87 protein-coding genes, 1 tRNA gene and 2 pseudogenes (1 of these 90 only partly in view) are annotated in these 106,139 nt (G+C 46.1%); 52 read left to right on the top strand and 38 right to left on the bottom strand.

From position 1 onward, the window contains the following. Together SD450_RS06255 and SD450_RS06260 are read right to left on the bottom strand one after the other, a co-directional pair. Nucleotides 1-253 carry the start of a lysoplasmalogenase gene (locus SD450_RS06255; RefSeq protein ID WP_318343774.1) on the bottom strand. Its footprint begins 410 nt before the window's first position, so 253 of the gene's 663 nt are visible here — the first part of the coding sequence; it begins with the start codon at nucleotides 251-253; its stop codon lies beyond the left edge, outside the window. Continuing rightward, entirely contained in the window at nucleotides 247-720 is a 474-nt protein-coding gene (locus tag SD450_RS06260) for a CYTH domain-containing protein (protein ID WP_318343775.1), read from the bottom strand. The genes SD450_RS06255 and SD450_RS06260 overlap by 7 nt, the downstream gene beginning before the upstream one ends. Before the next feature lie 27 nt (nucleotides 721-747). On the opposite strand from SD450_RS06260, the gene dinB reads away from it, so the two are divergent. Beyond that, a complete protein-coding gene (gene dinB, locus SD450_RS06265) occupies nucleotides 748-1,851 on the top strand; it encodes a DNA polymerase IV (RefSeq protein ID WP_318343776.1) in 1,104 nt (367 codons plus the stop codon). Nucleotides 1,852-2,003: 152 nt separating this feature from the next. Here the strand turns inward: dinB and SD450_RS06270 are convergent, their stop codons facing one another. Next, nucleotides 2,004-4,784, bottom strand: coding sequence for a M16 family metallopeptidase (locus SD450_RS06270; protein WP_318343777.1), 2,781 nt, complete (start codon nucleotides 4,782-4,784; stop codon nucleotides 2,004-2,006). 196 nt (nucleotides 4,785-4,980) lie between these two features. Between SD450_RS06270 and SD450_RS06275 the strand changes: the two genes are divergently transcribed. Further along, entirely contained in the window at nucleotides 4,981-5,553 is a 573-nt protein-coding gene (locus SD450_RS06275; protein ID WP_318343778.1) for a TetR/AcrR family transcriptional regulator, read from the top strand. Between the two features lie 54 nt (nucleotides 5,554-5,607). On the opposite strand, the gene SD450_RS06280 is transcribed toward SD450_RS06275, so the two are convergent. From SD450_RS06280 to SD450_RS06315, 8 genes are all read right to left on the bottom strand, one after another. Beyond that, on the bottom strand, nucleotides 5,608-6,156 hold the full coding sequence (locus tag SD450_RS06280) for a carboxymuconolactone decarboxylase family protein (protein WP_318343779.1): 549 nt from the start codon (nucleotides 6,154-6,156) through the stop codon (nucleotides 5,608-5,610). A 29-nt stretch (nucleotides 6,157-6,185) separates the two neighbouring features. Beyond that, nucleotides 6,186-6,344: a hypothetical protein gene (locus tag SD450_RS06285; protein ID WP_318343780.1), complete on the bottom strand. Its 159-nt coding sequence runs from the start codon at nucleotides 6,342-6,344 to the stop codon at nucleotides 6,186-6,188. Nucleotides 6,345-6,436: 92 nt separating this feature from the next. After that, nucleotides 6,437-7,285 carry a helix-turn-helix domain-containing protein gene (locus SD450_RS06290; protein WP_318343781.1) on the bottom strand — a complete coding sequence of 283 codons (849 nt, stop codon included), beginning with the start codon at nucleotides 7,283-7,285 and terminating at the stop codon, nucleotides 6,437-6,439. Nucleotides 7,286-7,419: 134 nt separating this feature from the next. Then, nucleotides 7,420-8,862, bottom strand: a complete 1,443-nt coding sequence (gene pyk / locus SD450_RS06295) for a pyruvate kinase (RefSeq protein WP_318343782.1) — start codon at nucleotides 8,860-8,862, stop codon at nucleotides 7,420-7,422. Nucleotides 8,863-8,864: 2 nt separating this feature from the next. Continuing rightward, nucleotides 8,865-9,329 carry an IPExxxVDY family protein gene (locus SD450_RS06300; protein ID WP_108422423.1) on the bottom strand — a complete coding sequence of 155 codons (465 nt, stop codon included), beginning with the start codon at nucleotides 9,327-9,329 and terminating at the stop codon, nucleotides 8,865-8,867. A 112-nt stretch (nucleotides 9,330-9,441) separates the two neighbouring features. After that, nucleotides 9,442-10,179 (bottom strand): ribonuclease III, encoded by a 738-nt coding sequence (gene rnc, locus SD450_RS06305; RefSeq protein WP_318343783.1) that lies wholly within the window; start codon nucleotides 10,177-10,179, stop codon nucleotides 9,442-9,444. Nucleotides 10,180-10,188: 9 nt separating this feature from the next. After that, the gene (gene fabF, locus SD450_RS06310) at nucleotides 10,189-11,439 is read right to left on the bottom strand and encodes a beta-ketoacyl-ACP synthase II (protein WP_318343784.1); all 1,251 of its coding nucleotides are present in this window, start codon (nucleotides 11,437-11,439) and stop codon (nucleotides 10,189-10,191) included. Nucleotides 11,440-11,540: 101 nt separating this feature from the next. Then, nucleotides 11,541-11,774 carry an acyl carrier protein gene (locus tag SD450_RS06315; protein ID WP_009778413.1) on the bottom strand — a complete coding sequence of 78 codons (234 nt, stop codon included), beginning with the start codon at nucleotides 11,772-11,774 and terminating at the stop codon, nucleotides 11,541-11,543. 161 nt (nucleotides 11,775-11,935) lie between these two features. Between SD450_RS06315 and purN the strand changes: the two genes are divergently transcribed. The 4 genes from purN (at nucleotide 11,936) to SD450_RS06335 (ending at nucleotide 16,190) form a co-directional block, all read left to right on the top strand. Further along, nucleotides 11,936-12,499, top strand: a complete 564-nt coding sequence (gene purN, locus SD450_RS06320) for a phosphoribosylglycinamide formyltransferase (RefSeq protein ID WP_318343785.1) — start codon at nucleotides 11,936-11,938, stop codon at nucleotides 12,497-12,499. After that, a complete protein-coding gene (locus SD450_RS06325) occupies nucleotides 12,500-13,132 on the top strand; it encodes a ribonuclease H family protein (protein WP_318343786.1) in 633 nt (210 codons plus the stop codon). A 188-nt stretch (nucleotides 13,133-13,320) separates the two neighbouring features. Continuing rightward, on the top strand, nucleotides 13,321-14,247 hold the full coding sequence (locus tag SD450_RS06330; protein ID WP_318343787.1) for a PfkB family carbohydrate kinase: 927 nt from the start codon (nucleotides 13,321-13,323) through the stop codon (nucleotides 14,245-14,247). Between the two features lie 44 nt (nucleotides 14,248-14,291). Continuing rightward, entirely contained in the window at nucleotides 14,292-16,190 is a 1,899-nt protein-coding gene (locus SD450_RS06335; protein WP_318343788.1) for an amidophosphoribosyltransferase, read from the top strand. Between the two features lie 660 nt (nucleotides 16,191-16,850). Here the strand turns inward: SD450_RS06335 and SD450_RS06340 are convergent. Beyond that, nucleotides 16,851-17,459 carry a superoxide dismutase gene (locus SD450_RS06340; protein WP_318343789.1) on the bottom strand — a complete coding sequence of 203 codons (609 nt, stop codon included), beginning with the start codon at nucleotides 17,457-17,459 and terminating at the stop codon, nucleotides 16,851-16,853. Nucleotides 17,460-17,579: 120 nt separating this feature from the next. Between SD450_RS06340 and SD450_RS06345 the strand changes: the two genes are divergently transcribed. The 4 genes from SD450_RS06345 to SD450_RS06360 all read left to right on the top strand — a co-directional run bounded on the left by SD450_RS06345 (nucleotide 17,580) and on the right by SD450_RS06360 (nucleotide 26,178). Then, nucleotides 17,580-20,702, top strand: a complete 3,123-nt coding sequence (locus SD450_RS06345) for a UvrD-helicase domain-containing protein (RefSeq protein WP_318343790.1) — start codon at nucleotides 17,580-17,582, stop codon at nucleotides 20,700-20,702. A gap of 14 nt (nucleotides 20,703-20,716) precedes the next feature. Further along, a complete protein-coding gene (kbl, locus tag SD450_RS06350; RefSeq protein WP_318343791.1) occupies nucleotides 20,717-21,910 on the top strand; it encodes a glycine C-acetyltransferase in 1,194 nt (397 codons plus the stop codon). Nucleotides 21,911-22,023: 113 nt separating this feature from the next. Next, entirely contained in the window at nucleotides 22,024-23,382 is a 1,359-nt protein-coding gene (locus tag SD450_RS06355) for an OmpA family protein (RefSeq protein ID WP_318343792.1), read from the top strand. A gap of 66 nt (nucleotides 23,383-23,448) precedes the next feature. Next, entirely contained in the window at nucleotides 23,449-26,178 is a 2,730-nt protein-coding gene (locus SD450_RS06360) for a PD-(D/E)XK nuclease family protein (protein WP_318343793.1), read from the top strand. On the opposite strand, the gene SD450_RS06365 is transcribed toward SD450_RS06360, so the two are convergent. Beyond that, nucleotides 26,179-26,889 carry an SDR family oxidoreductase gene (locus SD450_RS06365; RefSeq protein ID WP_318343794.1) on the bottom strand — a complete coding sequence of 237 codons (711 nt, stop codon included), beginning with the start codon at nucleotides 26,887-26,889 and terminating at the stop codon, nucleotides 26,179-26,181. A 207-nt stretch (nucleotides 26,890-27,096) separates the two neighbouring features. Here SD450_RS06365 and SD450_RS06370 point away from each other — a divergent pair, with 207 nt between their 5' ends. Continuing rightward, nucleotides 27,097-28,029 carry a TolB-like translocation protein gene (locus SD450_RS06370; RefSeq protein ID WP_318343795.1) on the top strand — a complete coding sequence of 311 codons (933 nt, stop codon included), beginning with the start codon at nucleotides 27,097-27,099 and terminating at the stop codon, nucleotides 28,027-28,029. Nucleotides 28,030-28,095: 66 nt separating this feature from the next. Here the strand turns inward: SD450_RS06370 and SD450_RS06375 are convergent. After that, nucleotides 28,096-28,169 (bottom strand) — tRNA-Ala (locus SD450_RS06375). A 56-nt stretch (nucleotides 28,170-28,225) separates the two neighbouring features. Next, nucleotides 28,226-29,023 carry a universal stress protein gene (locus tag SD450_RS06380; protein WP_318343796.1) on the bottom strand — a complete coding sequence of 266 codons (798 nt, stop codon included), beginning with the start codon at nucleotides 29,021-29,023 and terminating at the stop codon, nucleotides 28,226-28,228. Nucleotides 29,024-29,076: 53 nt separating this feature from the next. On the opposite strand from SD450_RS06380, the gene SD450_RS06385 reads away from it, so the two are divergent. From SD450_RS06385 to SD450_RS06410, 6 genes are all read left to right on the top strand, one after another. Further along, nucleotides 29,077-29,577 (top strand): GNAT family N-acetyltransferase, encoded by a 501-nt coding sequence (locus SD450_RS06385; protein WP_318343797.1) that lies wholly within the window; start codon nucleotides 29,077-29,079, stop codon nucleotides 29,575-29,577. A gap of 12 nt (nucleotides 29,578-29,589) precedes the next feature. Beyond that, a complete protein-coding gene (locus tag SD450_RS06390) occupies nucleotides 29,590-30,924 on the top strand; it encodes an MATE family efflux transporter (RefSeq protein WP_318343798.1) in 1,335 nt (444 codons plus the stop codon). 74 nt (nucleotides 30,925-30,998) lie between these two features. Then, entirely contained in the window at nucleotides 30,999-31,766 is a 768-nt protein-coding gene (locus SD450_RS06395; RefSeq protein WP_318343799.1) for an enoyl-CoA hydratase/isomerase family protein, read from the top strand. A 177-nt stretch (nucleotides 31,767-31,943) separates the two neighbouring features. After that, nucleotides 31,944-32,204, top strand: a complete 261-nt coding sequence (locus SD450_RS06400) for a hypothetical protein (protein WP_318343800.1) — start codon at nucleotides 31,944-31,946, stop codon at nucleotides 32,202-32,204. Beyond that, nucleotides 32,201-32,467, top strand: coding sequence for a type II toxin-antitoxin system RelE family toxin (locus SD450_RS06405; protein ID WP_318343801.1), 267 nt, complete (start codon nucleotides 32,201-32,203; stop codon nucleotides 32,465-32,467). The genes SD450_RS06400 and SD450_RS06405 overlap by 4 nt, the downstream gene beginning before the upstream one ends. 5 nt (nucleotides 32,468-32,472) lie before the next feature. After that, nucleotides 32,473-33,240, top strand: a complete 768-nt coding sequence (locus tag SD450_RS06410; RefSeq protein WP_318343802.1) for a UDP-2,3-diacylglucosamine diphosphatase — start codon at nucleotides 32,473-32,475, stop codon at nucleotides 33,238-33,240. On the opposite strand, the gene SD450_RS06415 is transcribed toward SD450_RS06410, so the two are convergent. The 4 genes from SD450_RS06415 to SD450_RS06430 all read right to left on the bottom strand — a co-directional run bounded on the left by SD450_RS06415 (nucleotide 33,237) and on the right by SD450_RS06430 (nucleotide 37,116). Beyond that, nucleotides 33,237-34,493, bottom strand: coding sequence for an MFS transporter (locus SD450_RS06415; RefSeq protein WP_318343803.1), 1,257 nt, complete (start codon nucleotides 34,491-34,493; stop codon nucleotides 33,237-33,239). The two genes, SD450_RS06410 and SD450_RS06415, sit on opposite strands and share 4 nt — an antisense overlap. Before the next feature lie 6 nt (nucleotides 34,494-34,499). After that, the gene (recJ, locus tag SD450_RS06420; RefSeq protein ID WP_318343804.1) at nucleotides 34,500-36,188 is read right to left on the bottom strand and encodes a single-stranded-DNA-specific exonuclease RecJ; all 1,689 of its coding nucleotides are present in this window, start codon (nucleotides 36,186-36,188) and stop codon (nucleotides 34,500-34,502) included. 56 nt (nucleotides 36,189-36,244) lie between these two features. After that, nucleotides 36,245-36,595: a four helix bundle protein gene (locus tag SD450_RS06425; RefSeq protein ID WP_318343805.1), complete on the bottom strand. Its 351-nt coding sequence runs from the start codon at nucleotides 36,593-36,595 to the stop codon at nucleotides 36,245-36,247. Between the two features lie 98 nt (nucleotides 36,596-36,693). Continuing rightward, complete coding sequence (locus SD450_RS06430) at nucleotides 36,694-37,116, bottom strand: OsmC family protein (RefSeq protein WP_318343806.1); 423 nt, start codon at nucleotides 37,114-37,116, stop codon at nucleotides 36,694-36,696. Nucleotides 37,117-37,173: 57 nt separating this feature from the next. On the opposite strand from SD450_RS06430, the pseudogene SD450_RS06435 reads away from it, so the two are divergent. Further along, nucleotides 37,174-37,777, top strand: a pseudogene (locus tag SD450_RS06435) (carboxymuconolactone decarboxylase family protein). Between the two features lie 8 nt (nucleotides 37,778-37,785). Here the strand turns inward: SD450_RS06435 and SD450_RS06440 are convergent. The 3 genes from SD450_RS06440 to SD450_RS06450 form a co-directional block, all read right to left on the bottom strand. Next, complete coding sequence (locus SD450_RS06440) at nucleotides 37,786-38,361, bottom strand: uracil-DNA glycosylase family protein (protein WP_318343807.1); 576 nt, start codon at nucleotides 38,359-38,361, stop codon at nucleotides 37,786-37,788. Nucleotides 38,362-38,402: 41 nt separating this feature from the next. Continuing rightward, nucleotides 38,403-39,074, bottom strand: coding sequence for a 16S rRNA (cytidine(1402)-2'-O)-methyltransferase (gene rsmI, locus SD450_RS06445; RefSeq protein WP_318343808.1), 672 nt, complete (start codon nucleotides 39,072-39,074; stop codon nucleotides 38,403-38,405). Nucleotides 39,075-39,283: 209 nt separating this feature from the next. After that, the gene (locus tag SD450_RS06450) at nucleotides 39,284-39,973 is read right to left on the bottom strand and encodes a hypothetical protein (protein ID WP_318343809.1); all 690 of its coding nucleotides are present in this window, start codon (nucleotides 39,971-39,973) and stop codon (nucleotides 39,284-39,286) included. A 157-nt stretch (nucleotides 39,974-40,130) separates the two neighbouring features. Here SD450_RS06450 and SD450_RS06455 point away from each other — a divergent pair, with 157 nt between their 5' ends. From SD450_RS06455 to arfB, 7 genes are all read left to right on the top strand, one after another. After that, entirely contained in the window at nucleotides 40,131-40,784 is a 654-nt protein-coding gene (locus SD450_RS06455) for a thymidine kinase (RefSeq protein WP_318343810.1), read from the top strand. Beyond that, nucleotides 40,768-41,880 (top strand): alanine racemase, encoded by a 1,113-nt coding sequence (gene alr, locus SD450_RS06460; protein WP_318343811.1) that lies wholly within the window; start codon nucleotides 40,768-40,770, stop codon nucleotides 41,878-41,880. The genes SD450_RS06455 and alr overlap by 17 nt, the downstream gene beginning before the upstream one ends. A 74-nt stretch (nucleotides 41,881-41,954) precedes the next feature. Continuing rightward, nucleotides 41,955-42,362 (top strand): large-conductance mechanosensitive channel protein MscL, encoded by a 408-nt coding sequence (gene mscL / locus SD450_RS06465; protein WP_318343812.1) that lies wholly within the window; start codon nucleotides 41,955-41,957, stop codon nucleotides 42,360-42,362. Between the two features lie 191 nt (nucleotides 42,363-42,553). Beyond that, nucleotides 42,554-43,567 (top strand): aspartate-semialdehyde dehydrogenase, encoded by a 1,014-nt coding sequence (locus SD450_RS06470; RefSeq protein WP_318343813.1) that lies wholly within the window; start codon nucleotides 42,554-42,556, stop codon nucleotides 43,565-43,567. Nucleotides 43,568-43,644: 77 nt separating this feature from the next. Further along, nucleotides 43,645-45,798, top strand: a complete 2,154-nt coding sequence (locus tag SD450_RS06475; protein WP_318343814.1) for a prolyl oligopeptidase family serine peptidase — start codon at nucleotides 43,645-43,647, stop codon at nucleotides 45,796-45,798. A 65-nt stretch (nucleotides 45,799-45,863) separates the two neighbouring features. After that, complete coding sequence (locus SD450_RS06480; RefSeq protein ID WP_318343815.1) at nucleotides 45,864-46,859, top strand: ABC transporter ATP-binding protein; 996 nt, start codon at nucleotides 45,864-45,866, stop codon at nucleotides 46,857-46,859. Beyond that, the gene (arfB, locus tag SD450_RS06485) at nucleotides 46,837-47,241 is read left to right on the top strand and encodes an alternative ribosome rescue aminoacyl-tRNA hydrolase ArfB (RefSeq protein ID WP_318343816.1); all 405 of its coding nucleotides are present in this window, start codon (nucleotides 46,837-46,839) and stop codon (nucleotides 47,239-47,241) included. The genes SD450_RS06480 and arfB overlap by 23 nt, the downstream gene beginning before the upstream one ends. On the opposite strand, the gene SD450_RS06490 is transcribed toward arfB, so the two are convergent. After that, the gene (locus SD450_RS06490) at nucleotides 47,242-47,577 is read right to left on the bottom strand and encodes a hypothetical protein (RefSeq protein WP_318343817.1); all 336 of its coding nucleotides are present in this window, start codon (nucleotides 47,575-47,577) and stop codon (nucleotides 47,242-47,244) included. Between the two features lie 502 nt (nucleotides 47,578-48,079). Here SD450_RS06490 and SD450_RS06495 point away from each other — a divergent pair. Continuing rightward, a complete protein-coding gene (locus SD450_RS06495; protein WP_318343818.1) occupies nucleotides 48,080-49,690 on the top strand; it encodes a glycoside hydrolase family 43 protein in 1,611 nt (536 codons plus the stop codon). Between the two features lie 47 nt (nucleotides 49,691-49,737). On the opposite strand, the gene SD450_RS06500 is transcribed toward SD450_RS06495, so the two are convergent. Genes SD450_RS06500 through SD450_RS06510 form a run of 3 tightly spaced genes read right to left on the bottom strand, consistent with a single transcriptional unit; the run spans nucleotide 49,738 to nucleotide 52,916 of the window. Then, complete coding sequence (locus SD450_RS06500) at nucleotides 49,738-50,184, bottom strand: 3-oxoacyl-ACP synthase (protein ID WP_318343819.1); 447 nt, start codon at nucleotides 50,182-50,184, stop codon at nucleotides 49,738-49,740. A gap of 15 nt (nucleotides 50,185-50,199) precedes the next feature. Beyond that, a complete protein-coding gene (locus SD450_RS06505) occupies nucleotides 50,200-51,552 on the bottom strand; it encodes a sensor histidine kinase (RefSeq protein ID WP_318343820.1) in 1,353 nt (450 codons plus the stop codon). Continuing rightward, nucleotides 51,552-52,916 carry a sigma-54-dependent transcriptional regulator gene (locus tag SD450_RS06510; protein WP_318343821.1) on the bottom strand — a complete coding sequence of 455 codons (1,365 nt, stop codon included), beginning with the start codon at nucleotides 52,914-52,916 and terminating at the stop codon, nucleotides 51,552-51,554. Before SD450_RS06510 ends, SD450_RS06505 begins: the two co-directional genes overlap by 1 nt. 198 nt (nucleotides 52,917-53,114) lie before the next feature. On the opposite strand from SD450_RS06510, the gene SD450_RS06515 reads away from it, so the two are divergent. Genes SD450_RS06515 through SD450_RS06575 form a run of 13 tightly spaced genes read left to right on the top strand, consistent with a single transcriptional unit; the run spans nucleotide 53,115 to nucleotide 79,130 of the window. Continuing rightward, nucleotides 53,115-54,455 carry a TolC family protein gene (locus SD450_RS06515; RefSeq protein ID WP_318343822.1) on the top strand — a complete coding sequence of 447 codons (1,341 nt, stop codon included), beginning with the start codon at nucleotides 53,115-53,117 and terminating at the stop codon, nucleotides 54,453-54,455. 8 nt (nucleotides 54,456-54,463) lie between these two features. Beyond that, nucleotides 54,464-55,714: an efflux RND transporter periplasmic adaptor subunit gene (locus SD450_RS06520; RefSeq protein ID WP_318343823.1), complete on the top strand. Its 1,251-nt coding sequence runs from the start codon at nucleotides 54,464-54,466 to the stop codon at nucleotides 55,712-55,714. A gap of 57 nt (nucleotides 55,715-55,771) precedes the next feature. Next, nucleotides 55,772-56,467, top strand: coding sequence for an ABC transporter ATP-binding protein (locus SD450_RS06525; RefSeq protein ID WP_318343824.1), 696 nt, complete (start codon nucleotides 55,772-55,774; stop codon nucleotides 56,465-56,467). Nucleotides 56,468-56,506: 39 nt separating this feature from the next. After that, nucleotides 56,507-58,888, top strand: a complete 2,382-nt coding sequence (locus SD450_RS06530) for an ABC transporter permease (protein WP_318343825.1) — start codon at nucleotides 56,507-56,509, stop codon at nucleotides 58,886-58,888. Nucleotides 58,889-58,913: 25 nt separating this feature from the next. Further along, complete coding sequence (locus tag SD450_RS06535) at nucleotides 58,914-61,301, top strand: ABC transporter permease (protein WP_318343826.1); 2,388 nt, start codon at nucleotides 58,914-58,916, stop codon at nucleotides 61,299-61,301. Between the two features lie 35 nt (nucleotides 61,302-61,336). Beyond that, the gene (locus SD450_RS06540; RefSeq protein WP_318343827.1) at nucleotides 61,337-63,751 is read left to right on the top strand and encodes an ABC transporter permease; all 2,415 of its coding nucleotides are present in this window, start codon (nucleotides 61,337-61,339) and stop codon (nucleotides 63,749-63,751) included. A gap of 24 nt (nucleotides 63,752-63,775) precedes the next feature. Further along, the gene (locus tag SD450_RS06545) at nucleotides 63,776-66,208 is read left to right on the top strand and encodes an ABC transporter permease (protein WP_318343828.1); all 2,433 of its coding nucleotides are present in this window, start codon (nucleotides 63,776-63,778) and stop codon (nucleotides 66,206-66,208) included. 24 nt (nucleotides 66,209-66,232) lie between these two features. Further along, nucleotides 66,233-68,632, top strand: coding sequence for an ABC transporter permease (locus tag SD450_RS06550; RefSeq protein ID WP_318343829.1), 2,400 nt, complete (start codon nucleotides 66,233-66,235; stop codon nucleotides 68,630-68,632). A 12-nt stretch (nucleotides 68,633-68,644) separates the two neighbouring features. Continuing rightward, nucleotides 68,645-71,095: an ABC transporter permease gene (locus SD450_RS06555; RefSeq protein ID WP_318343830.1), complete on the top strand. Its 2,451-nt coding sequence runs from the start codon at nucleotides 68,645-68,647 to the stop codon at nucleotides 71,093-71,095. Between the two features lie 31 nt (nucleotides 71,096-71,126). After that, nucleotides 71,127-73,523 carry an ABC transporter permease gene (locus SD450_RS06560; RefSeq protein WP_318343831.1) on the top strand — a complete coding sequence of 799 codons (2,397 nt, stop codon included), beginning with the start codon at nucleotides 71,127-71,129 and terminating at the stop codon, nucleotides 73,521-73,523. 41 nt (nucleotides 73,524-73,564) lie between these two features. Continuing rightward, on the top strand, nucleotides 73,565-75,982 hold the full coding sequence (locus tag SD450_RS06565) for an FtsX-like permease family protein (protein ID WP_318343832.1): 2,418 nt from the start codon (nucleotides 73,565-73,567) through the stop codon (nucleotides 75,980-75,982). Nucleotides 75,983-76,028: 46 nt separating this feature from the next. After that, on the top strand, nucleotides 76,029-78,455 hold the full coding sequence (locus SD450_RS06570; RefSeq protein WP_318343833.1) for an ABC transporter permease: 2,427 nt from the start codon (nucleotides 76,029-76,031) through the stop codon (nucleotides 78,453-78,455). 12 nt (nucleotides 78,456-78,467) lie between these two features. Further along, nucleotides 78,468-79,130: an ABC transporter ATP-binding protein gene (locus SD450_RS06575; RefSeq protein ID WP_318343834.1), complete on the top strand. Its 663-nt coding sequence runs from the start codon at nucleotides 78,468-78,470 to the stop codon at nucleotides 79,128-79,130. An 82-nt stretch (nucleotides 79,131-79,212) separates the two neighbouring features. Here the strand turns inward: SD450_RS06575 and SD450_RS06580 are convergent, their stop codons facing one another. The 7 genes from SD450_RS06580 to pdxA form a co-directional block, all read right to left on the bottom strand. Further along, nucleotides 79,213-80,331: an NAD(P)/FAD-dependent oxidoreductase gene (locus SD450_RS06580; RefSeq protein ID WP_318343835.1), complete on the bottom strand. Its 1,119-nt coding sequence runs from the start codon at nucleotides 80,329-80,331 to the stop codon at nucleotides 79,213-79,215. 35 nt (nucleotides 80,332-80,366) lie between these two features. Next, nucleotides 80,367-81,725 carry an acetyl-CoA carboxylase biotin carboxylase subunit gene (gene accC, locus SD450_RS06585; protein WP_108422379.1) on the bottom strand — a complete coding sequence of 453 codons (1,359 nt, stop codon included), beginning with the start codon at nucleotides 81,723-81,725 and terminating at the stop codon, nucleotides 80,367-80,369. Nucleotides 81,726-81,814: 89 nt separating this feature from the next. Continuing rightward, nucleotides 81,815-82,306 (bottom strand): acetyl-CoA carboxylase biotin carboxyl carrier protein, encoded by a 492-nt coding sequence (accB, locus tag SD450_RS06590; RefSeq protein WP_318343836.1) that lies wholly within the window; start codon nucleotides 82,304-82,306, stop codon nucleotides 81,815-81,817. A 27-nt stretch (nucleotides 82,307-82,333) separates the two neighbouring features. Beyond that, a complete protein-coding gene (locus SD450_RS06595) occupies nucleotides 82,334-83,329 on the bottom strand; it encodes a beta-ketoacyl-ACP synthase III (protein WP_318343837.1) in 996 nt (331 codons plus the stop codon). Between the two features lie 174 nt (nucleotides 83,330-83,503). After that, the gene (gene rpmF / locus SD450_RS06600) at nucleotides 83,504-83,704 is read right to left on the bottom strand and encodes a 50S ribosomal protein L32 (protein ID WP_072876398.1); all 201 of its coding nucleotides are present in this window, start codon (nucleotides 83,702-83,704) and stop codon (nucleotides 83,504-83,506) included. Nucleotides 83,705-83,711: 7 nt separating this feature from the next. Further along, nucleotides 83,712-84,245, bottom strand: a complete 534-nt coding sequence (locus SD450_RS06605; protein ID WP_318343838.1) for a YceD family protein — start codon at nucleotides 84,243-84,245, stop codon at nucleotides 83,712-83,714. A gap of 109 nt (nucleotides 84,246-84,354) precedes the next feature. Further along, nucleotides 84,355-85,407 (bottom strand): 4-hydroxythreonine-4-phosphate dehydrogenase PdxA, encoded by a 1,053-nt coding sequence (gene pdxA, locus SD450_RS06610; RefSeq protein WP_318343839.1) that lies wholly within the window; start codon nucleotides 85,405-85,407, stop codon nucleotides 84,355-84,357. A gap of 58 nt (nucleotides 85,408-85,465) precedes the next feature. Between pdxA and SD450_RS06615 the strand changes: the two genes are divergently transcribed. The 4 genes from SD450_RS06615 to SD450_RS06630 all read left to right on the top strand — a co-directional run bounded on the left by SD450_RS06615 (nucleotide 85,466) and on the right by SD450_RS06630 (nucleotide 89,536). Beyond that, complete coding sequence (locus SD450_RS06615; protein ID WP_318343840.1) at nucleotides 85,466-86,056, top strand: riboflavin synthase; 591 nt, start codon at nucleotides 85,466-85,468, stop codon at nucleotides 86,054-86,056. 229 nt (nucleotides 86,057-86,285) lie between these two features. Then, on the top strand, nucleotides 86,286-87,041 hold the full coding sequence (locus tag SD450_RS06620; RefSeq protein ID WP_318343841.1) for a sulfite exporter TauE/SafE family protein: 756 nt from the start codon (nucleotides 86,286-86,288) through the stop codon (nucleotides 87,039-87,041). A gap of 227 nt (nucleotides 87,042-87,268) precedes the next feature. Continuing rightward, nucleotides 87,269-88,933, top strand: a complete 1,665-nt coding sequence (locus tag SD450_RS06625; protein WP_318343842.1) for a SulP family inorganic anion transporter — start codon at nucleotides 87,269-87,271, stop codon at nucleotides 88,931-88,933. Between the two features lie 231 nt (nucleotides 88,934-89,164). Continuing rightward, nucleotides 89,165-89,536, top strand: coding sequence for a hypothetical protein (locus tag SD450_RS06630; protein WP_318343843.1), 372 nt, complete (start codon nucleotides 89,165-89,167; stop codon nucleotides 89,534-89,536). Nucleotides 89,537-89,724: 188 nt separating this feature from the next. Here SD450_RS06630 and SD450_RS06635 read toward each other — a convergent pair whose 3' ends face one another. From SD450_RS06635 to SD450_RS06645, 3 genes are all read right to left on the bottom strand, one after another. After that, entirely contained in the window at nucleotides 89,725-92,340 is a 2,616-nt protein-coding gene (locus tag SD450_RS06635) for a M14 family metallopeptidase (RefSeq protein ID WP_318343844.1), read from the bottom strand. Between the two features lie 163 nt (nucleotides 92,341-92,503). Further along, nucleotides 92,504-93,157 carry a gluconate 2-dehydrogenase subunit 3 family protein gene (locus tag SD450_RS06640; protein WP_318343845.1) on the bottom strand — a complete coding sequence of 218 codons (654 nt, stop codon included), beginning with the start codon at nucleotides 93,155-93,157 and terminating at the stop codon, nucleotides 92,504-92,506. Next, nucleotides 93,157-94,875 (bottom strand): GMC family oxidoreductase, encoded by a 1,719-nt coding sequence (locus tag SD450_RS06645; protein WP_318343846.1) that lies wholly within the window; start codon nucleotides 94,873-94,875, stop codon nucleotides 93,157-93,159. The genes SD450_RS06640 and SD450_RS06645 overlap by 1 nt, the downstream gene beginning before the upstream one ends. A gap of 430 nt (nucleotides 94,876-95,305) precedes the next feature. Between SD450_RS06645 and SD450_RS06650 the strand changes: the two genes are divergently transcribed. Together SD450_RS06650 and SD450_RS06655 are read left to right on the top strand one after the other, a co-directional pair. Beyond that, entirely contained in the window at nucleotides 95,306-96,544 is a 1,239-nt protein-coding gene (locus SD450_RS06650) for a site-specific integrase (protein WP_318343847.1), read from the top strand. 16 nt (nucleotides 96,545-96,560) lie between these two features. Then, complete coding sequence (locus tag SD450_RS06655; RefSeq protein ID WP_318343848.1) at nucleotides 96,561-97,739, top strand: hypothetical protein; 1,179 nt, start codon at nucleotides 96,561-96,563, stop codon at nucleotides 97,737-97,739. Nucleotides 97,740-97,831: 92 nt separating this feature from the next. Here the strand turns inward: SD450_RS06655 and SD450_RS06660 are convergent, their stop codons facing one another. Continuing rightward, nucleotides 97,832-99,400 (bottom strand): exodeoxyribonuclease X C-terminal domain-containing protein, encoded by a 1,569-nt coding sequence (locus SD450_RS06660; protein ID WP_318343849.1) that lies wholly within the window; start codon nucleotides 99,398-99,400, stop codon nucleotides 97,832-97,834. A 413-nt stretch (nucleotides 99,401-99,813) separates the two neighbouring features. On the opposite strand from SD450_RS06660, the gene SD450_RS06665 reads away from it, so the two are divergent. The 7 genes from SD450_RS06665 (at nucleotide 99,814) to SD450_RS06695 (ending at nucleotide 105,826) form a co-directional block, all read left to right on the top strand. Beyond that, nucleotides 99,814-100,116, top strand: a complete 303-nt coding sequence (locus SD450_RS06665; RefSeq protein WP_119647448.1) for a helix-turn-helix domain-containing protein — start codon at nucleotides 99,814-99,816, stop codon at nucleotides 100,114-100,116. Nucleotides 100,117-100,123: 7 nt separating this feature from the next. After that, complete coding sequence (locus SD450_RS06670) at nucleotides 100,124-101,332, top strand: primase-helicase family protein (RefSeq protein ID WP_318343850.1); 1,209 nt, start codon at nucleotides 100,124-100,126, stop codon at nucleotides 101,330-101,332. A gap of 205 nt (nucleotides 101,333-101,537) precedes the next feature. Then, entirely contained in the window at nucleotides 101,538-102,440 is a 903-nt protein-coding gene (locus SD450_RS06675) for a CHC2 zinc finger domain-containing protein (protein ID WP_318343851.1), read from the top strand. Nucleotides 102,441-102,485: 45 nt separating this feature from the next. Continuing rightward, nucleotides 102,486-102,782 carry a mobilization protein MbpA gene (gene mbpA, locus SD450_RS06680; RefSeq protein ID WP_108424065.1) on the top strand — a complete coding sequence of 99 codons (297 nt, stop codon included), beginning with the start codon at nucleotides 102,486-102,488 and terminating at the stop codon, nucleotides 102,780-102,782. Between the two features lie 5 nt (nucleotides 102,783-102,787). Then, nucleotides 102,788-103,648 carry a relaxase/mobilization nuclease domain-containing protein gene (locus SD450_RS06685; protein WP_318343852.1) on the top strand — a complete coding sequence of 287 codons (861 nt, stop codon included), beginning with the start codon at nucleotides 102,788-102,790 and terminating at the stop codon, nucleotides 103,646-103,648. A gap of 10 nt (nucleotides 103,649-103,658) precedes the next feature. Beyond that, nucleotides 103,659-104,114 carry a DUF6730 family protein gene (locus SD450_RS06690; RefSeq protein ID WP_318343853.1) on the top strand — a complete coding sequence of 152 codons (456 nt, stop codon included), beginning with the start codon at nucleotides 103,659-103,661 and terminating at the stop codon, nucleotides 104,112-104,114. A gap of 404 nt (nucleotides 104,115-104,518) precedes the next feature. Beyond that, entirely contained in the window at nucleotides 104,519-105,826 is a 1,308-nt protein-coding gene (locus SD450_RS06695; protein WP_318343854.1) for a tetratricopeptide repeat protein, read from the top strand. Nucleotides 105,827-105,909: 83 nt separating this feature from the next. Here SD450_RS06695 and SD450_RS06700 read toward each other — a convergent pair. Next, nucleotides 105,910-106,056 (bottom strand): annotated as a pseudogene (locus tag SD450_RS06700) (transcriptional regulator); the annotation flags it as partial. Nucleotides 106,057-106,139: the final 83 nt, after the last annotated feature.

Here is a 106,139-nt window from a genome sequence, read left to right on the forward strand (position 1 = left end):
ACCCATAAACGAAGTATGCTTCAAAGAGCAACAGCACATCGCCCACCAAGCAGAAAAACAGTGCTGCCAAAATCCCGTTCCTGAACGGAGTATTGGGAAGAAAAAAGAGGTGTGACATGATCAATATCGTAGTCAAAGGTTTTAGGAAAACATAGATTTCCCTGTTTCCTGACATCTCAAAATAGATGGCCAAACTGGCGGAGACCAGACACAATAGATTGATGAAAACTGGTCTTTTGAGTGATGTTACCATTCCTTGAAAGGTGTTTTGCTCAATTGGGAATTGTAATATTTTCGTTGACCAGTGACCTCTTCCCCAAGCCACTCGGGTCTTTCAAAAGGTTCATCCTCGTGTTCGAGTTCCACTTCGGCCACAATGAGGCCCCTGTTCTCCCCCAAAAACTCATCCACTTCAAAAATGTGTTTCCCGCGGGGCACTTCAAAACGGTGTTTTTCCAATATCCCGGTTTCACATAGATCGATCAAATTGGTGGCTTCTGCCGTACTGATTTCTATTTCCCATTCAAAACGGGTGGTACCCGAATCGTTGGAAGCCCCTTTCACCGTCAAAAAACCCTTTTCCCCCATGATCCTGACCCGCACGGTCCGACTTGGGTCGGTGTTCAAGAATCCTTGCACAATACGGGTCTGGGATGTGGCCGATTGCTTATAGGCATCCGAGGTGACCAAAAATTTCCGTTCTATTTCCAGATGTTCCATCAAACTAAATATACCCTAAATTTGGGTATGGATTTCGATTTCCCCTTCAGAAAAATCATTCATGTGGACATGGATGCGTTCTATGCTTCCGTGGAACAGCTGGACAATCCAGAACTGAAGGGCAAACCTGTTGCCGTTGGTGGGGGTTCGCCTCGCGGGGTGGTCTCTGCCGCCAGTTATGAGGCCAGAAAGTTTGGGGTGCGCAGTGCCATGTCGGGCTATTTGGCCCAGCGCAACTGTCCGGACCTCATCTTTGTGAAACCCCGTTTTGACCGCTACAAAGAGGTCTCCAAACAGATCCGCCGCATTTTTTTGGAATATACCGACCTTGTGGAACCCCTTTCCTTGGATGAAGCCTATCTGGACGTGACCGAAAACAAGGTCGGGAACCCCTCCGCGACCCTCATCGCCAAGGAAATCCGTCAAAAAATATGGGACAGAACAGGTTTGACGGCTTCTGCCGGAATCTCCATCAACAAGTTCATCGCCAAGGTAGCCAGTGATTATAACAAGCCCAACGGTCAAAAGACGGTGAACCCCGAAGAGGTGATTCAATTTTTGGAGGAGCTCGATATCCGAAAGTTCTATGGGGTGGGAAAGGTCACTGCCGAAAAAATGTACAAATTGGGCATTTTCACGGGAAAGGACCTCAAAGAAAAGTCCCTGGAGTTTCTGGACGGTCATTTTGGGAAGAGTGGGAAATTCTACTACAACGTGGTCCGCGGCATTCACCACAGTGCCGTGAAACCGCACCGTATCCCAAAATCGGTGGGGGCCGAGCGCACTTTTTTCGAAAACCTGAGCAGTGAGGTCTTTATGCTGGAAAAGCTGGACCATATCGCCCAAGAGTTGGAAAGAAGGCTTCAAATATCCAAAATAGCCGGTAAAACGGTCACCCTGAAGATCAAATACAGCGATTTTACCCTCCAGACACGTAGCAAAACGCTCCCGTACTATGTGGCGAGCAAGGATCTCATCCTCGAAACGGCCAAAGAGCTCCTCTACCAATCTGCCTTGGAAAACTCGGTCCGATTGCTGGGTATTTCACTGGCCAACCTCAACACCGAAAAAAAGAAAAAGGAAGAACCCCAAAAAGAAACGGTATCGGTTCAGCTCAAATTTGACTTCTAAAAAAGAAGAGGCTGTTTAAAAAGTGGCAAAACTTTGGTTTTGTCAGGTTGAGCGCAGTCGAAACCCATTGATTGCTAAAACCACTTTAGGTTCTCGACTGCGCTCGAACTGACAGAGTCAAAATTTCAGAGCTTCTGGACAGCCTCCAATATTTAATTTTTAATATCCTTTTCCATCGGTTTGACCGTCGGGGTCTTCGGATTTCCATCCGCGTCGATTTCCACGATGTTGTCAAAACCAAGTGCATCTAGCTTGTTGATAATCTCGGCCCTATCGCCCACCATGAACCAATTGATCTTTTCTGGTTTTACGACCTGGTTGCTCACTTGCTTGATGTCATCCACCGAAAGATTTCTTACATTTTGATCATACTTTTGGTAATAATCATCAGGCAGGTTATATCGGACCAAATTTCTAACCGAGCTGTTCACAGAGCTATTGGTCTCCCACTGGCCGGGAAGTTTTAGCACTTGATTGGTCTTCACTTTTTCAAGCTCTTCCTTGGTCGCGGGCCGTGTGGAGGTAAATTCTGAAATTTCCTTTCTGATCTCCGTCACGGATTCTGCGGTCTTATCGGTCTGCACGGGAGCATACACTATGAAAGGACGTGCTTCTTTGGAACCTATCACAAAACCTCCAGCCCCATAGGACCAGTGCTTGTCTTCACGCAAGTTCATATTGATCCTTGAAGTGAAGTCGCCTCCAAGAATGTTCACCATTTGCTCCAAAGCGATTTCGGAAACATCCCCATACTTTTCGGTCAAGTGCCCTGCCAAGATCACCGATTGTTGCGACTCTGGCCTGTTCATCAGGTAAAGGGTATTCTTGGAATCGGTTTTGGGTGCGTTGAAGGTGATCTTGGGCACATCGCCCTTCTTCCATTTGCCCAATGTTTTTTCCAATTTGGATTTCAACTCGTTCATCTCCACGTCCCCTGTCACGATGATCGTAGAGTTGTTCGGCTTGAACCAAGTGTTATAAAAATTTACCACGTCTTGTCTGGTCAGTTTTGAAACGGTGTCCTCATATCCTGTTCCGGTGTAGGGGCTGCTGTATGGATGATCTTCCCCATACAGGTATTTGTTCATCACCCTCAAAGCCATGGTGATGGGTTGCGATTTTTCCTGTTTGATGTCGTTGATCTGTTCGTTGCGCAACCGTTCAAATTCCTTTTCAGGAAATACGGGGTTGAGCACCACGTCCAAAAAGAGATCCAAACTGGCATCCAAGCTCGGTTTCAGGGTGGTCATGTACACATTGGATTCGTCCTGACTGGAAAAAGTGCTCAATGATGCCCCTAACAATTGGAGTTCCTCATTGATCTCCAAGGCATCTTTGTCCTTGGTGCCTTCATCCATCAAGTTCATGGCCAACTTGGCCGTACCGGGGCTGGAGAGGTAATCGGTCTTGTACCCTGCATCCGCGACCAAATTGATCACAATGGTGGGCACTCCCTTGCGTTGGGCCAAAACCACATTGAGCCCATTGGAAAGTTGGGTACGCTGCAATTGCGGGAATTGGGAGCTTTTTTGGGGACCCAATTCGGGCAGTTTGCTTCTGTCCACAGAGGATTCCACAATGCCATATTCTGGGAAGGGATTGCAGATCAGGACGTGTTTTCCTTTGGAAAGCCATTTGGCGGCAGTATTCTTCAGATCGGCAATGGTGGCCTCCTCAACATATTTCAATTGTGTTTTATAGTAGGCCGGATCTTTGTGATAGGTTTGGTTGGATGCGAGGATATCGGAAACCCCACCAAAGCCTCCTATGCGTTCCAATCCTTTGATGAAATTGGCAAAATAACTGGCCTTTACCCTTTTGAGTTCTTCCTCGGTCGGGCCTTCCTTGATGAACCTGTCAATTTCCTCCCAAAGTTCCTTTTCCAATTTTGCAGGGTCTTGGCCCTGTTTTACGTTCAGCCACGTGATGAATTCGCTGGCTATTTCGCTGGAGGATTGGAAAGAGACCGCCGCACTGGCCGACTGGTCCTTATATATGAACTTTTGGTACAACCTGGAATTTTTTCCACTCGTGAGGATGGAGGATATCAGGTCAAAATGAAGGTCTTCCCTAGATCCAAACTGGGGGGTGTTCCATGCAAACAGCACCCGGGTTTCCGGAACTCGGTCCTCATATACCTGCCGGGAATCATAGACCTTATTGGGAATGTTCACTTCTTGCCGTTCCACAGTAGGGCCCGAAGGAATGTCCCCGAAATAATTGATCACTTTTTGATGGACTTCTTCCGCATCGATGTCACCTGCCACGGCAACCACGGCATTGGCCGCTCCATAATACGATTTGAACCAGTCTTGCACATCTTCCAAGGAAGCTGCGTTCAGGTCTTCCATTTCCCCGATCACTGTCCAGGAATAGGGGTGGCCTTTCGGGTACATCGCCTTGGTCAAATAATCCCACTGCATCCCGTAGGGCTGGTTCTCGCCCTGTCTTTTTTCGTTTTGTACGACCCCTCGCTGCTCGTCCAGTTTTGCTTGGTCAATGGCACCCAGCAAATGCCCCATTCGGTCAGACTCCAGAAACAGTACTTGGTCCAGCGCGGAAACGGGGACATTCTGAAAATAGTTGGTCCTGTCCGTGTTGGTGGTCCCATTAAGATCGGTTCCGCCGATACTCTCCAAGGCTTGAAAATAGTCGGTGTTGTAGTTCTCACTTCCATTGAACATCAAATGCTCAAATAGGTGGGCAAAACCACTCTTGCCGGGCTTTTCGTTTTTGGACCCTACGTGGTACCACACATTTACGGCAGCTATGGGCGCCTTGTGGTCCTCATGCACCAAAAGGGTAAGTCCATTTTCCAAGGTGTACTTTTTGTAAGCGATGTCTATGTCATCTGCTTTGAACTGAAAACTCTGCCCATAGTTCACAGGACAGAACAATAGGCCCATGATCAGGGCCAGAAGTAATTTTTTCATTGAAAAAGATTTAATTGTTTGATTGATAAAATTGAATACAACAAGATATGAAATAGTTTACAATCCACACGATTTTAATCAGTTAGCTTACCTATAAATGAAGTGAATGCCCTCGAAAACCTTATTTATGGCACAATCTCCCCAGCAAACATCTATCAACACTTTTGGTATATTCCTTTTTGTTAAATTTGTAAGCATGCAGCGTCCTGAATTGCACCAACATATCATTACCACAGCGGGCAACCTGTTCTACGTACAGGGTTATAATTCAACGGGGATCAATGAGATCATTGAGAAGTGTGACATTGCCAAGGCGACGCTCTACGGGCACTTCAAATCCAAAGAAGACATCTGTGTGGCCTATCTGGAGCAACGGCACGACGCTTTTATGGCCTCCCTAAAGAGCTATGTTGGGCTAAAAAAGAAAGGCAAAGCCCAGTTGTTGGCCATTTTTGACCTCTTGCAGGACATGTACCGTGACGAAAACTTCCAGGGTTGTTGGGGCCAAAAAACCCTTGGGGAACTTTCCCCGGATCAAAAAAAGATACTTGGCGTCATCCAGAAACACAAGAAAGATCTGTTGTTGTTCTTGGGCGAAGTTGTTGGGGAGAACATTCCCAACCTGTCCCGTGCCGAAATGGAAAAAACCTCGGGAGGGCTTTATTTGCTGTACGAGAGCGCCATCACCGAAAGCCATCTGTTCAAGAACGATTGGCCCATCTACATGGCCAAGAGCATAGCTCCTTCCTTGTTCACGGAGCTGGAATAAAAAAACCCTTTCACAATACTGAAAGGGTTTTCTTTTTTGTTGTCCTACCTATTCTTAGGCTTCCACTTCTTCCAAAGGTTGCACTTCTGGGAAGTCGATAGGTGTGTCCACCACGTTGTTGATATAGTTGGAGATGGTCTTGTCCCCCACCAACACTATGGTATCAATCAGGTTTTCCTTGGTCCATCCTGCTGCGAAGAAATTATCCACAACACCAGGGCTGGCAATTCCCCTGTTCTCGGTGATGTTCTTGGCCAATTTTGCCAAAGCGTCCAGTCTGTTGTCAAAAGAGGCTTTACCTGCCCTGAGTTCCAAGATCTGGCTATCGGTGAAACCGTTCATTTTGCCAATGGCCGTGTGGGCTGCCAAACAATACAGACAGTCATTGACCTGGCTTACGGCCAAGTTTACCACTTCCTTTTCTTTGGCCCTAAGGGAAGTCTTCGCATTGGCAAAGGTCAAATAGTTCCCCAATGCGTTTTCCGAATGGGCAAAGGTGGCATACAGGTTGGGGACAAATCCCAACGATTTTTTAAGGTTGTCAAAAATGGCCTGATTGGCCGGACTTACTTCTTCTCTTGTGGGTACATTGAATGTGCTCATGATTTTCAAATTTTAACTGTTTATACTGATTATGATTTTTGTACATAGGGTTTTTCCGCATCACAGTAGTAATCGTGATGGTGTTTTTGCTCGCAGTGTTCTGCAACACTTACAGCTGGCGGTGCGGTTCTGCGCATCTCCCGAAAAATCTCAATGAGATTGAAAATGGGTCTGTCCATTGCTTTCATCTTTTACCTTGATTTGAATTACATGGCAAAGATGCTGCGAAAGAAGAGGTAAGGGTTAGGAACGATTTCCCGATGGCTTGCCCAATTTTCCCTTAAGCCCCCAAAAAGGGGTTTCCGCGGTATTCGGAGGGGGTCATTTGGGTCATTTTTTTAAAAAAACGGCTAAAATGGGCCGGGTCATTGAACCCCAATTCAAAGGCAATTTCTTGGTTTTGCTTATCGGTATAGTTGATCAGTCGCTTTGCTTCCAAGGCAATACGGTCCAAAATGATCTGCTGTGGAGATTTTTGGTTGTAGATGGCAAACAGATTGGAGAGTGTTTTGGGCGACTTGAAGAGCATGTCGGCATAATCGCTGACCCTCCTTTTGGTCTTATAGTGCAGGTCCACCAAAAAATTGAACCTCCGGATGGTATCTATCTGTTCATTGTCCAGTGTTTGGACGATGAGTTGTTCCTTGGCCAATCGGGTGCCCATGATGATGAGGCGTTTCAAGAGCATCTGGAGCATATCGCCCTGAATATTGTCGGGGGTGGAAAATTCCTCCACGAACATATCATACAACAAGTTGAACTTGGACTGATGTTCCTTCGACAAAGTGATGATGGGGACATCCTGCGTGCCAAAGAACAAAATCCCATTACAGGAAACCTCACTGTCATGGTCAAAAACACAATAGAACTCCCTATTGAAAAGAATGACCGAAAGCGGCAACATGGTCTTGGCGAGGGACACATGCTGCAAATAGGTGACCGTAATCAACTGGTTGGGCAAAAGTTCTAACGGCACTCCGTCCACCTCAATGGTCAGTGCCTGCTCATTTCTGTTCCATAAAAACTTGATGGTCTTCGAGGTGTCGGAAAAACGGTCTTCGTCACTTTTAAAGTCTTCGGTAAGACCCAGAATGGCCCCTAATTTTTGATCGGTGTACTCGTACCTCATGTGTGGTTTGGTGTCAATTGAAAAATTAGTCTAGCCGTCCCTGCTAAACTTACAGCTGCACCGGGCACAAAAAAACGGGACCCAAGTCCCCAAAGAACTTATGATCCCGTTATTATGTATGGTATACTGTACCCTTAAAAGTTGCAGCTTGTAATCTCGGTCACCCTAAGGGTGTTCACCATTCCTTTCGCCTTGATGGGCATGGCCGCCAAGCTGACCAACATGTCCCCAACTTCCAAATAACCTTTCTTGCAGGCCAACTGGTTCACATCTTCTATGGTCTGGTCAGTGGACACAAACTTGTCATAATAAAAGGCCTTGACCCCCCAAAGCAGGTTCAACTGGGTCAATATCCTTTTGTTGGAGGTGAACACCAAAATATGTGCACTGGGTCGCCAAGCCGATATCTGAAAAGCGGTATATCCACTGTTCGTAAGTGTGGAAATGGCTTTTGCCTCAATTTCATTCGCCATCAGGGCTGCATGGTAACATACCGATTTGGTAATGAACCTATTGGTCCTGACATGCGGCGGTGTCTGTGGCACCTTGATCAAGCTGGAGTTTTCCACACTGGTCAGGATGCTTGCCATTCTTTCGATTACTTGTACAGGATAGTTCCCTACCGAAGTCTCCCCGGACAACATCACGGCATCTGCCCCGTCCATGACCGAGTTGGCCACGTCGTTCACTTCGGCACGGGTGGGCGTAAGGCTGGTGATCATCGTCTCCATCATCTGGGTCGCAATGATAACGGGTATCCTGGCTTTTTTGGCCCTGAGCACAAGCTTTTTCTGGATCAAAGGAACCTCGTGGGCGGGCACTTCCACACCCAAATCTCCACGGGCCACCATAAGGCCGTCGCAGTGTGTGACAATTTTATCAATATTCTCCACCGCTTCGGGTTTCTCTATCTTGGCAATGATCGGGATTTTATGATCGGAGTGCTCTTTGATGAGTTCTTGCAAATCGATAAGGTCCTGACCGTGGCGCACAAAGGAAAGGGCCATCCAATCTACCTTCTGCCCTATGGCAAAAATGGCATCCTTGATGTCCTTCTTGGTAAGTGCAGGAAGGGAAATGTCCGTATTGGGCAGGTTCACTCCCTTTTTGGATTTCAAGGGGCCTCCTTGGATCACGGTCGTCTTTACCTCGTTCTCCCCGTTGGTGGACTTTACTTCAAATATGAGCTTTCCGTCGTCCAGAAGGACACGCTCCCCTGGTTTTACGTCCTTAGGGAAATTTTGATAGTTCATATACACCTTTTGTGCGTTCCCTTCAAACGGCTCCCCTGTGACAAAAGTGACTTCGTCGCCTGGGGCAACAACGGCTTCCTCGCCCATCACACCTACTCTCAACTTGGGCCCTTGAAGGTCCGCAAGAATGGATGTGTTCATCTCCAACTCCTCATTCAGTTCCCGTATCATTCTGATCCTTTCCGCTACATCATCGTAAGACGCATGGGAAAAGTTTATCCTAAAAACATCCACACCTGCCTCGATCATCGCCTTGAGGGTTTCCTTTTTACTGGTGGCAGGTCCTAAGGTTGCTACAATTTTAGTCTTCTTTCTAGTTGGCATTGTTAAAAGATTAAGTTTCTTTTTGATTTTAATGTCTGTGTTTCCAAAGGGTATGCTGTTATGACCTTGTCTATCTTTTTGATGTCCCTTAGTTTTTGGGAAAGTGTGGCCTCGTCGGCCGCTTCCACTTTTAGGAAATAATCGATCTCTTTTCGTTCCTTGATCAAATGATCGGTCCTTGCGGAAATGTTGTTCTCAAACAGACCTCCTGAAGGTATAACTTCCTCGACCACACATTTGTTCGAGATCAGCGTCCAGTAAATGTCGTTCATCCCATCGTCCCAATCAAACACAGAAAAAGATAGATTTTCATCAAGGTGAAGGTCTATTTTCATCCTTTTCAAATACAATCCGCATTTGGAATTTATGGCATAGGTCATGGCATAATCTTCCAAATCACTGTGTATGGCGATGAGCCTGAAACTATCGTCATATAAGTCTGCCGATATCCGATGTGTTGTCATCATGCCCTTAACACGAATTGTAAATATACTCTTAATCCAATTGAATGCCTAGTCAATGCAATACAATACACTTGTAAAGCCTATCGAAAACGATTGAGTTTACCTTTTTTTAATGCTATTGGTTTTCGATTTTGTTCTGAAGGGCGAAATAAGCTCGTTTCGATGCCTTTTCCTCGGCCTTCTTTTTGGAGGTTGCCCTTGCCTTGGCCAAAATCCGGCCGCCAATGGTCAGTTTCACGGCAAAATGTTTCAGCTCGTCATTGCCCGTATCCTCATACACATTGTAGCTGAACGGCGTCTTTTGTTTTTGGCACCACTCGATCACCAAGCTCTTGTAACTGATGACCTTGCCTTCCAATTGCTCGATGTCCACATAGGGCTCTATGACCCTTTCATGGATGAACTTTTCGCAATACGCATAACCTCTGTCCAAATAAATGGCCCCTATGAGCGCCTCGAATACGTTGCCATGGATGTTCTCCCCAAAATGGGTCTTGGGTATCCTGCTCTCCACAAAACGCAAAAGCCCCAGATCCTTTCCCAGTTCGTTCAGGTGTTTGCGGCTCACCACCTTGGAGCGCATTTTGGTCAAATAGCCCTCGTCCCCTTCGGGCACTTCGTTGTATAGGTGTTTTGATATGATTGTCCCCAACATGGAATCTCCCAAAAACTCCAAGCGCTCATAGTTCATGGGATTTCCCTGGGCGTCTTTTTTATTGACGGAACGGTGAAGAAATGCCTTTTTATAGATTTCCAGGTTCTTGGGTTTGAAACCCAGCACCTTTTTCATTCCCAAAAAAAAATCCCCATCCGAGCTGGGATGGGAATTGAATATTTTGGAGGTGAATTTCATGTTACAAAACTACCCCAATTTTTTGAATACGAGACACGCATTGTGTCCGCCAAAACCAAACGTATTGCTCATGGCCACGTTCACTTCCCTTTTCTGTGCCTTGTTCAGCGTCAGGTTGAGCGAAGGATCGATCTGATCGTCCACCACACTATGGTTGATGGTCGGTGGCACCATCCCGTGTTCCATGGCCAAAATGGAGGCAATGCCCTCAATGGCCCCTGCCGCTCCGAGCAAGTGCCCGGTCATTGACTTGGTGGAATTGATGTTGATGTTGGGCGCGTGCGCACCAAACACCTTGGAAATGGCCTTGAGCTCGGCCACATCGCCCAGTGGAGTAGATGTCCCGTGTGTATTGATAGCGTCCACGTCCTCAGGTTTCAGACCTGCATTCTGCAGACAGTTTTCCATTACTTTCACCACACCGATACCTTCAGGGTGCGGGGCGGTCATGTGATAGGCATCGCTGGAAAGACCTCCGCCGAGTACTTCGGCATAGATCTTCGCCCCTCTTGCCTTGGCGTGTTCGTATTCTTCCAAGATCAGTGCACCTGCACCTTCTCCAAGAACAAAACCGTCACGTGTGGCATCAAAAGGTCTGGATGCTGTTTCTGGACTTTCGTTTCGGGTAGAAAGGGCATGCATGGCATTGAAACCACCCATACCTGCCATGGTAACGGCAGCTTCACTTCCTCCGGTCACGATAACGTCGCAATGGCCCAAACGGATATAGTTGAGCGCATCGATCATGGCGTTGGCCGCCGATGCACAGGCCGAAACCGTTGTATAGTTTGGCCCCATGAACCCATGCTTGATGGAAATGTTCCCTGGTGCGATGTCCGCGATCATTTTTGGGATGAAGAAGGGGTTGAAACGGGGTGTGCCATCTCCTTCGGCAAACCCGATCACCTCATTTTGGAAGGTTTCCAATCCGCCGATCCCGGCTCCCCAGACTACACCTACCCTGAACTTGTCCACAACATTGAGGTCAATTCCAGAGTCTGCAATGGCCTCATCCGAAGAGACAAGGGCATATTGCGCAAACCTGTCCAGTTTTCTTGCTTCCTTACGATCAAAATAATCTTCGGGGTTATACCCTTTCAGCTCGCAGGCAAATTTTGTCTTGAACTTATCGGTATCGAAATATGTGATGGGTGCAGAACCACTCTTTCCGGTCCGTAGTCCTTCCCAATAGGCCTCCAAATTGTTGCCTATTGGAGTAAGCGCCCCCATTCCGGTAACCACAACTCGCTTTAACTGCATTGAACTATTTTTTTACCCTTTAGACCTAAATTATAAAAAAAATTATCCATGCGATAATCACCACATGGATAATTTAAAATCTTTAGCGATATATCATAAAATTATTTAGCTTCTTCTATATAGCTAATGGCCTGACCAACAGTGGCGATATTCTCTGCTTGATCATCAGGTATTTGGATATCAAATTCTTTCTCAAACTCCATGATAAGTTCAACAGTGTCCAAGGAATCCGCACCTAGATCGTTGGTAAAGCTAGCTTCAGCTACAACCTCATTCTCATCAACACCCAGTTTATCAACGATAATAGCCTTTACTCTTGATGCAATGTCTGACATAATTATTGTGGTTTTAAAAATTTAATCGTTGGCAAAAATATAAAACTTTGGATTAAATACACTATTTGTCGATAAAATGTGTCCCAAATTAAACATCTTAAGGCTCAGTACATTACTTTAGCCGCCTGAAGTTAATCCAAAATCACGTCAATTCCTAACCCATGAAACGAATTGTTATCTTGGCATCGGGCAGTGGCTCAAATGCAGAGAACATCATTGCCCATTTCAAGGAAAATACACAGGTCGAAGTCGTTGCGGTGCTCACCAACAAAAGCTCGGCAAAGGTATTGGAGCGGTGCGATAGGCTACAGGTCCCCGCCTTTTACTTCAACCGATCCGCTTTTATGGCATCGGATGCCGTGGTCCGGTTGCTCAAGGGCCTTGGGACGGACCTCATCGTGCTGGCAGGCTTCCTTTGGAAGATTCCCCAAAATATCATAGATGCCTATCCCACCCAGATCATCAACATACACCCTGCGCTATTGCCCAAATACGGAGGCAAGGGCATGTATGGGGAACGGGTGCATCAGGCAGTAAAAGAAAATGGTGATACGGAAACCGGCATTACCATTCATTATGTGAATGAACATTATGATGAAGGGACCATCATCTTCCAAGCGAAAACTGCTGTGGAACCCTCTGACAACCCCGATAGCATTGCCGAGAAAGTACACCAATTGGAATATGAGCATTTCCCGAAGGTGATCGAAAAACTCCTTATATAAATGGCGAAGAAGAAGTTTTATGTAGTCTGGAAGGGCAAACACTCAGGAATTTTTGAGACCTGGGCCGACTGCAAGGCGCAGATAGACGGGTTCAAGGGTGCCCAATACAAGTCGTTTTCCTCCTTCGCCGAGGCCAAAAAGGCCTACAATGGCAATTACTCGGATTATAAAGGTACCACAAAAGGCAAATCGGAACTTTCGCCTCAAGAGTTATTGAAAATAGGTGAACCCAACTATAACTCCATTGCAGTGGATGCTGCTTCCAGTGGCAATCCGGGCAAAATGGAGTACCGCGGCGTGGACACCAAGACCAAAAAAGTACTGTTCCACCAAGGACCCTTTGAGCAGGGAACGAGTAATGTGGGCGAATTCTTGGCATTGGTGCACGGTCTTGCTTTTTTAAAGCAGAAAAAGAGCGATCGGATCTTGTATTCCGATTCCAGGATTGCCATCGGTTGGGTCCGAAAGGGCAAATGCGGCACCAAACTGGAAAAGACGGCCAAGAACGCACAACTTTTTGAGCTCATCCAAAGGGCAGAGGACTGGCTGAAAAAGAACAGGTACACCACCCCCATCGTGAAATGGGAGACCAAGGCATGGGGTGAAATCCCCGCGGATTTTGGCCGGAAATGAAGTTATGAGACTTCAGGCAAAAGATGTAAGACATAAGACTTGGAAAAATCTTGTCCTTAAAAAACATCCTTGAACTGAATTTGAACTTAAGCTTGGGTTGAACGTGTATCCACCCTCTTTTCTTAAATCCTTCACCAATGATTCCAATATGGAATATCAAAACGTATATTTGCACCAAATTTTAACGAATGGGCAAATTGCTGATTGTGGGAAGTATGGCCTTTGATGCCATTGAGACCCCATTTGGAAAAACAGGCAAGATCTTGGGAGGTGCCGCAACGTTCATCGGACTGGCCGCGACCCAGTTCAAGGTACGCTCCGCCATCGTCTCCGTGGTGGGCGAGGATTTTCCCGAAGCATACATGGATATTTTGAAGGATAGGGACATCGACCTTTCCGGTGTGGAAGTGGTGAAAGGGGGCAAGACTTTCTTTTGGCAGGGCAAATACCATAACGATCTCAATTCAAGGGATACGTTGGTGACCGAGCTGAACACCTTGGCCGACTTCAATCCCATTGTCCCCACGGATTATAAGGATGCCGACGTGGTCATGTTGGGAAATCTGCACCCCAATATCCAAATGAGTGTAATTAATCAGATGGAAGAACGACCAAAGCTTATCATACTGGACACCATGAACTTTTGGATGAACCACACATGGGATGAGCTTATGGACGTAATCGCCAAAATAGACGTGATCACCATAAATGATGAGGAGGCCCGACAAATGACCAAGGAATATTCCCTGGTGAAGGCCGCTGCAAAGATCCAAGAGATGGGCCCCAAGTATGTGGTCATCAAAAAAGGGGAGCATGGAGCACTTTTGTTCCATGAAAACGATGTTTTCTTTGCGCCCGCTCTTCCTTTGGAAGAGGTTTTTGACCCGACCGGTGCCGGGGACACCTTTGCCGGTGGTTTTGCAGGTTACCTCACCATGGCCCGGAACATTTCGTTCGAGAGCATGAAAAATGCCATCATTCACGGTTCCAATTTGGCTTCCTTTTGTGTGGAACGCTTTGGCACCGAACGCATGGTGGAACTGAAAAAACACGAGGTGGAGGCCCGTTTGATGCAGTTTAAGGAATTGACACAGTTCAATATTGAATTAACATAAATACCCGCCCTGAGATTTTCGGGGCTTTTTTTATTTGGTTTGTTATGAGTGATGCCATTAAGCACGAATGCGGAATATCACTGATCCGTTTGCTTAAACCCCTGGAATACTACAAGGAAAAGTACGGTACAGCTTTCTATGGAGTGAACAAAATGTACCTGATGATGGAGAAGCAGCACAACCGCGGACAGGACGGTGCCGGTTTTGCAAGCATAAAGCTGGACATGAAACCGGGAGAGCGCTACATGAGCCGGGTGCGATCTGCCCAACAGCAGCCCATCCAGGATATTTTTGATCAGATCAATTCGCGCATCAATACCACCCTTGCCGAAAATCCGGGACACGATGATGATGTTGCCTGGCAGAAAAAGAACATTCCCTATATCGGTGAACTTTTGATGGGACACGTGCGCTATGGTACTTTTGGGAAAAACAGCATTGAGAGCGTTCACCCTTTTTTGAGGCAGAACAATTGGATGCACCGTAACCTTATTGTTGCGGGCAACTTCAACCTCACCAATGTTGATGAACTTTTTGGCAACTTGGTAGAACTTGGACAGCATCCCAAGGAACTGGCCGACACCGTGACCGTTATGGAAAAGATCGGTCACTTTTTGGACGATGCCGTGGCCAAACTCTACAAACAGATCAAAAAGGAAGGATACAATAAAAGGGAAGCTTCTCCATTGATCGCCGAACGGCTGAACGTGGCCAAAATTTTGAGAAAGGCCGCCAAAAACTGGGACGGCGGTTACACCATGGGTGGTCTTTTGGGTCACGGGGATGGTTTTGTCGTCCGTGATCCCGCTGGTATCCGACCCGCCTATTATTATAAGGATGATGAAGTGGTGGTGGTCGCTTCGGAACGGCCCGTGATCCAGACCGTTTTCAATGTAAAGTTTGAAGATGTCATGGAATTGGACCCCGGGCACGCCATCATCGTAAAGAAAAACGGCTCCGTCTCCATCAAGGAGATTTTGGAACCTTTGGAGCGCAAGGCCTGCTCCTTTGAGCGCATCTATTTTTCCCGTGGTAGTGACAAGGAAATCTATCAGGAACGAAAAATGTTGGGGAAATTGGTCTTCCCGCAGATCCTGAAGTCGATAAATGACGATTTGGCCAACACCGTGTTCTCCTATATCCCCAACACCGCCGAAACTTCTTTCTTTGGTTTGGTAAAAGAGGCCCAGAGCTATCTCAACAAAAAGAAGGAGGAACAGATTTTGGCCCTCGGGCCCAATATGACAGGGGAGCAGCTCCATCAGATCTTGGATGTAAGGCCACGCATTGAGAAAGTGGCCATAAAGGATGCCAAGCTGCGTACCTTTATCACCCAAGATAGCAACCGGGACGATCTGGTGACCCACGTTTACGATATTTCGTATGGCTCTGTGAAGGAGACCGACAACCTTGTCATCATAGATGACAGTATCGTGAGGGGGACCACCTTAAAAAGAAGCATCCTAAAAATATTGGATAGGCTCTCGCCCAAGAAAATCATCGTGGTCTCCTCCGCACCGCAGATCCGTTATCCGGATTGCTACGGTATCGACATGGCAAAATTGGAGGACTTTGTGGCCTTCAAGGCTGCCCAGGCCCTGCACGAAGAGCAAGGGACCACGCACAAGATCAAGGAGATCTACGAAAAATGCCTTACGCAGTTGAAATCCAAGGACAAGGACGTCGTCAATTATGTGAAGGAATTCTATGCCCCGTTCACACCGGAGCAGATTTCCAAAAAGATTGCCGAGATCTTGAGTCCTGAAGGGATAAAGGCCGAAGTGGATATCATCTACCAGACCGTGGAAAGCCTCCACGAGGCCTGCCCCAAAAACCTTGGAGACTGGTATTTCACAGGGGATTATCCCACTCCTGGCGGTAACCGCGTGGTGAACCGGGCCTTCATCAACTTCTTTGAAGGGAAGAACGAAAGGGCTTATTGATTCTATTATCCATTGACCCATATAAGAGTGTGCATTTCATCGATGAAACGAGTAGATTAGCGGGTTTTTATACGATGGGCAGGACACAATCCTACTTTAGTATTGCCATAGCATAAGTAGGTTAAGTTCATGGTAAGATTTGGGGCAAAAAAGGTGGAAGAAATTCCACCTTTTTTATTTTCTACCATCCCCAACCTCAAAAATCACTTCTTTTCTTGACAAATGTCAATTATTGGCCCAAGTTGTACACTTCAACGCATTTAAGAGAGTTTCATCCAAAAATTTATCGGTACAGGTGCCCCTTGGTGTACTTTTGGAGGACCATAGCATAAGTAGGTTAAGTTCATGGTAAGATTTGGGGAAAGAAGGCGGAGCATGCTCCGCCTTCTTTATGTTTGACTACCAAGGATTTATCCATTTTATCGACGAACTGCACGTTTTCTTTTTTCCACAAAAAGCAAAAATTTCCCCAAAAGCCTTTGTTATTTCTCACAATACCAGTATTTTAGTCCCGCCATAGCATAAGTAGGTTAAGTTTATGGTAAGATTTGGGACGAAAAGGGCGAGGGCTTCCTCGCCCTTTTCTATTTATCAATGGTTTAGAAACAAAAAAGCCGTGCACAAGTGCACGGCTTTTCATTTTAAGGAATGTTTTTTCCGCTATTTGGCGGCCTTATAGTTTTCTGAAACCTTGTCCCAGTTCACCACATTGAAAAAGGCCGAAATATAATCCGCCCTTCTGTTCTGGTAGTTCAAATAATAGGCATGCTCCCAAACATCCAACCCCAAAATGGGTTGTCCTTCGCAACCTACGTTGGGCATGATGGGGTTATCTTGATTGGGTGTGGAGCAGATTTCCAATTTTCCACCTTTATTCACGCATAGCCAAGCCCATCCGGACCCAAAACGGGTTGCAGCAGCTGCGGCAAATTTTTCCTTGAAGGCATCAAAAGAGCCAAAAGCGTCATTGATGGCCGTGGCAAGATCTCCGCTGGGTGTGCCACCTCCGTTGGGGGACATCACTTCCCAGAAAAGCGAGTGGTTATAAAACCCTCCACCGTTGTTTCGCACGGCACCGTTGTTCAAATCCAAGTTGGACAGGATATCCATGATGTCCTTTCCTTCCAAATCGGTGCCTGCAATGGCATTGTTCAAATTGGTCGTGTAGCCATTGTGGTGCTTGGTATGGTGGATCTCCATGGTCCTAGCGTCTATATGTGGTTCCAGTGCGTCGTACGCATACGGTAACTTTGGTAATTCAAAAGCCATAATATTTGTGTTTTTATGTTAGTACTTAATTCCTGTAAAAATACGGGTTTTAACAAACATATTCCGCTAAATCCCTGTTAAGTTAAAGCTCGGAATCCGTATTTTGCAACAAAAATCTCCTTGGAGGCATCACATTTTAAAATATATAGTGCGTCGGCAGGTTCGGGCAAGACCTATGCCCTGGCCAAGGAGTATATCAAATTGTTGCTGTCCAACGATTCCCCTTCGAAGTTCCGGCAGATTTTGGCCATTACCTTTACCAACAAGGCCGTGGACGAAATGAAGACCCGTATCTTGGACAATCTCTATGCTTTTGGACAGGGCCCCGTGCCCGAAAAACAAATGGGTCTCTTCCAATCACTTTGTGATGAACTTTCCCTGAGCGAAGAGCAATTGCGAAAAAAGGCCTCGTTGATCTTGAAACGCATTCTCCACAATTACTCTTTTTTTGAGATATCGACCATTGACAAGTTCAACCACAAGATCATCAAGACCTTTGCCCGTGACCTGCAACTGTCGCAGAACTTTGAGGTAGAGCTGAATCTGGACCTGCTTTTGGAAGAGGCCGTGGGAAGATTGCTGGAACGGGCCGGGGATGATGAAAAACTGACCGAGGTCCTGATCGCCTTCTCCCTCGAGAAAATCGATGACGACAAAAGCTGGAACATTGCCTATGACCTTGTGGAAATCGGGAAACTGTTGTTCCAGGAAAACCATGCGGAACACATAGGTCCATTGCGTACCAAGACCATAGGGGATTTTCAGGACATCCAACAACGACTGGCATCGGAAAACAAGGCCATCGAAGAAAAGATAAAACAACTTGCCCAAAATGTGCTCCAGGAAATAGAACACCAAGGGTTCGACATGGCCGATTTTCCCCGACAAACGCTGCCCAACCATTTCCAAAAAATGGTGGATGGCGAATGCAACCCCAAAAACATCTATACGAGTAAAACCTTGGAAAGCAATCTTGTTGATGGGAAATTGCTCAAAGCTGCGGATAAAAGGGATGTGTCCGGCCTGGCCGTTTTCATTTTGGAGCACTATGTGGCCATCAAGCAACTCGTCTATCGGCACAGCTATCTGAAAAATGTATATGGCAACATCGTACCCATGACGGTCTTGAACGAAATTGCCAAAGAGATCAAGAACATTGAGCTGGATAGGGACATTGTTCCCATTTCCTCCCTCAATTCCATCCTCTCCAAAGAGATCAAGGACCAACCCGTGCCTTTCATTTATGAACGGATGGGCGAAAAGTATCGGCATTATTTCATAGATGAGTTCCAGGACACCTCCAAAATGCAATGGGACAATTTGGTGCCACTGATCGGCAACGCATTGGAGAGCGAGACCGAATGGCAGGAGCGTGGCTCCCTTTTTTTGGTGGGCGATGTGAAACAGGCCATTTACCGATGGCGGGGCGGACGGGCCGAACAGTTCCTCGACCTGCTCAACGGAAAGGCACATCCTTTTGCCGTGCAGCCCAGTATCTATTCCCTGGACACCAACTGGAGGAGCTGTGACGAAATTGTGAACTTCAACAATGGCTTTTTTACAGAAGTGGCGCCTGTCCTTGGCAATGAGGATTATCGGAACCTCTTTTTGAACGACTCACACCAAAAGACGAACCACCGACCCGGCGGTTATGTGCAACTGTCCTTTTTGGACAAGGACATGGAAAACAAGGATGAGGCCTATTGTGCCCAAATATTGGAAACCATCCGGAACATTACTTTGGAAGGCCATGCGTTCTCGGACATCTGCGTGTTGGTTCGGGACAATAAAAAAGGAATGGTACTGGCCGATTTCTTGGCGCAGCAGAACATCCCCATCATTTCCTCGGATGCCCTGTTGCTGGACAACAACGAAAAAGTGACTTTTTTGATCTCCATCCTCCGGATCTTTGAAAACATGCAGGATCGGGATGCGGCATACCATATTCTATTGTACCTGTCCAAAGAAAATGCGGAAAGGCACCAAATCATTTCGAAAAATCTGGAGCATGTGGCCCATTTTCTGGCCAACGGGTATGGCTTCCATATCGACCGACTGAAAGGAGAGTCCGTTTTCAACATTCTGGAGCAGGCCATTGTACATTTTGGCCTCGCCGAAGGCTCCGTGGCCCATATTTCGTTTTTGATGGACGAGGTCCTGGATCTTGAAAAAAGGGAAGGCCCCAGCATCTATGCCTTCCTTGCTTATTGGGAGGTAAAAAAAGAATCGTTGTCCATAGCTGCACCCGATGGCGTGGATGCGGTAAAGATCATGACCATACACAAGGCCAAGGGCCTGGAATTTCCCTTTGTAATCTTTCCTTTTGCCAATGCCCTGCTGGACGATAAGCGGAAGAAAAAGAAATCGTGGGTGCCCGTTCCCCAAAATGAAACGGATTTGGGCCTGGATGAATTTCTCATCAACAACAATAAGGATATGTTGGAGTACAATGAGATTGCCCAACTCAAATATCTGGAGGAAGAGCAGAAAACCTTGTTGGATTCGATGAACGTGCTCTACGTGGCCCTGACCCGTCCGGTAAAAGGGCTGTTCGTGATCACGGAAACGGCCAAGACCATTCCTGCCATTGAGTCGGCCACTTCATATACCGACCTTTTTCTGTGGTACATCCAGCAAAAGAGCATTCCTGAAAATGGACCTGGGGTTTATACCATCGGAACGTTCCCCAAAAAAGAACAGGCCAGTGCCCCAACCATTTCCAACGAAAACCATATCCAATACATCACCCGCCCCAAAGCCGATACGGCATTCACCATTTCCACCAAATCGGGTCGTTTATGGGACGACGGGCGCATGGAGGCCATTGAACTGGGGAATCTTGTCCATTTTGCATTGAGTCAAATCCGGACGGTGGCCGATGTTGACCCTGTTCTGGAGCGGCTGGAGCGGGAAGGGCATTGCTCAAAAGAGGCTGCTGTTGACATCAAACAAAAAATCATGGCCGTGGTGGACCATCCCAAATTGCAAGCTTTCTTTCAGGATGGCCCCCAAATATGGAACGAGCAGGAAATCCTCACGGCAAACGGCCCTTCGCTACGCCCGGACAGGATGGTCATTTCCGGAAACGAGGCCACCATCATCGACTATAAAACAGGCAAGCCCTCCCCATCCCACAAAGAACAGATTGCCCAATATGCCGATGTCCTGAAAGAAATGGGCCATACCATCAAACATTCCATTATTGTTTATATTGACCAGCAAATAGAACCTATTTTTGTGTAAAACGAATTAAAGATATGTACGGTAAAATCAAAGAACATTTGGCCCAAGAGTTGAAAGAAATTGAAGAAGCGGGCCTGTATAAAAAAGAACGGATCATTACCTCTCCCCAAGGGGCCGTTATCAAAATTTCCACAGGGCATGAGGTCATCAACTTCTGCGCCAACAACTATTTGGGCCTGTCCTCCCACCCTGATGTGATCCAAGCGGCCAAGGATGCCATGGACACGCACGGCTTTGGGATGTCATCCGTAAGGTTCATCTGTGGCACACAGGACATCCACAAGGAACTGGAGCAAAAGATCGCCGATTTCTATGGCACAGAAGATACCATATTATATGCAGCAGCATTCGATGCCAACGGTGGGGTGTTCGAGCCGTTGCTGACCGCTGAGGATGCCATCATTTCCGATTCGCTGAACCATGCCTCCATCATAGATGGGGTGCGGTTGTGCAAGGCCATGCGTTACAGGTATGCCAATAATGACATGGCCGACCTGGAGGAGCAGTTGAAGCAAAGTGTGAAAGATGGTGCACGGTTCAAGATCATTGTGACCGACGGGGTCTTTTCCATGGACGGACTTGTGGCACCATTGGACAAGATCTGTGACCTTGCCGATAAGTATGATGCCATGGTCATGATAGACGAATGCCACGCTGCGGGTTTCATTGGCCAAACAGGCCGTGGAACCTTGGAAGAAAAGGGCGTCATGGACCGCATCGACATCATTACCGGAACCTTGGGCAAGGCCTTGGGAGGTGCCATGGGTGGCTACACCACAGGAAAAAAGGAAATCATCGAGATACTTCGCCAGCGTTCCCGACCCTATTTGTTCTCCAATTCATTGGCACCGGCGATTGTGGGGGCGTCCATCAAGGTCTTTGAGATGTTGGACAAGGACACTTCGCTGCGCGACAAACTCCAGAGCAATACGGAATATTTCAAAAAAGGAATGAAAAAAGCCGGTTTTGACATCATTGATGGGGATTCGGCCATTGTGCCCGTAATGCTATACGATGCCAAACTCTCCCAAAAAATGGCCGATATGCTCTTGGAAGAAGGGATTTATGTCATCGGTTTCTTCTATCCGGTGGTTCCCAAGGGAAGGGCAAGGATACGGGTACAATTATCGGCCGCCCACGAAAAGCATCATTTGGACCATGCAATAAATGCATTCATAAAAGTTGGAAAATCTCTAAAAATAGTTTAAATGCTATAAAAGTTCCACGTAATGCGTTAAAAAAAAAGAATATTTGATTTTGTTAATAGTTTTTAACAACTTACATTTGCAGCTGATAAACACTTAAACTTAAAATTTTGAGCATGAAACATCTTAGCAAATTATTGGTTGTTGCCCTAGTATTTGTAGGGTTTAACAGCATACAAGCGCAAGACGAGAATAATCCATGGCAAGTGAGCATTGGAGTGAATGCAATAGATGCTTATCCTACCAATGATGAAAACAACCCGTTTTCTAGTACTACATTGTTCGATGAGTACTTCAACGTCTCTGACCACTGGAACATCTTGCCTTCTGTATCTTACGTTGGTGTGTCCAAGTACATCGGTGACGGATTCTCTGTTGGAGCTAGAGGTTCCTTGAACAGAATCGAGAAAATCGGTGATGCTTCTGTAGATGACCTTTCACACTACGCTATAGATGGTACCATCAAATATAACTTCCTAAAGAACACAACCCTTGATCCTTTCATCGAAATCGGTGGTGGTTACACTTGGGTTGACGAAATTGGAGCTGGTACTGCAAACGGAGGTGTTGGTTTGAACATCTGGTTTTCCGAAAACATCGGTTTGACCCTTCAAACCCAGTACAAGCACGCTTTCGAAGATTACTTGGTGAAGCATTTCCAACACTTGGCTGGTCTTAGCATCAAGTTTGGTGGTACTGACACTGATGGTGACGGTATCTACGACAAAGACGATGCTTGTCCAGAAGTAGCTGGTTTGGAAGCTTTCAACGGATGTCCTGATTCTGACGGTGACGGTATCGAAGATTCAAAAGATGCTTGTCCTAACGAAGCTGGTTCCAAAGAAATGAACGGATGTCCTGATTCTGACGGTGACGGTGTTGCCGATAAGGATGACGCTTGTCCTAACGAAGCTGGTCTTCCTGCTCTAGGCGGATGTCCTGATGCTGACGGTGACGGTGTTGCCGATAAGGATGACGCTTGTCCTAACGAAGCTGGTCCTTCTGCCAACAAAGGTTGCCCATGGCCAGATAAAGACGGTGACGGTGTTCTTGACAAAGACGATCAATGTCCAGATGTTGCCGGTACTGTTGCCAACAATGGTTGCCCAGAAGTAACTGAAGAAGTTCAGAAGCAATTGAACGACTACGCTAGGACTATCTTGTTCGATACTGGTAAATCTTCCATCAAAGCAGAATCTACTTCTGTAATGGTTGACATCATCCAAATCTTGAACGAGTATCCTAATGCCAAGTTCACTGTAGAAGGTCACACTGATAGCGTTGGTAGTGAGAGCTTGAACCAAAAACTTTCTGAAGAAAGAGCTAATTCAGTAAGAACTTTCTTGATTGACAAAGGAATTGCTTCCAACAGATTGTCTGCAATTGGTTACGGTGAGTCCAAGCCTATTGCAACCAACAATACAGCTGCTGGTAGAACCCAAAACAGACGAGTTGAAATCAACTTGGTAAAATAATAAGGAAACAGTAAGTTTTCTTTTCAAAAGGCTCCCGCAAAACGGGAGCCTTTTTTATTTTTATACATGCAGACTACATTCCTTGAACATGTTCTGGACGACCTGGAAAAAAAGCAATTGGACATTGCTTCATGCACCTTTGTGCTGCCCAGCAAACGTTCGGGGACTTTCTTGAAAAAACATATTTCAAAAAGATTGAACAGGAGTGTGTTCAGTCCCCAGACCCTATCCATACAGGAATTCATAGAAGCCTTGACCGGGCTGTCACAGTCCAGTAATGTGAATCTATTGTTCAACCTATATGCAGTTTATAAAGAGGCTGACATCAATCAACACGAGGATTTCTCCTCCTTTATCAAATGGGGACAAACGCTTCTCCATGATTTCAATGAGATCGATGGTTATCTGATTCCTGCCAAGGATATCCTCAACTACCTTTCCGCTATCAAGGAACTGAACCACTGGTCCCTACAAAAGGAAAAAACGGAGCTCGTTGAGAATTATCTGCAGCTTTGGGGCAAATTGGAGAACATCTACGGAAAATTTACCACTGCACTTTTACACCAAAAAACAGGTTATCAAGGTCTTATCCAAAGGATTGCCGTTCAAAGCTTGTCCGAACAAACAAAAGCGTCAAGCGCGAATCCGGTCATTTTTGTTGGTTTCAATGCGCTCAACAATGCAGAGGCCCAAATCATTCAGCATTATCTCGAACAGGGAAATGCATACATCTATTGGGACATCGACACCTATTTCCTGAACGACCCCATACACGATGCCGGGCTCTTTATCCGAAACTACCAGCGTGAATGGCCCTATCTCAAAAACCAGAGCCGGATAACAACACAGGACAGTTTCCTGTCGCCCAAAAAAATATCCATTACCGGGGTTCCCAAGAACATCTCCCAGACCAAATATGTGGGGCAATTGCTCCAAGAATTGGCCCTAAACAAGGAGATCAGCCTAAAGAACACGGCCCTTGTGCTCGCGGACGAAACCTTGCTGGACCCTATGCTCAAAGCTGTTCCGCCCTCCATTGGTGAGGTGAACATCACTATGGGTTACCCATTGTACAAAACCGTACTGCACTCATTTTTCCTTACCTATTTGGAACTTTGCCTGAACGTTTCCGAAAGGGGATGGTTCTATAAAAACGTACTGGAATTCATTTCCAATCCCTATGTATCGGTGCTTTCGGCTTCCGGAGAAACCGATTTTGCCAAAGCCTTGGCCAAGGACATCAAGGAAGGTAATTGGCTGTATGTGTCGTCTGATATGCTTTCCGCTTATGATGGTTCAAAAGAGCTCTTGGCAATTCTCTTTCCAAAGAAATCCATTTCGCCCAAAGAATGGGTAGAGCATTGCCTGAAGCTGATTCAGCATCTAAAAAATAGCTATCAATCCCAAGAAAATGCTTTGGAGCTGGAATACCTCTACCGTTTCCATACCCTTTTCAATCAATTGGGACAATATTTGGAAAAAGTGGATTTTATGACGGAACTGAAGTCCATCAAAAATCTCTTCAAACAGTTGTCATCCGTGGAAACCTTGGATTTTATTGGCGAGCCGCTTTCCGGGCTTCAGCTCATGGGGATGTTGGAAAGCAGGAACCTCGATTTTGAAACCGTCATCATCACCTCCGTCAATGAGGGCATCCTTCCATCGGGCAAATCCAACAATTCTTTCATTCCTTTTGATGTAAAGCGGGATTATGGGCTGCCCACCTATAAGGAAAAGGACGCTATTTACACCTATCACTTTTATCGGCTCATACAACGGGCAAAGAATGTGCACATCATCTATAATACGGAGCCAGATGTCTTGGAAGGTTGGGAAAAGAGCAGGCTCATCACCCAATTACTGACAGATGCTAACATCCGTCCCTATGTGGAACATGCCATTGCGGCCCCGGAAATCAAAATAGATGCCAAGCCTCTTTTGCATATCGATAAGGATACTGTGTTGGTGGAAGACCTAAAGGCCTTTGCCGCAAAAGGATTTTCTCCGACCTCTTTGACCAATTATATCAAGAATCCAATAGATTTCTACAAAAGAAACATCTTGAAAATTAATGACCTGGAAGAAGTGGAGGAAAATATTGCCGCAAACACCTTCGGCACCATTGTGCACGATAGTTTGGAACAATTATACACCCCACTGATCAATTCCCTCCTGACTTCAGAAAATGTGTCGGCCCTTAAGTCCAAGATTGCAGAAACCGTTTCCCAACACTTTCAAAAAAGCCTTGCGGGCGTGGACATTTCCAAAGGAAAGTTCCTATTGGTGTACAATGTCATCATAAAATATCTGCAGAATTTCATTAACATGGAACTGCAAAACCTGAAAAGGCACAATATCAAAATACTGGCCTTGGAAGAAAAGTATGAAGTACCGCTCAGCATTCCCGGGCTGGACTTTCCCATAGTACTCAAAGGCACTTTGGACCGTGTGGATGAAATCGATGGGACCGTTAGGATCATTGACTACAAAACGGGGAAGGTGGAGCCCAAGAACGTCAAAATAACGGATTGGGAAGAGCTCATCACCGAATATGACAAGAGCAAGGCCTTTCAGCTGCTTTGTTACGCCCACATGTATCGCAAAAAGCACGGCGCGAGTCCGCTATTGGCCGGTATCTATTCCTTTAAAAATCTAGGACAAGGGCTGTTCTCCTTTGTGGATGACAAAAATCCGCTCATTGATGAAAACACACTGGCTTCCTTTGAGGAGAAGCTCCATCAGCTCATACGCGACATTCTAGATCCCAAGATTCCTTTCACCGAAAAGAGGGACTGATCATTTGAGGTCCGGGCGTGTGGGCCTTACTTCAATTTTGCTCGGCAATGTTCGGGGATGCATCAAGAGCAGGTCCACCACCAGTTTTCCAATGTCCTCCGGCTGGATTTTCCAGGCATCCTTTTCCGATGGCTCATGGTCATTGAAATGGGTCGCCACCGAACCGGGCATTATGGTGGTTACCTTAATGTTGTACTGTCTGAGATCCAACATGGCCGCTTGGGTGAAACCGACCACGCCAAACTTGGTGGCATTATAGCCCGCCCCATTGGCAAAAAAGTTGGTGCCGGCCAAACTGGCCAAGGTCATATAATACCCTTCTGATTTTTTCAAGGCCTCCACAGAAGCTTTAAGGGTGTGGAAAACCCCACTGAGATTGATATCGATCATTTGGTGCCAATCTTGTTCCGACATTTCATCGATGGGCGCAAAGTGGCCCACACCTGCATTCGCCATCACCACGTCCAATTGTCCCCAGGCAGCAAGAATGGCCTCCACGGCTTTTTTCTCGTCCTCCAATCGGGACACATCCGACACAACTCCAAGCACTCGGTCCCTATCACCGAGCTTCTTGATGGCCACGTCCACACTTTGGGCACTCCTTCCGCTGATGGCCACTTTCATGCCCTGCGCCAGCAGACTTTCTGCAATTCCGTATCCTATTCCTTTGGTGCCTCCTGTGATGTAGGCCACTTTACCTTTCAATTCCATGATCATTCTTTTTTAATATTCCAAAGTTGGGAAATGAAATGGCCCAAAGCAAGAAAACCATCCTAAAGGATGGTTAATTTTAGTGTATGCACACAGTACATCGGTATACTGTCGAAAAGTGCTACATTTATGAAACTCTCACAGGTTGATAAAATTTGACAAGACACATTGATTTTCAACCTTTCAAGGGAAAACAATTCTAAAATTATGATCAAAAGAATCGGAATATGGGTGCTGTTCGTTTTGATGTCCAACGGGATAGCGGCCCAAGGCGAAAATGAAATCGTCCAGTTTAGCAGCACACTCAACCAATTTCTGAATGTCCGTGATTTTTGCATTTCCGAAAATGGGGACGAAGCCTATTTCACCCTCCAGAGCCCATTCCAGGAAATTTCCCAAATTGCCCGTGTCACAAAGGAGAACAATGAATGGACGGCACCCGAACTATTGCCATTCTCCGATGTTTATATGGATCTCGAACCTTTCTTGTCCAGCGATGGAAAACGACTGTATTTTGTTTCCGATAGGCCTTTGGACGATTCTACCCGAGAGAAAAAAGATTTTGACATTTGGTATGTGGAACGAAATGGCCCAGAGGAGGAATGGTCAAAACCAAAGAACCTGGGGGCTCCCGTCAACTCCAGCCTAGACGAGTTTTATCCAACCCTTAGTGAGAACAACAATCTGTACTTCACCTTGGAATCCCCCAATGGACTGGGGAAAGATGATATTTATTTTTCACGATGGGAAAATGGCACCTATTCCACCCCGATTTTGTTGGATGGAAACATCAATAGCTCTGGATATGAATTCAATGCATTTATTTCGAAAAAGGAAGATTACCTTCTGTTTTCCAAATACAATGAAGAAGGGGGCCTTGGAAGTGGCGACCTGTATATCTCCAGAAAAGATGCCAATGGCAATTGGACAAAAGCGGAAAACATTGGGGCGCCCATCAACACTAAATACATGGAATATTGCCCGTTCTATGATGAGAAAAACCAACTTTTGTACTTTACCAGCAGAAGGAACGATATGGCCCCCAGAACTTTTGGCTCTGTTTCAGAATTCCAGGAATACATCTACGGGAGCAACAATGGCCTGAGCAAAATTTACACGACTACATTGATAATTAAGTAGTTCCGTTTAACCCTGACTACAAAGGCACAAAAAAAGCACCCCGTTTGAGGTGCTTGTTCGTTTTAGTGGAGAATACCGGATTCGAACCGGTGGCCTCTTGCATGCCATGCAAGCGCTCTAGCCAACTGAGCTAATCCCCCAAAGCGTGCGCAAAGGAAACACTTTTTCCAAAAGTATCAAAATTTATGGCCCTTCCTTAGTCTTTTTTAACGCTCAGGACCAATACGGGAATCGGCACGTAAAACTCTGATTTCCGGATGGTGTTCTTTTCCCATAGCTTTTTGAAGAACCCTCTTTTTCTTCGGAACACGCAAAGCACATCGGGATGTTCTTTCTGGAAGTGTTCCATGACACCCAAATAGGTCGTGGCATTCTCTGTGATGGTCAGTTGTTTGCTCAGGTCCATAAGGGCGGTGTTCACCTTCAGATCGGCTTCGGAATAGCCTGGTCTTTTGACCAATAGCAGGCTTACCTCCGACTTGAACTTGTTCTTTATGGTGATCAAGGGGTTCAAAATGCTCCTTCGCTTCAAAATTCCCGATCCAAAAGCGGTCAATATTTTCTTGATGGGTTGGAACTGCGTCCCTTTGGGAACGATCAATGCAGGAATATCGGTCTGTTTGATGATCCTTCCGGAAGTGTTGCCCAAATAAAGTTCTTCCTGGATGTCGTTGCTTTTGGGGGAAATGATGATCAAATCGATCCCAAGTTCCTTGTTGATGCTGTTCAGGCCATCCACAATGTCCCCGTTGTAGGTGGCGATCTTGATGTCGATGCCCTTCGTGTCCACCTTGTCTATCACCTCCTTCAATTGCTCCTTGCTGCTCTTCGCCACCTTCTCCTCCACATTGGCCAAGCTTCCTACCGCGGAAGTGACCGAAAAAACATCCATCACAAAGATCTTGGCCCCAAAATTCGAGGCAAAATCTATGGCATACTGCAGTGTTTGTGATGAATCAGGAGAAGTTCCAATAGGTACAAGGATGTTGTTCATGGTTCGGTGATTATGATTAAACCTTAAATTTACAATTAAATTGAAATCAATCAATGATACGACCCGCAAAGATATCTGAAATCCCTAATATCTTATCCATTACCCGATTATGTGCCCTAAAAATGGAGCAAAATGGCATATATCAATGGAACGAACATTACCCTTCCGAGGCCGCTTTCATAAATGATGTGGAACGGGGAGAACTTTATGTTATTGTGGAAAAGGGTTCTATTTTGGGCACCATTGTGGTTTCCACGTTCATGGACGAGGAATACCGGCCCATCCAATGGCTCACCCCAAATGGCAACAGCACATACATCCACCGGCTTTCCGTACACCCAGCCCATCAGGGCAAAGGCTTGGCGCAACAATTGATGGATTTTGCCGAAACCTATTCCAAGAACCACCAATTTGTGTCCGTTCGGCTGGACACATTTTCACAGAACAAAAGAAACCAAAGGTTTTACGAGCAAAGGGGCTATCAAAAATTGGGCGACATCTTCTTCCCCAAACAAAGCGCCCATCCCTTTCATTGTTACGAATTGGTGCTGTAACTTGCAGCCGATTTGAGTACACAGGTAAACTTCAAGAGCATCAACCGCCTCGCCATCCCAGCGACCATATCCGGCATAGCGGAACCCCTGCTCTCCATCACGGATACGGCCATTGTGGGCAACATCCCAACGGATAGTTTGGAGTCCTTGGCTGCCGCGGGCATCGTGGGTTCCTTTTTATCCATGTTGATTTGGGTCTTGGGACAGACCCGGAGTTCCATTTCGGCCATCATCTCGCAATATTTGGGCGCCGGAAAACTGGAGGAAGTGAAAAACCTGCCCGCCCAGGCCATTTTCTTCAACATTTTGCTCAGCATCGTAGTGTTATTGTCCACCGTTTTTGTGGTCGAGGAAATTTTTACACTGTTCAACGCCTCCGGGAAAATCCTGGACTATTGCATCTCGTACTACTCCATCCGGGTCTGGGGTTTCCCGCTCACCTTGTTCACCTTTGCGGTTTTCGGTATTTTCAGGGGACTACAGAATACCTTTTACCCCATGGTGATTGCCATGCTTGGGGCAGGGCTCAATATTTTGTTCGACTTTGTCCTTGTTTATGGAATTGACGGATGGATTCCCGCTATGTATCTGGAAGGCGCCGCATGGGCCAGTTTGATTTCCCAAGCTATCATGGCCGTTTTGGCCTTCATCCTATTGCTGAAAAAGACAGAAATCAGCATGAAGTTGGTCTTTCCGCTCAACAAAGAACTGAAACGGGTGGTTTTTATGAGCCTCAATCTTTTTGTGCGGGCCATAGCCCTCAATGTGGCCCTGATCCTGGCCGTTCGCGAAGCCACTACCTTGGGCGATCGCTTTATCGGGGCGCACACCATCGCCATCAACCTTTGGTTGTTTGCAGCTTTTTTTATTGATGGCTTTGCCGCAGCAGGTAATAGCATGAGTGGAAAATTATTGGGAGCAGGCGATTATGATGGCCTTTGGAAACTGGCCAAAAAAATAGTGCTATATGGAATGATGGTCAGTTTGGTCTTGATGATGGGTGGTTTTCTGTTCTATCGCCCCATCGGATATCTGTTTTCCAATGACACTTTAGTGTTGGATACCTTTTACGGCATATTCTACATAGTGATTTTGGGACTTCCCATGAATACGTTGGCTTTTGTGTTCGATGGACTGTTCAAGGGGTTGGGCGAAATGAAATATTTACGGAATGTGCTGCTCACCGCAACCTTTTTGGGATTTGTGCCCTGCCTCTATCTCGGCAAGTTCATGGGATGGGGCTTTTATGCCATCTGGGTGGCCTTTGTGGTCTGGATGCTGATCCGTGGATTTGCCCTGCTCTGGAAATTTGATCGAAAATTCAGGCCCTTGGTCCAAAACCCGTAATTTAGCAATATCAGAAGTCGGACATCAGACATCAGATGATTGTAAATTGCTAATTGTTCATTGTAAATTGAAACATGTCCACAGATAGAATCAACGGAAGTTTATATACCAAAATTGAAAACGGGATCGCCACCATTGAGTTTGGCCATCCTGCCAGCAATTCCTTTGTTTCTGAGTTGTTGGAACGTTTGGCCAAAGAGTTTGACCAATTGGCCACGAACCTTAAGGTAGCTGTTGTTGTCCTAAAGTCCGAAGGCGACCGTGCCTTTTGTGCCGGCGCTTCCTTTGATGAATTGGTGGCCATTTCCAATTTGGAAGAAGGCAAACAGTTTTTTAGTGGGTTTGCCAACGTGATCAATGCCATGCGCAATTGCCCCAAACCCATCATCGGGCGGGTACAGGGCAAGACGGTTGGCGGAGGTGTTGGTCTGGCCGCGGCCTGCGATTATGTCCACGCCACCGTGGAGGCCGCCATCAAACTATCGGAGATTTCCATTGGGATCGGTCCTTTTGTGATCGCCCCTGTCGTGGAGCGCAAGATGGGCAAGGCCGCACTGGCCGAGCTCTCCCTCTATCCCACGGAATGGAAAAATGCCTATTGGGCCAAGGAAAAAGGGCTGTATGCCAAGGTCTATGATTCCATCCCCGAAATGGACAAGGAGTTGGACATCCACCTTCAAAAATTGGCCACCTATACCCCTGAGGCCCTATCGCAAATGAAAAAAGTGCTTTGGGAAGGCACGGAACATTGGGACAAGCTCCTTTTGGAACGAGCCGAAGCTTCCGGAAAATTGGCCCTGTCCCCAAACACCAAACAGGCACTGGAAAAGTTCAAAAAATAAATGTCGAAAAGATGAGAAGTATATTCCCCATTTTGGCCTTGGTCGTAGCCGTGATCTACGTGGTCAACAAAATGCGAAACAACAGGAAGTTCAAAAGGTAATATATATTATATATAATATATACCTTATTATATTTCATATATTTGTGGCAATTTAATTTGCTAACCATACCTTACAATGGAACATGTAAAAAAACTTATTGAAGTTGATAAGTCGCTCGTGGTAAAGCTCAAAGTACTCTCTGCTTTTGAGAACATGAGCGTCAAGGCTCTAATGGAAAAGGCCATCATAGAGTATGTGAAGAAAAAAGAACTGGAACGTTTTGAAAAACTTTCAGAGGAGGAGAAAGAGGACCTTGGACTTCTTCTTTTAATGCAGCAGGCTGATAAAGAAGATTTTGTAAGCAAGAGTGACATCTTTAACACCTTGGATGAATGAAAATCAAATATCTTAGGTCTCTCGAAAAAGATGTAAGAAAGGTCACGGATAAAAAAGTAAAGCAAAAATTGAAGCTCATCATCGAGGAAATGGAAAAGGCCGAGGTTTTGGACGACATCCCATCCATCAAAAAACTGGCTGGGCATCCCAACGCTTTCAGAATGAGGGTGGGTCAGTATCGTCTTGGATTTTTCTTTGAAAGCAACACTGTAATATTGTCCCGTTTTGTCAAACGAAACGATATCTATAAACTTTTTCCTTAGATAAATTGAAGAACATTTCCCTTCCAGAAGGCAAAAAAGTCTATTTCGCAAGCGATAACCACCTTGGGGCACCCACCCGAAAGGACAGTCTGCCACGGGAAAAAAAGTTCGTGGCCTGGCTGGATTCCATCAAACACGATGCGCATGCCATTTTCTTGATGGGCGACCTGTTCGACTTTTGGTTCGAATACAGGACCGTTGTGCCCAAAGGATTCACCCGCACCTTGGGCAAATTGGCCGAGCTTTCGGACATGGGTATCCAAATCACTTATTTTGTGGGCAACCACGACCTGTGGATGAACGGCTATTTTGAGGAAGAACTCAATATTCCGGTGTACCACAAACCGCAACAGTTTTTGATCAACGATACTTCCTTCTTCATCGGGCATGGAGATGGACTAGGCCCACACGACAAAGGTTTCAAGCGGATGAAAAAGGTATTTACCAATCCCGTGGCCAAATGGTTCTTTAAATGGCTGCATCCGGATTTGGGGGTTCGTCTGGGACAACACCTGTCCGTGAACAACAAGATCATTTCCGGGGAGGCCGACGCCAAATTCCTGGGAGAGGACAAGGAATGGCTCATCCTATATGCCAAGCGGAAGTTGGAACAGCAACATTACGACCATTTTATCTTCGGGCACAGGCATCTTCCATTGGAGATCCGGCTCAATGAAAAATCCACCTATACCAACCTTGGGGATTGGATTTCCTATTTTACATACGCTGTTTTTGATGGGGAAAAATTGAACTTGGAGAAGTTGGAAGACTAATCCTTTTCGTGCTCATCAATATCTTTCTGAAGGTCCAATTGCCTAAACGTAGGAGACGCAATGGCCGTTGCGCTTACGGTGAGCAAGGTCATACAACCCCCGAACACCACCGCCGTCACGGTTCCCATCAATTTCGCGGCCAGTCCACTTTCAAAAGCGCCCAACTCATTGGAAGAACCCACGAACATGGAATTTACCGAAGCGACCCTGCCCCGCATATTGTCCGGTGTTTTCAATTGCAAAATGGTCTGACGGATGATCATGGAAACCCCATCCACGGCCCCACTGAGAAACAGGGCGACCACCGATAGCCAGAACAGTTCGGAAAGTCCAAACACGATGATGCAGATACCGAAGGCAAACACGGCAAGCAACAGTTTTTTACCCGCATTCTTGTGCAGCGGAAACCTAGTAGAACCCAACATGGTTATGGATGCGCCCACTGCCGGTGCTGCCCTGAGAATACCGAACCCTTCGGAGCCCACATGCAAAATATCCTGGGCATATACGGGCAAAAGGGCCACCGCCCCACCAAAAAGCACCGCGATCATATCCAAAGTGAGTGCCCCGAAAATGGCCTTGCTGCCAAAAACGAACTTGAGGCCATCCTTCAAGCTTTGAAAAACGGGCTCGCCAATTTTCGGGTTCAAAATGGGTTTTTTAGGAATCTGGAGCAGGAAGAGCAGGGCCATCAACGAGAACCCAAAAATGACGCACATGCTCCAGTGTACCCCTATCCAGCTAATGGAAAATCCTGCCAGAGCCGGGCCCAAAACGGCGGCCAATTGCCACGTGGAACTGCTCCATGTGGCCGCATTGGGATAAATTTTCTTGGGCACGATCAAGGCAATCAGCGAAAAAATCGTCGGGCCTAAAAACGAACGGACAAAGCCGCCCAAAAATACTAGGGCATAAATGGAGTACAGGATGGTTTGGGAAGACCAAGAATCTTCAAGCCCCGGCCAGCTCAACAAAAACAGTCCCAAGCTGATCACCGAAAATCCTGCAATGCAGGTAACCAATAGGTTCCGCTTTTCTTTTTGGTCTACAATATGTCCGGCAAAAAGGGCCATTCCCACGGCGGGGATCACCTCCATCAAGCCGATGATTCCCAAGGACAAGGGGTCTTTTGTCAACGAATAGACCTGCCACTCGATCACAATGAACTGCATGGACCAGGCAAATACCATGGCAAACCGAACCAATAAAAAAATGTTGAACTCCCTATATCGGAGTGCAGCGTATGGATCCATAAATGTCTAGCGAATATCTCTTAGTTTCAGTTGAAGGCTCACCGTTCCGTTCCATTCATTTTCATCCAACGAAAATACGGCATCAAAAGGTTTTTTGTCCTTCAGTAGATCTAATTTATTTCCCAAATTAAAGCCAATGGCCCCAATAGGTGTTGAGCCTTTTTGTGAAAGAGATGCTTTCAGGTGTTTTTCATCCTCTCCCACCCCTCTGGCATAGCCAGTGTCTTGTACTGCTTCGGCCATAAAAACCGGGGTCATGTTGCCCGGACCGAATGGTGCGAACTGTTTGAGGATGCGCATCAATTTTGGAGTGATTTCTTCCAAACCGATCTGAGCATCGATACTTATTTCGGGCTGTAAGAGGTCTGGGTCGATGGTCTCCTTGACCACTTTTTCAAATTGCTGTTTGAAGGTTTCGTACTGTTCTTCCAAAAGGGTAAGTCCGGCAGCATACATGTGCCCGCCAAACTGTTCTAAACAATCGGAACAGCCTTCCAGCGCATTGTAGATGTCAAATCCCTTTACCGAACGGGCGGAGGCGGCCAGTTTGTCCCCACTTTTGGTGAAGACCAGTGTGGGTCGGTAATAGGTTTCCGTGAGCCGGGAGGCCACGATACCTATGACGCCCTTGTGCCAATTTTCATTGTACACAACGGAAGTGAACCGATTTTCTTCAGCGTTATCTTGAATCTGAAGTAAAGCCGCTTCGGTAGTTTCTTGGTCCAAATTTCTTCGCTCTGCATTGAAGGACTCAATCTCTTGGGCATACTGCTGTGCCGTGACAAAATCAGTTTCCGTCAGTAGAGCAACAGCATGCTGCCCATGCTTCATCCTGCCCGCCGCATTGATCCGTGGTGCTATGATAAACACCACATCGGTGATGGTGAGTTCACGTTTCTTGGTCTGGTCGATAAGGGCCTGAATCCCTATTCTTGGTGAGGAATTGATCACCTGCAAGCCATAATGGGCAAGCACCCTGTTCTCTCCAGTGATCGGGACAATGTCCGCCGCAATGGCCGTTGCCACCAAATCCAAATACGGGACCAGGCCTTCTATGGTCCTGCCCTGTTTTGAGGCCAAAGCCTGGATCAATTTAAACCCCACGCCACAGCCGCAAAGCTCTTTGTACGGGTAATCACAATCATCTTGTTTGGGGTCCAGAATGGCCACTGCTTCGGGCAAAACTTCTCCTGGTCTGTGGTGGTCACAAACGATGATATCGATACCTTTTTTTTTCGCGTAGGCTACTTTTTCCACCGCCTTTATGCCACAGTCCAGGGCAATGACCAGGGACACATCGTTGTCCTCGGCAAAATCGATTCCCTGAAAGGAAATACCATAACCTTCAGCATAACGATCGGGAATATAGGTGGCCACATTGGGGTAAAACTCCATCAAAAAAGAAGACATGAGGGCCACAGAAGTGGTGCCATCCACATCATAATCGCCATAGACCAAAATATTTTCCCCGTTGGCCATCGCCTGTTCAATCCGCGCCACGGCCTTTTCCATGTCCTTCATCAAAAAAGGGTCGTGCAGATGGTCCAGTTCGGGCCGGAAGAATGCCTTGGCTTCGTCGTAATCGGAAATCCCCCTTTGCAATAGCAACTGGGCAATCAACTTTTCAACATTCAGTTCCGCGGAAAGTCTGTCGGTATCCTCTTGGGTTGGTTTTGGTTTTAGGGTCCAGCGCATAGGTCTTAAAGTTCAAGTGCAAAACTCAAATTCAAGCTCAAGATAAAATCTTGGGGTTACTTCTTGTTTTTGATAATTGTAGCAGTGATTTTGATCAATTGTTCAACTTCATCCAATAAACCTATGCGCATTTCTTTATTGCCATAGTCTATTTTATTCAAGATCTTGAGGTTTACTCTTGATTCTTTAAGTTCTCGTAATGATATAGTCGCCCTGTGCACATAATCTTTGTCTGTATTTGCTCCTTGGGCCTCACCAAAATTCAAAGCCGCCCCTCCTGCAGAGCGAAGCAATTGATTTCCGTAATATTGACCGGTAAAATCGTGGGATAAACCTTGACAAAAAGTAGCAATACTGGCTGCCAATGTTACGAATCTTTCCTCTAAATCAAACTTTTTCTGTGTCATAAACCATTTTGATATGATTTTGAGGTTGACCCAATAAATATAAATGATTTACCTTGAATTTGAGTTTTGCACTTGAACTTTACACTTGGACTTGCTCTTTATTTATGGTGAAAAATAGTCTTAATCTCCAACTTCGCAAACTGTCGGAACATTTCCATCACCCCACAATATTTCTCCACGGAAAGGTCAACGGCCTTTTGGAGCTTGTCCTCATTGAGGTTGGCACCTGAAAAGTGGTACTCGACCACAACGGAATCGTAGTATTTGGGGTGCTCCTCGGTCAGATTGGCAATGGTGTCAATCTTGAAGTCCTCCACATCCAGTTTCATTTTTTTGATGAGCGAGGCCACGTCCAGTCCGGAACATCCGGCCAAAGCGGAAAGCATCAATGCCTTGGGCCGCAATCCGGCTCCTGAACCGCCGTCGTCCAATCCTGCGTCAATCCGCACGGTATGTCCGGAGGGGTTGTTGCTTTCAAAGGCCATTTCGCCCAACCATTTGGTAGTGATATGATTTGTCATGACATCAATTTTTTGTTTCTTGTAGGGTTCAAAAATACGATTTAAATAGCTCTTATTATGGCCCTCGTAGCACCTCTTGATCCCAATCACGACCTTGAAACCAAACAGCTTGCGGAATTCTTCAATGAAACCTTGGGTTTTTGTCCCAACTCTGTCCTCACCATGCAGCACAGACCCGCCATTTCCAAGGCGTTCATCAACCTCAACAAAGCGGTCATGGCCAATGAAGGGAGGGTGACATCCGCCCTGAAGCGTATGATTGCCTGGGTGAGCAGCAATGCCACGGGATGCCGCTATTGCCAAGCCCATGCGATTAGGGCCGCAGAACGCTATGGAGCCGAACAGGAACAGTTGGACAACATTTGGGAGTACCGAACGCATCCCGCTTTTTTCCGAAGCGGAGCGTGCCGCACTCGATTTTTCACTGGCGGCTTCACAGGTGCCCAATGCCGTGGATGCCGAAATCAAGGAACGGCTCTATCGCTATTGGAACGAAGGGGAAATCGTGGAAATGTTGGGGGTGATTTCCCTGTTCGGTTACCTCAACCGATGGAACGATTCCATGGGCACTTCCATTGAAGAAGGGGCCGTGGACAGTGCCGAACAATATTTGGGGAAACATGGTTGGGAAAAAGGCAAACATGATGGATCACAGTACTAGTTTTTTGCCTAAGAAGTAAGACTATTTGAAACCCTTTTCCTCAATTCGGGCAGAACTTCCTCATCAAACCATGGATTCTTGCTCAACCAAAATCGGTTTCTGGGGGACGGATGGGGCAATACAAAGTATTGGGGCAAAAATTCCCTATATTTCTTCACAGTTTCCGTCAGGTTGCTTTTCATGTCATCCCCCAAATAATTTTTTTGGGCATACTGCCCGATCAAAATGGTCAGTTTTAGGTTGGGCATTTGTTCCAGGAGCGGTGCATGCCATTGTGGGGCGCACTCGGGCCTTGGGGGCAAATCGCCAGATTTACCTTTTCCCGGATAGCAGAATCCCATCGGGACCAATGCGAACAAACGGTCGTCATAAAACTGTTCGTCCGAAACACCCAGCCAGTTTCTGAGCTGTCTCCCACTGGGGTCGTCCCACGGAATTCCCGTTTGGTGGACCTTGGTGCCCGGAGCTTGTCCAATGATGGCAATCTTGGATTCCGGATGGGCCGCCACGATGGGCCTTGGTCCCAGAGGCAAATGTTCCTTGCAATGGGTGCAGCTTCGGATTTGGGAAAGCAATTGTTCCATGGTTCTTTTTAGGTCGAAAAACAGAGAGGCAACTAACAGGATTATTTCTTCCCGCCCACGATGACCACAAATTCCCCTTTTGGGGCTTTTTGGTTGAAATGCTCCAAAACTTCAGAAAGCGTGCCGCGAACGGTCTCCTCGTACAGTTTGGTAAGTTCACGCGATACCGAAACCGGTCTGTCCGCTCCAAAATGGTCCACAAACTGCGCCAATGTTTTCAACAGTTTATGGGGAGATTCATAAAAAATCATGGTGCGCGATTCTTCGGCCAGTTCTTGCAGTTTGGTCTGGCGACCCTTTTTTATGGGGAGAAATCCTTCGAACACAAAACGGTCATTGGGCAGGCCACTGTTCACCAAAGCCGGCACAAAAGCGGTGGCACCGGGCAAACATTCCACCTCAACACCATTTTCCACGCAGGCGCGTGTAAGCAAAAATCCAGGATCTGAAATCGCAGGTGTGCCCGCATCCGAAATGAGCGCATAAACGGCCCCTCCTTTTAGCTTTTGCACAAGTGCCTCCACTTGTTTGTGCTCATTGTGCATGTGGTGGCTTTGCAAGGGGGTCGCAATCTCAAAATGCTTGAGGAGTTTGCCACTGGTGCGGGTGTCCTCGGCCAAGACCACATCGACCTCTTTCAGCACTTTTATGGCGCGAAGTGTAATATCTTCAAGATTTCCAATTGGTGTCGGTACCAGATATAACTTTCCCATAGACCAAAGTTACGGTCTTCTCTAGAATTAAAACAAACTCTTTCCTTGGGTTTTGCAGGGCAATAACTGTTATTCCGTTAATGGGTTGTTGAGTTATTGATTGGTACACCCACCCCAATAACTGAGTAACTGAATAACCTAAATTTTGGAGCGTAACCCTGACCCTCGAATCCACCCAATCATATCATCGGGAAATCAATCAAAGGCGATTAGGAGAACCTTCTTCCGATCAAGGTGATCAGACGGGTCTCATACTCCTCCTTGCCCTCCCAATTGTTGTATTCCGGCTTGACCATATTGTTGATGAAAGCGATGGAGCGTTCCTCGGTGTCAATGGTATTGAGCTGTGACAAGACCCGGGTGTAGTCTTCCATACTGTTGTTGAAAAGGTGCTTTACAAAGGCCAATTTATCGTTCAATCCAATCTGAAAGTCCTTGCCCAACCTATCGTTTAACGATTTTGGAAGGTTAGCCTGTCCTTGTTTGATATCTTCTTTCAAAGGAGCAAGGTTTTCCTTGTCGTTCTTCATGAAATCGGGCTTTGCCACGAACTCGGCAAATATTTGGTCCAAGGCGGTTTCAGTGGGCATTTCGGATACAATGTCCTTGATGGTGTCCATTCCGGGCGTCATGATGTCCTCCTCGTGTGGGTTGCTCTCCGGTACCGATGTGTTCCCGCTCAATACGGCGTTTGCCACTTTTTCGAAACGAGATGCCACTACGTTCTTCGATACATCCACCTGGACATCGTTCAGTTTTTCCTCTATGAATTTCAGCACGGCCAATTTCTCATAAATGATCCTGGCCTTGTTGTACAGCTCCACAAGCTCCACATCTTCCTTTGCTGTTATGATCTCCGTGGACAGTTTTACCAGTTCTTCCCTTAGTTTCTTCATCATAGCTATACTCTTTACAATAAAAATAAGGCCATTTTGTAAATTCTACTGCTTACAAAAGGTTAAATTTCAACCCTCGGTCGGAGGCACATTTTTTTAGTAGCTTTGTGCCTTGTCCCAATATAACGGAAAAACACAAAGTTTCGTTCAAAAATACGGTATGTTTCTCGAAAATACGGTCAACCCTAAAGAACAGTTTGGATGGATAGAGGTCATCTGCGGCTCCATGTTTTCGGGAAAGACCGAAGAACTCATCCGAAGGCTGAAACGGGCACAGTTTGCCAAACAGAAGGTTGAGATTTTCAAGCCGATAGTGGACACCCGTTACCATGAGGAAATGGTGGTCTCCCATGATGCCAACGAAATACGTTCCACACCTGTTCCCGCCGCCGCGAACATCCGCCTTTTGGCAGATGACTGTGATGTAGTGGGGATTGATGAGGCACAATTCTTTGATGATGAGATTGTTACCGTTTGCAATGATCTCGCGAACCGAGGTGTGCGCGTGGTGGTGGCCGGACTGGACATGGACTTCAAGGGCAATCCCTTTGGCCCCATGCCCGCCTTGATGGCCACAGCGGAATATGTCACCAAGGTGCATGCCGTCTGTACCCGAACCGGGAACCTCGCCAATTACAGTTTTCGGAAATCCAGCAATGACAAGCTTGTGCTCTTGGGCGAGACCGAGGAATACGAGCCGTTGAGCAGGGCCGCTTTCTACAAGGCCATGTTGCGGGAAAAAATCAACCAGATGGACGTGGAATCCGAAGAAGTGGATACGAAAAAGAAAAATGCAGATGGACAAGGTAGGTGAGACCACTCTGGTGCTGGACCTGTCCGCCATGGAGCACAATTACCGCTATTTACGGTCCAAAATAGCCCCCAGTACCAAGTTTTTGGGTGTTGTAAAGGCGTTTGCCTATGGGAGCGACATGGTCGCCATTGCCAAAAAACTGGAGCTTCTTGGGGCCGATTATCTGGCCGTGGCCTATGTGAGCGAGGGCGTCCTCCTTCGCAATGCGGGCATAAAAACGCCTATTCTCGTCCTTCATCCCTTGGCTTCCAATTTCGAGGAAATGATAGATCGTTGTCTGGAGCCCAGCCTCTATTCCCAGAACATCCTTACCCAGTTTTTGGATGCGGCCCGTGCCAAAAAACAAGTGGCCTACCCGGTGCATATCAAATTCAACACAGGACTCAACCGGCTTGGGTTCAAGGAAAATGAGATCGGGTTCATTGCCGAGCGGTTGAAGGCAAACCCAGAGGCAAAGGTCGTCTCGGTTTTTTCCCACTTGGCCGCCTCGGAAGATCCCAATGAACGCACTTTCAGTTTGGGCCAGATCGATACTTTTAAAAAATGGAGTGCCGACTTGTCCCAAAAGTTGGGATATATCCTCATGAGGCACATGCTGAACACTTCGGGCATCATCAACTACGCCAGCGAGGCACAGTTTGAAATGGTCCGGAGCGGTATCGGACTTTATGGGTATGGGAACGATGCCCTCATCGACCCAAATCTACAGCCAGTGGCCACATTGAAGACCATCATCTCCCAAATCCATGAGATAAGTGACGGAGAAACCGTGGGATACAACAGGGCATTCAAATCTGGCAAAACAACGAAGACGGCGACATTGCCCATTGGCCATGCCGATGGTATCAGCAGACAGTACGGCAAGGGAAAGACCTCGGTGCTCATCAATGGAAAAGAAGCTCCCCTGATCGGGAATGTCTGCATGGACATGATCATGGTAGATGTGACCCGAGTGGACTGCCAGGAAGGGGACGAGGTCCTTGTTTTTGGCCCCCAACGGTCGGCCGAAAGCTTTGCTTCAGGAGCGGGCACCATCTCCTACGAAATCCTCACCGCCATATCACAACGGGTAAAAAGGATTGTCATCGACCATTGATTTTTCTCCTTTTTGATGGAACACTGTCCTTTTTTACTTAATTTGTTACCATTAACCAATACTACACTATAAAAATGGGATTTATAAAAGAGTTTAAGGATTTTGCAATGAAAGGAAACCTGGTGGATATTGCCGTAGGTTTCGTCATGGGTGCCGCTTTCAACAAAGTGGTCTCCTCGTTTACCGGGGGAATTGTTTCCCCTTTGGTGGGACTTTTGTTCAAATCAGATTTCAACGACCTCAAATATACCATCAAGGAAGGCACCGTGAACGATGCCGGAGAAGTCGTGGGAGAAATAACGGTGCTCTACGGGGAATTCCTCACCAATGTCATCGACTTTTTGATCGTTGCCTTTGTGATGTTCATGATCGTTAAAGGAGTGAACCGTATGAAGAAAAAAGAGGAACCTGCTCCAGAAGCTCCAAAGGGCCCTACCCAGGAAGAGCTATTGGCAGAGATCCGCGATTTGTTGAAGAAATAAGAATCGTACGTATCGAAATGATCGGTACGACCGCTATACCACAATAATCAATTAAAACCATCAATCTGTTTCGCTGACAGGTTGATGGTTGTTTTATTTATAACATTTTGTTATTTTTTAATTATCGGCAATGAAAATGCTTGCATAAATCCCTGACTGGAGTACCTTTGCCCCAAGAAATTTTTTTAAAAATGAAAGTAGCAGTTGTTGGAGCCACCGGAATGGTAGGCGAGGTCATGTTGAACGTATTGGAGGAGCGCAACTTCCCCATCACCGAATTGTTGTTGGTCGCCTCGGAGCGTTCCGTGGGCAAAAAGCTCAACTATAAGAACGAGGAACATACGATAATTGGCTTGGCCGATGCCGTGGCTGCCCAACCCGATATTGCCCTTTTTTCGGCAGGAGGCGACACCTCTTTGGAATGGGCCCCCAAATTTGCGGAGGTCGGTACTACTGTCATCGACAATTCATCTGCTTGGCGCATGGACCCCACCAAAAAATTGGTGGTTCCCGAAATCAATGCGGACAGCTTGACTGCAGAGGACAAAATCATTGCCAACCCCAACTGCTCCACCATTCAATTGGTGATGGCACTGAACCCATTGCACAAAAAATACCAAATGAGGAGGGTGATCGTCTCCACCTATCAGTCTGTTTCAGGTACCGGTGTGAAGGCCGTACAGCAAATGGAGAACGAGGCTGCTGGTATTGAGGGTGAAATGGCCTATCCATACCCCATCAACCGTAACGCATTGCCCCATTGCGATGTGTTCCTGGACAATGGCTACACCAAAGAAGAGATGAAATTGGCCCGTGAGCCACAAAAAATATTGGACGACTGTACGTTTTCCGTTACCGCGACCGCAGTACGTATACCAACTGCTGGCGGACACTCAGAATCTGTCAACGTAGAGTTCCACAACGATTTTGACCTGGCCGAGGTGCGTAAATTGCTCAGTGAGACCCCTGGCGTAGTGGTGCAGGACAATCCACAAACCAACACCTACCCCATGCCGATGTTCGCCAATGGCAAGGATGAAGTATTCGTGGGACGCATCAGACGGGACGAGACCCAACCCAATAGCCTGAATATGTGGATCGTGGCGGACAACCTACGGAAAGGGGCCGCTACCAATGCGGTACAGATTGCGGAGTATTTGGTCGAGAACCAACTGGTTTCCAATACTTCCGAAGCGATTTCATAAAATACGTTAAAGCTTGGGCCACAGCCAAGAGATTGTCAGTTTTTATGGTATTTTTATCAGAATCAATCTGAAAAAAAATGAAAAACGTAAGTCTTTTGGCTGCTGCCATTTTATTCGCAGCCTGCCAAGAAACACCAAAAAGAGAACCTATTGTGGTGAACTATCCCACTACCAAAAAAGTCGATACCGTGACCAACTACTTCGGTACCGATGTGCCAGACCCTTACCGTTGGCTGGAAGATGACCGAAGCGCCGAGACCGAGGCCTGGGTAAAACAACAAAATGCCGCCACTTTTGGGTATTTTGATAAGATTCCATTTCGGGAAGACCTGAAAAATCGTTTGGAAAAACTATGGAACTACGAAAAAGTGGGTTCCCCGTTCAAGGAAGGTGACTACACCTATTACTACAAGAACGATGGACTGCAGAACCAATATGTGGTCTATCGGAAAAAGGGTGAAGACAAGGAAGAGGTCTTTTTGGATCCCAATACCTTCTCCGAGGACGGTACCACTTCGTTGATGGGCCTCAGCTTTACCAAAGATGGTTCCTTGGCCGCCTACCTCATCTCCGAAGGGGGAAGTGATTGGAGGAAAGGAATCGTGATCAATGCCGAAACCAAGGAGATTGTGGAAGACACCTTGGTCGATATCAAGTTCAGTGGCATTTCCTGGAAAGGCAACGAAGGGTTCTTCTATTCGAGCTACGACAAGCCCGAAGGAAGCGAACTTTCCGCAAAAACGGATCAGCATAAACTCTACTATCATAAAGTGGGAACCCCACAATCCGAGGACAAGATCATTTTTGGTGGGACTCCAGAAGAAAAGCACCGCTATGTGGGCGGTTCTGTTTCCGAAGATGAAAAATACCTGTTCATTTCGGCCTCCGTATCCACTTCGGGCAACAAATTGTACCTGATGGACCTTACCGACCCGAATGCCAAATTGGTCACCATTTTGGATGATACGGATTCCGACACCTATGTGATCGACAACGTGGGCTCCAAACTATATCTGGTCACCGACAGGGATGCCCCCAACAAAAAAGTGGTGGTTGTGGATGCCGCCAACCCTACTCCCGATAATTGGAAAGATTTAATTCCAGAGACCAAAAATGTGTTGACCGCAGGTACAGGTGGAGGCTATTTCTTCACCGAATACATGGTGGATGCCATTTCGAAGGTCATGCAGTACGACTATGACGGAAAACTGGTCCGCGAAGTACAACTTCCCGGCGTGGGAAGTGCCGGTGGCTTCGGCGGTAAAAAAGAGGACAAGGAATTCTACTTCTCCTTCACCAATTACAATACGCCCGGCTCCCTCTACAAGTACAATGTGGAAACGGGCGAATACGAACTGTATTGGAAGCCACAAATCGATTTCAACCCAGACGATTATGAGTCCAAACAAGTGTTCTACAACTCCAAGGACGGCACAAAAGTACCCATGATCATTACTTATAAGAAAGGATTGGAACTCAACGGTAAAAATCCCACCATGTTGTACGGCTATGGCGGGTTCAACATTAGCCTTACCCCTTCTTTCAGCATCGTGAATGCCGTTTGGATGGAACAGGGCGGTGTATATGCCGTTCCCAATCTAAGAGGTGGGGGCGAATATGGCAAGGAATGGCACATAGCGGGTACCAAACTCCAAAAACAGAACGTTTTTGACGATTTTATCGCCGCTGCCGAATATTTGATCGCGAACAACTACACCTCCAAGGAATACCTCGCCATCCGTGGTGGGTCCAACGGGGGGCTGTTGGTGGGTGCCACCATGACCCAACGTCCTGATTTGATGCAGGTGGCCCTGCCCGCTGTGGGCGTAATGGACATGCTCCGCTACCACACCTTTACAGCCGGTGCAGGTTGGGCCTACGATTATGGTACCTCTGAGGACAATGCCGAAATGTTCAACTATTTGAAGGGCTACTCCCCCGTGCACAATGTGAAGGAAGGAACGGAATATCCGGCCACTTTGGTCACCACGGGCGACCATGATGACAGGGTAGTGCCCGCGCACAGCTTCAAATTTGCCGCGGAACTCCAGGAAAAACAGGCTGGGACCAACCCGACCTTGATCCGCATCGAGACAAACGCTGGCCACGGAGCGGGAACCCCTGTGAGCAAGACCATTGAACAGTATGCCGATATTTACGGCTTTACCTTCTTCAACATGGGGTATGATGAGCTACCCAACCAAGCTGTGCTCAAGGAATTTAAGGATTAGAGAATTGATAAAGAGGCTGTCCAATATATTCTTGGACAAAATGTTGGACGGCCTCCATTACATGTATGCTGAAAGTCCATATCGGGTCCTTTGGTTATAACGACCGGGACATTTTAAAGAACATTTTTTTTGAAGTCGCCAAAGGCGAGCATCTGGCATTGATGGGCGAAAGCGGCTCAGGCAAGAGCACCTTGCTGAAGGTCATCTATGGAATGCTGCACGTGGAGGATGGTTCCATTTTTTGGGGAGACCAGCAAGCGCTTGGGCCCAACTTCAATCTGGTTCCGGGCGAGCCTTACATGAAATACCTGGCCCAGGATTTTGACCTGATGCCCTACATTACCGTGGAGGAGAACATTGGGCAGTTCCTGTCCGTTTTTGAAAGGGAGACACACCGACAACGTATCGATGCACTTTTGGACCTCATCGAAATGGAAGCTTTTGCCAAGACCAAGGTGCAACAGCTCAGTGGCGGACAACAGCAGCGGGTGGCCCTTGCCAGGGTATTGGCACAGGAACCCGAAGTACTTTTACTGGACGAACCCTTCGGCCATATCGACAATTTCAAGCGAAACGCACTGCGTAGAAAATTGTTCCCCTATCTCAAGAAAAAAGAGATCACGGTGCTCACGGCCAGCCACGATCCCAACGATGTGCTTCCTTATGCCGAAAGGACCATTGTTCTGGAAAAGGGGGAGATCATTGCCAACCAAAAGACCAGAAAACTGTACAAAAACCCTCCCAACCATTATACAGCCTCTCTTTTTGGCGAAGTGAGCGAGGTGCCCATCAAGCTTTTGAAATCCTACGCCAAAATAGAACGGTCGGTGTTGGTCTACCCCCACGAGTTCAAGGTCTCAAGTACGAGCGGGGTACGGGCGGAGGTGCAACATTCGTTCTTTAGGGGAGAACATTACCTCAATGAAGGCAGGGCGGACGATGGTACCCTTCTTTATTTCAACACGCCAAAAAAACAGAATAAGGGACAATTTGTTTTCCTTAACATATCTTTGAAGACCATCAACAAGCGCCTTCAGGTTGAACAAACAGCAAGTACATAGCGAACTGGCCTTCAAGGCCGTTCGGAGTGGCGGAGCTGGCGGACAGCACGTGAACAAGGTTTCTTCCAAAGTGGAGCTTACCTTTAACATCCCCTCCTCCGAAGGACTCTCCGATGCCGAAAAGGAACGCTTGCTGCTCAAACTTTCCTCCCGATTGACCAACGATGGCACCCTATTGCTGCAATGTGACGAGGCACGAAGCCAGCACAAGAACAAGGAGTTGGTGGTGAAGCGTTTTTTCGAAGTGCTGAAAAAAGCCTTGGAGGTACCCAAAAAGCGGAAACCTACCCAGCCCACCAAATCTTCCATTGAAAAACGGTTGCAGTCCAAAAAGAAGGCCTCGGAAAAAAAGGAGGGACGGAAACCGCCTGATTTGGGGTGATTATCCCTCCCGTTTATCCCCGATCTTCCCTATGAGTTCTCGCATATGGTCCAAAATCTCCGCTTCCTCGAAAGGAATGAGCTGGGCCGCTATTTCCAACACGGTCTGGACGTGTACATGAGGCTCCCTTATATTTTTATGCTCTTCCGCATTAGGATTTCCCAAAGCCAAAATGCAGACATTGATCATCGCCTCTATATGAAATAGGAGATCTTGATAACCATTTACCTGAAATTGTCCCACATCAAAACCCATTTTTTTTGGTTGTAAGGCTTGGCCGTGTTCTTTGGTCAAAAGCTCTAGATTTTTCAAAAAAGCCGCATTGATGTTTTTCATTAGTAAAGATTTGGGTGCTGTCAAATGTAATCAAAACAACCCATAATGCGGATTATCGTCCGCATTATTTAATAAAAGAACCTATTCCTTTGTTTCTAGATGGATATAAATCGAACCATTTGCAATTATATTTCCAAGGAATGGATTGCCAAGGCAAAATCTAAAAGAACATTTGCCTTAGATCATAATATTGATGAAAAAATCGTTCGTAAAATATCACAAAAACAAGGTTATAACATCCCGATAAAAACCCTTCACAAAATTTGTGAAGCAAGGGGCGTTAAACTCTCTCAACTTTTCAAGTCCCTTGATATTTAGATTATACCCTGACTTTTTTCAATTCAAAGGGAACTTTCTTCCATACCACTAGAATTGCGTTGAAATTGTTTGCTCTTCAATATTTTCTTTTCAATGAAACCGGCAAAAAATAATATCACAGGCTAGATTTCAATCATATGTGTTAAAAAAACACTTATATTGTATGTTCCAAAAAGTCTTCATCATGTCCTTAACGTTAATTCGCTGGAATCGGATGGATTCCTTTCTCCAAGCAGCTCCCAAAAAAGGGGCGATGACCTTTATTTTAATGCTCTTCATCCATTGTTGGGGGAGCGCGCAGAACAAGAATGCTCAGAACCCTATCATTTTCGCGGATGTACCGGATATGTCCATGGTACGCGTCGGGAACAACTACTATATGAGCAGTACCACCATGCACATGAGCCCCGGCGTTCCCATTATGAAATCCACAGATTTGGTCAATTGGAAATTGGTGAACTATGCCTACGATACCTTGGCCGATGTGGACGCCCTTACTTTGGAAAACGGAAAAAATGCGTATGGGAGAGGGTCTTGGGCCAGTTGTATCCGGTATCACAAGGGCACTTTTTATGTGTTCACCTTTGCTGCAACCACAGGAAAAACCTACGTGTATTCCACAAAAGATATCGAAAAGGGTCCGTGGGAGGTGAAATCCTTTGAACCCTCTTACCATGATCTTACAGTACATTTTGATGATGATGGTAAGGTTTATATGATCTGGGGCAATGGAAAGCTGATGATGGCCGAGCTAGAACCTGATCTGTCGGGCGTAAAGGAAGGCACGGAAAGGGTGCTCATTGAGAATGCCAGTGCCCCGGCAGGTGACGATATCATGTTGGGTGCGGAAGGTTCACAGTTGTTCAAGGTCAATGGTACATATTACCTGTTCAACATCACCTGGCCCCGCAACGGCATGCGCACCGTTTTGGTCCATAGGGCCAATGCCATTACCGGCCCGTATGAAGGCAAAGTGGCACTACAGGACAGGGGGATTGCCCAGGGTGGGTTGATAGAAACCCCTGATGGCGACTGGTACGCCTATCTTTTCCGGGATTATGGTTCCGTGGGACGAATACCATATCTCGCTCCGGTGACATGGGAGGATAGCTGGCCTATTTTGGGTGTTGAGGGCAAGGTCCCCGACACTCTGGATCTCCCTGCGGGCAAGGGACCCATTCCCCATATTGTGGCCAGTGATGAGTTCAACAGATCCAAAAACGACCTTGAATTGCCCTTGGTCTGGCAATGGAACCATAACCCTGTGGACAGTCTGTGGTCCTTGACTGATAGGAAAGGATATCTAAGATTGACCACGGGGCGCATCGATGAAGATTTTGTACAGGCAAGAAACACCTTGACCCAAAGAACCATTGGCCCGGTCTGTTCAGGAACAACCGCTTTGGATGTATCAAACATGAAAGAGGGCGATTTTGCCGGATTGGCATTGCTTCAAAAGAAATACGGACAGATTGGGGTGAAAATTGAAAATGGGACAAAAAAATTGGTGATGGTAAGTGTCGAGAACGATCAACCCAAAGAAATGAAAAGCCTGACCCTACAGCAGAATATAGTCTATCTAAGGGCCGAATGCGATTTCACCGACCTCAAGGACACGGCCAAGTTCTACTACAGTTTGGATGGAAAACAGTGGTCCCAACTGGGAAGCCAACTGAACATGTCCTACACCTTGCCCCATTTTATGGGGTATCGTTTTGGTCTCTTCAATTATGCAACAGCGCAAATAGGCGGGTATGCCGATTTCGATTATTTTAAAATAATGGATGCATATTGAGTTGGAGCTGGTCCGAAAAAAAGATTTTGGGCATTTAAAAACCTCTCTTAACCCACTTCCAAAACGGTATGGGAATTGCCATTGAACACAAAGGTTTCGCCTTTTTTCTTGCCCATCAACAGTTGCGCAATGGGCGCTTCCTGGGAAATGCAGTAAATGGGCTTCCCCTCTTGCTTGAAAGCTCCCGCTGATATGGCAATGAAATAATCGGCCGCATTGGTCCTTACCAAACTGCCCAAGCCAATGGTCGCTGATTTTATCCTGACATCCACGCGTTGCAGAATGTTCTTGGTCTTTTCCAGTTCCATGAACTGCTGGGCCAGTTTTTCCTGTTCCAACTGCACCATGGCCCTGCCTGTCTCATGCTTGTCCCCCGTGGAGTTCTTGGTCTCGGAGTCCAAGGATTCCTGAAGGTCCGCATTGCTGTTCTTTAATCTTTGGGCCTTTTCACCAACGTAGTCCCAACAGAATTTCAAAAGTTGTTCCTTTATCACAATCTGCAAATATGATCACACAAATGTCAATCTAAAAATAGTTTCTTGATTTTGTAAAGAACGTACTTGTATGCCGCCTCCATGCAATTGCACCACCCTTTTGGAAAGGCTCAGCCCAATGCCCGTTCCCTCACTTTTGGTGGTAAAGAAAGGCACAAAGATCTCGTCCATCATCTCGGGCGGGATGCCCGGTCCATTGTCCTGTACCTCTATAAATTTGGTGCCGTTGCCATCCTGCCCTGCCACGATGCGCACCTTTCCTTTTTCAATACCCTCCACAGATTGTAGGGCGTTCTTGGCGAGGTTGATCAGCACTTGGGCAATCTGCTTTTCATCAATAAAGAACTCCAGGTCCTCTGGATGGCAACCCACTTGAAAATCCACTTCGGTATCGTGCAGCCTTGCGGACATGAGCACATCTATCTTGTCCAAAAGCTCCCTGCCCTTCACAATGGTCTTATTGGGTTCCGGCACGTGCAGCAGGCTTCGGTACGATTGCACAAAATCCATCAAATTGCCCCCTTGTTCCTTGATCACCTCCAACCCTTTGAGGGTATTCTTGATCTGGCTTTCCTCCAATTCTTCCAATGGGGTTATCCTGCCATGGTTCCGGTAATACCTGATGATGGAATCCGAAATGGAGGCAATGGGCGTGATGGTGTTCATGATCTCGTGGGTAAGCACCCGTATCAACCGTACCCAGGATTCCGTTTCCTTTTCGTCCAGTTCCTTGTGGATGTCCTGCACCACCACCAACAGCAGCGACTTTCCGTCCAGCGTCAGAGGTGTCGATTTCAATGCCAGTTGGGTCTGTTCACGTTCATTGGAAAGCTGGAACAGTTTCCGCTCAAAAGGCTGGAAGTCCTTGAAAACGTGGTACAGTTTTTCGTCCACCTGCATCAATTGTTTGATGTGGTTCAATGGCGAATGGTCCAAAAGTTTTTCCAGCGTGGGGTTGGAGAAAAGGATGTGCCCCTTTTCATTATAGGTCATGATCCCAATACTGGCCTGTTTTAATATTTCTTGATAGTACTGTTCCCTGATCTGAAGCTGCAAGTGCACTTCTTGGATAAGCCCGTTCACCCGGTTCAGGCTCTGGTTGAGCTCTTTGAAGGACTTTATGGTCACACTTTCCGGAAAACGGAGTGTAAAATCCTCGTTTCGTATGGCGTCAAAAAAATAAGCGATCTTCCTGTTGGTGCTGTTGATGAATGTGATCAATGCATAGACCTGTGCCCCAAAAAGGATGGCACAGAACGATAGGCCAAGATACTTCTGCCATGCCACCGAAAAAGCCAATCCGATAGCGGTCAGTGCAATCAAGGCAACCCTGATGATAAGCTGGAAATAAAAGTTGCGGCTGGCCATTAGGGGTTCTTTTTCTTCAACTTGTTGTAGAGCGTCTGTCGCGAAATGCCCAATTGCTCGGCGGCTGCGCTATAGTTTCCCTCGTTCTGGTCCAACGCCCTGGAGATCATCTGCTGCTCCATCTCATTTAAGGTCAATGGTTGCCCGTCAAAAGACTGTGAAGGTTTGGCATGCAATAGAAAATCCGTGGGTTTGAGCACATTGCCATCGGACAAGATCACGGCCCGTTCCATGGTGTGTTGCAGTTCACGCACATTGCCCGGCCAAAGGTATTCCATCAATTTTTCCTGGGCCAGGTTGTTCATCTTCAACCCAGGTTTATCGTATTTGTGGGCAAATTTTTTGAGGAAAAATTCGGCCAGTACCAAAATATCTTCACCGCGCTCCCTTAAGGGAGGCACCTCTATGTGGATGGTGTTGATCCTGTAAAGCAAATCTTCCCTAAAAAGTCCGTCCACCACCATTTGCTCCAAGTTGCAGTTTGTGGCACATATCAATCGGATGTCCACATTGATGGGTTTGTTGGAACCCACCCTGACCACTGATCTGTTCTGAATGGACGACAGGAGTTTTGCCTGCATCTGCAAGGAAAGATTGCCTATCTCGTCCAGAAAAAGAGTGCCCTGGTGGGCCGCCTCGAACTTGCCCGCACGGTCTTCCTTGGCATCGGTGAACGAGCCCTTGGTGTGTCCGAACAATTCACTTTCAAAAAGATTTTCCGCAATGGAGCCCATGTCCACCCCAATGAACACCTCATCCTTTCTGGCGGACAAACGGTGCAGTTCGCGGGCGATGAGCTCTTTCCCGGTTCCGTTTTCCCCCGTGATCAATACGTTGACGTCCGTTTTGGCCACTTTGGCCGCAAGGTTCAACACAGAGGTGAGGGCCTTGGATTGGCCTATGATGAAATTTTTTCCTTCATTGATCACCTGCTTCAGGTTGTTCTCCTTCTTTTTGAGATTATGGATTTCCTGTTTCGACCTCCTGAGTTCGTAGGCCGATCTCACCGTGGTCATCAACCTTTCGTTGTTCCACGGTTTCAGCACAAAGTCAGAGGCTCCTTGCTTTATGGCCGTCACGGCCAAATCCACTGCTCCGTAGGCGGTCATCATGATGACGGAGGTGTTCGGGGATTTCTTTTTGATCTCGTTAAGCCAGAACAACCCTTCGTTGCCCGTGTTCACCCCGGCCGAAAAATTCATGTCCAGCAGCACAATGTCTATCTCTTCCATGTTGGGGAACGAGGAAATCTGGTTCGGGTTGAAAAGTGTCTGGACGCTTTTGTACTCAAACTGTAGCAAAATCTCCAAAGCGCTCAACACGCTCCTGTTATCGTCTATGACCAAGATCTTGGCGTCAACCATTGGATTCTTATCTATCGTCCAAAGCTACAAATTGGAACCATATCCTCCGGCGATGTGTAAAATATTTGGACGTTTTTTGTACAATTTTTTTACACCAAATTTTAAATAAGTACTTTTAAATAAATTTATATTATTGATTTTCAGATGTTTAAATATTTGGCATAAGAATGGTCTCTATTTTTGGCACAGGATAAAACTATGAACCTTAAAACATACATTGTCAGTCTGTTCTTCTTGGCCTCCCTGGTCGGGTTTTCGCAAGAAACCTGGACCTTGGATGAATGCGTGGCCTACGCCATTGAGCACAATCTTCAGGTGAAGAACACCAATTATGACAAAGATTCGAGCAAAGAGAGCTATCGGCAATCCATTAGGGACCTGCTCCCATCGGTAAGTGGATCCACTGACTATTCAATCAGTTATGGTAGGGCCGAAGATCCCAACACCAACGATTATATAAACACAGAGTTTTTTAGCAACAATTATTCGCTAAATGCGAATTTGGATCTGTTCCAGGGTTTTCAAAAAATGAACACCATCAGGGCGTCCAAATTTATCTACAAAGCCACCCAAGAAGATGTGCTCCAACAAAAGTTCCTTTTGGCCTTTAGGGTAATGAACGCTTTTTATGACATCAAGTTTAACGAGGGCCTTGTGGCCAACAGCCTGGAGCAGTTGGAAATATCGCAGGCCAACTACGATCTCGTCAAAAAACAGGTGGATCTGGGAATGATGGCCGGTGCCGATCTCTATGAAGCCGAGTCCGTTTTGTTGGCCGACAAATTACTGGTGACCCAGAACAGGAACCAATTGGCCAATGCCAAACTGGTCCTGTTGCAGGAAATGAACCTAATCGACCAAAACGACATTGTGCTCCAAGAAACGCTGGACCCCATTTCTGTAGAGGCCAACAGCACTATTTCCCTCGACTCACTCTATCAAACGGCAAGGGGTTTTGTGCCGCTTGTAAAATCGCAGGAATATCGGGTGACTGCTGCAAAAAAGCAGCTGCAGGCCACTCAAGGTTTGTTATTCCCTTCCCTATCCTTGATTGCAGGGTATCGAACCAGTTATTTCGAGACCAATACGGATGAAAATGGAAACATTATTCCATTCAAGACACAATTTACGGACAACCAATCCAAATTTGTGGGGGCCCAGCTGAACATTCCCATCAGCAACGGATGGTCTGCCCACTCCAGGGTAAAGCAGCAAAAAATTGCCTACTTGCAGGAAAAGAACAACCTTGAGATACAAGAGCAGGAACTGTTCCGATTGTTGCAACAGCTTGTACAGGACAACCTTTCGTTCACTGTGGAATACGAACAGAGCAATCAAAAGGTGAAGGCACAGCAACTGGCCTTTGACATTGCACAAAAAAGGTATGAGAAGGGATTGATCAATGCCTTGGACCTTTTTCAGGCCAAAAACCTTTATGCCGTTGCACAAAATGAAAACCTACAGGTGGGGCTGAAATTGAAAGTCAACCAAAGTACCATAGACTTCTACAGCGGACTGCCCATTTTTAATATCAACTAAAACGAACCATGGATATACAATTAGAAAAAAAGAAAGGACTTAAACCAAAACATTACGGGTACATTGCCTTGGGCGTGCTCCTATTGTTCGTGGGCTGGAAATTGATCTTTGCCAGCTCCATGTCCACCTTCAGGACGGAGAAGGAACGTCTTTCCATCTCCGCGGTGACCGCGGGCAAGTTCGATGACTACATTACCATCAACGGGAATGTCGCGCCCATTGCCACCATCTATATGGATGCCTACGAGGGCGGCCGGGTCTCCGAAAAATTGATAGAGGAAGGATCCATGGTGAAAAAGGGGGACATCATCCTCAAATTGGAGAACATGAACCTGTATGAGCAGATCTTGGCCAGCGAAAGTAACCTGGCATTGAAACAGAACGACCTCCGTTCCACCAAACTTACCTTTGATTCCAGACAGGTCGAAGGGAAAAAGTCCCTTGCCAATGCGGAATATGACCTTGAGCGCCTCAAGCGTAATTATGAGCAGAACAAGGCCCTTTATGAAGATGAGTTGATCTCCAAGGAAACCTACCTCCTCTCCAAGGCAGATTTTGAACTGGCCCAAAAACAGTTCGAGATCGTAAAGTTGCAAACAGAGCAGGACGACCAGCTGCGTGAGACTTCCCTCAAAGGATTGGATGCCGATTTGGCTCGGATGCACCAGACCCTTTCCATGGTCTATGAGCGATTGGACCATCTTAACGTGCGTGCCCCGGCGGATGGCCAATTGGGCTTTCTGGACGCAGAGATCGGACAAAACATCGCACAGGGGCAACGGATCGGGCAGATCAATGTCCTCACCGATTTTAAGATCGAAGCCGACATCGACGAGCACTACATCGACCGTGTAAAGCGAGATCTTTCGGCAACATTGGAACGCAACGGGAACGAATTTGGTCTCCGCTTGCGCAAGGTGTACCCCGAAGTACGCAATGGAAGGTTCCGGGTGGACTTGGTGTTCACTGGAGAAAAACCGGAGACCATCCGTGCCGGACAGAGCTATAACATCCGATTGCAATTGGGCGAATCCAACGACGCCCTGTTATTGCCCAAGGGCGGATTTTTCCAGAGCACCGGCGGACAATGGGTGTTTGTGGTGTCCCCCAATGGAGAGGAAGCCATCAGACGGAACGTTCGGTTGGGCAAACAAAATTCAAGATATTATGAGGTTCTGGAAGGGCTTCAACCCGGGGAGCAGGTCATTACCAGCAACTATGACAGTTTTGGCGATGCGGAACGGATCGTTTTAAAATAAACGCAAAGTGTAACACCGATCAAATTTTATCAGTCTTTAAAAAACAACCATCTAAAAATGATACAGATACAGAACCTTAAAAAGAGCTTCAGAACAGAAGAAGTGGAAACCCTGGCCCTGAACGGGGTCAACCTAAAAGTGGCCGAGGGGGAATTTGTGGCCATCATGGGTCCTTCCGGATGTGGAAAGTCCACTTTGCTCAACATCATTGGCATGTTGGACAACCCCACCGATGGCAGCTACAAGTTTGCGGGCCACGAAGTGGGCGGACTGAAGGAAAGCCAACGGACCCAACTGAGAAAGGGGAACCTGGGCTTTGTGTTCCAGAGCTTCAACCTTATTGACGAGCTCACCGTTTTTGAAAATGTGGAGCTTCCACTTATCTACCTCAAGATGAGCAAGTCGGAGCGCAAGGAAAAAGTGCAAAAAGTGCTCGAACGGATGAAGATCGCGCACAGGGAAAAGCATTTCCCACAGCAACTTTCGGGAGGGCAGCAACAAAGGGTCGCCATTGCCCGCGCCGTCGTCACCAATCCAAAACTCATTCTGGCGGATGAGCCTACGGGAAACCTGGATTCCAAGAACGGCATCGAGGTGATGAACCTGTTGACGGAACTCAACCAAGAGGGCACCACCATTGTGATGGTAACGCACTCCGATCGTGATTCACACTATGCGCACAGGGTCATCAACCTGTTTGACGGGCAAATTGTGACCGAAAGCCAAAACAAACCCATGAAAGCCATGGTCTAGGAGTTTATTCATCAATCAAAACAATCAAAAAACACCATTATGTTCAGGAACCACCTAAAAGTCGCATGGCGTAACCTAAAGTCCAACAGACTGTTTTCCATGATAAACATTGTTGGGCTTTCCATGGGTCTGACCATTGTTATTTTACTCTTCCTGTACATTTCACACGAAAGGAGCTTTGATTCCTCCTTTCCCAAAAAAGACAGGATCCATAGGGTCCTGCTAAAAACCAATGGAGACTTTGGTTTTGAGACTTGGGCAACGGCTCCTCCGGTCACAGCATTGGCCATGCAGGAAGAGGTCACCAATGTGGAGAGTGCGGCAAGGTTGCTGAAACATAATTTTGGAAGGCCTGCCTCCATGCGGATCAGCGATCGGAATTTTACGGAAACCCTGTTCTATTGGGTCGATAAGGAACTGTTGACCATTTTCGATGTTGAATTGGTAAAAGGAGATGCGACGAGTCCTTTGGACAGACCCGGAACAGTGATCATCTCCGAGACCGCGGCCAAAACCTATTTCAACAATGAAAACCCTTTGGGCCAGACCATTTTGGTGGACAATAACATCGCCCTAGAGGTGACCGGGGTTTATAAAGATTTTCCCGAGAACAGCACCTTGGATGCAGAGATCATGGCCTCAAGTAATGGATATTGGTTTCATAACAGCAAGTCTTGGTCCAATGCCAGTTTTGAAACCTATTGCCTGTTCAAGAAAAATGTTTTATTGGATGCTACCCAGAAACAGATGGACCAAATGCTGGATGCCAACCTTCCCAAAGACGAGCAATGGTATTCATTTGGTTTACAGCCTTTGGATAAAGTCCACTTGCATTCGGCTTCCTATGGAAACTCCTACTCCTCAAGGATCGGTGACATCAATGAAGTGCGCAACCTCACCTATCTGGCCATTTTGATCCTTCTCATCGCCTGTGTAAACTATATGAACCTGACCACGGCCCGGTCCCAAAAACGCTCAAAGGAAGTGGGCATCAGCAAGACCTTGGGCGCATCCTCCGAATCATTGATCGGTAGGTTCTATGTGGAAACCGGACTCATCACAGCCATATCCATCGTTTTGGGCATTGTTCTGGCCATATTCTTACTTCCCAGCTTCAATGGGTTAACCAACCAGAACCTCAACATTGGCCTCTTGTTCAACAGCTCCTTTGGCTTGGTAGTCTTGGGCATGTGGGTGGTCACTACCTTCTTTTCAGGGCTGTATCCTTCTCTGTATCTGTCTCGGTTCATGCCGAAAGAAATTTTATCCCCCTCGCTCACCCGGGGAAAAGGGAACGTGCTTATCAGAAAAGGGTTGGTGGTGATGCAATTTGCCGCTTCCACCGCACTTATTGTGGGGGTCATGGTCATTTACCAACAAACCAAATACATCCAAAACAAAAATCTTGGTTTTGCCGCAGATAACGTGATGGCCATTTCCGTAGGCGGTTTGCGGGAAGGGGAAAACAAGAGGGCCTTGGTACAAGAGTTCGAAAACCTTTCGGAAGTAACCGCGGTGTCCATGGTACAGGGTTATCCCGGAATGGATGTCAGTGGGCGTACCCTTCGGAAAAAGGAAACGGACGAACAGGGCATGAACATCCAGACCAACGTGACGGATGCAGGCATTGTGGACGCATTGAAACTCCATCTTCTGGCCGGTAGCAGTCTTCCCAAATCCAAAAGTGAGAAGGACACTTTGGTAGAAGTGGTATTGAACAAAAAAGCCATTGATTATCTTGGGTTTACCCCTGAAGAGGCCATTGGTAAAGAAGTTTATATCGGTGTTCCCAATACCATTGTCGGGGTGGTCGAGGATTTCAACTACGAATCACTGCACCAACCCATCGGGGCCTATGCTTTTCACAACAGCCCAAGCGAAGGGAAATCCTTCATGCTGGTGCGTTTCAAATCTAGGGACTTGCTCAATACCGTTGCCGCTCTCAAAAACACATTCACGAGGGTAGTCCCCAACTTGGATTTCAATTATTCCTTCTTGGACCAGACCATTGCTAGAATGTATGCCCGGGAAAAAAGGGCGGGAAACATCAGCATTGTGTTCTGTCTTCTGGCCATTTTCGTCGCGGCCTTGGGCCTATTTGGCTTGGCGGCCTATACGGCGGAGCAGCGCAGAAAGGAAATAGGCATCCGAAAAGTATTGGGGGCATCGGTAGGTAAGATCAGTCAAATGCTTTCCAAGGATTTTGCCCAATTGGTGCTTATTGGCCTGCTGATCGGATTTCCAGTGGCCTACTTCTCCATGGAAAATTGGTTGGAGGGTTTTGCCTATCGCATCGATATACAATGGTGGGTGTTCCTTCTAGCGGGAACCATTGCATTGGGCATCGCTTTGCTGACCGTGAGTTTTCAATCCATCAGGGCGGCATTGACCAACCCCGTAAAAAGTTTGCGGACCGAATGAACTGACATCATCAAAAACAACCATCATGATCAAAAACCATTTCAAAATCGCCTGGAGAAGCCTTACCAAAAGGAAGGGCTTTGCCTTTATCAACATTTTTGGCCTATCCCTCGGCTTTGGTTGCAGCATTTTGGTTTTTCTTTTCGTGAGCCACCATTTACGGTACGATAATTTCCATGCCAACGCTGAGCGCATCTACAGGGTAAATACGGAGGAGCACAGGGACATCATCGATTACGAGGCGGCCGTGCCCCCTGGCTTTGCCAATGCATTCAAGCAAGATTACGATTATGCCGAAATCGTGGCCAAGAACGTGACCAGGGATGATTGGTTGGTGACCACTGAAAATGGAACTGGGAAAAAACAGTTCAAAGTCGATGTGGCCTTCACCGAAACTGGATTTTTTGAAATATTCAACTATCCTTTGATAGATGGCACCAATGGAGCGCCCATATCGGAACCCAACACGGCCTTGATCACTGAACAGCTGGCCAACACAATTTTCGGCGATACCGATCCCATCAACCAGACTTTTGTTTTGGAGAACAGTGAGACCATCCGTGTTACCGGTGTGTTGAAGGACCTACCCAAAACAACATTGACCCAATCCCAAATTTTCGTGTCCTTCGAGACATTGAAAAGCTATGATGAATTTACGTCATCCGAAAACTGGGGAGGGATCAACTCTTCACTGCACTGTTATGTGCTCATGCGCCCAAACCAAGATATTGCGCAGATCGAGGAACAACTCAAAGGGTATGTGCAAAAATTTAGGCCCGTACACAAAAATGTGCACCGCTATAAATTGCAGCAACTATCGGACGTCCATTTCGACAAACGCTATGAGGGCGGTATGGATGCCAAAACGCTTTGGATATTTTCCTTTGTGGGCCTTTTTATCCTTATCGTGGCCAGCATCAACTTTATCAACATATCCACCGCACAATCCACCTATCGTTCCAAGGAAGTCGGGGTGCGCAAGGTGCTGGGCAGTTTTAAGGGACAGTTGTTCTGGCAGTTCATGGCCGAAACCTTCATCATTTGCATTTCCGCCTTGGTGTTGGGCGCTGGCCTATGTCTTTTGGCACTGCCTTCCTTCAATGCTGTTTTTGACCTGGAACTTTCTTTCAAGGAACTCTTGAATGTCCAATTCTTTGCCTTTGTACTTTCCATTTTGACATTGGTCACCATATTGGCCGGAAGTTATCCTGGAGCGGTCTTGACGCGCATAGCTCCCGTTTTGGCCCTAAAAAGAAAGATTTCCCACAACGATACGGGTGGATATCTCACCCGAAAAACATTGGTGGTCACCCAATTTACCATTTCCATTGTACTGATCATTGGTACCATAGTGGTAGGAAAACAATTGAAATATGCCATCAATTCCGACCTCGGCTTTGAAAAAGAGAGTATTGTCATGGTGGAAATACCTGATGATATTGAATCCATTAAACTTCAAGGCCTTAAAGATCGAATGACAAAAAATTCTGGTGTGGAAATTGTTACGGCCTGCTTTGCGTCCCCAGGAGCTGGTAACAACTCATGGGGGACCAGTGTAAAGTTCAACAATAACCCTGAATCGGAAGAATTTAATCTTTTGGTAAAGGCAGGTGACAAAAATTATTTGGATGTCTTCAACCTGAAATTGGTGGCTGGCAGGGAATTTTATGAAAAGGATTCTGTGGACGAAGTCATCGTCAATGAAGATTTTGTGCGGAAGGTTGGCCTTTCCAATCCACAAGAAGCCCTGGACAAGTCAATCATCATCAATGGTGATTTGGTCAAGGGAAGGATTGTAGGGGTAGTCGCTGATTTTCATGATGAAGATTTTCATTCCAAAATCAATCCCATTTTTATTGCTCCACATCCAATGCTTTATACAGATTTGGCGATAAAAATCAATTTGGCAAACGCTAAAGGTGCCTTGCAACATATTGAAAGGGAATGGTCTGCCGCCTTTCCCGATTATATTTTTGAGTATGCCTTTTTAGATGACCGTGTCGCACAGCTTTATGAATCGGAACAACGGTTTTTATCACTGATCGGCGTTTTCTCGGGACTTGCCATTTTCATCGGTTGTTTGGGTATTTATGGTCTTATCCTATTTTTCATAGTTCAAAAGACCAAGGAAATAGGCATCCGGAAAGTTTTGGGGGGCAGCATACAGCATTTGGTGGGCATTGTGGTCCAGGATTTTTTCAAGCTGATCATCATTGCTGGGCTCATCGCAGCACCAGTGGCTTGGTATTTTATGGACAGATGGCTGGAAAACTTTGAGTACCGCACCAATATCAGTTGGTGGATTTTTATTGTGGCGGTCGCCGTTGTGATGGCCATCACCCTGATCACCATTCTCTATCAAGCATTGAAGGCCGCATTGACCAACCCCGTAAAAAGTTTGCGGACCGAATGAACTGACATCATCAACATCATCAAAAAACAATCATCATGTTTAAAAACCACTTACGAATCGCTTGGCGCAACATCAAAAAGGATAAGCTTTTTACCACCATTAAAATTGGTGGTTTTGCCGTAGGTATAGCCGCTTGTCTTCTGATTGCCCTTTTTATTGGGAATGAGCTGAGCTACGACACCCATTACCAGAACAAAAACCGGATTTACCGTGTGGTGATGCAGGGCGTTATGGGGGGCGAGCAGTTGAAGAGCGTCCATTTTCAACTCCCGTTCGCTGAGACCTTGGAAGCCACCTTCCCCGAAGTGCTGAAGGCGGGCAAAATAAACACAAGTGAGCTTTTTGGTGCGGGAAGAAGACCATTGCGGGCCGCTGGGACTTCCCAGAACAATTTTGAGGACGGTTTCATCTATGCGGACCAACAGGTCTTCGACATTTTGGAACTTGAGTTGGTGGAAGGCACACCGGAGAACCTCTTGACCAATCCTGGCAGCGTGGTGATGACGGCCCAAAAGGCCGCCAAATATTTCCCGGAAGGCAATGCCGTCGGAAAAACGGTCTATCTGGATGATAACTCCGCCAGACCCTACACCGTGACCGGGGTCATAAAGGAAGATCTTTCAAAGAAATCACACCTCGATTTCGATTTTCTTCTGGCCATCGAGGACACCAATATGAGCTGGTCCAACAACAATTATTTCACCTATCTGTTGCTGGACGACAAAGCGGATGTGGCGGCCCTGGAGAAGAAAATGGCTTCCATTCTCGAGCAATATGTCATCCCGGCCTATAAGGAACGAATGAGGGGAGAGGAATTCATGGAAGTTTTAAAAACGTTGGAATACAAACTACAACCTGTTGGGGACATCCACCTAAGATCTGATGCGAAAATGGGCGATGGCCTTCAACATGGCGACATCCGTTTTGTTTGGTTGTTTGCCGCTATTGCCGGGTTTGTACTCTTGTTGGCGGTGATCAATTTCATCAATCTGTCCACTGCAAAATCCGCCAATAGGGCCAAAGAGGTGGGCTTGAAAAAAACCGTTGGTGCCTTTAAAAGCCATTTGATAAGCCAGTTCCTCACGGAGTCTGTCATCTATAGCCTCATTTCCTTTGTCATCGGGGTTTTTCTGGCTTGGCTGTTACTTCCCACCTTCAATACCATTGCGGCCAAAAGCATTATCATGCCGTGGTCGGTCTGGTGGTTCCTGCCCATCATTATAGTGGCGGCCTTGTTTGTTGGGATCATTGCCGGTCTTTACCCCGCCTTTTATCTATCTGCCTTCAAACCGGTGAACGTGCTGAAGGGCACCCTGAGCACCGGGAGCAAAAGTGGAAAACTTCGCAGTGGTCTGGTCGTTGTCCAATTTACCACCTCTGTGGTGTTGATCATCGGCACCTTGATCATCTACAACCAAATGAATTTCATTTTGGACAAGAAATTGGGCTTCAACAAAGATCAAGTACTGGTCATAAAGGGGACCAATCTTCTAAAGGACAACTCGCAGTCCTTCAAAGAAAGGCTTCTTGGGCTGTCCGATGTGAAGGCGGTTTCCATTAGCGATTACCTTCCCATTGAGGGCACCATGCGAAACGGTAACACTTTCGGGGCGATTGCCAACGGAAGTCAGGAAATATCCGTACCGGCACAGATATGGCGTGTGGACCATGATTACATCAATACGCTTGGGTTACAATTAAAGGAAGGCCGTGGCTTTTCGAAGGATTTTGCCAGCGATTCATCCGCCATTGTGATCAATTCCACCATGGCCAAGGAACTGGGTTTTGAGGACCCGATAGGAAAACGCATCAACAACGGTGAGGACTGGACCATCATCGGGGTGGTGGAGGATTTCCATTTCAAGAACCTAAAAGAGGATATTGCGCCTGTTTCCTTGGTCATTGGCGACAGCCCCAGCATGGTGTCCGTCAAACTGAGCAGCAGCGAGGCAGCGAACGCCATCCGTGACATACAGACCATCTGGCAACAATATGTGCCACAACAGGCCTTTGAATATACCTTTCTGGACCAAGAGTTTGCCCACATGCACGACGATGTCCAGCGTATGGGCAAAATATTCAACAGCTTTGCCCTGTTTGCCATTTTTGTGGCCTGTTTGGGACTCTTTGCCCTTTCCGCGTTCTTGGTGGAGCAACGGAAAAAGGAAATCAGTATCCGTTTGGTCCTTGGGGCTCCGTTCAAAAGCATTTATCAGCTGCTCACCATGGATTTCATGAAATTGATCCTACTGTCCATCATCATCGCCATCCCTATCGGTTGGTACATGATGGACCGATGGTTGGAGGACTTTGCCTACAGGATCCATATCTCATGGGGAACTTTTATGCTGGCCGGGCTTTTGGCCCTGATGATCGCATTGTTGACGGTAAGCTTTCAATCCATACGAGCCGCATTGACCAATCCTGCCAAAACATTGAGGACGGAATAAACTAGCAACCAAAAAACGAGCGCCATGTTCAAGAACAATCTGAAAATAGCCTGGAGAAGCCTGAAGAAACAACCTTTTTTCACTTTCCTGAACACATTTGGGCTGGCCATAGGCATGGCCGGTGGACTTTTGTTGGGCCTTTATATCTATGACGAACTCAGCCACGATACCATGTTTGCCGATTCGGAGCGCATCTATCGGCTCAATGCCGATATGAAATTTGGCGGTAAGGAAGAAACCCTTGCCGAAGTTTCCGCGCCCATGGCCCAAGCTGTGCTGAACGATATTCCTGAAGTGGAGCTCACCACCCGGTTCAGGGGCATTGGCAGTACATTCATCCGCACCCAAGAAGCCCTCAGCAATGTACGCGAAGCTTCGGTGACCTATGCCGACTCCACTTTTTTTAAGATGCTGGGGCTGGAATTGTTGTATGGGGATGAAGAGACCGCTTTGACGGAGCCCAACACCTTGGTGATGACGAGGACCGCCGCCGAAAAACATTTCCCAATTGATCAGGCCATTGGAAAGACCGTGCTGCTGAACGATAATACAACCTACACGGTGACAGGGGTTATGGAAGATCTGCCCAACAACTCATTTCTCAAAGACAGGAGCCTTTTTCTTTCCTTGGCCGGATATGAGGATGCCCAACTGGCCGAATGGGGAAGCCACAACTATTACACCCTCATCAAAATGATTCCAGGGACCAGGGCCGAGGCTATCCATGACCGGTTGCAGGAAATGGTGGGCAAATATGTCATCCCCTACGCCCAGGCATTTTTCCCGGGCATCACGGAGCAGCAGTTCATAGATTCGGGAAATTACATGCGCTACTCCACGATCCCATTGGAGGACATCCATTTGTATTCCAGAAGAGGTCCTGAGTTCAGCGCCGTGAGCGACATCAAGAATGTTTACATCCTTGGGGCCATTGCCCTTATCCTTTTGGTTCTGGCAAGCGTCAACTTTATGAACCTTTCCACGGCACATTCCCTCAAAAGGGCAAAGGAGGTGGGTATCCGAAAAACCTTGGGGTCCCAACGGAAGAGCCTGATCGGACAATTTTTGACGGAATCGGCATTGATTGCCCTGGGATCGCTGGTGTTCGCTGTGATCATCGCGACAGCCGTTCTCCCCTTATATAATGACTTGAGCGGAAAGGACCTTTCCCTGCCCATATCCAATCCCCTGTTTTGGTTGACCCTCTTATTGGCGGCTTTGGCATTGGGGTTCCTGTCCGGAAGCTATCCCGCACTTTTCATGTCCCGCTTTGTGGCCGCCAAGGTGCTCAAGGGACAGGGAGACCAATCTGTGGGTGGCGGACGCGTGCGGAATGTTCTCGTCATCCTGCAGTTTTCCATTTCCGTGTTTTTGATCATGGGGACCCTCACGGTTTTCCAACAATTGCGATTTATTCAAGGTAAGGACTTGGGATACGCCAAAAACCAAGTGCTGATTGTTCAAGGTGTCAATGCCCTTGAAGGAAAAAAACAAGCTTTCAAGGATGCAGTCTCCCAACTCAGCCAGGTCAACACGGCCACTTTGAGCAGCTTTTTGCCTACCCCTTCGGCAAGGAGCAGCGGCACTTTTTTGCGCGCAGAGGACCAAAGCATGGAAAAAGCGCTGAACATGCAGCAATGGCAAGTGGACGAGGATTACCTGACCACTATTGGGCTGGACATGGTTGCCGGAAGAAATTTTGACATTGACCATTTTGCCACCGATTCCTCTGCCATCTTGCTCAATGAAAAAGCCGTTGCTACTTTGGGGAAGACCCCCGAAGAAGTGCTGGGCTCACAATTTGTGGATGAATTCGATAATGGTTCGGTGGTAACGATCATTGGCGTTGTGAAGGATTTCCATTTCGAGAGCCTAAGGGACGAAGTAAGTTCCCTAGGCCTGTTCTACGGTACTGATTTTGCCAGCAATTTGGCCATAAAGCTGAATGGTGGGGATGTTTCCCGGACCCTTTCGGAAATAGAGGGGATTTGGAACGATTTGGCCCCTGCGCAGCCTTTTGAACATTATTTTATGGACGATTCCTTCAACACCAGTTATGATGCGGAACAGCGTTTGGGCCAGATATTCATGATCTTCACGGTGCTTTCCATCATCATTGCCTGTTTGGGTCTTCTTGGTCTGGCCGCCTTCAACGCACAAAAAAGAGTGAAGGAAATCGGGGTACGGAAAGTATTGGGCGCCGGTGTGGGGCAAATCGTTTACCGACTTTCCATGGATTTCCTAAGGCTTGTGGGGCTATCGGTCATCATCGCCCTGCCCTTGGGTTGGTATGCCATGGACCACTGGCTACAGGATTTCTCGTACCGCATCGACATCCCTTGGTGGATCTTTGCCCTATCGGCCCTCATGGCCGTGGGCGTTGCACTCTTGACGGTCAGTTACCAAAGTATAAAAGCAGCCGTGGCCAACCCTATCAAAAGCCTAAGGACCGAATAAACCATCAATCAAAAGTGAAAAATCATGTTTAAGAACTATCTAAAAATTGCGTGGAGGAACCTTACCAAGAACAAGGCCTATACCGTCATCAATGTAGGCGGGCTTGCACTGGGCATGGCTGTGACCCTCATTATCGGGCTATGGGTGAGGGACGAATTGAGCCATAACAACTATTTTTCCCACAAGGACCAGATTGCACAAATCTTCCAGTCGCAAACCTTTAATGGAGAGACCGGGACCGGGCCGGCCATTCCCCGGCCATTGGAAAAAGCTTTCAGGGACGGATATATGGACAATTTCAAGCATCTGGTGATGTCCTCATGGAACTCGTCCCAATACTTGAAATATAAGGAAACGAGCATATCACGTGATGGCAACTTTATGCAGCGCGAAGCACCTGAAATGCTCGACCTCAACATCCTCAAAGGTGAAAAGGACGGTGTAAGGGAGATCAACTCCATCATGCTGAACGAATCGACCGCCAATGCCCTTTTTGGAAACGAAGACCCCATTGGGAAAACCATAGAGGTCAATAGCCAATATGACATGATGGTAACGGCCGTGTATGAGGACATTCCCTTCAACAACTCTTTTAACGATGCCGAGTTCATCATGCCCTGGGACAAATATGTCTCGGTGAACGAATGGATCAAAAATGCCGAGGACCAATGGGGGAACAACTCCTTCCAAATGTTTGTGCAGATCGCCGACAATACCACCATGGAACGGGTAACATCCACCATAAAAGATGTAAAGAAGACGCTCAACAAAAATACGGAGGAATTCAACCCACAATTGTTTCTCTTCCCCATGAAGGATTGGTATCTCCGCAGCAATTTTGAAAACGGGAAACAGGTTGGTGGCCGCATCAAATATGTATGGCTTTTTGCCATCATCGGTGCTTTTGTACTCCTATTGGCCTGCATCAACTTCATGAACCTCAGCACGGCCCGTTCCGAGAAAAGGGCCAAGGAAGTGGGCATCCGAAAATCCATTGGTTCCCAGCGCCGTCAATTGATCAATCAGTTCTTGGGCGAATCCTTTTTAGTGGTGCTCTTCGCTTTTGGCATCGCCGTGCTCATTGTTATCCTGTCCTTGAACGGGTTCAACAACCTCGCCAAGAAAGAAATGACGTTCCCTTGGAGCTCCGCAGGTTTTTGGGGAATATCCTTGGTCTTTATCCTGTTCACGGCCATGCTTGCAGGCAGTTATCCCGCCCTTTATCTGTCGTCCTTCAGGCCCGTGGATGTGCTGAAAGGCACCTTCAAGGCCGGGAAGCATTCCGGATTGCCCAGAAAAATCCTTGTGGTAGTCCAATTTACGGTATCGGTGGCCTTTATCATCGGCACCGTGATCGTGATGCAACAGATCAATTACGCCAAGAACAGACCCATTGGATATGATAAGGAAGGTCTGATCCAGATTCCGACCATGAGCCAAGATTTCACGGGCAAATTCGAACTGATGCGGGATGAGTTCATCGCTTCGGGTGCGGTGATGGAGATGTCCACGTCCAGTGCCCCGACCACCAATATTTGGTCCAACCGAAGTGGCTTTGTCTGGGAAGGCAAACCGGAGGGTTTCCAAGAGGACCTTGCGTGGACCGAGGTCTCCCCTGAATATGCCAAAAGCCTTAACTTGAAGATTGTTCAGGGAAGGGATTTCTCCAGGGAGTTCCCATCTGACTCCAATGCTGTATTGATCAATGAGACCGCGGTCAAATATATGGGGCTGAAAAATCCTGTGGGCCAATTCATCAAAGATGACGATGAAGAGGATCCCAACCCGCCCATGAAGATCATCGGAGTGGTGCAGGACATGATCGCCCAATCGCCCTACGAACCCGTAAAGCAGGGCATGTACGTTTTCGATAAATATGGCAATGGCTCCTATTACAACCTAAGGTTGAACCCTAACCAAAGTGCCAGCCAGAACATTGCTGTCATTGAACGTGTGTTCAAGGAACATTTTCCCAACATTCCCTTCCAATATGATTTTGTGGACGAGGAGTATGGAGAGAAGTTTGCTTCGGAAGTGCGTATCGGTACGCTTTCCGGCATCTTTACGGCCCTTGCCATATTGATCAGTTGTCTGGGCCTTTTCGGTCTTACTTCCTTTGTGGCAGAGCAGCGTACCAAGGAAATCGGTGTCCGAAAAGTGCTGGGCGCTACCGTGTTCAATGTCTGGAACATGCTTTCCAAAGACTTTCTGAAACTGGTGATCATCTCCTGTTTCATTGCCGTGCCCATTGCCTATTACATTATGAACGGATGGTTACAGGAGTATCCCTATCGCGTGATCTTGAAGTGGTGGATCTTTGGCCTTGCCATGCTCGGGGCCATGCTCGTCACGGTCATTACCGTAAGTTTTCAGGCCATAAAGGCCGCAAGGTCCAACCCCGTAAAAAGTCTGCGGACGGAGTAAAAAAGAAAAGATATGTTCAAGAACCATCTAAAACTCGCCTGGAGAAGCATCCTCAAGAACAAGCTCTTCTCGACCATCAATGTGATAGGGCTTTCCATTGGACTTTGTGCCGCCATGGTCATTGGGGCCATTGTGCACTATGATTTTTCCTTTGATCGGTTCCACCCCGACAGTGAACGGATCTATAGGGTCACCTCGTTGTTCAAATCCAACGACGCTGAGTTTTCCAACCGTGGGGTGTCCGTTCCTTTGATGCGCACCTTTCAAGAGGGGGTACCCGGGGTGGAATTGACGGCCCCTTTCTTCAACACTTCTTTTTATAAGGTGGAGAACAGGGAGGCCGAACTGAGTTTTAGTAACGCTGAAAATGCCATACTGGCCGATGATGCCTATTTTGAATTGTTCCAATACGAATGGCTGGCCGGGGAAAGCGAATCCGCCCTTTCGGAACCGGGTCAAGTGGTCCTCTCCCGAGAAAAGGCCGAAAGATACTTTCCGCATACCCAAATGGCAAACATTGTGGGGCGCACCCTCATCTACAATGATTCCATTCCCGTAAAAGTCACTGGTGTGGTCGCCGACTTCGAGAAGAAAAGCGATTTGGGGTTTAACGAATTCGTTTCCCTGGCTTCGGCCAAAATGTTCGATAGAAAAGATGTGGCCACCAACGATGAGTGGAACAACACAAGTTCTGGAGACCAGCTTTTTATTAAAATAAAGGATATGGCCAGCATCCCCGCCATCCAATCCAGACTGGATGCTTTGGCATTGGAACACAAAAACACGGAGCCTTGGGCCATCAACGATGAGCGGTTGTTCGTTCTCCAGCCCTTGGCCGATATCCATTTTGGCGGAAAACATGGGGACTATCCTTTCAACAATTCAGATTATGTGGCCAGCATGACCGTTCTGAAAAGCCTTGCCTTTGTGGCCCTCTTCCTGCTCTTGTTGGGTTGTGCCAACTTCATCAATTTGACCTCTGCCCAGGCCTTGACCCGGGCCAAGGAAATCGGGATACGCAAAACCTTGGGAAGTTCCAAGAAACAGGTGGTGCGCCAGTTCTTAGTGGAGACTTTTATCTTGACATTGTTGGCCGCAGTGTTGTCCTTGGTCTTGGCACCCCTTCTTTTACGACAGTTCATGGACTTTCTGCCAGGGGATATTGACCTTTCGGTGCTCTACAGTGCCAAAGGTGCAGTGAGTATATTGGCATTGGTCGTTGTGGTCAGTCTTCTTTCTGGCTTTTATCCTGCCTTTGTGTTGTCCAAGTTCAGGCCTGTTTTGGTCTTGAAAGGTCAGTTCAGCAAGGGGGACAAAGGGGTTCGTCTTAGAAAAACATTGACCGTTTTCCAATTTGTCGTGGCACAGGTCTTTGTCATCGCCACCGTATTGGTAGGCAAACAGATTTACTTTGTAATGAACAAGGACATGGGCCTTAAAACCGATGCCGTGGCTTATGTGTACTTGCCTTGGAACGATAATTCCGAGGTGAAAAAAGAGCGCCTGTTCCATCAAATAAAGGAAGTAGAAGGTGTTTCCAATGTTAGTTGGGGAAACAATCCGCCCACCTCCAATAACACCTCTTCCACCATATTGACCTATTTCAAGGACGGTTCGGAGATGCACCAAGAGACAGAGCTCTTGTGGGGAGATCTTTCCTATTTAAAAACATACCAAATTCCCTTATTGGCAGGAAGGGACCGTTTAAATGACAGTATCAGGGAATATGTGGTGAACGAAGCCTTTGCCAAGGCCATAGGGTTCCAAAATGCTCCTGATGTAGTCGGGGCCACGGTAAAGTTGGATACCATGAACATCCCTGTTGTGGGCCTGATGAGGGATTTTAACCAACGTTCCCTACGGTCCACCATCAATCCCATGGCCCTTACTGGTGATTGGGGCGACGAAGATTATTCCAGTTTCCGAAGCATCCATTTTGATCTGGGCAACAATACGGAACAGTGGGCAACATCCATCGCAGAGATTGAAAGGACATGGGCCGCTGTGTTCCCCGATGAAGAGGTGAACGTACAATTCATGGACGAGACCGTGGAAGGTTTTTACAGAAGGGAGCGTAGCACCATGCAACTGCTTAAGTGGGCCACTGGCCTGGCCATTATCATCAGTTGTCTCGGTCTTTTGGGACTGGCGGTCTATACCACCGAACGAAGGGTAAAGGAAATTGGGGTTCGCAAGGTGCTTGGGGCCAATTTGGCACAACTGAACCTTTTGCTTTGCAAGGAATTCTTGCTGTTGGTAGGTATCGCCTTCGTTATTTCAGTGCCCATTTCTTGGTACCTCATCCATGAATGGATGCAGAGTTTTGCCTACAAGACCTCCATGAGTTGGTGGGTCTTCCTTTCCAGTGGACTGGGAATGGTAGTAGTGGCCTTGGCCGTCATTGGCTCTAGGACCTACAGAGCCGCCAACATCAATCCGGTGGAAAGTTTGAGAACGGAATGATCACAACCCATCAATCAAAAAACAAAAAATCATGTTGAAGAACTATTTCAAGATCGCTTGGCGAAACCTTATCAAAAACAAGGTGTACTCCTTCATTAATATTTCCGGGCTCAGCTTGGGCCTGGCCTGTGCGATGTTGATCATTCTCTATGTCAAGGATGAGGTGAGTTATGACAGGTTCCATGAAGGTGGCGAACATATTTATCGTATTGTAAGCCAAAACTATAACGAAAGTGGTGTCCCAGAAGGCAAGAACTCCAGTACCGGCTTCCTGCAAGGGCCAAGGTTTACTGAGGACATTCCTGACATCAAGGAATTTGTGAGGATACAAAGCGGTAGAAACGATGTAAAAATCGGAGGCGAGGTCGTTTCCCGAGATCTGCACTATGTTGATCCCAATTTCTTTTCCATGTTCACCTTCCCCATCATCTCAGGAAATCCCAAGACCTGCTTGTCCGAACCCTTTTCGGTGGTCATTTCGGAAGAGCTCGCCCTTACGCAGTTTGGTACTACCAATGCGGTGGGCAAGACCATGATGTTCCGTGACAATGAGGATTTTGTTCCCTATACCGTGACGGCCGTATCCCGCAAAAGTCCGCAAAACTCCTCCATAAAATTTGACATGCTCCTGCCCTTGGAGGTTCCCAAAGAAGATCTTGCCAACAATTTCAACTGGTTCAATTTCTTCCTGAACACCTTTGTTTCCCTGAAACCAGGGACCAATGTGGACGTGGTCAATGACAAGATGCAGGATCTTTATCTGGCACAATCTGCCGACGCGGCAAAAATCATCAAAGAACAATATGGGGACGATGGGCTCCCACCAAAATATTTCCTCCAGCCTTTTACGGACATGCACCTCAACAAGGAACTCCCAGCCCAAAATGGGTTGACGGATGCTAGCAATCCCACTTTTTCCTATATTTTGTCCGGCATTGCACTGTTCATCCTTTTGATTGCCTGCATCAATTTTGTGAACCTCACTGTGGCCCGTTCCGTAAGGCGGTCACAAGAAATCGGTATCCGAAAAGTGGTCGGAGGGAAAAGAAAACAACTTGTCTTTCAGTTCTTGGGAGAATCCTTCTTGCTGTGCTTTTTTGCTTTTACAATGGCCATTCTTTTGGTGCAATTGGCCTTGCCCATTTTTAATGGATTGGCCAACAAACAATTGTCCCTCTCCTTTTTGTTCGATGTCAAACTGGTATTGGGGTATGTGTCACTCTTTGCCATTACAGGCATATTGGCCGGGTTCTACCCCGCTCTCGTTCTTTCCAGGTACAGCCCTGTGGACACTTTGTACAGTCGTTTTGTCCTCTCTGGAAAAAATTACCTTCAAAAATCCTTGGTGGTGCTTCAATTTACCTTGGCCTCCTTGTTGATCATATGCACTTTTGTCATTTACAAACAATTCGATTTTTTGACCACCCAAGAATTGGGTTACGATGACTCTGATCTGGTACTGTTGCAGAAAAATCGTTTGACAGACGATGAATTTGATGCCTTCAAAGGCCGCCTTGCTTCCTATGGAAACATCGTGGAGGTGGCAGGCAAGAATGGTGGCGGCTGGACCACCATTGCGAAAGTGGAAGGCGACAAACAAGTACAGTTTGCCTATGAAACGGTAAACCAGTCCTATATTCCTGCTTTGGGCATACAACTAAAGGAAGGTAGGAACTTTTCCGAGGACCATCCTTCGGATGCCGCCCAATCCGTTTTGGTGAACGAGGCCTTTGTGAAGGAAGCCGGTTGGAGCGATCCGATTGGTCAAACGGTGGATTTCTGGTACAATGGCGAAAAATACACCGTGATCGGTGTGGTAAAGGATTACCATTACGACTCTCTTGGCCAGACCATCCGGCCGCAGCTCTTTACCATGAAACCAACCAATGAATTGGGGATGCTGTACGTGAAAATAGCCCCGGGAAGCGCCACATCATCCATAGCGAACATTGAAAAAGTGTTCAGGGACATGTTCCCCTTTGACCCATACAGTTACCAATTTCTGGAAGACCAGAATTATCAAAGCTACGAAGCCGAGGCCAAGTGGAAACAAATCATGCTGTTCAGTGCCATTCTCACCATTTTCATTTCCTGCATCGGCCTGTTCGGTCTATCTGTGCTCTCTGCGGAGAAACGGACCAGGGAAATTGGGATCCGAAAAATTTTGGGGGCCTCCATAAACAATGTGGTAGCTATCCTTTCCAAGGATTTTATAAAATTGGTGTTGGTCGCCCTGTTGATCTCCATACCTGTCGCATGGGCCATCGCCCATAAATGGCTGGAAAACTATCCCTATCGGATTCAATTGGGCTGGCAGGTGTTTGCCATTGCCTCCCTATTGGTCATTCTGATAGCGTTATCCACCATTAGTTTTCAGTCCATCAAGGCGGCAGTGGCCAATCCATCGGACTCTTTAAAAGCACAATAAGTTTGTCCGAAGGACAGTATAAACCAAAAAAAACGGAAATCATGTTGAAGAACTATTTTAAGATCGCTTGGCGAAACCTTGTCAAAAACAAGGTCTTTTCCCTTGCCAACATCGTAGGCCTTAGCTGTGCCTTTGCCGTGGCCATTCTATTGACCATGACAGCTCTTTTTGAGCTTTCCTTTGACCAATTCCACGAAAACAAGGATTCTGCGTACCAACTTTACCTTTCCAACCAAACCCCGAGAGGTACGGAAATCAGCACCTCCAATCCAGTGCCCCTGGCCCCTGCCCTTTTGGAAGAGGTATCGGGCATCAAGCATATTGCGCGGGCGGTGAGCGAAGATGTGTTGGTGACCTACAATGCCAAGGAGTTGAGTTTGGATGCGGAATATCTAGACCCCGCGTACTTTGACATTTTCACTTATCCGACCCTTTGGGGAAACACCGAGAACCCCTTGCCGGAAAAGAACTCCGTGGGAATTACCGAAGAAACGGCCAAAAAAATATTTGGAACCACCGACAATGTGGTAGGCAAGACCATTTCCCTTAAAATGGGAAGGGACGAACAGCCCTTCACCATTGCCTCCATACTGGCCGAGACCCCAAAGAACAGCAGTGTTGACTTTGAAATTGTGGTGCCCTTCGAGAGCCATCCCGATTACCTGTCCAACAAAGACGTGTGGGACTCCCAGTTCCATCCGATATACCTCCAACTGGAAAAAGGGGTCTCTGTGGCGCAGTTTGAACAAAACACAGCTCACTTTACCGCCCTCCACTACAGGGGAAGTATAGAAAGTGAGATCCGTGATGGTGCCGTTCCGGATGCCAATGGCAGGTACAAACAGTTCCATTTGATGCCCATTGCCGATAGACATTTTGCATCCTACACATCTGGTGTCGCAAAAGTGGACCGCATTTTCCCCTATATGATTTTGGGGATTGCCTTCGTCATCATTTTCATTGTAAGTGCCAATTTCATCAACATGAGCATAGCACTCAGTGAAAAACGCTTGAAGGAAATCGGGATGCGAAAGACCTTGGGCGCCATAAAAAAACAACTCTTCTTCCAGTTTTGGATGGAAAGTGTCTTGGTCTTTGCCGTATCCGTGGGATTGGGATTGGTGGCGAGCAATCTGCTCTTGAATCCGTTCAAGACGCTTTTTAATACCAAGGCCTCATTTTCAGATGTTACCCAACCCAGTGTGATCATCCTGTTTGTGCTTGCGCTATGTATCATTACGTTGATTGCAGGAGGTTATCCTGCCCTGTTGATGAGCAAATTGGGCACGCTAAAAGCACTTCGCGGGAAATTGGAGGTGGGCAAGAACCGTCTGCGCAACAGCTTGATCGTTCTTCAATTTGTAATTGCCATCATCCTCATCAGTGGAACCTTGGTGCTGCATGGCCAGATAGAATTTATGCGGAATAAGGACCTAGGGTACAATAAGGAACAGGTGGTCTCCATCCCGTTGAACGGAAAAAAGAACAGCTACAGTGTGGTGAACCTCCTTCGTGACGAGCTAGAGGGCAATCCGGACATCTTGGGCGTTTCGGGTGCCGACAACAATCTAGGCCGTGGACGGGACGGCAGCCAATCCAGTAGCATGATGGGCTTTGATTACAAGGGAAGGGGAGTCATCACCAATGCCTTGACCGTGGACTATGACTATGTAAAGACTTTGGACCTACAATTGGTTGCCGGGCGTGCATTCGATAGGGATTTTGCCATGGACAGCCTCAGTTTGGTCATCAACGAAACCATGGCAAAACAACTTGGGGAGGAGGACCCGCTCTCCACCCGCATTCCCATGGATGATGGCGCAGTGACCTATTCGGTGATCGGTGTCATCAAAGATTATCATTTTCAAGAAATCAGCAAGCAGATAGAGCCCTTGACCCTGTTCATGAACAAGGATTGGGACCTGTATTATGCCTATGTAAAAGTTTCACCAAAAAACGTGGCCAAATCCTTTGATGCCATAAAGGCCGCTTGGGAAAAAATAGAGCCCCAGGCCGAATTTTTGGGATCTTTTCTGGATGAGAACGTGGACCGTACCTTCAGACGTGAAAAAACCATGGCAACCATTGTCTCCAGTGGAAGCGTGCTGGGCATTTTATTGAGCTGCATCGGGCTTTTTGCCATTTCCATGTTGGTGGTGGCGCAGCGCACCAAGGAAATCGGGGTGCGAAAAGTGGTAGGAGCCAGTGTTTCCTCCGTGGCCCTATTGCTCACCAAGGATTTTTTAAAGTTGGTGGGCATTGCCTTTGTGATCGCCACGCCCATTGCTTGGTACTTTTTGAATGAATGGTTGCAGAACTATGCTTTCCATGTTACATTGAGCCCATTGTTCTTTCTGGGGGCCGGATTTTTGGCTACCCTTATTGCATTCATCACGGTGGGTACCCGAACCGTGAAGGCCGCATCGGCCAATCCCGTAAAAAGTTTACGAACCGAATAGGTCAAACTGAACTGAAGATATACCAACAAATCAAAAAAAGAAAATCATGCTTAAGAACTATCTGAAAATTGCCGTAAGGTATCTTCTTAAGAACAAACTGTATTCCATCATCAATGTCTTTGGTCTGGCCGTGGGTATAGCTTCATTTGTTCTTATAATGCTCTATGTGAATTATGAAAAGAGCTATGATACATTTGAAGGTTCGGAAAATGTGTACAGGACCTACATGGATTACCTTGAAGGGGACACCTATGTGCCGGGTGATGCAGCAACTTACAATGCATCCGGTCCCGCTTTAAAGGAAATGTTTCCTGAAGTAGTGGACTATGTACGGTTTTACTATTTTGAAAAATTGACGTTCAAAGTAGGAGAAAAGATCTTGGAGCAGCCATTGGGGTCTTTGGTGGACCCTTCCTATTTCGAGATATTTAATTATCCGTTGTTAAAAGGGAATACTAAAACAGTTTTGGCAGAGCCCAATTCCATTGTGCTTTCAAAATCATTTGCCCAAAAACTTTTTGGAAATGAAAACCCCTTGAGAAGAACAGTTTCTGTCTTTGAGGATGGCAAAGAGAGCCAACTTACGGTGACAGGTGTTATGGAAGATGTTCCCGAGACCACGCATTATAGAAATTCATTCCTCATTTCTTTTGAGACCGAAAAAACATTGACCGATTTTGGTCCAACGGCCCATGAACTAAATTGGAACATGAACAACTATTATACGTATCTGAAGTTGGCCCCAAATACCAATATTGATGTGCTACGTCAGAAAATAATGGATAGTGATATTGAGAAAAATGAAACTGAGAGACACAATATAGAACCTATCGAAGATATTCATTTGTATTCCGATAAGCCCTATGAAGTCGCTGTCAACGGTAGTATTCTTAGAATAAAGTTCTTAACGGCCATCGCCTTTATAATCCTTGTTCTTTCTTGGTTGAACTATGTCAATCTTTCGACGACAAAGTCTATGGAAAGGGCAAAGGAAGCGGGTATTCGAAAAGTTGCAGGCGCAAAAAAATCGCAGCTCATCGTCCAATCTTTAATGGAATCCATACTGCTCAACTTTTTCGCCATGACCATTGCCCTATCATTGGTTTTTGGTTCACTGCCCCTATATAACAGCATTACCGGAAATGAACTCAACCTTGATTGGGAAGCTCTCCTGAAATTTGCCCCCTATTTTATTTTTATTTTGGGCGGCATAATCCTAGCAGGACTTTACCCTGCCTTCTTGCTCAGTAGATATTCGCCGGCCAAAGCGTTGAAAGGGAAGGTGAAGGCTTCGACAGAGGGCATTGGGTTGCGGAAAGGACTTATCGTAACGCAGTTTTTTGCTACCATCGTCCTATTGACAGGGACATTCATTATCACCAAACAAATCAATTTTTTGGACAATCAGCCCATTGGTGCCGAGGTTGGCCAAGTCATGGCCCTGCACGGGACAGTGGTTTCGACCAAGTCGGATTCTTTGGTCAACAATGATTTTAGGGTTTTGAAAGAGCAGTTGGAAGGTTTTCCTTTTATTGAGAAGACGGCCATTGCCCAGACGTATCCCGGGGACAGTTTTGACAATCTGTCCTCGACCCGTGGGGTTTTTTTGCCCGACGGAAAAAATGACAGATCAAATATTTTCTATACCTATCATGCCCAACCGGATTATTTTGACTTAATGGACATTGAGTTTTTGGCGGGGGGTACCTTTGTGCGGAATTCTGGTTTCGAGGGAAATCAGATTGTAGTAAACGAGACCTTTTTAAAAACCATGGGGATTTCATCTCCAGAGGAACTACTGAATAAAACGGTGAGTTTCTGGGGGAACAATGAATGGAAAGTTGTGGGGATTATCAAGGACTATTATCATTTCGGGTTGAAAAGCCCGATATTGCCAATGATCATCAGATATCAGGACAACATGAGCAACCTATTGATAAAACTTGATAAATCCGCGACATCAGTTGCCGGTGTTTCATCAGCTCTAAGTCAAGTTGAAAATAAATGGCGTGAGGTTTTTCCAAAGAGCACATTTGATTATACGTTCTTGGACGAAAAGTTTGAGGCCCAATATGAGCAGGACAAAGCTTTTGGAAACGCCTTTCAGATTTTCACGGTTCTCTCCATTCTTATAGCATCATTGGGGCTTTTTGGTCTTACGGCATATACCGTAGTGCTGCGAAAAAAGGAGATTGGAATAAGAAAGGTCAATGGTGCAACTATAACGCAAGTACTAACCTTGCTGAACAAAGACTTTGTAAAATTGTTAGGTTTGGCCTTTGTTATGGCCATACCATGCTCATTATATGTGATGAACCAATGGTTGGAAGGATTTACCTATAGAACAAATTTCAGTTGGTGGATATTCGCCTTAGCGGGAACGACTGCACTTCTGATCACTTTTCTGACCGTAAGCTGGCAAAGCTTTAAAGCTGCTATCGCCAATCCGGTGGAATCATTAAAAGATGAATAAATACAACATACTATGCTTTTACAACTCAACAACTTGTTCAAATGGGTCAACTCCGGTGGCCAACGTATTTTTTTATTGAAGGACATCAACCTCGAAGTGGAGGAAGGGGAGTTCATTTCCATCATGGGCCCTTCGGGTTCCGGAAAATCCACCTTGCTCAACGTCATTGGGATGCTGGATGCCTTTGATGAGGGGGAGTACCACTTTTTGGACGAGTCTGTCCACACACTCAAAGAAAAGCATAGGTCCAATCTGTACAAGGAATACATTGGATTTGTGTTCCAATCCTATCACCTTTTGGACGAGCTTACGGTGAAGGAAAACCTCGAAATGCCCTTGATCTACAAAAATTTCAAGGGTTCGGAGCGAAAGGCCATGGTGGCCGATATGCTGGACCGTTTCAGCATTGTGGGCAAGAAAGACCTTTTCCCCTCACAATTGAGTGGTGGCCAGCAACAATTGGTGGGTATTGCACGGGCGCTCATTTCCAATCCAAAGTTGATTTTGGCCGATGAACCAACCGGAAACCTCAACTCCAAACAAGGAGAGGAAATCATGGACATCTTCAAGCAACTGAACGATGACGGGGTGACCATCATCCAAGTGACCCACTCGGAGAAAAATGCAGAATATGGCAGCAGGGTCATCAATCTTTTGGATGGAAGGATGATCTGAGTAAAAAAGTTCAAGTTCAAGCGTAAGTGTCAAGTTCAAGGAATTTCTCTTGTTTTTGAACTTGATACTTGTGCTTGCTACTTTAGCCAGCTAGTTCGGCCAATTCCTTACCCACAAGGCTGCCCAGGGCCACGCCCATGCCGCCAAGACGCACCCCGCAGAAAACGGAATTGGAAACTTGTTTTACTATTGGGGTCTTGTGGCCCCCAACCCCCATAATGCCGCTCCACCTTCGGTCTATTTTTACCTGCTGATGGGGCAAAATGATGTTGTGGAGCAGTTCCTCCAGTTTGGCCTGAATGGTCTGGGTCTGTCCAAATTCCATGGTTTCTTCCGTTTTGAAATCGAGGTTACGGCCCCCGCCAAAAAGAATGCGATCGTCAATGTTCCTAAAGTAGTAGTACCCCTCCTCAAAATGGAACGTACCCTTGATCTTTAGGCCTTTGATGGGTTCTGTGATCAAAACTTGGGCGCGTGCCGGCCTTACGGTTTCGGTCTTCAGCAATTTGGCCGCAAAGCCATTGGTGGCCACAAAAACCTTCTTGGTCTCAAACTGAAAATTGGGGGTGACAAGGGTGGCTCCATTGCTCTGCTCCAATAACTCTTCCACTTGTATCCCATTTAAAATGGGAATCCCTTTGGAAAGGCACTTTTGGATAAGTGCGTGCATCATCTTGCCCGTATCCAGTTGTCCTTCAAATTGATGGGTGATATATTTCTCACGAATATGCCCAAATCCAAAGGTGTTTTCAGTAGTAACGAACGGGTCTTTTCCAAAAATGGGCCGGAGCAGTCGGTTCAAATGCTCCATTTGGTCCAAACAGTTGTCGTAGAGATCGGGGTTGTGTTCCGCAAAAAGTTCATGCCCTCCCCTTTGCTCAAAACCGATGGTCTTGTCCCCCAAAAGTTGCCGAAGGTTATGAATGCCCTCCCAGCGTTTCTGTACAAGGTTCACCACCTCTTCCTCGGAATGCGACCTAAGGTCGGACAACACTTCGGAAATACTACCGAAACAGGCAAAACCAGCATTTTTGGTGCTTGCTCCTTGGGGCAAACTGCCTTTTTCCAAAACCAGGATCTTGCTCTTGGGGTATTGTTCCTTAAGTTGAAGGGCACAGTTCAGACCAACGATGCCACTGCCAATGACGGTAAAATCCACATTGGAGAACCAGGTTTTATATTCCCAATAGCTCAGTTGCATAAAATAAAAACCCCGACTTTCATCGGGGTCTCAAATTAATGTTCGTCTTGATATTTTGGATCCATCTTGAACCCTTCCATAAATTTGGTGGTGTAATTGCCCGCCAAATAATCGGGGTGGTCCATCAACTGGCGATGGAATGGAATCGTGGTCTTAATCCCTTCGATCACAAACTCGTCCAAAGCCCTTCGCATCTTATTGATGGCCTCTTCCCTGGTCTGGGCCGTGGTGATCAACTTGGCGATCATGGAATCGTAGTTGGGCGGGATCATATAACCGCTGTACACGTGGGTGTCCAAACGTACCCCATGCCCACCAGGAGTGTGCAGGGTCGTGATTTTTCCTGGGGATGGCCTAAAATCGTTATAGGGATCCTCGGCATTGATCCTACACTCGATGGAATGCAATTTTGGATAGTAGTTTTTCCCTGAAATCGGCACACCACCAGCCACCAAGATCTGTTCTCGGATCAAATCGTAGTCCACCACCTGCTCAGTAATGGGGTGTTCCACTTGGATACGGGTGTTCATCTCCATAAAATAGAAGTTTCGGTGTTTGTCCACCAAAAACTCTATGGTTCCCGCGCCTTCATATTTGATGTATTCCGCGGCCTTTACAGCTGCTTTTCCCATTTCTTCCCTTAGGGAATCGGTCATGAATGGTGAAGGGGTTTCTTCGGTCAATTTTTGGTGCCTACGCTGCACGGAACAGTCCCTTTCGGACAAGTGACATGCTTTTCCGTACTGGTCTCCCACCACTTGAATTTCGATGTGTCTGGGCTCTTCGATGAGTTTTTCCATGTACATCCCCCCGTTGCCAAAGGCAGCAGTGGCTTCTTTAACGGCACTCTCAAAGTTTTTCTCTATTTCTTCCTCGGACCAAATGGCGCGCATTCCTTTTCCCCCACCACCGGCAGTGGCCTTGATCATGACGGGGTAGCCCATTTTTTTGGCCTCCTTCTTGGCATGGTCCACATCTTTCAAAAGTCCTTGGGAACCGGGCACGGTAGGTACACCGGCCTTCTTCATGGTTTCCTTGGCCGTGGCCTTGTCACCCATTTTGTCTATCTGCTCCCCAGAAGCTCCTATGAACTTGATGTCGTGCTCGGCACAGATCTTGGAAAACTTGGAGTTTTCGGAAAGGAAGCCATATCCGGGGTGGATGGCATCTGCATTGGTGATTTCCGCAGCAGCTATAATGTTGGGGATCTTCAAATAGGACTCACTACTTGGCGCGGGACCGATGCATACGGCCTCGTCCGCAAAACGCACGTGAAGGCTCTCCTCATCGGCCTTGGAATATACGGCCACGGTCTTGATGCCCATTTCCTTGCAGGTACGTATGATCCGTAGTGCTATTTCCCCCCTGTTTGCAATCAATATTTTCTTGAACATAGAATACAATTTTAAATTCTGGATTCTAAATTTTAAATGGTTTTAAATAACTAACAATTAGTCACTTAAAATTTAGCATTTAAAATTATCTATGATGGGTCCACTAGGAACAATGGTTGGTCGAACTCCACTGGGGAAGAATCATCTACCAATATTTTGACAATCTTACCGGAAACCTCGGATTCAATATCGTTGAAGAGTTTCATGGCCTCGATCACACAAAGCACATCTCCCTTTTTAATGGATGTCCCTACCTCAACAAAAGCAGGTTTGTCCGGCGATGGTTTTCTGTAGAAGGTCCCTATGATGGGGGATTTTATGGTAATGTATTTTGAATCATCCGTCTTGGGCGCGGCTTCCGTAGCGGGGGCCGCGGGAGTGCTTGCTGCTGGGGCTGCCGCCATGGGGGCTGCTGCTGGAGCCTGGGCCATTGGAATTTGCTGCACAATGGTGGTCTCGGGGTAATTTGAGTCTCCTCCGGTGCGGATGGTGATCTTGAAATCATCCATTTCCAACTTTACCTCACTGGCACCCGATTTGGCCACAAACTTGATTAAATTCTGAATTTCCTTAATGTCCATCGAATATGAATTTGTTAGTTGCGTGATTTATAAATTATAGGCCCATTTCAAATAAATGGATCCCCAAGTGAATCCTCCCCCAAAAGCTGCAAATATAAGGTTGTCCCCTTTTTTCAATTGCTTTTCGTAGTCATACAACAACAAGGGCAGTGTGGCCGATGTCGTGTTTCCATATCGGTCGATGTTAATCATGACCTTGCCGGGCTCCACACCCATCCTATTGGCCGTGGCATCGATGATCCTTTTATTGGCCTGGTGCGGCACCAACCATTGCACATCTTCATGGGTAAGGTTGTTGCGTTCCATGATTAATGCGGAAACATCGGCCATATTGGAAACAGCAAACTTGAAAACGGACTTGCCGTCCTGGTACACATAATGTTGTTTGTTTTTCACGGTTTCTTCGGAAGCGGGCAATATGGAGCCGCCTGCGTCTATCTTCAAAAACTGTCGTCCTATCCCATCCGAGCGAAGGTATTCGTCCTGAAGGCCCAGACCTTCCTCATTGGGTTCAAAAAGTGCTGCGCCCGCACCGTCCCCAAAAATGATACAGGTGGTACGGTCGGTATAGTCAATGATGGAGGACATTTTGTCCGCCCCGATTACCAATACTTTTTTATATCTGCCGGATTCGATATAGCTGGCCGCTGTTGACATTCCGTACAAAAAACTGGAGCAGGCCGCTTGCAGGTCGTAGGCGAAGGCGTTTACCGCACCTATCTCCGAGGCCACATATGCTGCCGTGGACGCTACGGGAAGGTCGGGTGTTGCCGTGGCCACCAGCACAAAATCAATCTCGGCCGCATCTATCCCTCTTTTTTGGAGCAGGTCTTCCGCTGCCTTGATGGCCATGAACGACGTGCCGGCATTCTCCTCTTTTAAGATTCTCCGCTCTTTGATTCCTGTTCTCGTAGTGATCCATTCATCGTTGGTATCTACCATGGTTTCCAACACTTTATTGGAAAGAACGAATTCTGGAACATATCCTCCTACAGCTGTGATCGCTGCTGTTGTTTTTTTCATTTTAGCCTCTCTTTTTTTGTCAAAAACAATGGTATTTGACCCAAAAGCGGTGAAAATTAGTCATTTTATATGACTTTCCCGTCAAAAACGCCCCGTTTTTGGTGTTAATAATGGACCATAAAAAAACTCCCGCTGTCGTGAAACGGGAGTTGGTTTATTTAGTGGAGTTTGCGATTAGGCCGCAGTTTCTTCCTCTGTTTTGTCGATCAATACCTGACCTCTGTAGTACAATTTGCCCTCATGCCAGTGAGCTCTGTGGTACAAGTGCATTTCACCTGTTACAGAATCTTTGGCGATGGTCGGTGCCACTGCTTTGTAGTGGGTTCTTCTCTTGTCCCTTCTGGTCTTCGATGTTTTTCTTTTAGGATGTGCCATTATAAACCTATTTGTCCGTTAGTAACTTTTTTAAATCGTCCCATCTGGGATCTGTTTTGTCCGTTTGTTCCTTTTTCTCTTTTGGCTGTAGCTCTTCGAGCTTTTCCAAGATGTCCGACTTCAACGTTCCGTCCGCAACACCGGGATGCACCCGTTTTTGTGGAACGGCCAACACCAACATTTCATATATATATTGTGCGATGTTGAATTGGTGTTCTCCGTGGGGTATGATCAGGATCTCATCGTCCTCATCATTGTATTCTTCCCCAAACTTGACCACGAGGTGCAGATCTGAACTGATGGGCTGGTCATAGGGCTCTCCCGTCAGGTCGCAATCCACATTCACCGTTCCCTTGGCCTTGATCTTGAGCTCCATCATGGTGTTCATCTTTTCCAAGATGGCTTTCACCTGGATTGAAGCTCCGTTAAACTCTTGATAGTCAAAAGATTCAAAGAACGCATTTTCAATCTCGTACACAAATTCATGTTTTCCCAGCTTCAGACCTGAAAAAGGGATATTAAACTCTTTCAGCTTCATCATTTCTACACTTAAGGTTTGTGTACCAGCCTCTAAAGGCGGGTGCAAAGATACTACTTATTTGCAAAACTGCAATTCCACAGCAAACAAATATCACTTCAGGGCCAACTTTTTAGCTTGCCCGTCGTGTCTTTTGCTTTTGCAATGGGTTTTTGGTCAATTCCAGATACTCGGTCCTGTTCCTGAATACCTGTATGGCGGTGAACACAGCCTCCTTGAACGAGCTCTCGTCTGCCTGTCCTTTTCCTGCAATTTCATAGGCGGTCCCATGGTCGGGCGATGTACGCACCTTATCAAGTCCTGCCGTGTAATTCACCCCTTTTCCAAAGGAAAGGGTCTTGAACGGGATCAGCCCCTGATCGTGGTACGCGGCCAAGATCGCATCAAAGTTCTTATGGGTGTTGGAGCCAAAAAAACTGTCCGCGGAATAAGGTCCATAGACCAACGTGCCTTTGTTGAACAGTTCTTGGATGGCCGGTTTCAGGATCTTATCGTCCTCCTCGCCAATGGTGCCATTGTCCCCGCTGTGCGGGTTGATGCCCAACAGCGCGATCTTGGGCCTTCGGATGCCAAAATCCATCTTTAGGGATTTTTCCATGGTCACCACTTTGTTGCGGATCAACTTTGGGGTTATGGCCTGCGCCACATCCTTCACTGCAATATGGTCCGTCAACAATCCCACGCGCAGCGAATCGGCCACCATGAACATCAGGCTTTCGCCTTTGAGCTCTTGGGCCAGAAAATCGGTATGGCCGGGAAACTTGAAGTCTTCTGCCTGTATGTTGTTCTTGTTGATGGGGGCCGTCACCAAAACATCAATGGCGTCTTCTTTCAGTGCTTGCACGGCGGCCCTCAACGATTTTATGGCATAGGCACCTCCTTCTTTGGTGGCTTGGCCATATTCAATCTGGGGGACTTCCTTCCACACGTTCACGATGTTGATCTTGCCCTCAACGGCCTGCGAGGCCTCCCTTACCCCGTTGAAGGTAAGGTCTATCCCCAAATCGTTCTTTTGCTGTGTTATGGTCTTGTTCGATGCGAAAATGACCGGGGTACAAAAATCCAACATCCTTGCATCCTCAAAGGTTTTCAACACCACTTCGCATCCAATTCCGTTGATGTCCCCAATGGAGATCCCCAACCGTATTTTTTGACTTTCTTCCATAAAATCATTGCCGTTATGGCTACTTTTGCATTACAAAACTAGTCAATTAATAAGACACATGTTCACAGGGATCATAGAGACTTTGGGGAAAGTGGAAAAGCTTGAAAAAGAAGGGGGCAATCTGCACCTCACCGTTTCTTCGGATATTACATCGGAACTGAAAATAGACCAGAGCGTATCGCACAATGGCGTTTGCCTGACCGTGGTTTCCTTAAACAACGACCAATACAAGGTGACTGCTATTGAAGAGACGCTGAACAAGACGAACCTGGACCAACTTAAGGTCGGGGATGAGGTGAATCTGGAGCGCGCCATGGTGCTCGGAGCGCGGTTGGATGGCCATATCGTCCAAGGCCATGTGGACCAGACGGCTGTGTGCACTTTCATTGCGCAGAAGGATGGCAGCTGGGTCTTCACCTTTGAATACAATCCCAAATTGAACAACGTCACCATTGAAAAAGGATCCATCACCGTGGATGGCGTGAGCCTGACCGTTGTGGATTCCCAAAAAGACCATTTCAGCGTGGCCATCATTCCTTATACATTTGAGCACACCCGGTTCCATACCTACAAAGTAGGTACTAAGGTGAACCTGGAGTTTGATGTAGTGGGCAAATATGTGGCGAGGCTTCTGGAACTTCGGAATTGATTGGGGGTTCTTTTCCCGATTCCATAACCTATTATTCCCAGATTGATCAGATGGGATTTCAGATAACTTGTTGTTCATTCTGATTGGAATAGGTCAGTTTGAGTGAAATTCCAGCGGAATTTTGTATCGAGAACAGGTCCTAGGCTCAAACTGACAGGTTCCGACCTAATTCACACCGGGTTATGGGTCATTTTTTTGGGTTACTTTTGTGAACGAGCAAAAATTCTGCATGTTTCTTCCCACTTTCACCGAAATTTCAGTTGCCGCATGGGTCATGGCCGCCACAGCCGTTTTTCTGATGGGCGTTTCCAAGGCGGGACTCAAGGGTATGTCCATCTTCAATGTGACCCTCATGGCCCTTGCCTTCGGATCTAGGGCTTCAACGGGTCTTTTTATCCCCTTGCTCATCGTGGGCGATATTTTTGCCGTGATCTATTACAATCGGCACACCCAATGGAAATACATCTTCAAGTTCATTCCCTGGATGATTGCGGGCATCCTCATCGGGGTGCTTATCGGAAAGGATTTGCCCGAACGGGAGTTCAAATGGGGCATGGTGGTGGTCATCTTTCTCAGCTTGGGCCTACTGTTGTGGTGGGAGAGGCGAAAATCTGAAAGTGTGCCCTCCCACTGGATGTTTGCGGGTTCCATGGGGATCTTGGCGGGCATTTGCACCATGATCGGAAACCTTGCAGGGGCCTTTACCAATATTTTCTTTTTGGCGATGCGCCTGCCCAAGAACGAATTTGTGGGCACCGCAGCCTGGTTGTTCTTCATCACCAACGTGTTCAAGTTGCCCTTCCATGTTTTTGTGTGGAACACCATTTCCGCGGAAAGTCTATTGATCAACCTAAAATTGCTCCCTGCCATTTTTGTTGGGCTTTTTCTAGGTGTTTTCCTCGTAAAAAAAATCAACGAAAAGAATTACAAGCGTTTTATTTTGGTGGTGACGGCAATCGGTGCCGTGGCGATTCTTTTTAGGTAATGGCCATTCGAAGGTCATTTACTTTGGGGTGCTTCGACCCTAAGGTATTCTGGTTGTAGCCCTATGATAGTCCAGTGGGCAGATAGGTTCCCAAAACATGAATTTATAACTATTACTTCAAAAAAGAATGCTTTGAGATTGGCATAAAAAAGGCCATGGCCTATGTTTGGTTGCAAAATTTGTTATTTTAGGAAAAAACGAACTTATTCAAAACCCTTTTCCAAATTATGGCAAAATTCTACGACACTAAATATTTAAAAGGAGACATTACAGGTGGGCTTGTGGCAGGAATCGTTGCGCTGCCGCTGGCATTGGCTTTTGGTGTGCAATCTGGTCTTGGAGCAATTTCGGGACTATATGGCGCAATCGCAATTGGTATCCTTGCCGCCTTGTTCGGTGGTACAAAAACCCAAGCCAGTGGACCTACAGGTCCCATGACCGTGGTTTCGGCAACCTTGGTGGCCAGTGCCATTGACTTGACAGGCAGTCTGGAAAGTGCAATGGGCATCATTATCTTAAGTTTTTTGGTAGGCGGCTTATTACAGATAATTTTCGGATTCATCAACATTGCCGGGTACATCAAATATTTTCCATATCCTGTAATTTCAGGTTTTATGAGCGGTGTGGGACTCATTATCATCATCTTGCAAATATTTCCGTTCGTTGGTTTGGATTCGGCAAAATCCACTATAAAGGTGATGTCGGATTTGCCCAGATTGTTCTCTGACTTTAATTGGCAGGCCTTGGTGTTGGGAGCAATGACGGTGATCATTTATTACGTATTTCCCAAAATCAATAAGACCATCCCCAGTGCGCTTGTGGCCCTGATTGCCGTTTCCATTTTTTCCTACTTTATAAATTGGGATGTTCCGATCATTGGCGAAATTCCATCGGGTCTGCCATCCCTGCAAATAGAGGGTCTTTTCAGCATTGACAGCGATGCCTATTTTATGGTTTTGGAATACGGACTGGTCTTGGCGGTTTTGGGTTCAATCGACTCGTTGCTGACCTCGGTAATTGCAGATAACATGACCAAGACCAAGCACAATAGCAATCGAGAGCTGATTGGCCAAGGTATTGGCAATATGGTCGCAGCCTTGATTGGCGGCATACCTGGCGCTGGGGCCACAAAGGGTACTGTCGTGAACATCAATAATGGAGGTAAAACCAGGCTTTCAGGAGCCTTGCACGGAACGTTTCTCTTAGCAGTTTTATTGGGATTGAGTTCACTCGCAGCCTATATTCCCTTGGCCGTGCTTGCAGGCATATTGATTCCCATTGGGTTTAAAATCATAGATACACGCGGTCTTAAGCACATCAAGGTAATGCCCAAGGCAGATTCTGTGGTATTGATCATTGTTTTGTTATGGACCACATTTGGCAGTTTGATCCAAGCCGTTGGCATTGGGGTAACCCTTGCAGCATTGTTGTTTATGAAACGTGCCAGCGATATTGGCGAAAAAGGAATGGAAGTGGGCACCCTTGCGGGTTTTTCTGGCGAAAGGCCATGGCTCGATGAGGAGAGTTTCTACGAGAGATTCAAGGACCAAGTATTTATCAAGCATTTAAATGGTCCGTTGTTTTTTGGTTTTACGTCCTACTTTCAGGATCAGGTAAAAAATATTGGTGAAAACATAAAAATACTGGTTATCCGAATGGATCGCGTACCACATATTGACCAGTCTGGTGTCTACGCTCTTGAAACCATTATTTTTGATTTATCCCAGAAAAACGTGAAGACCGTTTTAACCGGCCTGAGGGAACAACCTAAACAACTTATTGAAAGTATTGATATTATTCCCGATTTGGTTCCGGAAGAACAGGTTTTTCCAAAGGTCGAGGACAGCTTTTTGTGGATTGCGAGGGAACTGGAAGGACAAAACCACACTTAACTTGCCCAAGCATTGGTCTTTGAGAAAAATTACAAATGCCTGTTTTGATTGTAAATGCCATTGCAGCGATTGCGATTCTTTTTAGGTAAACGACCTATATTTTTCATAAAAACCGCTCTCCCATATGGCTCAATCCTTTCATCCGTCAAATGAAAAGGGGCATCCATCAATTTTGGGAAACAGTTCCGTTTCTTTTGGATTAGGTTTGGTGTATTATCAATACAATTTATTATGAATGGACATGAAAAGATTGTGAACATCGACCTCGAAATTCACAAAACCGCCAACACCAACGATTGGGAAAGATACGATGCAGCCTTGCCCATAATTTCACTTCGGCTTTTCCAGAACAACCTTGGTGCTTGGGGAGGTAGGGAAACCTATTTCGGCGAATCTGAGGATGGTTATGTCAAAACAAATTATTGGTTCGTGCTTGAGTCCGGCGTTGAAAAAGCTAAGGAACAGATTGAGGGAATCATCAAAAATTTCAACTTGGGCAGTTTTACAAGACTAATCATTGGCGATGCCGTTCCCTCTGAAAATGATTTTAAACAAGAACTGGAGGAAACCGAAAGTTTGGAGTGGGTTTGGGTAAGGGATTAAATCTACATTGCAAAAGCATCACGGGTTATTGGTTCTTCGAAAACAAAAAAGCCCATCAAGGTTGATGGGCTTTTATACAACTATTTACTGTTGTTTATTTTGAAGAAAAACTTGTTCTCGATACTCATTTTCTGCACGTTGCTACGAAAATGAACTCGAACTGACAAAATTCCACTGGAATTACCGTCTTATTCCGAAGCGCCTTCGTAAATCGCATTGAAGATGAGCTTGTATGTGCCGCGGGGCTGTGCCCTGAACTGCGGCCTGAAGGCAAACAGCACACAGGAACCCTTGCCGTATTTCGTTTTGACCAATGCAGGTTTTTTTGCAATGTACCTTTGTTCTCCCAAGGCCCATCCGCTCATGAGCAGGTCCTTGGCGGCATAGGTGGCAATCACCTCTACCTCGGGGGCCGGGGCATCCTTGATGTCCTCTTTCCCCCCCTCACCGGTCTTGCTTTGCTTGTCTATGGTGAATGACCTGCTCCTGTTAAAGGAAACGGCAACAGTGTCCTTCATGCCAAAAGCAATAGGGTGTGAGGTGTCTATCCCTGTTTTGATGAGCGATCCTGGAATGAAAAAATCCTTGCTGTCCGCACCTTCCGTCGCATCACTCAATGGCAGTCCGAACTGCTCGATGACGAAATTACTGGCTTCGTCAAAAGCAATCAAGGTACCACCATCCTTTACATATTTGCTGAGGGCCACGGAACCGTCCAGGCCAATTCCCCCAGTGAACTTTTCGGGCATGTCCAAAATACTGTTTCCGTGGAGTATGGATTTGGGTCGTTGGGAGGGCAAAATGATGGCGTCATATTTGGACAGATCCACGGTTTTGATGTCAGCATCGTGCAAAGTGTCCATGGCAAAGGCGTACTCGTCCATTACAAATCGTGTCCACCCCTCATCCATATTGGGCACCCACGATTTATAGAGTCCTACTTTGGGCAGATGGATCTTGGTTAGCTGGACTTCTGGTTTAGCGGCCAATCCGGTAAATTCCAGGCCGTATTCTTTGGCAAGGGACTCCACTAGGGCATCATCCCCGGAAACGACAAAAGACCCTGCTGGAAAAGTTGATTTCCCCGCCTTGAACTCGGTCATCGCCTTGAAGGCCGTTCCGCCAGCTTTCAAAATCTTGTTGGTAGCGGCCACCGAGGCGTTGGTGTTCACGCTAAGGGCATATCCGAAGGAACCGTTTTTGGCAGTATTTCCTTCGTAGTAACCCACCTGTGGGGTCGATACTTTTTCCGTTGGGGCCTTGAAGGTTTCCTTGATCTTGTCCACATCGACCCCCATCTGCATGGGCAAGGTCCATCCGGCCAAATCGTAAGGGGTATCCGGAGGGCCACCAGGATATTGGAAACGTGTCGGATAGTCCTGTTTTTCCATAAGGTCCAAAAGATAGGGCCTGAAGGCTTGGCCTGCATAGATCACATAGGTCCCCCTCTCATATTTTTTGCCGTTCACGGTAAAGTCCTTGGTCGCCTGTTCCACCTCAATGCCTCCGCGAAGGAGTACGTTTACCAAATTCACGGCCTCAAAGGAGTCCCATTGGTTCTTGTCGATGATATAGGCAAATGGGCCTTCGGTCTTGTTCTTTTCAATGGCCGATTTCCCCATTTTATAGATGTTGTGAAGGTAGTTCTCTTTTCTATCCGCAGCCAGGTCCAATGTGGCCCAAGTGGCCGTCAACATATAGTCCACGGCATCCCTGAAGTGCGACTCTCCGCCTTTCCATGGGTCTGGGTACATAATGTCCGTACCATCCGTGGGGGTTCCTCCGGCAACGGTCTTGGGCAATTTTTCGGGATCGTAAAACCTTGGAGTCGGTGTGGTATGTCCTGTTTCGGTAAGGATACCGATCATGTTGTGGTAATAGGGAACGGTTCGCCCGCCACCGTTCCAGAACATGGTGTAGAAGTTATCCGCAATGGCGCCGGGCATGTTTTCCAATGAAAAACGCTTGGTCATGGCCGAGCCCACCTCGCTTACTGCCGCAGTGACCGCTGGGTGTATCTTGGGGTTCACCGGATCGGCGTAGGGCGGTAGGGAAATCTTGGTCCAAGCAGGGGAAGATTGGTGGTGGTTGTACACAATCTGCGGGTACCATTCGTTGTAGAGAATTTTGGTGACGTTGTACGTTTCCGGCATGTTGTTCATGAACCAATCCCTGTTGTTGTCGTGCCCCATATAGTAATGGTAGAGTACCGGGGGACGTGAGGTTTCATAGGGCGTGCCCATGTTCTTTCGGTACCAGTCCACCACAATGTCCAGCCCATCGGGGTTCATTACGGGCATGAGCAGGGTGATCACATTTTCACGGATTTTCTTCATTTCCGCCGTTTCGGAAGTGGCCAAGGTGTAGGCCAGCTCGGACGTCATCTGCCCGTGTGCCAGTTCGGTGGAGTGCATCCCCCCATCGACCCAAACAATGGCCTTTCCCTCTTGTGACAGTTGCACGGCCTCTTGGTCACTCACCGTTGCCCGCGCCAATTTGGTGCTGATGTCCTTCCATTTGTCCAATTGGGCCAGATTGTTCTCCGAGGAAATGAACAGCAAATACATTTTTCGGCCCAGAACGGTTTCCCCCAATTCAATTTTCTTCACCCTATTGGATGCATTGTCCAATTGGGTCAGGTAATCTTCAATCTGGGCATAGTCCGCCAGTTTGTAATCGTCTCCCACCCTAAATCCATAGACATCTTTAGGGGATGGGACTTTCTGCGCCACGGCCAAAGAAGCACAGGCTAGAAAAAACACTGTGGCCAGCAGTGCTTTTGGTGTGTTGGTTTTTGAGATCATTTTTTGAATTAGTTTGAATTATGTTGAAAATTAAGGATTTCTGAGTAGGAAATTAAACAGTCGCAGCATGAACTTACCATCCCATTGCTTTTTTTGGGTTTGATGGGTTAAACACAAAGGGCCTCCCGAAATGGGAAGCCCTTTTAGTGTGGTATGATCAGGTCTATTCGGACCAAGTCTTTCCCCCCGTGAGTTCTTGCACATCTCCACAGGCAACATATTCCCCTGGGATGGGCAGGTAGGCCAGTACTTCTTCGCCGACCATCTCGGAGGATTTGTAAACCCATATGGACAAATCCCTAAGCTCGTTGGCGAAAGTGTAGCAAGCCACTTCTGGATCCAGGGTGGCCTCACCCCCCTGCTGTTTGGTCTGAAAATAGCCCATCACAGCCATCATGTGCGCTTCCTCTTCTTCATCGGTACGCTTCCTAAGATAGGTCGTCAGTACGGAATCGATATCCTCCGCCTCCAGGTCCGAGAGATTTTCCTTGCCAGAATTCTCCAGTACCTTATCGTAGAACATCTCCATCTTCATCATGGTGAAATCCCTTTGTTCCAAAGGCATCACCTCATTCAAGTAAGAATCGATAAAGGTATGCACGTTCACTTCGGTGGCCGATGGGGTATCGGTCTTCGGAAGGATAACGTCCACGGTCAGGGCCAAGGCCTGGCCCTGTTCCTTGCTCAGGAAGCTGGGGGTCCATTCGGCGTAGGACGGCTTGTCCTTACAGCTCTGGAGCAGGCTTAACAGTGTAGGGGTCGCCACGGCGTAGCCGAAGGCCATCCCCATGTTCTTGAGTGCTGATCTTCTTTCCATTAGATGTTTCCTTTTTTAAGTTCTTGGGCGGCATGATCGGCAGCCCTTGCGGTGAATGCCATGTAGGTGAGCGAAGGGTTCACACAACTGGCCGAGGTCATAAAGGCCCCATCGGTCACGTACACGTTCTTGCAGGTGTGTACCTGATTGTTCCCGTTGACCACGGAGGTCTTAGGGTCAAGGCCCATACGTGCCGTACCCATCTCGTGGATACCCAACCCGAGGGCCCCTGGGTTATCAAACGGTTGGACATCCCTCAACCCTGCTTTGGTAAGCATTTCAACGGCCTGTTCCTTCATATCTTCCCTCATCTTCCATTCGTTGTCCTTGAATTCGGCATCGAACGTGACGGTGGGAAGGCCCCATTGGTCTTTTTTGTCATAATCAAGGGTCATTCGGTTGTCCTCGTAAGGAAGTACCTCGCCGAAACCTCCCATTCCAAAGGTCCAACCACCGGCATTCAGCATGGCGTCCTTATACTCTTTGCCATGGGAAAGCTCTGCTACGGCTTCCTCCCAGTTGCCTCTTCCGGCACCGCCTTGGTAGCCATATCCGCGGATGAATTTGTCGGAATTGGAACCATCGCCCAAATTCCTGAACCTTGGGATATAGATGCCGTTCGGCTTTCTTCCCTTATAGTATTTGTCCTCGTAACCGTCGAACTTTCCACTGGCACCCACACCGAGGTGGTGGTCCATGATGTTTCTTCCCAATTGGTCCGAATCATTTCCAAGACCATTGGGGAACCTGTCGGATTTGGATTGCATCAAAATAGAGGTCGATGCTATCGCCGAGGCACAAAGGAAGATGACCTTGGCCTTGAACTCGAACTGCTCTTTGGTTTCCCTATCGATGACCTTCACACCCGTTGCCTTTTGGGTGTTCGGGTCGTAAATGACCTCGTGAACGATGCTGTCCGGTCTTAGGGTAAGATTTCCTGTTTTCTCCGCTGCGGGCAGGGTAGATGACAAACTGCTGAAATAGGCCCCGAAAGGACACCCTCGGATACAACGGTTCCTGTATTGGCAACGGACACGGCCGTCACCCTCAAATTTTTTATCACTGTTGATGTGTGCCGTACGCCCTGCAGTGACCACCCGGCCATCAAAATTTTCGGCCACTTTTTCGCGGAAATGCTGCTCCACGCAGTTGAGCTCCATCATAGGCTCAAAAATACCGTCCGGCAATTGGGGCAGTCCCAAGGCTTCCCCGGAAACACCGATATAGCTTTCCACCTTGTCATACCAAGGGGCAATATCTTTATAGCGCACGGGCCAGTCCACCGCAATACCATCATTTTTGTTGGCACTGAAGTCGATGTCGCTCCAGCGGTAACTTTGGCGGCCCCACATAATGGAGCGGCCTCCTACGTGATAACCCCGCTGCCAATCGAAACGCTTGGTTTCGTTATAGGGATGGTCCACATCATCCACGAACCAAAAGTTATGGGCGGAGTTGCCCAAATAGCCAGTCCGCAATTGTTTTTCCTGTCTGGCTTTTTGTTCTCTGGTCAATTGTCCGCGATGGGGAAGGTCCCAGGGGTCCAAATTGGCCGTGGGGTAGTCCTCACGGTGTTTTTTCATGGGGCCACGTTCCAAGACCAAGGTCTTGAGACCTTTTTCGCACAGTTCCTTGGCCGCCCAACCGCCGCTGATGCCCGTGCCCACCACGATGGCATCGTAGGATTCCTGTTCCTCGTTGAAATAAAATTTGCTCATTTAGTATATTCTTAGTTGGCTCAATTTAACAATTATTATGAATGCTTGGACGATGTTTCGCTGAACGACAACCCTTTATCCGCAACAATCAAAAAAGAAGGAGGCGAACAGAATGTATGAAAGCCTAGATAAAACTTGGGGTTTGCAGGGGATATAAATGTTGAAATCACGCTTTTGGCGCTTTTTGTTAAAATTAAAAACCCTTTCAAATCTTTGACTTGAAAGGGTTTTCCGTGGTCCCACCTGGAGTAATTTTTTTCTACACTATTTTATAATCGCCTAACATTCCGTATCTTATGCTATATAAGGGCTGGGAAGAATGAAGGTAAACCAATTTTAGCATTCAAATTGTATTTATTTGCCCCCTGTTTTGCCCCCCTTTTTATCCATTTTAATCTAAATGAATTCAAATCATATTAATCTGCATTAAATGCAACTAACGTTCTCGACCCGTAACGATAAGCAAAAAAAAGATGGAACTTTGCCCGTCAGGGCAACAATTACCTTTAAAGGGATAAGAATCAGAAAAAATATTACAGGGGTAAAAGTATTGCCACGACATTGGAAGAATCAAAGAATCAAACCCAATACACAAAAAGAAGATTACAACAACCATATCGAATTCAATCTTAAGCTCGATGAGTTTAGGGAAAAGGTATTTACCGTTTTTCGTTACTTCCATCTGAACAATATCCCTTTCAGCGCAGAATTGATAGAAGAGAAGCTAGATGATAGATCCTTCGGAGAAAATTCATTGGCTCCCAAATTTTTTGAAAGTTTCGATGAGTTCATTGAAACCAGCCGAACCATAAAAGCCCATGGCACCATAAAAAAATACAACACCGTCTCAGGGTTTCTAAAGGATTTTCAAAACGAGGTTTCCTACCAACTGCGTTTTGATAATATCAATATGGATTTCTATGAGAAATTTAGGGACTATTGTTTCAAGAATCGTAAAACCCTGAACAATTACTTCGGAAAACTGGTCTCTATCCTTAAGACCTTTATGAATTGGGCCTATGAGCGGGGTTATCACGATAATCTAGAGTTTAAAAAATTTCGAAGGACCGAAGACAGTATTGAGGTAATCTATCTGACGATGGATGAATTGATGGCTTTGTACCGATTCGATTTTAAATCCAAAAAATATGCTCAGATAAGGGACATTTATTGCTTTGGGTGCTTTACCGGGTTACGCTTTAGTGACATCATGAACCTTAAATCTTCAAATGTCTTTTCAGATCATTTGAAAATCACTATTGTAAAAACGAAGACCATTGACCAAAAAATCCCCTTGAACAAATATGCCTTAGAAATTTTAGAACGCTACAAGGGAACAATATATGAGCCTCTTCCCACTATTTCAAATCAGAAATTCAATGAGTATATAAAAGAGTGTTGTTCAAAAGCCAAAATAAATACCCAAATCACTATTACTAGATACATAGGGCAGAAACGAATCGATAAAACCATGGCCAAACATGACCTGATTACCAGCCACACGGCCAGAAAGACATTTGTTACCAATAGTTTGGTCCTTGGCATGAAGGAAATGGTGGTCAGAAACATTACTGGACACAAGGATGAAGCTTCCTTTAAACGCTATGTCGATATAGCCGAAGACTTTAAACAGAAGGAAATGGACAACACTTGGAATCTTGTGAAATAAGAAAACATTAAATGATATGACATCTTCCTATGACTATATTGCCCATAAAATACTTGCCAAGAACAAGTATACCTTGTTCTTGACCCTGCCGATAGTTTTTATAGCCCTATTGCTCTATTTGGGCATTTCGCTCTGGGAATTGGTAACTTTCCCCGGGGCCAATCTGGAAAAATTCATAGTGGCCTTCCTTTTCATAAGCTTTGGTTGGGTTCTTTTTATTTATTTCAGCGGTATCCTTAAAGCTCCAAAAGATTTTAATGTCGTCAAATACTCCAATTGTTCAATGTCCCTTTATCAAGCTTTGGACGAAACAGAAAAAAGGATGTTTCACAAATACCTGATCAAATCCATAAGGGAGAACGATATGGGCTTTGATAGCTTTATGTGCGCATTTGAAACTTACCCAAAAATCACAAGAACACTCATCCAAAATCTTTCCTCCAAAAAGTTCAAAATCCGGTTGTTATCGGAACTCACTTTTGAAAGACTAAACAGTGAAATCAAAAATCAAAAAAATAAATCACAATGGGTCCGTTCATTTTTCAGTTATAAGATTGCCGTGGAAAGAGCATTGGCCATAACGATGGAGAATGCGAGCGATGCTTCGGTTCTAAATTCCATGAATGAGATACACAAAGCGTTGGCTATAAACATCAATATTGGCAGCAATGGTGTAACCTTGGATGCCAAAGGTTTGAAGGCAATGTTAATCGATATAAATCAAAATGTCACTTCTGTTAATCTGGAAAATAGGATTATCCTGAACGGTAGAATCACCCAAAAGCAGTTTGCCCTTGTTCTTGATTCTTATTGTAAAAGATACTTACCAAATTTAAACGCCAAAAAATTTACGGCCTGTTATACTGGATTTTCAGATTACTACCCTTGCAAATATAATTTGAGGAATATCTTTCATCCTTACTATACCGAATTGTCCCAAGATGAAGTTTTAACCTTCATTGCCTTACTAAGGTACTTGATTATCAAAGGCGTTATCATAAGTTCTACAACAGAGAATTCACACCACAAATTGACTAGAATCTTGGAAATATTCACTGAAAGTAATGGATTTTCCCGGCAAACATGGAGAAAGAACTTTTCGGAAGAGTATCAATTTAAAAGAACATTGCCCAAAAATGTGCAAATAGAGGTCAACTCTTCCATCAATAGGCTCCTCCCTCCCTTAAAAAGTTAAATAAAAACTTGTGTGATGTTTTCAGTTTTAATTTCAGCATCATTCAACGCCTGATGCTTGATAAAACGATCAACCCCCACCTCTTAATAAAACTAGACTCTGTCCCAAAATTCTGGTGATTGTTGATCCATGTCTAAAGAATCATTGTAGAAATCACTTGTGTTGTTAATGTTAAAATCACCGTCATGGTCAACATTGTGTTCCTCCCAATAATTATCAGGTTTCCGATTATAGTAAAACTGGGACTTTAATAAATTGTTCAAAACTGCTTCTTCGAGTAAAGAATTGTTTTCATTAATGCTTGCAAACAATCGTATCAAGGTTTTATTATACAGGAAAAAATGGTCCAAATTGATAATACACCAGAGGATATATTCAGCATCCTTGTATATTATTTCCTCTAATATTTCTCCTTTATATTTCCCGAATTTTATTAAATCATCTTCATAGTACTCTTTAATATTTTTTACACTTCTATATTCTTGGGTGTAAAAAGAAAGTTTAGGGTCGTATTTAGTAGATGACGCCAATTCCATAAGCTCCTCTAATCTCTTATAAATAGGATGTATTGTGTCAATCTGAATTTCTCCATGCTTTAATTTAACTTTAGCAGACAGGTATTTTCTGATATGAGATTTCTCAATTTCAGAAATCACTTGTTCATACCATTCTATTGATTTTTTATAATCCTTTAAATCATAAAAATCGCTGGCCTTTTGGAGTTTTCTCGCTATTTCTATTTTATTTATTCTTTTTATTTGATTTCTGGCATATTCTGACTCCTCAATCTTAGAAGAGGAAACAATTTCATACATGTGTAGCGATTCTTTAATTTCTCCCATATGCTCTAGGATTTCAGCTATCAAAAGATTAAACAACCTTTCTGAAGGAAAGAGATTTAACCCTTTTTTTGAGTATTTTAAGGCTGCTTTATAATCCTGGAGACCTATCAGTATTTTAGAATAATAATAATATGACCACTTATCATTAAATCTTGAAATCGCAAGTTGGGCATATTCTTTTGCTCGTTCATACTCCCTGGTCCATAGATATATTCTATAAATGTATCTATAGGCATGGGGAAAATTATTGTTTAAATCAATTGCTGCTAAAAAGCTATGAATTGCCTCATTAAATTTATTGCAATTGCCTTGTGCTTGCCCCAAAGCAAAATAATTATTAGCGCTTGGGTTCATATTCACTGCCTTATGAGCATACTCTAAACAAGACTGCTTGTTCAATTTAGATTTGCTTTTGAACTCTGCTTTAGATGCTAAAGAATAACACAAATCATCATTATCCTTTAAATCTATTGCCTTTTTTAAATGATAAATAGCTGAAGTTTTATCCTCGTTCGCTCTAAACAAAACAATCTTTGGAGCAGGTTCATATATGTCCGAATACAATTTTAAAAATCCACAAGCAAGATTGTATTCGAAACTATTCCCGTCAAAAAATAGAGAATTAATTATTTTTAGATGTTTTTCTAGAGTTTCCTGGTGTCCTTCTATAAAACAGTCACAAGATATTTTCTTAAAAAGTAAGCGTATATTAAACAAGTAGGTTTCCAAATCTCCCTTGTTTATAGCTATATCTGCCTCGGCCAGTATTTGATTCATTATTTTTTCCACCCTTGGAACTTCCATTTGTCTATCAATCAATTAAGGTATAAAATAATTTTGTTGCATTATGCCAATTAAAGCTCCCTAGCCCTTCAAATAATTAATGTATCATGATAAAAATGACCGTCAAAATCTCCACAGTATGGTTCAGTCCAAATTGACAAGAATATTTGGAAATTTTCACCGAAGCCAACGGATTTTCTCAGGAAACCAGGAGGTAACTTTTACTGTAGGGTGTCAATTTAAAAGAACATTACCCAAAAATGTTCAAATAGTGGTCAACTCTTCCATCAATAGTCCCCACTCTCCCCTACAAACGTAAATCAAAACTTATATGGCTGATTTTCAATACACAAAAACCGCTTACCCGGTTCATCAGGCAATCTGATTTAGCCTAATGTTACACCTAGTTTAGCCGATGAATTGATTGTTTCATTAAAATCTTCTAAACTATGTCAAATCCCATTCTATACGGCTTTACAAAAAAAGACCTTGAAAACACCATCGAATTGGTAATCAAAAGGCTCCAAAGAACAAACCTCGCCAATGAATCGGTGATCCATTCAGAGGAGGACCGTCTAACCCAAAAGGAAGCTGCTAAATTCTTGGGGCGATCTGAACAGTGCCTTATCAAATGGAAGAAAAAGAATTTGATTCCCTATTACCAAATTGGGAATTCAATTTTCTATTCCAAAAAGGAACTGTTGGAATGCGCGAGAAAAAATGGAAAGTTCCGACGTGTATCAACAAAATGAGAGAGCCATGTCGAAAAATATCCCATATGTCCGCATTGGCACGTCTTTCTATAAAATCGTGAAGTATCCCACCATATCCGGACATTTCAACGAGCAGTTGGTGCCATGGAACGAGCACATCATCAAGCAGGACCATGGCAAGGACTATTTGGGAAAGGTGCCCAAATATGACGGGTTCGCCTGTATTCCCTGTCATGTAGATTTCAAAAAGGAGCACCATGGTTTCTACAATACCTATTCCCCTTTAACGCACGAACCGAAAGAGGGAACCATAAAAAGGACACAGGCCTTTTTGAGGCATATCTTCGGAAACCAGCTGGAATTGGGACTGGACTATTTGAAGCTTCTTTACCAAAGACCAGTGCAGGTGCTCCCCATCCTCTGTCTGGTCTCCACCGAAAGGAACACTGGGAAAAGCACATTTCTCAAATGGTTAAAGGAAATCTTCGGAAACAACCTGACCTATCTGACCAATGACAGCTTTGCAAGCCAGTTCAATGCGGACTGGGCCAACAAGCTGCTGATATGCGTTGACGAGGTACTGTTCAACAAAGAGGAGCTTACTGAGCGCATCAAATACCTGAGCACCACCAACCGGAACAAACTGGAGGCCAAGGGCAAGGATAAACGGGAAGTGGAGTTTTTCGGCAAGTTCATCCTTTGCAGTAACAACGAGGACAGTTTTATCAAGATCGATGCCCATGAAACGAGATTCTGGGTACGGAAGATCCCATCCCTTAAAAAAGAGGACACCGATTTCTTGGACCAGTTGGCCCAGGAAGTGCCCGCTTTTTTGCATTTCCTTTCAAAAAGGGAGTTTAGTTCAAAGCAAAGAACACGGATGTGGTTCACGCCAAAACAGGTCCATACACCAGCGTTGAAGAAACTGGTGAACAATAACCGGAACAGGGTGGAGAAGGAACTGGCCAGCCTATTGCTCAGTGCCATGGAAAAGTTCGAGATGGACTCGGTTGACCTTTGTCCCATCGATGCCCTGCACATGCTCAACCGCACAAGGGTCAAGACCGACCTTACCCAATTGAGACGGTTGCTGAAAAAGGATTGGAAACTGGACAACCAGCCCAATTCCAACAAGTACCAAAAGATCACCATCTGGAACACCGGCGAGATAAACACCGAGGACGCCAAGGGAAGGTACTTTACCATAAAAAAGAAATTTTTGGTCCAAAATTTTGATGATTTGATGACAGATTGATATAAGCCCAGTGTTCATAAGGGTTTGGGCTGTCATCACTTTGTCATCATTCTGTCATCAAAATAAAAAATGATGACAGGTACCATGAAGAAAAAAACAAAAGTGATGAAACGATGACAAAATGATGACGGGGAAACGACCAGTATTTATGGGGTCTCCCAGAGGTTTGTCATCAAATCATCAAAAATCGATTAAAAACAGAACCATGAGAGAAAAAAGAATGGACTGCGAAAAAGCCCGCAACATTGACATTGTATCCACGCTGGCCAAGTCGGGGCACTTTCCAGTCCGGAAAACGGAAAAAGAAGCTTGGTTCCTCAGCCCGTTCCGGACCGAGACCCAAGCCTCTTTCAAAGTATCATTGAAGAAAAACTACTGGATAGACTTCGGGACCTTCGAAGGGGGCAGTACCATAGACCTGGTAATGAAAATGGAGAACTGTTCGATAAAGGAGGCATTGGAACGATTGTCCGGGAACATGGACCATTTTTCTTTTCATCGGCGGCCGATTCCAACCAAAACGGAACATAGCACCAATCCGATTGAAATCATTGAGGAAAAAGAAATCGAGCACAGGGCCCTGCAGACCTATCTGCGGTCCAGAAAGATATCGACCAAGACCGCAAGAAAACTTTGCAAGGAAATCCATTATCGAATAGGTGGCCGGAAATATTTTGCCATAGGACTCCAGAACAGGTCGGGAGGCTGGGAACTGAGGAACAGATATTGGAAAGGGTCCACATCGCCAAAGGATGTTTCGATGATAGAGAGCAGCTTCAAGAAATTGGCCATTACCGAAGGCATGTTCGATATGCTCACCCTATTGGAACTAATGCCAGAAATCGGGAACGGCCATGAACTTTTGATATTGAACACCACGGCCTTTGTAAAAAGGATGATCACCGAAATAGTGGAATACGAGGATGTAAAGCTATTTCTAGATAGGGATGGAACAGGATTGGGAATGACGGAACTGTTATTGGAAAAGTGTCCGAACAGCAGGGATTTGTCCTCTCTCTATGAAGGTTTCAAGGATATGAACGAATGGATGGTAAAAAGCTCTGAAGATGAAGTCCGGCAACGAATTCAAGATGTGTCATTGTCATGACAAATCTTGCTTTTACTCCCGAAGGTCGCAAAAGATGATGCGAAAATGAAGAAAGAGTTCGTCCAGTTCCGGTGCTCGGTCTACGAGAAGAAACTGCTGAAGGTCAAGGCCCGGAAGAGTGGTCTTTCCATCAGTGAGTACTGTCGACGTGCCGCCTTCGAAGACCGGATCGTGGAGCGGATGACGGACGAACAGATCGAGGCCTATAAGCTATTGGTCAAATACCAGCGAAACTTTAAACTGATCACCAACATGTTCCGGAAGCGGAACCCAAAGTTGGCAGAGGAAACTGCCCAACTGGCCAAGGAGATACGGCAACACCTTTTAAATTTCAAGAAATGATAGGAATGGGAAAATCCATATCGCATACAGCTGCTTCCATGAGCTACGGGATGAATGAGGAGAAGGAAGCCGAGATCATCCACAGCCAATATCTAGCTGGGGAGACCCCAAGGGAGATCACCGAGGAGTTCAGGATCATCCAAGAGCAGAACGAACTATGCAGGAAGAATACGCTGAGCTTTGTGCTGAGTCCCACAATTGAGGACGGCAAAAAATTGGAAAGCGAACAGCTCAAGGAAATGACCGAACGGTTCCTCAAGGAAATGAAGCTGAGGGAACATCAGGCCGTTGCATTTGTCCATAGGGACAAGGAGCATCTACATGTCCACCTGTATGCCAACCGTATAAGTTTTGAGGGCAAGGCCTACAATGACAGTTTCATCGGAAAGCGAAGCCAACAGATGGCCGAGCGGGTGGCCAGACAGATGGAACTTACCACGGTAAGGGAGGCACAGCAGGAAAAACTGTACCGGATGCAGGAGTTCCGATCTGAAATACAGCGGATCCATGAAAAGGTCATGGCCCAGGAACGGCCAAGGGATTTTGACCATTACATCAAATCCATGGAGCAGAACAATGTAAAGGTCATCCCGAGCATCAATAGGCAGAACCAGTTACAGGGCTTCCGTTTTGAGTACAAGGGAACCAACCTAAAGGGAAGCGAGGTCCACCGTTCCATGTCCATGGGAAGGATAGCGGGCCAAATGAACTTTGAAAAGGAAAGGGCACAGCGAATTGCCAAGGACAAGAGCATGGAACTTTTGGGTAGGACAGTGAATGTCCCAACAAGTCTAACCAAGACCATCATAAAGAAGACCATCAAGCTGGCCATAAAAGTGGTCAGGGACACTGGAATAGGAATCTAAACAGAATATCATGGCAAAACTGGATGAAATAGCGGAACTGTTGACCGAGGAGATCAACGGGTTTGAGAAGAGCATTGGCCGTTTGGAAAAGGTGCACGAAAACATCCGGAACCTTCCATTGAGGCCGGATACCACTGAGATCAATGCACTTTTAAAGGATTACAGTAACAATCAAAAGAAGACCATTGAGGAACAGCAAAAATTGATGCAAAGGATCCTTGGCAAAGTGGAGAAATCAATTCAATTGCCCAGTTGGGCCATAAAACTGTCCTGGGGATTGTTGGTCTGTATTCTATTGGTTCTTGGTTTTTCAATCTATCAGGTATCAAGGATATCCAAGAAAGAAGAGGCAGCATTTATCAAAGGATGGGACAGTGCCATGGGACATTATGGGACATTCCTTGATGAGAGCCCGCAGGCAAAGGAACTGTACCAAAAATGGCTGGAGGAAAATGGCAAAAAGTAGGACAGCGCCCTATCCTATTTTTGTTCAACGCTTATCTTCCCGAACGCTACAAAAATAGTCCAGGATCCATGCGCTGAAGTTAGAGGTAAGTATTTGGGACTCTTGTAACTCTCTAGCCACGGTCTGCTTCATAATGAATCAGCAACTAAGATTAACCATCCTTATTCTAAATATTTGATTTTTAGCAAACTAAAAAACACTATATTAGTATTACCACATATATTAATACCAAACCAAAACCAATGAATTTCACTAAAGCTTTTATACTAACCACCATTTTTTTTGTTAATAGTCCAATTAGTGCACAAGAGATCAAAATGTGCGCATATAGAGAATACTTGACAGAGAGTCAAATAAAATTGGCTTGTAATAGCAATAGTTATATGTCCAATCAACAGGCAGAAATGGCTGTAGATAAGATACTCAGCAATGTAGGGCTATTCAGAAACTTCATTATAAAAGAATGCCCCAATATAGAGAATGCAATAGCAGCGACAGTAATGTCTTCACTTGGTAGTTTGGAGAGATACATTATTTATGATAAAGCATTTTTACAAAGGGTTATTGGTGCCACAAATAGTGATTGGAGTGCAACAAGTATTTTAGCTCATGAAATTGGTCATCATTTGAATGGCCATACCTTAATTTCCGGTATTGACAATCATGATTCCGAGCTACAGGCCGATGAATTCTCAGGGTTTGTGTTGGCTAAAATGGGAGCCACATTGGATGAAAGTCTTAGGGCAATGAATAAATTAGGCAGTGAATATTCTTCAAGCTCTCACCCAAGTAAATCGAAAAGAATCAAAGCAATTAGCGATGGATGGAAAAAAGCCAATGGTGGTAAAATTGAAGTTGATTATGAAGATGGTATAGAACTATATCTTTATAATGAAACCTTAATGGCAGAATATGTCAATAAAGCTGTTGACGAGAATAAGCGAGGAAATTATGAATACGCGGCAGGGCTTTTGGTTAAAGCATTTCAGTTTTCAGCAGGGCTTGAAAAAATCTATTTATATTATGCTGCTTCAAGTTATGTGAATGCTGGCAATTACGAAAAGGCCCTTAAATATTACCTATTATTATTGAAGAATGGGATTGTAACATTGGAAAAACAACAACAGAATGAGATTTATAAGAATATTGCATTAATTTACCAACAGCTTGGTGAAACAGACAAAGCTATTGCATCATATGATGAGGCAATATTGGCTAACCCAAGAGATGTGAACCTCATTTTAGGAAAAGCTAACCTTTATTACTCTTTGGGTGATAAGGACAAGTTTAAACAATTAATGAAAAAAGCTTCTGGAATTGATTCCAACAATCCAGACCTTGCATACAATATTGGAGTAATAAATTCAGAACAAGGAAATTATCAGGAAGCAAAAGACGCATACAAAAAGGCAATTAGAATTGCCCCTGATTACATCAATGCTTACCTTAACCTATCCACAGTTTATGTTAATCAGGGTAATTTATTGGTTGACGAAATGAACAAGCTCGGCAATTCAAAAGCAGACATTGCTCAATATGACGAATTTAAAACCCAAAAAGATGCTTTCTTCAAACTAGGAGCAAAAGTTTTGGAGGATTGTCTGATAGCCAATCCCAATAATTCAAGTAGGCATAATGTAATTACCCAGTTAAAATATATATATGGTGCATTGGGAGACAAAAAAAACTACGACAGAGTAAAAAAAATGTAACGGAAGAAAAAGGCCAACATTAAAAACAACCATATTCAAAACAGCCTCGTCCAATATTGTTTTACAAAATCGAAATAGAACAACTAATTTTTGTCATTGAGTTTTTCTAAGTAAACAACTTTGTCTTTTTCAGCTTGAACAAGACGCTCGTAAAGTTTTTTATTCTCCTCGTAAGCTTCAATAAGTTTATCTAAGGGATTGAAAGTGCAGTTATAGTTTAGTGAAGATGAATTATCTGTACTAGCCACTACTTAACCTGACAGTTGTGGTTAATCTGACACTTGAAAAGAACCTTTAAGCTCATTGTGATCGA

It is taken from the genome of Flagellimonas baculiformis, from assembly GCF_033441575.1.
Taxonomy (GTDB): Bacteria; Bacteroidota; Bacteroidia; order Flavobacteriales; family Flavobacteriaceae; genus Flagellimonas; species Flagellimonas baculiformis.

Coding starts and splice junctions, on each gene's coding strand:
- pyk (WP_318343782.1), bottom strand. CDS start 8,862: ATGCCAACTAGAAAGAAGACTAAAATTGTAGCAACCTTAGGACCTGCC.
- SD450_RS06605 (WP_318343838.1), bottom strand. CDS start 84,245: ATGATGAAGCTGAAAGAGTTTAATATCCCTTTTTCAGGTCTGAAGCTG.
- SD450_RS06550 (WP_318343829.1), top strand. CDS start 66,233: ATGTTTAAGAACTATCTAAAAATTGCGTGGAGGAACCTTACCAAGAAC.
- SD450_RS06520 (WP_318343823.1), top strand. CDS start 54,464: ATGGATATACAATTAGAAAAAAAGAAAGGACTTAAACCAAAACATTAC.
- SD450_RS06455 (WP_318343810.1), top strand. CDS start 40,131: ATGTTTCTCGAAAATACGGTCAACCCTAAAGAACAGTTTGGATGGATA.
- SD450_RS06330 (WP_318343787.1), top strand. CDS start 13,321: ATGGGCAAATTGCTGATTGTGGGAAGTATGGCCTTTGATGCCATTGAG.
- SD450_RS06355 (WP_318343792.1), top strand. CDS start 22,024: ATGAAACATCTTAGCAAATTATTGGTTGTTGCCCTAGTATTTGTAGGG.
- SD450_RS06335 (WP_318343788.1), top strand. CDS start 14,292: ATGAGTGATGCCATTAAGCACGAATGCGGAATATCACTGATCCGTTTG.
- SD450_RS06280 (WP_318343779.1), bottom strand. CDS start 6,156: ATGAGCACATTCAATGTACCCACAAGAGAAGAAGTAAGTCCGGCCAAT.
- purN (WP_318343785.1), top strand. CDS start 11,936: ATGAAACGAATTGTTATCTTGGCATCGGGCAGTGGCTCAAATGCAGAG.
- pdxA (WP_318343839.1), bottom strand. CDS start 85,407: ATGGAAGAAAGTCAAAAAATACGGTTGGGGATCTCCATTGGGGACATC.
- SD450_RS06490 (WP_318343817.1), bottom strand. CDS start 47,577: ATGAAAAACATCAATGCGGCTTTTTTGAAAAATCTAGAGCTTTTGACC.
- SD450_RS06360 (WP_318343793.1), top strand. CDS start 23,449: ATGCAGACTACATTCCTTGAACATGTTCTGGACGACCTGGAAAAAAAG.
- SD450_RS06675 (WP_318343851.1), top strand. CDS start 101,538: ATGAGAGAAAAAAGAATGGACTGCGAAAAAGCCCGCAACATTGACATT.
- SD450_RS06575 (WP_318343834.1), top strand. CDS start 78,468: ATGCTTTTACAACTCAACAACTTGTTCAAATGGGTCAACTCCGGTGGC.
- accB (WP_318343836.1), bottom strand. CDS start 82,306: ATGGACATTAAGGAAATTCAGAATTTAATCAAGTTTGTGGCCAAATCG.
- SD450_RS06470 (WP_318343813.1), top strand. CDS start 42,554: ATGAAAGTAGCAGTTGTTGGAGCCACCGGAATGGTAGGCGAGGTCATG.
- SD450_RS06695 (WP_318343854.1), top strand. CDS start 104,519: ATGGCTGTAGATAAGATACTCAGCAATGTAGGGCTATTCAGAAACTTC.
- SD450_RS06635 (WP_318343844.1), bottom strand. CDS start 92,340: ATGATCTCAAAAACCAACACACCAAAAGCACTGCTGGCCACAGTGTTT.
- SD450_RS06565 (WP_318343832.1), top strand. CDS start 73,565: ATGTTGAAGAACTATTTTAAGATCGCTTGGCGAAACCTTGTCAAAAAC.
- SD450_RS06670 (WP_318343850.1), top strand. CDS start 100,124: ATGTCGAAAAATATCCCATATGTCCGCATTGGCACGTCTTTCTATAAA.
- accC (WP_108422379.1), bottom strand. CDS start 81,725: ATGTTCAAGAAAATATTGATTGCAAACAGGGGGGAAATAGCACTACGG.
- SD450_RS06570 (WP_318343833.1), top strand. CDS start 76,029: ATGCTTAAGAACTATCTGAAAATTGCCGTAAGGTATCTTCTTAAGAAC.
- SD450_RS06430 (WP_318343806.1), bottom strand. CDS start 37,116: ATGACAAATCATATCACTACCAAATGGTTGGGCGAAATGGCCTTTGAA.
- SD450_RS06560 (WP_318343831.1), top strand. CDS start 71,127: ATGTTGAAGAACTATTTCAAGATCGCTTGGCGAAACCTTATCAAAAAC.
- SD450_RS06300 (WP_108422423.1), bottom strand. CDS start 9,329: ATGATGACAACACATCGGATATCGGCAGACTTATATGACGATAGTTTC.
- SD450_RS06400 (WP_318343800.1), top strand. CDS start 31,944: ATGGAACATGTAAAAAAACTTATTGAAGTTGATAAGTCGCTCGTGGTA.
- SD450_RS06395 (WP_318343799.1), top strand. CDS start 30,999: ATGTCCACAGATAGAATCAACGGAAGTTTATATACCAAAATTGAAAAC.
- SD450_RS06480 (WP_318343815.1), top strand. CDS start 45,864: ATGCTGAAAGTCCATATCGGGTCCTTTGGTTATAACGACCGGGACATT.
- SD450_RS06275 (WP_318343778.1), top strand. CDS start 4,981: ATGCAGCGTCCTGAATTGCACCAACATATCATTACCACAGCGGGCAAC.
- SD450_RS06405 (WP_318343801.1), top strand. CDS start 32,201: ATGAAAATCAAATATCTTAGGTCTCTCGAAAAAGATGTAAGAAAGGTC.
- mscL (WP_318343812.1), top strand. CDS start 41,955: ATGGGATTTATAAAAGAGTTTAAGGATTTTGCAATGAAAGGAAACCTG.
- SD450_RS06370 (WP_318343795.1), top strand. CDS start 27,097: ATGATCAAAAGAATCGGAATATGGGTGCTGTTCGTTTTGATGTCCAAC.
- SD450_RS06385 (WP_318343797.1), top strand. CDS start 29,077: ATGATACGACCCGCAAAGATATCTGAAATCCCTAATATCTTATCCATT.
- SD450_RS06525 (WP_318343824.1), top strand. CDS start 55,772: ATGATACAGATACAGAACCTTAAAAAGAGCTTCAGAACAGAAGAAGTG.
- SD450_RS06505 (WP_318343820.1), bottom strand. CDS start 51,552: ATGGCCAGCCGCAACTTTTATTTCCAGCTTATCATCAGGGTTGCCTTG.
- SD450_RS06640 (WP_318343845.1), bottom strand. CDS start 93,157: ATGGAAAGAAGATCAGCACTCAAGAACATGGGGATGGCCTTCGGCTAC.
- SD450_RS06365 (WP_318343794.1), bottom strand. CDS start 26,889: ATGGAATTGAAAGGTAAAGTGGCCTACATCACAGGAGGCACCAAAGGA.
- SD450_RS06630 (WP_318343843.1), top strand. CDS start 89,165: ATGAATGGACATGAAAAGATTGTGAACATCGACCTCGAAATTCACAAA.
- SD450_RS06495 (WP_318343818.1), top strand. CDS start 48,080: ATGTCCTTAACGTTAATTCGCTGGAATCGGATGGATTCCTTTCTCCAA.
- SD450_RS06540 (WP_318343827.1), top strand. CDS start 61,337: ATGTTTAAAAACCACTTACGAATCGCTTGGCGCAACATCAAAAAGGAT.
- recJ (WP_318343804.1), bottom strand. CDS start 36,188: ATGCGCTGGACCCTAAAACCAAAACCAACCCAAGAGGATACCGACAGA.
- SD450_RS06270 (WP_318343777.1), bottom strand. CDS start 4,784: ATGAAAAAATTACTTCTGGCCCTGATCATGGGCCTATTGTTCTGTCCT.
- SD450_RS06515 (WP_318343822.1), top strand. CDS start 53,115: ATGAACCTTAAAACATACATTGTCAGTCTGTTCTTCTTGGCCTCCCTG.
- SD450_RS06615 (WP_318343840.1), top strand. CDS start 85,466: ATGTTCACAGGGATCATAGAGACTTTGGGGAAAGTGGAAAAGCTTGAA.
- SD450_RS06290 (WP_318343781.1), bottom strand. CDS start 7,285: ATGAGGTACGAGTACACCGATCAAAAATTAGGGGCCATTCTGGGTCTT.
- rnc (WP_318343783.1), bottom strand. CDS start 10,179: ATGAAATTCACCTCCAAAATATTCAATTCCCATCCCAGCTCGGATGGG.
- SD450_RS06475 (WP_318343814.1), top strand. CDS start 43,645: ATGAAAAACGTAAGTCTTTTGGCTGCTGCCATTTTATTCGCAGCCTGC.
- SD450_RS06340 (WP_318343789.1), bottom strand. CDS start 17,459: ATGGCTTTTGAATTACCAAAGTTACCGTATGCGTACGACGCACTGGAA.
- SD450_RS06595 (WP_318343837.1), bottom strand. CDS start 83,329: ATGAAAAAAACAACAGCAGCGATCACAGCTGTAGGAGGATATGTTCCA.
- alr (WP_318343811.1), top strand. CDS start 40,768: ATGGACAAGGTAGGTGAGACCACTCTGGTGCTGGACCTGTCCGCCATG.
- SD450_RS06650 (WP_318343847.1), top strand. CDS start 95,306: ATGCAACTAACGTTCTCGACCCGTAACGATAAGCAAAAAAAAGATGGA.
- kbl (WP_318343791.1), top strand. CDS start 20,717: ATGTACGGTAAAATCAAAGAACATTTGGCCCAAGAGTTGAAAGAAATT.
- SD450_RS06260 (WP_318343775.1), bottom strand. CDS start 720: ATGGAACATCTGGAAATAGAACGGAAATTTTTGGTCACCTCGGATGCC.
- SD450_RS06580 (WP_318343835.1), bottom strand. CDS start 80,331: ATGCAACTGAGCTATTGGGAATATAAAACCTGGTTCTCCAATGTGGAT.
- SD450_RS06665 (WP_119647448.1), top strand. CDS start 99,814: ATGTCAAATCCCATTCTATACGGCTTTACAAAAAAAGACCTTGAAAAC.
- SD450_RS06450 (WP_318343809.1), bottom strand. CDS start 39,973: ATGATGAAGAAACTAAGGGAAGAACTGGTAAAACTGTCCACGGAGATC.
- SD450_RS06655 (WP_318343848.1), top strand. CDS start 96,561: ATGACATCTTCCTATGACTATATTGCCCATAAAATACTTGCCAAGAAC.
- SD450_RS06415 (WP_318343803.1), bottom strand. CDS start 34,493: ATGGATCCATACGCTGCACTCCGATATAGGGAGTTCAACATTTTTTTA.
- SD450_RS06285 (WP_318343780.1), bottom strand. CDS start 6,344: ATGAAAGCAATGGACAGACCCATTTTCAATCTCATTGAGATTTTTCGG.
- SD450_RS06315 (WP_009778413.1), bottom strand. CDS start 11,774: ATGTCAGACATTGCATCAAGAGTAAAGGCTATTATCGTTGATAAACTG.
- SD450_RS06685 (WP_318343852.1), top strand. CDS start 102,788: ATGGGAAAATCCATATCGCATACAGCTGCTTCCATGAGCTACGGGATG.
- SD450_RS06325 (WP_318343786.1), top strand. CDS start 12,500: ATGGCGAAGAAGAAGTTTTATGTAGTCTGGAAGGGCAAACACTCAGGA.
- rsmI (WP_318343808.1), bottom strand. CDS start 39,074: ATGGGAAAGTTATATCTGGTACCGACACCAATTGGAAATCTTGAAGAT.
- SD450_RS06510 (WP_318343821.1), bottom strand. CDS start 52,916: ATGGTTGACGCCAAGATCTTGGTCATAGACGATAACAGGAGCGTGTTG.
- SD450_RS06625 (WP_318343842.1), top strand. CDS start 87,269: ATGGCAAAATTCTACGACACTAAATATTTAAAAGGAGACATTACAGGT.
- SD450_RS06620 (WP_318343841.1), top strand. CDS start 86,286: ATGTTTCTTCCCACTTTCACCGAAATTTCAGTTGCCGCATGGGTCATG.
- fabF (WP_318343784.1), bottom strand. CDS start 11,439: ATGCAGTTAAAGCGAGTTGTGGTTACCGGAATGGGGGCGCTTACTCCA.
- SD450_RS06425 (WP_318343805.1), bottom strand. CDS start 36,595: ATGACACAGAAAAAGTTTGATTTAGAGGAAAGATTCGTAACATTGGCA.
- SD450_RS06440 (WP_318343807.1), bottom strand. CDS start 38,361: ATGGAACAATTGCTTTCCCAAATCCGAAGCTGCACCCATTGCAAGGAA.
- SD450_RS06545 (WP_318343828.1), top strand. CDS start 63,776: ATGTTCAAGAACAATCTGAAAATAGCCTGGAGAAGCCTGAAGAAACAA.
- SD450_RS06555 (WP_318343830.1), top strand. CDS start 68,645: ATGTTCAAGAACCATCTAAAACTCGCCTGGAGAAGCATCCTCAAGAAC.
- mbpA (WP_108424065.1), top strand. CDS start 102,486: ATGAAGAAAGAGTTCGTCCAGTTCCGGTGCTCGGTCTACGAGAAGAAA.
- SD450_RS06530 (WP_318343825.1), top strand. CDS start 56,507: ATGTTCAGGAACCACCTAAAAGTCGCATGGCGTAACCTAAAGTCCAAC.
- rpmF (WP_072876398.1), bottom strand. CDS start 83,704: ATGGCACATCCTAAAAGAAAAACATCGAAGACCAGAAGGGACAAGAGA.
- dinB (WP_318343776.1), top strand. CDS start 748: ATGGATTTCGATTTCCCCTTCAGAAAAATCATTCATGTGGACATGGAT.
- SD450_RS06535 (WP_318343826.1), top strand. CDS start 58,914: ATGATCAAAAACCATTTCAAAATCGCCTGGAGAAGCCTTACCAAAAGG.
- SD450_RS06380 (WP_318343796.1), bottom strand. CDS start 29,023: ATGAACAACATCCTTGTACCTATTGGAACTTCTCCTGATTCATCACAA.
- SD450_RS06690 (WP_318343853.1), top strand. CDS start 103,659: ATGGCAAAACTGGATGAAATAGCGGAACTGTTGACCGAGGAGATCAAC.
- SD450_RS06645 (WP_318343846.1), bottom strand. CDS start 94,875: ATGAGCAAATTTTATTTCAACGAGGAACAGGAATCCTACGATGCCATC.